Below are 115343 nucleotides of genomic sequence, written 5' to 3'. Positions count from 1 at the left end.
TTCATGGGCGGCGTTCCGTGGGCGGCGTCCCGTGAGGCTTCGCCGCTTCGCGGGATTCGTGAGATTTTCATCGCGGGGACACCCGGGGCTCCGAGCGGGACGAGAGTGACTATGTACGACGAACAGCGACCGGAACACGGCCCCCTCGCCGGCTTCACCGTCGGCGTGACCGCCGCGCGCCGCGCCGAGGAGCTGGGCACGCTGCTCCAGCGCCGGGGCGCGGCCGTCGTCCACGCGCCCGCGCTGCGGATCGTGCCGCTGGCGGACGACAGCGATCTGCTGGCCGCGACGAAGGACCTCCTCGGCCAGGCGCCGGACATCGTCGTCGCGACGACGGCGATCGGCTTCCGGGGCTGGATCGAGGCGGCGGACGGCTGGGGTCTGGGCGAGCCGCTGCTGGCCCGGCTGTCCACGGTGGAGCTGCTGGCGCGTGGCCCCAAGGTGAAGGGCGCGATTCGCGCCGCGGGGCTCACGGAGGAGTGGTCGCCGTCGAGCGAGTCGATGGCGGAGGTGCTGGACCGGCTGCTTGAGCAGGGGGTGGAGGGGCTGCGGATCGCCGTCCAGCTGCACGGGGAGCCGTTGCCGGGGTTCGTGGAGGCGCTGCGGGTCGCGGGGGCGGAGGTCGTGGGGGTGCCGGTGTACCGGTGGATGCCGCCGGAGGATCTCGCGCCGCTGGACCGGTTGTTGGACGCGGTGATCTCGCGGGGGCTCGACGCGGTGACGTTCACGAGTGCTCCGGCCGCGGCTTCGCTGCTGTCGCGTGCGGAGCGGCGGGGTCTGTTGGGCGAGCTGCTCGCGGCCTTCCAGCACGACGTCCTTCCCGCGTGCGTGGGGCCGGTGACCGCGCTTCCCCTTCAGGCGGCGGGAGTCGACACCGTCCAGCCGGAGCGGTTCCGGTTGGGGCCGCTGGTCCAGTTGCTGTGCCAGGAGTTGCCGGGGCGGGCGCGGGCTCTGCCCATCGCCGGGCATCGGGTCGAGATTCGGGGGCATGCGGTGCTGGTGGACGGGGAGTTGAAGCCGGTGCCGCCTGCTGGGATGTCGCTGCTGCGCGCGTTGTCGCGGCGGCCGGGGTGGGTGGTGGCGCGGGCGGATCTGCTGCGGGCGTTGCCGGGGGCGGGGCGGGATGAGCATGCGGTGGAGACGGCTATGGCTCGGTTGCGTACGGCGCTTGGGGCGCCGAAGTTGATTCAGACGGTGGTCAAGCGGGGGTATCGGTTGGCTGTGGATCCGGCGGCTGATGCGAAGTATTCGGACGGGTAGGGGAGTTGGGGGTAACGAACGTCTGCGGGGGCTCCGGCGTCTCAGTCTCGACCGAGGCACTGGAGGCCCCCTATGCGCCGCTCTCTTGTTCTGGCCCTCGTGGCCCTGACGATGCTGGCAGCCGCGTGCGGCGAGGAAACGACCACCTCGGGGAGGCACAGCACTTCCCCGGACCCCGCGCAACGAACCGAACGCGCCCGGCAGGTGGCCGCCGCGTGGAACGGCTCGCGGGCGGAGGCGAGTTGGCGTGCCGGGTACCACCCGCTGGGTGACTGGACGGCGCTCCCCGAGGGGCTCAGGAACCCGCTGGTCACTCTACGAGCGACGCTCCCTCCACTCCCCCGGCCCGACGCCGAGGTCAGGTGGCCGGACGGTTCGACGCTCAAGGTTCCGCTCACTCCGGCGAGCACCGCGTACGAGGCGCTGGACCGGTACGAGGGTCCGTCCACCCAAGTTCCGGTCACCGCCGTGACGTTGGGGACGATGCCGCTCCAGACGAGCCGGGGTCCGGCGACCGTACCGGCGTGGCTGTTCACGGTGGAGGGGTACGCCTCGCCGATCAGGAGGGCGGCGGTACGCCCTTCCGCTCGCCCCAAGTCGCCGATAGGCGCGGTGAGTTCGTCGATGCTCGCGGGTCAGGTGGGGGGCATCCGGGGCCGTGCCCTGACCATTGTCGTGCCGCACAGTCCCTGTGACGACGGGGTCGGGGTGGAGGTGCTGGAGACGCCGGGGAGTGTGGTTCTGTCGCCGTACACGGTGAACCCTCGAGACGGGGCGTGCGCGGCCGTCTTGAAGATGGAGCGGGTGAGGGTGGACCTCGACCGGCCGCTGTCCGACCGGGTTCTGCTGGACGCGTCCACGGGCGCCCCCATGCCGTACGACATGGCGGACGGCTCCCCGTCCTGGAGTTGATCCGAGTGACGGTCCGCACCGGTGACACGGGGGAGGGATGGCCCGAACCGAGAGCCACCCCTTCCCACGTCACTCACCCGTCGATCAGATGAGGCTGCGAGGCGCCTCGAACTGGTCCACCGGCGCCACGGGGCATGCCGCCGACGACCCGCCGAGGACGTTCCCGCCCACACCCTCCGCGTTCGGCACCGCACACCGCAGATCGACGTTGACCAGCGGAGCGCCGTACGTGTTGAGAATCCCGTGGGCGTCACCCCCGATGGCGGTGTCCCCGTTACGCGTGGCAAAGTCGGACGCGGTGCCGCTGCCGCTGGCCGTGTCCCCGTAGGCGACACGAGCCGCGTGGTTCATCTCCCCGGCGTTGGTGGCGGTCATGTTCTCCGCCCCCACCCCCGCGGAGGTGGTCGCCGAGGCAACCCCCGTGGCCGCCATGGTCGCGGCAGACGCCAACGCCGCCCCAGCCAGAACCTTCTTGATCACAACTCTCTCCTGTCCGGCGAACCCGAAAAATAACGATCGCTATTGACCAGCGAACGCCACCGAACAAAAGATTCCGATCACCGGGAGGTCACGCACCATCACCACAACGAGTCACCGCGATACGGCCACCTGGCCGCCTCGAACGAAAACCCCCAGCCCACCCCCATCAGCACACAATAACCACACGATCAGATTACCCGACCCCGGAAGCCGCAAGATAGACCCGAGCCTTCTGCAACCCAACAGAATCGGCCCGGAACCTAATACCAGAGCCCTCACTCCCAAGAACAACAGAAACCCCACCACCCGCCTCAATCGCCACATCAAATCGAGCAGCCTCGACAGAACTCCAACGATTGACCGAAAACTCCCTGACACCCGAGAACAGAAGATAAAACTCCAGGGTGTTGTAAACCTTGTCCCGCCATGCCTCATCAGGACGCGACGGAACACTCCGAGTTTCAAGCCCGACCGTCACCGACGCCCCCCTTTCGTCGACATGAACATAATAAAGCTTACATTCCTCCGGACCCGGCACATCCCCTTCATAGAGTGGCCCTAGAGCATCGGGTGAACCAAGGATCCGACCCCAATCAGAAACGCTCATAGTAAACCTTCTCGCAAGTATCAGGAAGCGTCCCGTAGAGCCGTGAATCCAGCCGCTTCACATGAACTCTAGAATCGCCATCCATCCCATCCCCCTGAACCTTAAAAGCACTCACCCTCCCCACAAGAACAGAATCTGAACACTCAAAGGAAAGCGCAACCTCTCTCTTCTCAGTCCGAACTTCGACCTGAATACGCCTAAACTCCAGATGTCCGACAACATTCACCCGAGCGAGAACCGGAGGATTCCACCCCTCCATGGCCATGCGATCGACAGCCAAAAACTGGAGCTGACACTGAACGGTATCCAACTTCGCATCCCGCCACTCCTGCGGAACCACCACAGGAAAATGAGCGAGATCGACGCGCAGGGTCACCGTGGGACCGATCCAGCTCAAATTGACAGAACGCAGCCTGAGATCACCGCCCAACGCAATGGCATCCCCATACAGCGAACCCAACACCTGAGAGTTCACAATAAATTCGTCGAGACTCACAACTGAATCAGACACCCGAGTTCAATTTCATTCACCCTCGCTAACACTCCTCACAGAGCCGACGAGGGGCCATCTGTGTAAGCCGAGATCTTGGACAGATAGAAAGTTTCGGCAACCGCCTCAATGCGAACACCTTCAGCCGAAACTCCAAGCTTCACCCTGCCATCCTCCTCCCCGACAGAAATATCCGCCCTGACCTCTACGGAGAACCCTTCCACCAACACTTCCCGAAGAGCCCCGAAGGAAAATTCGACCTGCACCGTATTGAAACCCTGAAGCGCCCACTTCCGCGGCGGCGCTTCAGGATACCCAGGCAGATCAAGTCGAATTTTCAAAGTAGGGCCATCACGGAGAAGGGCCACCTCATGCACCTGTACATCACGGAGGTCAGGAACATCTCCACCGTAGACAGCACTGATACCTTCCGAATTGTGAAGCAGGGATGCCCATGCCATCTCAAACCCCTAGCGCATAATCGTGTTCAATACTCGTAGTGCTGAGCAGTTCCCGGCACCTTACCAGTCCTGGGGTTGCTCCACGGCCTGACATTAAAATGAGGACCCTGGTCGCCCACACCCCCTTCATTATAGTAATGACCGAATCCATGATCCTGGATGATCACTCTACTTCCGTCGTTACGCGTATACACGTACTCCCTGGTCATCACCGGGTTTCCACCATCCATGATCTGGTGCCCATTCCGATTCACCATCGGAACCCTTCGAATCTCATCAGGCTGCTGCGACACAGGAATCTCAAGATCTCGTTTCGCCTCACGGAAAGCGGCGTTCCTGCTCTCAGATTTCTTGTGTGTAGGATCTTCGCCGCACCCCTTGGGGGCAAGCCCCAAGGGGTCGCCCCACGTATGCGGATTGTCTACGTACGTCACAGGATTGACGGCAGCCGCCAAACCCAGAGGATCAGGTGTCAGATACCGGGCATTCTCGGGGTCGTAATGGCGAAAGAAGTTGTAGTGAAGACGGGTCTCCGGATCGTAATACTGACCGGGGAAACGCAACGGTGTAAATGCGGTGCTGTTCGCCCCCCATGCAGTCGTTCCCCACAGCGTGCTACGCGTAGCCCACGCTATTTCCCCTTGCTCACCGATCAACTCGGTCGGGGCACCGACCAGGTCTGTGACGATCGCGAAGAACCGGGAGTCGATCTCTTCTTGTGGGGCGTCGGCTGCCGTGATGCGCTCTGTCTGGGCGATAGGATGCAGACCCCGATGGTCCCAGGTGGTCGTGACCGGGTTCGGGAGGTCCGGGGATGTCGTGGTCTGTTCGCAGAGGGTGGTGCCGTCCCAGGTGAAATCGACGCGTTCTACGATCGCTTCGCTGTCTGAGGACAGACGGAGTTTGGCTGTGCGGCGGCCCAGAGGGTCGTACGTGTAGCGCCAGCGCGTGCCGTCGGGGGTGGTGACCGAGGTGAGGCGGTCTTCCGGGTCCCATGCGTAGCGCCAGGTGTCCGGCTTGCGCGAGAGGCGGGCCTTCTGGCGGAGGGTTACGCGGCCCAGCGCATCGTGCTCGTAGCGGACCTGGCCCGCGCGGGTGATGCGGGTGCCCGTGTAGGTGCGGTCGCCGGTCGCCTCATGGCCGGGGTGGGTGGCCGGCCAGGTTGCCCGGGTCTGGTTGCCCGCCGCGTCGTAGGCGTACGTCTCCGTCCAGTTGGCGGCGTGCACCGCTGTCACACGGCCCGTCGCGTCCAGGTCGAAGCGGCGAGAGCCCGTCAACTGGTCGTCGATACCGGTCAAGTTGCCGTCGGCGCGGTAGGTGTACGAGCGGTGCTGGACCGGTAGGCCCGTCGCGCCCGTCACCGACTGCGTTGCCAGACGGCCGAGTTGGTCGAAGGTGTGGGCCAGGGTGACCGACTCGCCGATGTGGCGGGTGAGTTCGCGGCCGGCGTCGTCGTACGTGAAGTCGATCGACCGGCCCGAGGCGAGCATGTTGGTGCGGCGGCCTGCCGCGTCGTACGACCAGGTGGTGGTGGCGCCGGTCGGGGTCGTGCGGCCGGTGCGGCGGCCGAGGTCGTCGTACGTGTAGGTGATCGTGCGGCTGTCGACCGTCTCCGAGTGGACGCGGCCGAAGCGGTCGCGGAGGATCGTGAGGGTAGTGCCGTCGGGGCCGGTGGCGAGGGCGAGGTTGTCAGTCAAGTCGTAGGCGTATGTGGCGACTTGGCCTGCCACATCCTTGCAGGTGACCTGGCCGAGGGGGTTGCGTTCGAAGGTGACGGTCGTGCCGAGGGTGTTGGTGCGGGAGGTCAGGCGGCCGGCGGGGTCGTACGTGTACGTGAGGACGCGGTCGTCGAAGTCCGTCTCCGTCGTCAGGTTGCCTGCCGCGTCGTAGGCGTAACTCCAGGTCAGGCCTTGGGGGTTGGTGACCTTCGTGAGGCGGAGTTCCGTGTCGTGGTCGAACTCGTAGCGGACGCCGTCGGGGCCGGTGCGGGCGGTGAGGAGGTCGAAGTGGGTGTACTCGAAGCGGGAGACGCCGCCCAACTGGTCTGTGTGGGCAGTGCAGTTGCCCTCGCCGTCGTACGTCCACGACTCGCTCGTGCCGTCCGCCGCCGTACGCCGGGAGAGGTGGCCCTCGGTCGTCCACTCCAGGTGGGTGGCCGCGCCGGTGGGGTCGGTGATCGTGGTGGGGCGGCCGTGGGGGTCGCGGGTGTAGTGGGTGGTCGCGCCCAGGGGGTCGGTGACACGGAGGGGGAGGCCCGCGCGGTCGGGGACGATCGTCGTCGTGTGACCGTGGGGGTCGGTGACGGTGGTGAGGTGGCCGGCCTCGTCGTAAGTGAAGTGGGTGGTACGGCCGTTGGGGGTGGTGAGTGAGGTGCGGTTGCCTCGGGAGTCGTACGTCTGGCGGAGTACCGAGCCGTCCGGGCTCACCAGCTTCACCGGGAGGCCTGGTGCGTCGTACTCGGCTCTGGTCTCGCGGCCGTCGGGGCGCACGACCGAGGTCGGGTTGCCCTGCTCGTCGTAGGTGAACGACGTGACATGTCCCAGGGGGTCCGTGTGGGAGAGCAGGCGGTTGTAGCGGTCGCGCCGGTAGCGGGTGACGGCGCCCAACGGGTCGATGTCCGCCACGACTTGGAAGATGTCGTTGATGAGGAAGCGGCGGGTGTGGCCCTCGCCGGTCGTCGTGGTGGTGACGCGGAGGCCGGTCTCGGGGTCGGTGTCGTCGTACGTGACCCGCAGGGCCATGTGGCCCGCCTCGCCGGTCTCGGCGATGCAGCGGTCCTGGTCGTCGTACTCGTAGGCGTAGCCGCGGTCGTTGGTGTCGGTCCAGGAGGTGACGCGGCCCGCTTCGTCGTACGTGAAGCGCAGGGGTAGCCCTGAGGAGTTGACGACGCCGGTGAGGTTGCCGTCCGTGTAGCTGTAGCTCTTGAGTACCTCACCCGTGAGGGCCAGGCGGAGAGCGGTGATGCGGCCCTCGGTGGTGGTGACGCGGACGTCGTGGCCGGAGCTGGAGGTCACTCCCAAGGGGGTGCCTTCAGCGTCGTACTGGAGAGTGATCCAGTTGCCGTTGCGGTCGTCGATCTGTTCCAGGACCGCGAGGTCGCCTCCCCGGTCGCCGAAGTGCCGGACGCGGCCGGTGAGCGGGTCGGTGACGGTGTAGCCGCCGTCCTCACGGTCCAGGGTCAGGCGGGGGCCGTGGCTGGGGAGGGTGGGGACGCCTGGCGCGGGATGGGGGTAGGCGAGGAGCAGGCCGTCCTCGGTGACGAAGACGACGCCCTCGGCATCGATCTCCAGGCGCTGGTCGAAGGTCGAGGACCAGGAGGGGCCGAACCAGCGGCCGAGGTGGTAGCCGGACTCCACGCGCCTCTTGAGTACTACGGGTAGGGGGCCGGGGAGGGTGACGTCCGTCTGCGGCAGATACATCTTGCCGCTGGCGAAGTCGATGGGGTCCGACCCCTTGCTCTCGACGCTCTCTCCCTCGCGGGCCGATCTGTTGGGGCCGTCCGAAACGGTGTCCCGTGCGGAAGCCTCGCCCGCTTCCTTCGTCCCACTGCGCACCGCCGCCCGTTCGGCGGCCGTCTCCGCCCCCTCCCGTGCTACCCGCACGACCCCCTTGACCTCACCCAGCCCCTTGGAACCGACCAGATCGAGGATGAAACGGCCCGTCCCCTCGGAGGGGTCCTTCTTGAAGCCGTCCCACATCGCGTTGAGGGTGCGGCCGGGTTGGGCGCCGGCCGAGACCAGGCCGGAGAGGGTGAGGCTGGCGTTCTGGAGGTATTCCGCCGGATGGGTGAGGTTGTAGGGGTCCGTGGGGTTGAGGCCGCGGGCGAAGTTGACGAGGCCACCGGTGCCCTTGACCACGCCGCCGGCGACATGGAGGAGTTCCGTGTTGGCGGCGAGCATGCCGTCGGCGACGTCGGCCTTGAGGCGGGCCAGGGGCGGCGGCTCCGCGGGGGCGTGGGCCAGGGCGGCCCGTACGCTGCTCGCGGCCGTCGTACCCGCGGAGTTGCGCTGGCGCCGGGCCTCGGCGAGGACCTCGCGGGCGCGGGCGATCAGGGGTGTGCCGGGGTCGGTGAAGGGGGCTGGGCGCGGGCCGGGGTCCTGGTCGGCGGCGAGCTTCGCGTTGTAGGCGTCGGCCTTCTTGTTGTACGACTCACGCGCCTGCTCGGACGTCTTCCTGCCCTGCGCGTAGAGGTCGATGGCCTCCTTGGCCTGACCCTGCGCCCAGGTCACCGTTCCGGCGTAACTCTCCAGGGCTACGGCGGCCTGCTCGCAGGCGGCAGCGGCGTTCAGCCAGCGCTCGGGGTGGCGTACGAACTTCTCGCGGAAGGTGTCGGCCGCCTCGCCCGTCCAGGAGGCGGAGTCCACCTTCTTCAGCCCCGAGGCGACCGTGTCGAAGGCTTTCTGGAAGTCCCGCAGGTGTTTCGCCGAGGCGGTGATGGCCTTCGGGTTGCCGTGGACCAGTTCGTTCGCCTGGTCGGTGGAGCCGAGGTCCTGCTCGCCCGGCGTAGCTCCCAGGTCGGAGGCGATGCTGTCGCCGAGGTCCTCGACCTTGTCGGCGAGGCCGCCCGCGCCGATCTTCTCCAGGCCGTCGCCGACGAGTTCGCTGCCCTTGTCGATACCCTCGCCGAGCATCTTCTTGCCCGCGTTCCAGCCCTCTTCGAGCTTGCCCAGGCCGGAGTTGACCAGGTCGTCGAGCCCCATCAGCCCGTCTGCCCTTCCTGCTCAGCCTGCCTGGCCCGTTCCTCGGGTGAGGGGCCGAGGGTTCGGTCCAGCGCCTGTTCGTAGTCGCTCTCACTCATCCCGGCCGCGCGGCGTAGTCCTTCAGGGGTAGGTCCCAGGGGCCCCATCGGGCCCAGCGTCTCGGACGTCAGCACGTCCCGGGCCGCGTCCTTCCAGCCCTGCTTCGCGGTCTCCGTCGCCTTGACGACGGACTCCGCGCTGTAGTCGGGGTTGCTGAGCGTGTCGTACTGGCTGCGGGCGATGTCGCTCCAGCTCTTGCCCTCCACCTCCTCCTCGGAGGCGTAAGGGCTGCCGCCCAGCGCGGAGTTGGCGAGCACCTTCAGCGAGCCGCTGACGTACTGGTCCGTCTCGTGCAGTGTTCCCGCCGCGAGGCCCACCGATTCGGCGAACGCGTTCGCCTGGGCCACCAGTGAGCGCACGCCCCAGTCCCAGCGCTCACAGAACGAGGAGAACTCCGAGCGCAGTTCGCCGTGGCCCAACTCCAGGCCGGACAGGGAGAGTTCGGAGAAGCCCCGGCCCGCGCCCGCGAGGCTGTCGATGCCGATCTCCCGTAGTTCGTCCAGGGTTTGGGTGATGCCCTGGGCGACCTGTGCCATGCCGGCGGTCTCCAGGTCCTTCGCCGCACCCGCGGCCGGCTTGCGCTCCACCGGATCGGTGTTCACCGTCGTCCCTCCCCGTCCGTGTCCACGGCCGCCTCGTCCGGCACGATGCCCTCGACGGGCGGGAACAGCACGCCCCCGCCCTCGCTGCCGACGTCCAGCGCGACGCCGCACGGCACCCCGGCCACGACGGTCCCGACGTCCAGCAGTCGCGCGCCGAGCACCCGCCGGTACGGCCATTCACGCCCCGCCTCACCCCTCGCGATCGCGAACCTGGCGAGCGCTTCCTCGTGCGAGAAGGCGTAGATCCAGCGGATGCCGCCGAAGTCGGCGACCAGGGGGGCGTCGTCCTCGACGAGGGGCAGGAGGACGGGGGTACGGCGGAACTCGCCGAGTACGGCGGCGAATTCACGCCGGCGACGGGTGGCGTCGGGGGGCTCGGGGTCGTTCTCCGGTTGCGGGGCCGGGAGTTCGGTTGCCTCGGCCGGTTCCGTTGCGGATGCGGCACCGGACACGGGACCGGAGGCTGCACGGGACGCCGGTGCGGGTGCCGGGCCCAGCACCGGTGCGGGCGGCGGTGGTTGCGGAGCTGCGGGCGGCAAGTCCGGCTCGGTCAAGGGGGATTCGGGGGTCGGGGGCAACACGTCCGGCGCGGTGGGCGGCGGGTCCACGTAGTCGCGCAGCCGTGACGGGCGCGCCTGCCCCGCCGTCTCCCCGCCCCCGCTTTCAGCCATGCCCGGAATCATCACACCTGCGCATCGCGAACCGCAATGCGGGTTTCCGGGCGGTGTGCGCGGGGGCTGGCAGTGGCGCCCGGCCGGGAGGTGCGGGTGGGTGAGGCGCGGGATCGGGCAGGTTTCCGCCCAAGCGAACGCCCGCCCGGCCCCCGGGGAAACGGTCTGCGGCTCGCCCGCTCCTGCCTCCTGCCTCCTGCCTCCTGCGGGTTACGGCTCTAGTACTACCGTCTCCGCCCCCGGAGACCCTTCGTCCGGCCGTTCGGCCACAGGGTTGGGCGGCGGCCTGCCGCGAGGTCCTCCGTCCAGCCGAAGGTCAGGACGCACAGGGCCGTGAGGAGCCAGGTCAGTGGGAGGACGGGCCACGGGGAGGTGAGGAGCCAGACGGCGTGGGATTCGAGGTAGGGGATGTTCCAGGCGTGGTCCCAGAGGGGTTCGGCGATGACGATGCAGAGGTTGTGCCAGAGGTAGATCGTGACGGCGCGGGAGTTGAGGAGGGTGATCAGGCCGTCCCAGCGGCGCAGGGCGGGGGGCCAGGTCCGCCAGCTCGGGCTCAGGTGGAGGAGGAGCAGGACCGTCGCGAAGGACCAGAGGGACTGGGCGAAGGGCATGTCGTCGAGGTCGTGGTCCTGGTGGAGATCGTGCGCGAGGGCATACCAGAGAGCTACGGCGGCGACGGCCGGGGCGAGGGAGGGGACGGTGTAGCGGGGGAGCTTCTGGAGGACGCCCTGGTGGTGGGCCATACCCAGGAGCCAGCAGGAGCCGAAGGTCGCGAAGTCGGTGAGGGTGGAGTCGAGGCGCCAGCTCGTGGTGGTCGCCGAGGTGAACTCCAGGCCCGCCGAAAGGACGAGGGGCGCCAGGATCGTGGTCCAGGGAGCCGCGCGCAGGGCCCGGCGCAGGAGCGGGGAGAGGAGGACGAACCAGAGGTAGGCCCTGATGTACCAGAGGGGTACGCCCAGAGCGGTGGGCCAGTCGTCCGCCACGAGGCCCTGGATGCCGTGGGAGACCTCGGCGTACGGGGGGTCGCTGAGCGGGAGGACCCAGTACCCGAGGTGCAGCCACCACCAGGCCGGGTGACCCTCCTCGCCGGGACCCCAGCCCGCGAGGACCATGCCGGTCACCCCGATCACTCCCAGGAGCCACAGGGGCGGGAGCAGCCGGCGCAGGCGGCCCCGGATCACCTCGGGTCCGGGGCGTTTGCCGAGGGAGCGGGACATCAGGTTGCCGGCGAGGGCGAACATCACGCCCATGGAGGGAAAGACGATGGGGAGCCAGGCCCAGCCCATGAGGTGATAGAGGACGACGCGGAAGAGGGCGACGGCCCTCAGGAGGTCGAAGTACCGGTCCCGGCCGCCTTGTCGGGGCGCCGGGGAGTCCGGTGCCTGCTCGACGACCGGCATCTTCTCGGTGTCCCGGGCGCCCAGTTCGGGCCTGTCCGACGTACTCGTCATGCCCGGCCTCCGCTCTCCGCCGCCAACTGCCCGGGAGGCGCGGCGACTTGGCCCTTGCGACGCAGTTTCTGCCAGCGCAGCCGGCCGCCCGTGAGCGCCGTGATCCAGGACTGGAGCAGGACGATGTACATCAGCTGCCGGTAGAGGATCTGCTGGAGCGGCAGGGAGATCAGCGGGGTGAGGCGTTCGCGGTCGAGGGCGAACGCGTAGGCCGCGCAGGCCCCTTGGACCGCGAGGACGCCGAACCAGGCCGCGATCGTCCTGCCGGTCGGGCCGAAGACGAGGCCGTAGACGAGGAACAGGTCGATCAGCGGGGCCAAGAGCGGCGCGACGACCATGAACAGCGAGACCAGCGGCAGGCCGACCCGCCCGAAGCGGCCCGAAGGACCCCGTTCGACGACGGCCCGGCGATGCTTCCAGATCGCCTGCATCGTGCCGTAGCACCAGCGGTACCGCTGCGACCAGAGCTGCTGCACCGACTCGGGCGCCTCGGTCCACGCGCGCGCGTTCTCCGCGTAGACGACCCGCCAGCCGTCGCGGTGCATGGCCATGGTGATGTCGGTGTCCTCGGCGAGCGTGTCGTCGCTCATCCCGCCGACCCGCTCCAGCGCGGTACGCCGAAATGCCCCTACCGCGCCGGGAATTGTGGGCATGCAGCGCAGTACGTCGTACATCCGGCGGTCCAGGTTGAAGCCCATCACGTACTCGATGTGCTGCCAGGCCCCGATAAGGGTGTCCTTGTTGCCGACCTTGGCGTTCCCGGCGACGGCTCCGACCCGCGGATCGGCGAAGGGCTGGACCAACTCCCGTACGGTGGACGGCTCGAAGACCGTGTCGCCGTCCATCATCACGATGATGTCGTGCGAGGCGTTGGCGAGCCCCCGGTTGAGCGCGGCGGGTTTGCCCGCGTTGAGCTGACGGACCACCCGTACGCCGGGCAGGGCGAGTTCCTCGACGATGCGGGCGGTGCCGTCGGTGGAGCCGTCGTCGACCACCAGGATTTCTATGGGGTGTTCGCTCCCGATCAGTGAACGCACCGTGTTCTCGATGCACTTGGCCTCGTTGTACGCCGGGACCAGTACCGTCACGGGTTCGGTGACCGGCGCGTCCGGGCCCCAGGTGAAGCCGCGGCGCCGGGTGCGGCGGGTGTGCGCGGCGGAGAGCAGCAGCATCAGGCCGAAGCGCGCGAAGACCAGGACGCCGATGACCGCGAGGCCGACGACGAGGACTCCGGTGAGGCTGTCGGAGGCGGTGACGAGGGCCGTCCACGCCTTGCCCTTCCACAACTCGGCGCCGGTGACCGGGATATGGGCGCTCGGGGCGTTCAGGGCCTCGGTGAGGTTCTGGAACCTGTAGCCCTGGCCCTGGAGTTGAGGCAGGTAGCGGTCGAGCGCCTGGACCGTCTGGTGCCGGTCGCCGCCCGAGTCGTGCATCAGGACGATGCCGCCTTTTCCTTTGCGCGGCGTGGAGTTGGCGATGATCCTGGCGACTCCGGGCTTCTGCCAGTCCTCGCTGTCGACGCTCGTGAGGACGGTGAGGTAGCCCCGGCTCCCCACGTAGCGCACGACCGGCCACGAGTTGTCGTCCAGCGCGTCGGCCGTGGAGGAGTACGGCGGCCGGAAGAGCGAGGTGCGGATACCGGCCGCGCCCGCCAACGCCAGCTGGTTCTGGGTGAGTTCCCAGTCGATGCGGGACCTGGACTGGTAGGAGAGGTCGGGGTGGTTGAAGGTGTGCAGGCCGATCTCGTGGCCCTCCTCGGCCATCCGCCGGACCAGGTCGGGGTAGCGGGACGCCATGGTGCCGGTGATGAAGAAGACGGCGTGGGCGTGGTGCGCCTTCAGGACGTCCAGGACCTCGGGCGTCCAGCGCGGGTCGGGGCCGTCGTCGAAGGTGAGGACGATCCGCCGGTCCGGGATGTCCATGCTGGCCGTCCGACCGCCCCGGGTGTCCACGACCGGGCCGCCCGCCAGGATCTTCTCCGGCACCGTGTCGGCCGCCGCCTCGGGGCGTACCCGGTAGTCCGCGAGGATCTCGCTGTGCACGTAGCCGCGCAGCATCAGCATCGCCATCACCGCGCAGAGCAGGAGCAGCGGGAGCAGGTGGCGCATGGGGAGGAAGCGGCGGCGGGGCGGGGCGGGGGGTGGAGCCGACGGGGGTATCGGAGGGGGTCCCTGGTATGACGCCGTCGGTGGTAGTCCGTCGGCACCGGCCGGGGTGGTCGGGGCAGCCGTAGTACCCGTAGTACTCGTACTGCCCGTCGTACCCGTAGTACCTGAGGTCCCCCGCTTCCGACGGGTCATCCCCCTACGGCCTGAGGAGGACCCCGACGAGCGGTGCGAGGGTAGGGCTGAGGAACCGGTCGGCCCCTGTACGGACCGCCGGTTTGCACGTGAACCCATCAGGAGACGCCCTCCACGGAACCGGCGGGAGCCGCCGCGGCCAGCGCCTTGCGCGCCACGAACACCCCGGCCCCGGACCCCGGCGCGCTCTCAGGCGCGTCGATGTTCGCGGCCAGGGCGGCCCCGGGGTCACCGGAGACACCGGACGCCGAACCACCGGAGCCGGTACCACCGGAGCCGGTACCGCCCGAGCCGACGCCGCCTGAACCGGCACCGCTCGAACCGCTGCCGCCCGCCCCGGCGCCGCCGGACCCGCTGCCCCCGGCCTCGGACGCCGGCGTCACCCGGCCCGACGACACGGGCGACGACACCGGCGAGGCCCCCACAGCCGACGGCCCCGCACCCCCACCGCCCGAACTCCCCGCCCCGGACGCCTGCCGCTTCTCGGTGACCCCCGGCGACGCCGACGCGTCCGGCGAGGGATCCGGCGAGGGCGCCGCCGAGGAGGACGGCGGGGACGACACCGCCGGACTGCTGCCGCCCGGCGAAGGGCTGCCGCTGCCGACCCCGGGCCCCGGCCCGGCCCCCGGCCCGGTCGCACCGGCGCTCGGCGAGACCGCCGCCGAGGAGGACGGCCGGGGCGTAGGACCCGTAGTACCTGAGGCGGACGGCCCCGGCGTCACACCGGGCGCCCTGGTCGTCGTACCGGAGGCGGTCGCCGACGAGGTACCGCCGGGGGTGGAGACGCCGTCCGGCGCGCCTGGCTCCGACGTACTGGGGGTACGGGTCGCCTCGACCTGGCTCGCGGGCTTGCTGTCGTCGCCGGGTCCGGGCAGCGGCAGCCAGGGGGCGCCCGCGTTGCCGGAGAGGAGGGTGCCGACGATGACGGCCGCGTAGGCGCCGCACGCCAGGCCGACGGCGAGTCCGAGGCACCGGAAGGTACGGCTGCGGCGGCCCGACTCGTCGACGAACACGGGGCGTTCGGACGCCTCGCCGTCGGACTTGGCACCGCCGCGCAGGGGGTCGAGCTGGACGGTCACCTCGCCGGGGTCGTGACCCTCGGCAGCGGCGTCGGCCGTGCCGTCCGCGCCTCGGCCGTCCCGTACACCCCGTCCCTCCGGAGAGCCACCCCCACGGTGAAGCTCCCCATCGGCCCCCGTCCGACGCCCCGCGCCGTCCCCGGCACGCCGGCTCCTGGGAGCCACCGGCCAGCCGCCCGCATCCGCGTCCCCGGTCGCGCCCTCGTTCCCGGCGCCGCCCGGCGTCGTACCCGTACGACTTCCGGGGGACACCCCATGAGACCCGTACCCCCCAGGTACCCCCGCGGGCTTCTCTCCCCACGGGTCCCGACCCACCGGCGCGGCCCCGAAAGCCGACTCCACCAGCCCGGCCGAGTCCGGTACCCGCGTCGAGGGGTCCGGTGCCCGTCGGCCGCTGCCGAGGATCTCGTCCGGGAACCCCTCCCATCCGGTGCCGGCCGGCGAGGGTGACTCGCCCAACGGCCCGGATATCTCACGCCGTTCACCGGCGGACGCCCCCGCCTCGGGCAAGCGCGGGGACACCCCCGTATCGGGGAACTTCTGGGTCCCGCCCCCGACCGCCGCGACCCCTTGGGTCGGTGGTGCCGGGTCGGGCCACTCCGGTTGGGCGTCTTCTGGCCATTTCTTCACGTGCGCACTTCCCCCCACGGGAGCACCTCGGAATCGCTCCGGGTCCATCCCTGGAACAGTTGTGGGCGCGTGTTCGACTACCGAGCACACGTCGCACAACCAGGCCCCCACCCGGTTCACACGCCCCCGATGTCTCTCCGTGCTCGGGGCGCCGAATCTAGCGCAGCGGATGCACGTCGTGTGCGCGATGTGTCATTTGTATGCTGATGCCATGTTCATGTCTATGGCTGAAATCCATCCATCGGTCGGGACCTCCAACCACGATTCCTCGACCGCGAGTTCGAGCACGGATTGACGCAGTACGGCCAAGATCGGATGGACCAGCCCCTTTCGCCACACGAGTGACACCGGGGACAAAGGGACGGGCTCGACGAGCGGTCGCCGGACCGTCCCCGGCATGGCCGGAAAACCCTCCACGGCGAGCACCGGCCAGCCGGACCGGGCCATGGCACGCCGGAACTCCTCCTCCCCCACGGCCATCGGAACCGGCGGCGCGACCCGGACGCCCCGCCCCTCGAACAACTGCCGGGCCAGGTCGGTCCATTCAGGGGTACGGGGATTTCCGGCGCCCGCGTAGACCTCCTCCCCCGCCAACTCCCGTACGGGCACCGCGTCCCACGAGGCCAGCCGGTGATCCTCGGGAAGGAGGACGGCCATGGGCTCGTACCGGACGAGTTGGTGATCGAGCCGGGCCCGCAGCGAGGGGGCGAGTCCCGCGTACCGTCCGAACGAGGCGTCCAGGCGGCCCGCGATCATCTCGGCGGCGGCCCAGGTGAGCCCGCTCTCGAAGCGGGCCATCAGCTCGTGGTCCGGGGCGAGTCGGCGCGCTCGCTCCAGGACCAGCGAACCGGTGCGCAGGCCGGGCGAGTTGAGGTCGACCAGCAGGGGGCGGGGGCGGCCGAAGGCGGCGCGCAGTTCCTCCTGCGCGTCCAACACCCGCCGGGCGTACGGGAGAAGGCGTTCGCCGTCCGGCGTCAGGGCCACCTGGCGTGTCGTACGGACGAACAGGTCGGCCCCCAACTCCCGTTCCAGGCGCCGTACATCGCGGCTCAACGCCTGCTGGGCGACGAACAGGCGTGCGGCGGCCCGGGTGAAGTGCAGTTCCTCGGCCACGGCGAGGAAGACGCGGAGCAGACGGGGGTCGAGGTCCTGGGGCATCCGGCGAACGTAACAAGGACTCACAACGCAGGCGCGTGAATAAGCGCGGGACAGGTGTTGGACCGGATGATCATCGCCGTACGACCGTTGGCGGCATGCCCCACGTCCACCAAAAACCACCACGAACCCACCGCACCCCCGGCCCCTACCGCCGCCTCCTCTCCCACCCCGGCGCCAGCGCCTTCACCGCCGGGAACCTCGTCGCCCGCCTCCCCTCGGGGATGTTCAGCGTCAGCGCGGTGATGATGATCGCCGACGCGCACGGGTCGTACGCGCTCGCGGGCGCCGTCAGCGCAACGGGCCTCGCGGCGACGGCAGTTGCCGCCCCGTGGGTCGCCCGGCTCGTCGACCGGCGAGGTCAGGCCCAAGTCGCCGTACCCGCCGCGCTGTTCGCCGCGCTCGGGTCCATCGCCCTGGTGCTGTGCGTCCGTTACGACGCCCCGGTGTGGACGTTGTTCGCCGCGTACGCCGCGACGGCGACCACCCCCAACACGGGCGGCATGTCCCGCGCCCGCTGGGCCCACCTGCTCGCCGGGGACGAGGAAGCCCTGCACACCGCGAACTCCTTCGAGCAGGCGGCGGACGAACTCTGCTTCCTGCTGGGCCCGTTGATCGCAGCGCTGCTGTGCGCGAACGTCTTCCCCGAGGCCGGCACGCTCACCGCAGCCGCCCTGCTCGTCACCGGCATCCTCCTGTTCGCCGCCCAGCGCAGGACCGAACCCCCACCGCACGCCCACCCCTCGGCCAAGTCCCCCCTCACCTCCCCCGGCATGCCACCCCTCCTCGCCGCCTGCCTCTGCCTGGGCGCGGTCTTCGGCGCGACCGAGGTCGTGACGGTCGCCTTCGCGGACGAGGCGGGCCACCGAGCCGCCGCAGGGCTGGTGTTGGGCCTCCAGGCGGGCGGATCGGCGCTGGCGGGGCTGGTGTTCGGCGCGATGACGGGCCACGGCGAAGGAGCCTCCGGCAAGGGCCGACGGACGTCGAAGACCGGGGCGGGTCCCGGCCAAGACCGACGGACACCCAAGGCCGGGGCAGACACCGGCAAAGGCCGACAGGCACCCAAAACCAGGGCAGCTCCCGGCAAAGGCCGGCGAACCCTCAACACCGGAGCAGCCTCCGGCGAGGGCCATCCACCCCTCCGGGCCGAACCGACGCCCCGCAAGGAACACCCCGCCGAACCGACGCCCGACAAAGAACACCCCGCCGAACCGACACCCGGCAAGGAACACCCCGTCGCGAACATGCAGACCTCCAAGACCGACCCACCCCCCAACTCCACCCCAGCCGCCCGCCGTTACCCCTGCTGCATCGCCGCCATGGCCACCCTCCTCACCCTCCCCCTCCTCGCCGCAACCCTCACCGGCTCCCTCCCCCTCCTGGCCCTCGCCCTCCTCGTCTCCGGTGCCGCGACCGCCCCCACGATGATCACCGGCATGACCCTGGTCCAGCAGCGCACCCCCGAGGGCCGCCTCAACGAGGGCATGACCCTCGCGGTCACCGGCCTCCTCGGCGGAATCGCCACGGGCAGCGCGCTAGGCGGCTGGGTGGCGGACCACACCTCCCCCACGACCGGCTACGGCATACCGGTCGCCGCGGCATGCGCGGCACTGCTGGTCACACTGACGTGGCGAGCCAGAAACACCGGACACGCCGAGCCGACCACCGCACCGAACACCCGCCCGAACGCGACCCCGTAGCCAACACCCCCGGCGACAAGGCACAACAACGCCCCACCCACACCCCGGCACCCTCCCCGATGCACCCGTCATAATCGAAACGCTTCCCTCATTCCCTGCCACCCCCATTGACGCACCTCCACCCACCCAATAACTTCCTCCGTCGAAGCGCTTCGACGTCACGCATCGAATCGATTCGACGAACACCCGCGTGACGCCGGCCAGGCCAGCCCGAAGACCCATCCGACTCCCTTGGAGAACCTGGATGTTGACGGCACGACGGCGGACACTGACGACAGCGGCGGCACTGAGTACGGCTCTCCTCCTCGCGTCCTGCGGAGGCTCGGGAGGGGGTGGATCGGACGGGAACACCCTGCGCCTGTGGCACTACGAGGCCCCCAACAGCGCGATGGGGGTGGCGTGGACGGAGGCGATCAAGGAGTTCGAGGTCCAACACCCCGGCGTCAAGGTGAAGTTCGAGGAGAAGAGCTTCGAGCAGATCCAGAAGACGGCCCCGATGGTCCTCAACTCCTCGGACGCACCGGACCTGATGGAGTACAACAAGGGCAACGCGACGGCGGGCCTCCTCTCGAAGCAGGGCCTGCTGACCGACCTCACCCCGGAGGTGACGAAGCGCGGCTGGGACAAACTGCTGGGCCCGGGCGTCCGCACGACCAGCCAGTACGACACCAACGGCGTGATGGGTTCGGGCAGTTGGTACGGCATCCCGAACTACGCCGAGTACACGATGGTCTACCTCAACAAGGACCTCTTCAAGAGGTACGCCGTCCCGGAGCCGACAACGTTGGCTCAACTCACGGCGGCCTTGCAGAAGTTCAAGGACAAGGGCGTCACCCCGCTGGCCAACTCGGGCGCGGAGTACCTCGCCCACCAGTACCTCTACCAGCTGGCCCTGTCGAAGGCGGACCGCTCCTGGGTCGACGCCTACGAGCTGTACAAGGGCAAGCCCGACTTCCACGACGCGGCCTGGACGTACGGCGCCGAGACGTTCGCGGACTGGGTCAAGAAGGGCTACATAGCGAAGAGTTCGAGCGGCATGACGGCCGAGCAGGCGGGCGTCTCCTTCCTCCAGGGCAAGGCGCCGATCCTGTTCTCGGGGAGCTGGTGGTACGGCCGCTTCCAGTCGGAGGCGAAATTCGACTGGGGCACGACCCTGTGGCCGGAGTCGAAACTCACGCTCGGCTCGGGCGGCAACCTCTGGGTCGTACCGAAGAGCGCGAAGAACAAGCAACTCGCCTACGACTTCATCGACATCACCCTGTCGAAGAAGATCCAGAACCTGCTCGGCAACAAGGGCGGCGTACCCGTCGCGGCGGACCCGAACGCGATCACCGACCCCAAGTCGAAGCAACTCATCACGGATTTCACCACGGTGAGCGCCCGTGACGGCCTCGCCTTCTACCCCGACTGGCCGGTCCCCGGCTTCTACGACGTCCTGGTCTCGGAGACGCAGAAGCTGATCACCGGCAGCGAGAAGCCCGAGGAGTACCTCGACGCGGTGAAGAAGGCGTACGACAAGGGTGTCCCGTCCTCATGACGGCTCCGCGCCGCTCGGCGCCGTACGCGCTCTTCCTGGTCCCCGGCGTCCTCGCGTTCCTCGCGGTCGTCATCGTGCCGTTCCTGATGAACACCGGTGTGAGCTTCACGAGTTGGCAGGGTGTCGGCACCCCGGAGTGGACCGGTCTCGCCAACTACCGGGAGCTGCTGGACGATTCGGCGTTCTGGGAGTCGTTCCGGCACAGTCTGTTCATGGTCGTGGCGATGGCAGCGCTGCCCACGGCCGCCGGACTCGTCCTGGCCGCCGCCCTGTTCGACTACGTCGGCAAGCACTTCGGCAGCAGGGTCACGACGATTCTGCGGGCCTGCTTCTACCTGCCGCAGGTGCTGCCGATCGCGGTCGCGGGCATCGTGTGGAGCTGGATCCTCGCCCCGGACAACGGCTCGCTCAACGAACTCCTCGGCGCCGTCGGCCTGTCGGGCTGGGAGCAGGACTGGCTGGGCGACCCGGACTTCGCGCTCTACAGCGTCATGGGCGTCATGGTCTGGGTCCAACTCGGCTTCCCGCTCGTGGTGTTCATGGCCGGACTCGAACGCGTCGACCCGCAGCTGCACGAGGCGGCCGAGCTGGACGGCGCGGGCTGGTGGCGGCGCTTCTGGCACATCACGCTGCCGCAGATCCGCCCCGAGATCTCCGTCGTGCTGACCTGGTGCACGATCGCCGCGCTCAAGGTGTTCGGCGCGGTGTACGTCCTGACGAAGGGCGGTCCTGGCGGGGCGACGGACGTGCCGTCGTACTTCTCGTTCACCACGTTCTTCGAGAAGACGCAGGTCGGGTACGGGGCCGCGATCTCGACGGTGCTGACGGTACTGATCCTCGCGCTCTCACTGATCGCGCTGAGACTCCAGAACAGGCAGGAAGAGGCGTCGAGTTGAAAGCACTGAAGCGTTATCCCGTCCTCCTCGCTCTCTGTATCGCCGCCCTCTTCATGGTCACCCCTTTCCTCATCGTCACCCTCAACGCCTTCAAGTCCCCTGCGGAGTACGCCCAGAACGGCCCCCTCAGCCTCCCCGAAGGCCTCTACCTGGACGGCCTGAAAAGCTTCTGGACCCGCGTCGACTACACGCAGAAACTCGTCAACTCCACCCTGATCAGCGGCTCGGTGGCGATCCTCGCGACCGTCCTCTCCCTCCTCAACGCCTACGCGATCGGCATCGGCCGCATCAAGGGCCGCCCCTGGATCCTCGCCTTCTTCGTCCTGGCGAACGTCGTCCCGCAGGAGGCGCTGGTCTACCCCGTCTACTACCTGAGCAAGCAACTCGGCCTGTACGACACGAGGTTGAGCGTCATCATCGTGTTCACGGTGATCCAGGCGGCGTTCGGCACATACCTCCTGTCGGCCGTCCTCGGCAGGTTCCCGCGCGAGGTGGTCGAGGCGGCGCACGTGGACGGCGCGAACAAGTGGCAGGTGCTGTGGCGGATCGTCGTACCGATGAGCCGCCCTACCCTCGGCGTGCTGCTGGTCTTCTTCTTCGTGTGGACGTGGAACGAGTTCCTGCTCCCGCTGGTGATGCTGATCTCGAACGACAACCAGACGGTGTCGGTCGCGCTCGGCGTCCTCCAGGGCCAGCGCCTGATGGACGCCACGATGACCAACGCGGCTGCCCTGCTCGGTGTGTTGCCGGCGCTCGTCTTCTTCCTCGTCTTCCAGCGCACGCTCACCCGCGGGATAGCCGTGGGTGCCGTCAAGTAAGGGGCCTCCACGTGAAGTTCACCGATGGTTACTGGCTGCTGCGCGACGGGATCACCGCGGCCCACCCCGCCGAGGTGCTCGACGTCGCCGCGTCGGACGGCACGCTGGAGATCCACGCGCCGACCCGGCCCATCCGCCACCGCGGCGACCTGCTGAAGGGACCGGTCGTGACGATCAGCGCGCACACCCCGATGCCCGATGTCATCGGCGTCACCTTCGCCCACTTCCGGGGCGACCGCCCGCCCTCGCCCCAATTCGACCTGACCGCCGAGGAGTTCACCCCTCAGCTGTCCTACGAGGAGGACCACGCGACCCTCACCTCCGGCGCCCTGTCCCTGAAGGTCACCCGCAGCGGCCCCTGGCACCTGGACTTCCGCGCCGACGGCCGCTCGCTCACCTCCAGCGGCCCCAAGGGCATGGGCATCATGCGCGACACCCGCACCGAGGCCCACTACCTGCGCGAGCAACTCGCCCTGGGCGTAGGGACATCGGTGTACGGACTCGGCGAACGGTTCGGCCCGGTCGTCAAGAACGGCCAGGTGGTGGACATCTGGAACGCCGACGGCGGCACGGCCACCGAACAGGCGTACAAGAACACGCCGTTCTACCTCACCGACGCCGGGTACGGCGTCTTCGTCGACCACCCGGGCAAGGTGTCCTTCGAGGTCGGCTCCGAGGCGGTCTCCCGGGTCCAGTTCAGCGTCGAGGCCCAGGAGTTGACGTACTACGTCATCCACGGCCCCACCCCGAAGGACATCCTGCGCAAGTACACCGCCCTCACCGGCCGCCCCGCGCTCCCGCCGGCCTGGTCGTTCGGGCTGTGGCTGTCGACGTCGTTCACCACCTCGTACGACGAGGAGACGGTCACCTCGTTCATCGAGGGCATGCGGGCACGCGAACTCCCGTTGTCCGTCTTCCACTTCGACTGCTTCTGGATGCGCGAGCTGAACTGGTGCGACTTCGAGTGGGACCCGCGCGTCTTCCCCGACCCGGAGGGCATGCTGGCCCGGCTGAAGGCGAAGGGGCTGCACGTCTGCGTATGGATCAACCCCTACATCGCCCAGCGCTCCCCGCTGTTCGCGGAGGGCAAGGAGCTGGGCCACCTCCTGAAGCGGCCGGACGGCAGCGTCTGGCAGTGGGATCTGTGGCAACCCGGCATGGCCCTGGTCGACTTCACCGATCCGGCCGCCCGCGACTGGTACGCGTCGAAGCTGGAGAAGCTCCTCGACCAGGGCGTCGACTGCTTCAAGACCGACTTCGGCGAGCGCGTCCCGACGGACGTGGCCTGGTCCGACGGCTCCGACCCGGAGCGCATGCACAACTACTACACGTACCTCTACAACCGCACCGTCTTCGACGTCCTGCGCAAGCACCGCGGCGAGGGCGAGGCGGTCCTCTTCGCCCGCTCGGCCACAACAGGCAGCCAGAAGTACCCCGTTCACTGGGGTGGCGACTGCGAGTCGACGTACGAGGCGATGGCCGAGTCGCTGCGCGGCGGCCTCTCGCTCGGCCTGTCCGGGTTCGGCTACTGGAGCCACGACATCGGCGGCTTCGAGGGCACCCCGACCCCGGCCCTGTTCAAACGCTGGCTCGCCTTCGGCCTGTTGTCGTCCCACAGCCGCCTGCACGGCAGCTCCTCGTACCGGGTGCCGTGGCTCTTCGACGACGAATCCGTCGACGTCCTACGGCTGTTCACGCGGCTGAAGCTGCGGCTCATGCCGTACCTGTACGAGGCGGCGCGCACCGCGCACGAGGAAGGGGTGCCGGTGATGCGCGCGATGGTCCTGGAGTTCCCGGACGACCCCGGGTGCGCGCATCTGGAACGCCAGTACATGCTGGGCGGCGACCTGTTGGTGGCGCCGGTCTTCAACGACGAGGGAGACGTGCGGTATTACGTCCCCGAGGGCGACTGGACCGACTTCTTCACCGGCCGCACCGTCACCGGCCCGCGCTGGGTGCGCGAGACGCACGGGTTCCTGAGCGTCCCGCTGCTGGTGCGGCCCGGCGCGGTGATCCCGGTGGGCGCGCACGCCGACCGGCCCGACTATTCGTACGCCGACGGGGTCACCCTGCGGACGTACGGCCTGGAGCGGGGCGCCCAGGTCACGGTGCGCGCGGGGGAGGTGAGCTTCACCGTCGTACGGGAGGGGAACACGCTGCGGGCGTCCTCCAGCGATCCGGTGGCGCCCTGGTCGCTCGCCGCCGGGGACCGGGTGGCGCGGGCTGAGGCCGGATGCGGCTTCCTGACGGTGGAGCTGGGCTGATGGTCAAGATCACCGATGTGGCGCGGCTGGCCGGGGTCTCCCCGAGCACGGTGTCGTACGCGCTGAGCGGCAAGCGGCCGATCTCCGAGCAGACCCGGCGCCGGGTCCAGGACGCCATCCGCGACCTCGGCTACCGGCCGCACGCCGGTGCCCGCGCGCTGGCCAGCAGCCGCTCCAACGTGCTCGCCCTCGTCGTCCCCCTGCGCGCCGGGATGCACGTCCCCGTCGTCATGCAGTTCGTGGGGTCGGTGGTGACGGCCGCGCGGCGGTACGACCACGACGTGCTGCTCCTGACGCAGGAGGAGGGCGAGGAGGGGCTGCGGCGCGTCGCGGACACCGCGCAGGTGGACGCGCTGATCCTCATGGACGTACAACTCCACGACCCCCGGCTGCCGTTGCTGCGTTCGCTGGAGCGGCCGACGGTGATGATCGGGTTTCCGCTCAGCCCGCAGGGGCTCACCTGTATCGACCTGGACTTCCGGGCGGCGGGCGAGGCGTGCGTCGAGCATCTCGCCCGGCTCGGGCACCGGACCGTCGCGCTGGTGGGGTCGCCGCCCGAGGTGTACGTCCGGCAGACCGCGTTCGCGCAGCGCGTCGTCCAGGGGTTCACCGCCGCCGCCCACCGCGCCGGGCTCCAGTCCGCCGTGCGCCCCTGCGAGGCGAGCCCCGCCGCGGCCCGCCGGGTCGCCGAGCAACTGCTGCGCGAGCAACCGGCGTTGACCGGGGTCGTCGTCCACAACGAGGCGGTGCTCGAACCGCTCATCGACGCGTTCCGCCGGCTCGGGCTGAGCGTCCCCGGCGACCTCTCCGTCATCGCGATCTGCCCCGCCGACCTCGCGGAGCACCTCCAGGTCACCGCCGTCGCCCTGCCGTCCGGTCAGGTCGGCACGCAGGCGGTGGAGCTGCTGATGGACAAGCTCGCGGGAGAGCCGGTGTCGGAGGCGACGCTGCTGCCGGCGGCGCTCACGCCGAGGGCGAGTACGGCGCCCCGGCACGCGTGAAAAGAAAAGCCACAGGCCCCGCCGCTCGAAAGCGACGGGGCCTGTGGCCACATGGGATGTGGAGATGGCGGGAATCGAACCCGCGTCCAACGGTGCAGAATCAGGACTTCTCCGTGTGCAGTTCGCTGTGATTTTCTCGGCCCCGGTGATCACGCGAACAAGTCGCCGACGGGCCCAGTCACTGTTTGATTTCCCATCGAACCCCGTGACCGGGCTCAATGGTTTAGTCCCCTAGATTATGCCAGGGTCCGGGTCGGGAACACTCCCGGGCTGACACCCGTTAAGGGCCTTCGCTCACTGCTTATTAGGCAGCGAGGGCGAAGGCGCGGGAATCGCTCTTGTTAGTGGCGATTATTTTTTGCGACATATGGTTAACGAGATCATTGCCGCTTCCTCGACACGCTTCTCCTGCTTCGACAACCGCTGTCGAAACCGATCATCCCCATGTTGATTTTTCAAACCCCCGAGGGGGTGCTCGCCGACCGGAGTCGGCGTTGATGCCATCGTACGTGACCAACGCGTACGGATGCCACCGTATTCCCGCTCGTCAGCCTTCCCGCTGGCGCCGCTTCGCCGCCGCGATCGCGCGGTCGGTGTCGCGCCGGTCCTGCTTCTCGCGCAGGGTCTGCCGCTTGTCGTACTCCTTCTTGCCGCGCGCGAGCGCGATCTCGGCCTTCGCGCGGCCGTCCCTGAAGTACAGGGCGAGCGGCACGATCGTGTGGCCGGTCTCCTCCGCCTTGGCCGCGAGCTTGTCGATCTCCTCGCGGTGCAGGAGCAGCTTGCGCTTGCGGCGCGCGGAGTGGTTGGTCCAGCTGCCCTGGTGGTACTCCGGGATGTGCGCGTTGTGCAGCCACGCCTCGCCCCGGTCGATCTGGACGAACCCGTCGGCCAGCGAGGTGCGTCCCTCGCGCAGCGACTTGACCTCGGTCCCCATGAGGACGAGTCCCGCCTCGAAGGTGTCGACGATCGCGTAGTCATGCCGGGCCTTCTTGTTCTGCGCGACGATCTTCTTCTTGCCCCCCTTCTCGCCGTCCCGCGTCTTGCCGCCCCCGCCGCCCTGTTTGGGCTGGGACTCCTTCGGTACGTACATTCCCTTGCTCATAGTCCCGCCATTTTCGCACCCGCCGGGCCCCGAAGGGAAAGCCGTTTCCCCTACCGCGTCCGCCCCGACCCGCTCAGCACCCGCTCCGCCCGCTCCAGCACCCCAGCCTCCACCTCAAGGTCCGGGGTGATCCCCACCCCGTCCACCGCGTGCCCGGACGGCGTCCGGTAGTGCCCCACCGTCAGCTCCGCGACCGACCCGTCCGGCAGCCGCGTCGGCATCTGGACCGAGCCCTTCCCGAACGTACGGCTGCCGACGACGACCGCGCGCCCCCGGTCCTGGAGCGCCCCGGTCAGCAGCTCGGCCGCGCTCATCGTGCCGCCGTCGACGAGCGCGACCAGGGGTCTGGTGGTGTCGCCCCCCGCGTCCGCGTGCAGGGCGTGCTCGGTGCCGTCCGTGTCGTACGTCGCGACCAGGCCGCCGTCCAGGAAGACCGAGGCGACACCGACCGCCTCGGTGACCAGCCCGCCCGAGTTCCCCCGCAGATCCAGCACCACGCCTCCCGACGCCTCCCGCACGGCGGTCCGTACCGCCTCGCCCACTCCCTTGGTGAACGCGGAGACTCGAACAAGAGTTCCCCCGCCGGCGATCTTCTGCACGGCCACCGGTTCGGTGGAGAGCGTCGCGCGCCGTACCGTCTCGCCCCACGCGCGCGCGCCGCGCGACAGCCCCAGCCGTACGGCCGTACCCGCGGGCGCGTCGGTCGCGTCGCCGCGCAGCAGGGACAGGACGTCGGTGACCGGCAGCCCGTCCACGGCGCGTCCGTCGACGCTCGTGAGGCGGTCGCCCGCGCGGATGCCGGCCGCCTGCGCGGGCGAGCCGCCGCTGACCTTGCTGACGGCGATCCCGCCGTCGGACTCGCGGCGCGCCCACAGCCCGACGCCGGTGTACTCGCCGTCGAGGGACTGCTCGAACTCCTCGAACTCGCCCTCCGAGTAGACGGCCGCCCAGCGGTCCCCGCTGCGGCTCACCGCGCGCTCGGCGGCCTCCGTGGGGGACTTGCCCGCGGCCATCGCGTCGGCCGCCGCCCTCGCCACTTGCCCGCGCGCGTCGGGGCCGACCGACCGGGCCACCCCCGCCTCCTCGCCCCCCTGGGGCAGCGATCCCGTCGCGGCCCCCGCCACCAGCACGCTCGCGAACACCAAGGTCAGGGCGGCCCCGCGGCCGAAGCGGCGGGGCTGCGAGAACAGGTCGGGGCCTGACATGGCCGTGAGTCTAGGGGAAGCGAAAGGGCCGTACGGGCAGTTGTCCGTACGGCCCTCTTGGCATGTGTCACACCTTCAGGTACTTGCGCAACGCGAAGAAGGCGGCAAGGGCGGGCATCAGCAGACTCGCCGCGAGGATCAGCGGAAGCTTCGTCAACAGGGCGTCCCAGCCGATGAAGTTGATGAGTTTCATCTTCTGTGCGAGAGCCATGCCGTGGTCGATCGTGAAGTACCGGCCGAGCGTCAGACCGACACAGGCGAGCACCCCGCCGATGAACCCGGCGACGGCCGCCTCAGCGATGAACGGCGCCTGGATGTAGAACCCGGAGGCGCCGACCAGCCGCATGATCCCCGTCTCACGCCGACGGCTGAAGGCGGAGACGCGCACGGTGTTGACGATCAGCATCAGCGCCACGAGCAGCATCAGCGCCATCACCCAGAGCGCCGCCCCGTTCAGCAGGTTCAGCAGCTCGAAGAGGTTGTCCAGAATCCCCTTCTGGTCCTGTACGGACTGCACACCGTCGCGCCCGTTGAACGCCGTCGCGATGACCTGGTACTTCTCCGGGTCCTTCAGCTTGATCCGGTACGACTCCTGCATCTGGTCCGGCGTGAGGGACGCGGCCAGCGGCGAGTCGCCGAACTGTTCCTTGTAGTGCTTGTACGCCTCGTCCTGCGATTCGTACGTCACCGTCTGGACGACCGACATCTTCTCCAGGTCGGTCTTGATCTGCTGCTTCTGGTCCGTGGTCACCGCGCCCTTGGCGCAGTTGGGGTCGGACTCGGCATCGCTCTTGTTGCAGAGGAAGATCGAGACGTTGACCTTGTCGTACCAGTAGCCCTTCATCGTGCTGACCTGGTCGCTCATCAGCAGCGAGCCGCCGAAGAGACCCAGCGAGAGGGCCACGGAGACGATGACCGCGAAGGTCATCGTCAGGTTGCGGCGGAGACCTACACCGATCTCCGAGAGGACGAACTGGGCGCGCATGGCGCTTCAAGCCTTTCCGTGGGACCTGGGGACGGTCAGTGCTGGTAGCCGTAGACGCCGCGGGCCTGGTCGCGGACGAGGCGGCCCTTCTCCAGCTCGATGACGCGCTTGCGCATCTGGTCGACGATGTTCTGGTCGTGCGTCGCCATGATGACCGTCGTACCCGTCCGGTTGATGCGGTCGAGCAGTTTCATGATGCCGACGGAGGTCTGCGGGTCGAGGTTGCCGGTCGGCTCGTCCGCGATCAGCAGCTTGGGGCGGTTGACGAACGCGCGCGCGATGGCGACGCGCTGCTGCTCACCGCCGGACAGCTCGCCGGGACGCCGGTCCTCCTTGCCGCCGAGCCCGACCAGGTCGAGGACCTGGGGCACCGACTTGCGGATCTCGCCCTTCGACTTGCCGATGACCTCCTGCGCGAAGGCGACGTTCTCGGCGACCGTCTTGTTCGGCAGCAGCCGGAAGTCCTGGAAGACCGTCCCGAGCTGGCGGCGCATCTGCGGCACCTTCCAGTTGGACAGCCGGGCGAGGTCCTTGCCGAGGACGTGCACCTGGCCGTGGCTGCACCGCTCCTCGCGCAGGACCAGCCGCAGGAAGGTCGACTTCCCGGAGCCGGAGGAGCCGACGAGGAAGACGAACTCGCCCTTCTCCACCTCCAGGGACACCTCCCTGAGAGCAGGGTGGGTCTGCTTGGGGTAGACCTTGGAGACGTTGTCGAATCGGATCACGGTGCACCACGGGTCGCCGGGGGTAGATGAGCGTGACCATACGCGAAGCGGGTGAGGCGGCGCAGGCGGCCGTCACTGTTGGGTGTGGCTTGTGTGTATTTGCGCGCGGGCGGGGAAGGGGCGCCCGCCCTCGTCCTGGGCGATCCGGCGCGGGTCCGGGGGGAACCTGGCACAGTAGAAGGCGGGAACGTATCCGTTTCCCGGAGCGTTGTGGAGAGCAGAACCGGTGCGAAGGAGGGCGAGCGCATGACGTACGACCGGCTGGTGTGCGCTAACTGCGCGGCGCCCGTGAGCGAGGGACGGTGCCCGGTGTGCCGGGCGAACCGCCAGCGGCTTCAGCAGGAGAACTGGCTGGGCTCGCTGAGCCCCGCGGCCCTGATCGCCGCGCTCGTCGTCCTCATCGCGGCGGTGGCCCTGCTGGCCCACCAGACCGCCTAGCGGGCCCCCAGGACACGAGAGAGGCCCGGAGCATCGGCTCCGGGCCTCTTTCTTCAGCTACGGGACGTACGGCCGCCTGGCTCAGGCAGCCGCGCCGCCACGGCCCTCGACGAGGCGCGGCAGGACGCGGAAGCCGACACCGCCGACGATCATCGTCGCGGCGCCGATGACCAGGAACATGGTCTGGCCGGCACCGGTCTCGGCGAGCTCCTCGTTGCCGCCCTGGGCGGTGGCCTCGGAGGAGGACGAGGCGGAGGAGGAGGTGTCGGTCAGCGCGGAGCTGCCCTCTTCCTGGGTGGAGGCGCCGGTGGTGCCGGTACCTCCGGTGGACTCGGTGCTGGGACCGCCGGAGGTGGACCCGCTGGTGCCGGTGGAGCCGCTCGTACCGGTCGAGCCCGAGCCGCCCGTGGTGGAGGACCCACCCGTGGAGGACGAGCCACCGGTCGTCGTGGTGGAGCCGCCGGTCGACGACGAGCCACCCGTGGAGGAGGAACCGCCGGTCGTGGACGAACCGCCCGTGGTGGTCGAGCCGCCCGTCGTGGAGGGGTCGCCCGTCGTGGACGAACCACCGGTCGAGGACGAACCGCCGCTGGAGGACGTGCCGCCGATCGAGATCAGGCCACCGGCCGTGGTGGTGGTGGAGCCACCGGTCGTGGAGGGGTCACCCGTGGTCGAACCACTGGTCGAGGACGAGCCGCCCGTGGTGGTCGAGCCGCCCGTCGTGGAGGGGTCGCCCGTCGTGGACGAACCACCGGTCGACGACGGGTCACCCGTGGTGGAGCCACCGGTCGTGGAGGGGTCACCCGTGGTGGAGCCGCCCGATGTGGACGAACCACCGGTGGACGAGGTCCCGCCGGTCGTCGGGTCCGGGCAGATCACGATCGTGCAGTCGTCGCCCGGCGGCGGCGGGTCGTTCGGGTCGGCGGAGGCGATACCGGCCACCGTCAGGGACGCACCGGCGGCCATGATCGAGCCGGCGGCTATACGCGCGATACGGACGCGCGTCTTCTTGGTCATATGGCTGCTACCCCCAGTAGCTGTTCGTCAGGGAGGGCAGCGTCGTCGAAGCGGTGATCGACGGGGGACGGAGTCGATCCACGTCCCCCGGTTCACATACGCCTCGCAGACAACGCGTGCCAGCTTGCACCCTCCCGATTTTTCACAGCACCGTCAAGGCCGTTGCGCGCGCAATGTCCACCTGCGCACGCTATGCCGGGTGAAGGAATCTGTGAGTGTGACGTAAAACCCAGACACCACGACAGACAAAAGGCAACCGCCCCCGTTCCAGGGGCGATTGCCTTGTCGACAAACCTACAGCTCTACTTCTCCTGCTGCTTGCGCCAGCGAACTCCGGCCTCCAGGAACCCGTCGATCTCGCCGTTGAACACGGCCTCGGGGTTGCCGACCTCGAAGTCGGTGCGCAGGTCCTTGACCATCTGGTACGGGTGCAGGACGTACGAACGCATCTGGTTGCCCCAGGAGTTGCCGCCGTCCCCCTTGAGCGCGTCCATCTTGGCCTGCTCCTCCTGCCGGCGCCGCTCAAGGAGCTTCGCCTGGAGGACGTTCATCGCGGTCGCCTTGTTCTGGATCTGCGAGCGCTCGTTCTGGCAGGAGACGACGATGCCGGTGGGAAGGTGGGTGAGCCGCACCGCGGAGTCCGTGGTGTTGACGCCCTGACCGCCTGGCCCGGACGACCGGTAGACGTCGACCCGCAGCTCGGACTCGTCGATCTCGACGTGGTCGGTCTGCTCGACGACCGGCAGCACCTCGACGCCCGCGAACGACGTCTGCCGCCGCCCCTGGTTGTCGAAGGGCGAGATCCGTACGAGCCGGTGGGTGCCCTGCTCGACGGAGAGTGTGCCGTACGCGTACGGCACGTGCACCGCGAACGTCGTCGACTTGATGCCGGCCTCTTCGGCGTACGACGTCTCGATCAGCTCGGTCTTGTAGCCCTTCTGCTCCGCCCACCGCAGGTACATCCGCTGGAGCTTCTCCGCGAAGTCGGCGGCGTCCACGCCACCGGCCTCCGCGCGGATGTTGACGAGCGCCTCACGGGAGTCGTACTCGCCGCTGAGCAGCGTACGGACCTCCATCTCGGCCAGCGCCTTGCGGACGGCCGTGAGCTCGGACTCGGCCTCCGCGCGGGTGTCCGGGTCGTCCTCCTCGTCGGCCATCTCGAAGAGGACGGAGAGGTCGTCGATCCGACCGCGCAGGGTGTCCGCCTTCCTGACCTCGGCCTGGAGGTGGGACAGCTTGCTGGTGATCTTCTGCGCCTCGTCCGGGTTGTCCCACAGGGACGGCGCCGCCGCCTGCTCCTCGAGCACGGCGATGTCTGCCCTCAGTTTGTCGAGGTCCAGGACGGCCTCGATCGACTCCATGGTCGAGGAGAGGGACTTCAGCTCTTCGGATACATCGACGACTGCCACGCCCCCAGCCTAACGGCAACGACTGACAACGCCGCCGCTGCCGCCGTACGGAGGGGGTCAGGGCGAGGAGGGCGACGAGTTTCCCGTCTCCCGCGCGGGCGCCTCGCCGTCGGACGTCGCGAACCAGGCGCCCACGCCCACAGCTGCGGCGACGGCGACTCCGGTGACGCTGATGATCACCCTGCGCCTGCGCGTGGAGGCCCGGTTGCGGGCGGAGCCGGGCCGGGGTGCGCCGGAGGCGCGCGGGACGCGGGCGGTGCCGTGCGCGCCCCCCGCCAGCTCGTCGGCGGCCGGCACCCTCATCGACGTATGCGTGTCCCGGTTCGAGTCCGGCTTGGCGCCCGGCACGAGCGGCACCGCGCCGCGGCGTACGGCGTGGCCGGAGGCGGCGGTGTCGGGCTCGGGCTCGTCGGCGGCCTCGTCGGCCTCCGTGTCGGGCTCGTCGACGTCCAGCGGCGGCATCCCCGCGAGGGACGGCAGCAGTTCGCGCAGGCGCGCGGCGAGTTCGGACGCGCGCAGGCGCGAGGCGGGCGCCTTGGCGAGGCACTGGACGAGGAGCTGCCACAGTTCGTCGGGGATGCCCGGCAGGGGCGCGACGGACTCGGTGACGTGCCGCCGCAGGACGGCCCCGGGGTGGCCGCCACCGAAGGGCGTGAACCCGGCGAGCAGTTCGTAGAGGACCGTCGCGAGCGCGTAGATGTCGACCGACGCGCGCGGGGGGAGCCCTTCGACTATCTCGGGGGCCAGATAGTCGGGTGTTCCGATGATCTTCGTGGCCTTGGTGCGCTTCGGCGTGTCGATCAGCTTCGCGACGCCGAAGTCCGTCAGAAGCGCCTGATGGGACCCGCCGGGCCCGAGGGGTCCCTGCATGTCCAGGAGGACGTTCTCGGGCTTCACGTCGCGGTGTACGACCCCTGCGGCGTGCGCGGCGGCGAGTCCCTCGGCGATGTCCGCGACGATCGCGACGGCCGCCTCGGGCGCGAGTCGCCGGTCGCGGTCCAGGCGCGTGCGCAGGTCCGTGCCCCGCACGAGGTCCATGACGAGCGCGAGGTCGTTGCCGTCGACCACCAGGTCCCGTACGGAGACCACGTTCGGGTGGGAGAGCCCGAGCAGCGCCGTGCGCTCCTGGACGAACCGCCCGACCAGTTCCTCGTCCGAGGAGAGGTCCTCGCGCAGGAGCTTGATCGCGACGGGCCCTTCGGGGCCCTCGCCGAGCCACACCGTGCCGGCGCTGCCCCGCCCCAGGATCTGGTGGGCGGTGTACCGGCTGCCGATCTTCCGTGCCAAGACTGCTCCTACCGACGCGTGTTGCGGCTAAACGTACGCGTCCGAAGAGCCGACCTTCACAGCGGAGGCGGAAATCACCCGCCGGATGTCGACAAATCCCCAAACTCGCCGATCAGTTGCCCGTCACACGGTCGAGCCAATCGGTGACCCCGGAGAACCAGTCGCTGAGCTGCTCCCAGTAGCCCTTGCCGCTCCCGATCCAGTCCTGGAGGGGCGAGAACTCCCAGATCAGCCAGCTCGCGACGAACAGGATGAGGATCGTGAACAGGCAGCCCTTGAGGCAGCCGAGCCCGGGGACGCGCATCGGGTTGGCGCTGCGGCGGCGCGGCTCCCGGGACTCGCGCTCACGCTCGCGCGGTTCGGGTGCGGGCCGCTGGGGCTGACGGCGCTCCGGCGCGGGCGCGGGGGCGTAGCGCTGCTGCTGGGGCGGCGGCTGCGGGGGCGCGTACTGCTGTTGCTGGGGCGGCTGTTGCTGCTGGTAGCCGTACGCCTGCGCGGACGGGCCGCGCTGCTGACGGCCTTGCGGGGGGCCCTGGGGAGGCCCCTGCGGGGGTTGCTGGTACGGCTGCTGGTGCTGGGGGTGCGCGACCTGTCGCTGGGGGCGGCGGCGCAGCGGGTCCTCGCCGGGGTCCAGGTACTGGACCTGCGTCTGCTCGTTGCGGTCGCGCGCGGCGCGCATCTGGTTCTGCCAGGGGTGCGGCTCCTGCTGGCCGGAGCCCTGCTGTCCCGGGGGGACCGGCGGGAGGACGGCGGTGGGGTCGGCGCCCGCGTACGGGGGTGCGCCGGTGTGCGGGAGCACGCTGGTGGCCGCGTTCGGGTCGTACGCGCCCCCCGGTGCGCTGTGCGGCAGCACCTGGGTCGGATCGGCGGAGCCGTCGGCGCCCGGGACGGCCGCAGGGGCAGGGTCGGGCGTGAGGATGTGGCCGACGCCCTCGGCTGCGGCGATCTGCATCGAGTTCGCGTGCACGCCGGTGCCCTCGGCGACGATGCGCAGCGCACGCGCGAGGGACTGCGCCCCGGGGCGTTCGGCGGGGTTCTTGCGCAGGCAGCGCTCGATGACCGTCCACAGGGGTTCCGGAACGGTGGAGGGGCGGCGCGGTTCGGCGCTCAGGTGCTGGTGCAGGACTTCGAGGGCGGAGCCCCCGGCGAACGGCGGGCGGCCGGTGACCAGCTCGTACAACAGGATGCCGGCGCCGTAGATGTCCACCGCGGACGTCTGCGGGCGGCCCTCGGCGGACTCCGGCGCGACGTACGCGGGCGTGCCGACGAACTCGCTGGTGCGGGTGAGGCCCGGGGAGTCGGCGAGGCGGGCGATGCCGAAGTCGGTCAGCAGGGGGTGCATCTGGCCGTCGTACTGGCGCAGCAGGACGTTGGCGGGCTTGAGGTCGCGGTGGACCACGCCGTCCGCGTGGCTCGCCGCGAGCGCGTCGGCCACCTGCGCGGTCAGCAGGGCGGCGGCGACGGGGCTGAAGGGACCGTTCTCGCGCAGGTAGCGGTGCAGGTCGGGGCCCTCCACGAGGTCCATGACCAGGGCCAGGAGGTCGCCCTCGACGACCAGGTCGCGGACCCGGACGATGTTCGGGTGGGTCAGGCGCAGCAGCACCGAGCGCTCGCGCAGGAACCGCATCACGATGTCCGGGTCGCTCGCCAGCTCCTCCTTGAGGACCTTGATGGCGACGGTCTCGCCGGGCTGTCCGGCGACGGCCGCCTCGGCACCCGCGGTCTCGCGCTGGCGGGCACGCCAGACGGTGCCTGTGGCGCCGCGTCCGAGCGGCTCCTCAAGCAAGTACTTGCTGCCGACTGGCCGCACGTCACGCGCTCCCTGGTGATTGCCGATGTGCCTGCATATGTTCCGACCACTGTAGTGCTGAGACCCGGTGACGGGGCTGTCGTCCGGCTATGGGTACGGGCGTCCTCCCGCGCGCGTTCGAGGGCCTGTCAACATCCTGACGCCGAATGACCGGGTAAGACCGGGAAGTCCTCCGGCTTCACCGGAAAGACGCGTTCCGCGGTCCGATGGTTGCCGGGCCCGAAACGTGACGGATCTCAAGTGATCATCGACGGACCGTCCGTCCGGCACTTTTGCGGGCAGAGCCGACCAATCAAGATCACTCGGCGGTCGGGGGCGGGCACGTTGTCAGTGACAGGTGCGAGGATGCCCCCAGTACTGGCCGACGCGCTCGTGCGGGGCGGGGGAAGCCCGCGCCCGGGGCAGAAGGGACCGCTGACGGCGATGCAGATCCGGCTGACCGTCGTAGACCCGCAGGCCCCGGTCTCCGAGGCCCGGGGCCGGACCGCGAGCAGCGACGTGCTGGTGACGGCACCGGCGGGCACCGCCCTGGCCGCGGTCGCCTCCGCGCTGGCGTCGGCCGTGACCGGCGAGGCCCCCGGAAGCGGGGCGGTCGTCCTGTACGCGGGCGAGCAGCGGCTGGACGCGACGCGTACGACGCTCGGCGAACCGCCCCTCACCGACGGCGCCGTCCTCTCCCTGACCGTCCCGGCCGCCCCCGAGGCGCACCCCGAGATCGACGCCGCGCCCGCGCGCCTGCACGTGGTCGCGGGGCCCGACGCGGGCGGGGTGCACCTCCTGCACGGCGGGCAGATCCGTGTCGGCCGCTCCACCGAGGCGGACGTCCCGCTCGACGACCCGGACGTCTCCCGCGTCCACTGCGCGGTCACCCTCTCCCCCGACGGCCTCGTCACCGTCACCGACCTGGGCTCCACCAACGGCACCACCCTCGACGGCACGCGCGTCACCGACCGCGCCGTCCACTTCCCGCCGGGCGCGCTCCTGCGCATCGGCGAGTCCGCCCTCCGGCTGGCTCCGCCCGGGGAGGCCGCGTCGCGGATGCCGACGACACCGGACGGCGAGGGGCATGTGCGGGTCGCGCACGCGCGCGTGGAGGGCGAGCGCGGGACGGGGCACGCGTACGGGGGTGTCGATCCGGCGTGGGGGTCCTCGCGCGCGGGTGCGGGGTCACACGGGACGCCGGGCGGTGCTGAGGGTTCGGGAGGGTCCTCGCGCGCGGGGGCTTCGGTTCCGGGCCAAGGGGGTGCGCCAGGGATCGAGAGGCGTCCGGCAGCCGAGGGACAGCGCGCCGAGTTCGACGGCACGCTGCCCAAGGGCGCACGGCCCGTCCTCAGGCCCACCTCCGGCTCGTCCACCGAGACCCACGGCGGCCGTTCCGGCATCGGCTCCCTCGCGACGTCCCCGGACGAAGCGGGGAACACGCGCGCGGGCGACGGTGTCCACGGCGCTCCCGAGGACGTCCCGCAGGGTGGCCGGCGGCGCGGTGGCCTCTCCGCGTGGGCGCGGCGGCTGACCGGGAACCGGAACACGCCGGGGGCGCAGGAGGAGGACGACGCCGAGGACCGTACGTCCGAGCAGGTGCCGTCGGTCGTCGCCCCGACCGGCCCCGAGATCTGGCCCGACCCCGCCGCCCTGCTGCTGACGGCGCTGGGTCCCGGCCCGCGCCTGTGGGAGCGCGCCCCGGGGCACTCCGAGTTCCTGACGGTCCGCCTGGCGACCGCCGACCGTACGACGGCCAAGGGCTCCGTCCTGCCCGCCGTACCGGTCACCGCCGGTCTGCGCGAAGCGGGGGCGCTGGGGCTCGCCGGTCCCCGGCCCCGGCTGGCGGGGCTGGCGCGCGCGGTCCTCGCGCAGTTCGCCGCGCTGCACTCGCCGGACACCCTGGAGATCGTCCTCCTCACCACCGACCGCGCCCGCCCGTCGGCCGACCGCGCCGCCGAGTGGTCCTGGCTCGGCTGGCTGCCGCACGTGCGCCCGGCCCACTCCCAGGACTGCCGGCTCCTCCTGGCCCACGACCACGAACAGGCGACGGCCCGCGTGCGGGAGCTGCTGCACCGGCTGGACGAACGCGACGCCTCGCGGGCGGGCGGGCGGTCCGGCGAGCATCCGCGCGCGGATGACCCGGCGTACCGCGCCGACACTCCCGCCGAGCCCGGCGTGTCGCTCCCGGCGCAGTCCCGTGGCTCGCACCACGCCCACGCGTCCGCCGACGCCCCCGAGACAACCGCCCGGTCCCGGCCCTCCTGGGCGCAGGAGGACCGCGCGCCCGTGTTCCCGGGCCCGTACACGGTGGTCGTCGTGGACGGCGACCCCGGCACGCCCGCGCTGCGTGAGGCGCTCGGGCGGCTGGTGCGGCGCGGGCCCGAGGTCGGGGTGCATGTGCTGGTGCTGTCGGAGACGGACCCGGGGTCGCTGACGCTGCCCGTCGCGGGGGCGTACGAGGCCGCGTGCGCGGTCGTGCCGCTGCTGCGGGAGTGCGGGGCCGTCGGGCTGCTCGGCGGGGACGTGGCGACGGTGCTGCGGCTCGTGCGGGTGGCGCCGGGCGGTGGTCCGGTGGGTGAGGGGACCGTGGGCGCGGTGGACGCCGTGTCCGCCGCGTGGGCCGAGCGGTTCGCGCGGGCGCTGGCGCCGTTGCGGCCGGACGCAGCCCCGGGCGAGGAGCACGCGCGCGTGGCGGTGCCCCTGCCGCAGTCCGCGCGCCTCCTGGACGAACTGGGCCTGGCGCGGGCCACCCCGGCTTCGCTGATGGCCCGTTGGGCGGACGCGGCGGACGACGCCGACGCGGTCGGCGGGCGTGCGCTGGCCGTCCTCGGCGCGGGCGCGCGCGGGCCGGTCGCCGCCGACCTGGTGGCCGACGGCCCGCACCTGCTGATCGAGGGGCCGGACGGCAGCGGCCGTACGGAGCTGCTGCGGGCGATCGTCGCGTCGCTGGCGGCGGCCGAGCGCCCGGACCGGCTGAGCGTCGTCCTGATGGACGGCCGCGACAGCCTGGGCCGCTCCGGCGAGGGCCTGCGCGTGTGCACGGACCTCCCGCACGTGACGACGCACCTGACCGCCAACGACCCGGTGGTCATGCGGGAGTTCGCGCAGTCCCTGACGGCCGAGCTGAAGCGGCGCGCGGAACTCCTGGGCCGCACGGACTTCACGGACTGGCACACCCACCGCACGCTGTCCGGCCACCTGGTGAACCAGCGCGCGACGAGCCTCCAGGCCCCCGCGCGCCAGGCAGCCGCGCCGGGCCCGGCAGCCCAGCACGCCACGCCCGGCCACACCGTCCCCGCGCAGAGCGCCCCGGCGCACACCGGCGCGGTCCAGAGCACCCCCGCGCCCCGAGGCACCGGCGGCACCCTGACCTCCCAGACCGCCACCCCGCCCCGGGGCACCGCGACGGACCCCGCCCCCGCGTACGGCCCCCACTCCCCCGGCGCCACCGACCTCGACGTCCCGCCCAGCACCACCCTGCGCCTGCGCCCGAACGCGGCGAAGTCCCGGCGCGAGGCGGACGCCGCGCCCCCGCTGCCGCGCCTGGTCGTCGTGGTCGACGACCTGGACGCGCTGTTCTCGCCCGCCCTCGGCTCTCCCGGCCGCCCCTCGGCGGGGTCGGTCACGCGCGCGCTGGAGGCCGTCGCGCGGGAGGGCGCGCGGCTCGGCGTGCACCTGGTGGCGGCGGCCGGTCCGGGCGGCCGTACGGCGGAGTCGGAGCCCGCGCGCCGGGCGACGCTCAGGATCGCCCTGGAGGCGCCCGGGACGGCCGCTGACGGTCCGTCGGCGGGCCGGGGGCGGCTCGGCACGCCGGACGGCCGTACGGCGCCGTTCCAGGGCGGCAGGGTCACCGGCCGTATCCCGCGCACGGCGACGCTGCGGCCGACCGTCACGCCCCTGGAGTGGCACCGCATGGGCGACCCGCCGGCCCGCCGCCCCGTCCGCGAACTGGGCAACGGGCCGACGGACCTGGCGCTGCTGGCGAGCGCGCTGGAGCGGGCGGCGAAGGAGGTGTCGGCGGCGGAGGTGCCCTCCCTGCTGGCGACCTGAGGGCACCGTCCGTCATCACGACGCCGTCACAATCACCCGCTTGACACTGTTTGCGCTCTTGCCGACCCCATCCACCCGGCGTAGACCCGTAGGACCAAAGTCCACAAGTCAGCAAACACACGGGACAACGCTCGACGTTCGACGACGAACGAAGAACGGGGCAGTGATGCGCAGCAGAACCGTGAAGACGGCCGCCACGACCTTTCTCGCGGGAGCCCTGACGCTCTCGCTCACCTCCTGCGGCGGCAGCGACGACAAGCCGTCCGGTGACGGCGGCAGCAGCGGGACGGAGACGACGGGCAGCGGTCTCACCCTGCCGAAGCTGGACGGCACCACGCTGGAGGTCGCCGCCGTCTGGTCGGGCGGCGAACAGGCCAACTTCAAGAAGGTGCTGGCGGAGTTCGAGAAGCGGACCGGGGCGAAGGTGACGTTCGTCCCGGCGCAGGACCCGATCATCAACTTCCTGGGGTCGAAGATCGCGGGCGGCAAGCCGCCGGACATCGCGCTGCTTCCCCAGCCGGGCGCGATCAAACAGGCGGTCGACAAGGGCTGGGCCAAGCCGGTGACGGGCCTGGCACTCAAGGAGGTCCAGAAGAACTACCCGCAGGGCTGGCAGGACATCGGGAAGGTCAACGGCAAGCAGTACGGCGTCTATTACAAGGCCGCCAACAAATCGCTGGTCTGGTACAACGCGAAGGTCTTCGAGAACGCGGGCGCGACCGAGCCGAAGACGTGGACCGAACTCCTTGCCACCGCGCAGACCATCTACGACTCGGGAGTCACTCCGTTCTCGGTAGCCGGCGCGGACGGCTGGACGCTCACCGACTGGTTCGAGAACGTCTACCTCTCGCAGGCGGGCCCGGAGAAGTACGACCAGCTCGCCAAGCACGAGATCAAGTGGACGGACCCGTCCGTGGCAACCGCGCTGAAAACGCTTGCGCAAATCTGGGGCAAGCAGGACTACCTGGCGGGCGGCGCGAGCGGCTCGCTCCAGCTCCAGTTCCCCAACTCGGTGACGCAGACGTTCAGCGGCGGCGACCAGCCGAAGTCGGCGATGGTCTACGAGGGCGACTTCGTGCAGGTCAACATCGGCCAGACGGAGGCGAAGATCGGGACGAACGCGAAGGTGTTCCCGTTCCCGAAGGTCGGCGACACCGCGCCGGTCGTCTCGGGCGGTGACGCGGCGGTGGTCTTCAAGGACTCGCCGGGCGCGCAGGCGCTCGCGGCGTTCCTCGCCTCGCCGGACGCGGCAACCATCCATGCGCGGCTGGGGGGTTACCTCTCGCCGAACAAGAGCGTGCCGTTCTCGGCGTACCCGAACGACGTGCAGCGGACCATCGCCGAGTCGCTCATCAAGGCGGGCGACGACTTCCGCTTCGACATGTCCGACCAGGCGCCGCAGGCGTTCGGCGGGACACCGGGGAAGGGCGAGTGGAAGGAGCTCCAGGACTTCCTGACGAAACCGTCCGACGTGGCCGGGGCGCAGGCGAAGCTCGAAGCGAACGCCGCTGCGGCCTACGGGAGTTGACGCGGTGACGGCGCAGCCCGCCCCGTCGCCGGGAAAGAGCGTGACCGGCACCAGGAAAACGGTTGCGGCACTGTTTCTGCTGCCCGCCCTGGTGCTGCTCGGCGCGCTCGTGGTGTACCCGATCGGGTACTCGGTCGTCAGGAGTTTCTACGACCAGTCCGGCGATTCCTTCGCCGGCTTCGACAACTACAAGTCCCTGTTCTCGGACGACGGCATCCGGACCGCCCTGAAGAACAACGTCATCTGGGTGGTCTTCGCGCCGACCCTGACCACGGCGCTCGGTCTGGTCTTCGCGGTGCTGACCGAACGGGTGCGCTGGGGAACGGCGTTCAAGCTGGTCGTCTTCATGCCGATGGCGATCTCGATGCTGGCCGCCGGGATCATCTTCCGGCTGGTGTACGACCAGGACCCGGACAAGGGGTTCGCGAACGCGGTCTGGGTGGGGGTGCACGACACGTTCGCGCAGTCCTCCGCGTTCCCGAAGGCGCACCCGGGCCGGAACTCGCCGCTGATCGCGGACGGCGGCGGGTTCATCACCAAGTCCCCTGTACAGGCGGGCACTCCGGTCGCTCTCCCGCTGGTCGGCGTGGCTCCCGACCAGATGCCGGACGACGCGAAGGCGGCCGTTCTCAAGCCGTCGGCGCAGGGTGAGATCACCGGCACCGCCTGGCAGGACTTCACCCGCGGCAAGGGCGTCGGACGCCTCGGGCAGCCGGACGCCTCGGAGTTGGGGTACGCGGGCATGAGGATCGAGGCGGTGAAGGACGGCAAGGTCGTCGCCTCGGCCAAGGCGGGGGACGACGGCTCGTTCACACTGCCCGCCTCCGCCGACGGTGCTCAACTCCGGCTCCCGGCAAGCAACTTCAAGGAGGCGTACAACGGACTCGACTGGCTGGGACCGTCGTTGGTGACCCCCGCGATCATCGGCTCGTACATCTGGATGTGGGCCGGGTTCGCGATGGTGCTGATCGCGGCCGGACTCGCCGGTATGCCACGGGAGTTGCTGGAGGCGGCGCGCGTCGACGGGGCCAACGAGTGGCAGGTGTTCCGGCGGATCACCGTACCGATGCTCGCGCCGGTGCTCGCGGTCGTCACCGTCACGCTGATGATCAACGTGCTGAAGGTGTTCGACCTGGTGTTCATCATCGCGCCGGGCTCCTCGCAGGACGACGCGAACGTCCTCGCGCTGGAGCTGTACCGCAAGGGCTTCTCCGAGGACCAGCCGGGTGTCGCGAGCGCCATCGCGGTGTTCCTGCTGCTGCTCGTCATCCCGGTGATGTGGTTCAACGTACGGCGGCTGCGGCGGGAGGTGCGGCGGTGATCGCGAAACTGGTCGAGAAGGTCAACAGCGGTGCCGTACGCGTCTTCCTGATCGTCGTCGGGCTGTTCTGGCTCGTGCCGACGGTCGGGCTGCTGCTGTCGTCGCTGCGGGCGCCGGAGGAAATGAGCGCGAGCGGCTGGTGGAAGGTGTTCGCCGAGCCGTCCCAACTCACCTTCTCCAGCTATAAGAAGCTGCTGGAGAACAGCGACATCACGAACTCGATCCTCAACACCGTGCTGATCACGGTGCCGACGACCGCGCTGGTCGTCGTCATCGGGGCGCTCGCCGGGTACGCGTTCGCGTGGATGGAGTTCCCGGGGCGGGACTGGTGGTTCCTGGGCGTGGTCGGCCTGTTGGTCGTGCCCGTGCAGGTGGCGCTGATCCCGATCGCCGAACTCTTCGGGAAACTGGGGCTGTTCGGGTCGGTGTTCGGGGTGATCCTGTTCCACACGGGGTACGGGCTGCCGTTCGCGGTGTTCCTGCTGCGCAACTTCTTCGCGGAGATCCCGCGCGAACTGCTGGAGGCCGCGCGGCTCGACGGCGCGGGTGAACTCCGGTTGTTCGCAAGGGTCGTGCTGCCGCTCGGCGGTCCGGCGATCGCGAGTCTCGGCATCTTCCAGTTCCTGTGGGTGTGGAACGACATGCTGATCGCGCTGGTCTTCACGGATGCCGACAGCCAGCCGATCACGGTCGCGCTCCAGACGCAGGTCAGGCAGTTCGGCAACAACATCGATGTGCTGGCGCCGGGCGCGTTCATCTCGATGGTGATCCCGCTCGTCGTGTTCTTCGCGTTCCAGCGGCAGTTCGTGTCGGGGGTGATGGCGGGGGCCGTGAAGTAGGCGGTGCCGGAAACAGCGGTGTAAGCGGTTGCACAACAAACGGTGCAAGCGGTTGCACAACGTCGGGGGGCGCGTCGGGCCGTTCGGGTGCGGCGCGTCCCCCAGATGCCGTAACCCTGCGTAACCATCGCACGTCGGGCCGCGTTGCCGGGCAGAACGCCCGCGCCGACCCATGGATGTCTCCGTTGCCCAGGTTCAGTGTCATCGTCCCCGCGTACAAGGTCCAGGCGTATCTCCACGAGTGCCTCGAATCCGTACTGTCCCAGTCGTACCGGGACTTCGAGCTGATCGCCGTGGACGACGGTTCGCCGGACGCCTGCGGCGAGATCATCGAGGAGTTCGCGGCCCGCGACGCCCGGGTGAGCGCGCTGCGGCTGCCGGAGAACACCGGTCTCGGCGCCGCCCGCAACGCCGGGATCGCGCGGGCGTCCGGCGACTACCTGGTCTTCCTCGACGGGGACGACACCCTCACCCCGGACGCGCTGCGGGCGATCGCCGATCGGCTGAAGGAGACGGGCGAGCCGGAGGTCCTGGTCTACGACTACGCGAGCGTCCACTGGAGCGGTGAGCGCGAGCGGGACAAGTTCGCCGGTCAGCTCACCGAACTCGGCCCGGCGCCTTTCCGGTTGGCGGACCGGCCGGGCTTGCTGCGGGTCCTGATGGTCGCCTGGAACAAGGCGGTACGCCGCGACTTCGCCGCCCGCGAGAGCCTCGCCTTCCCGCCGGGCTACTACGAGGACACGCCCTGGACCTACCCGGCCCTGATGGCGGCCGAGTCGATCGCGACGCTGGACCGGGTCTGCGTGCACTACCGAAAGCGCCGGCAGGGCAACATCCTCTCCACCACGAGCCGGGGGCACTTCGACGTCTTCGACCAGTACGACCGTGTCTTCGCGTTCATCGACCAGCGCCCTCAACTCGCGCGCTGGCGGCCGGTGTTGTTCCGCCGCATGGTCGACCACCTCTCCACGGTGTTCACCCGGCCGGGCCGCCTCCCCGAGCAGGACCGCGCCGAGTTCCTGCGCAACGCCCGTACGTACTACCGCCGTTACCGCTCCCCCGGCGCCAAGATCCCGCTGCACTCCCGGATGCGCCACTCCCTGGTCCACTTCGGCCTGCACCGCACGTACCGCGCCGTCCAGTCGGCGATGGCCCTGCGCAGCCGTACCCGCACCCTCTCCACCAAGGCCCGACACGCGCTGCGGGCGGCCCTCCTCCAACTCCACTACCGCGTCCAGCTGAAGCTTCCTCTGCGGCCCAACTCGGCGGTTTTCTCGGCGTATTGGGGACGGGGATACGGCTGCAACCCGGGCGCGCTGGAGTCCGCGTTCCGGGTCTTCGCGCCCCACATCCGTACGGCGTGGATCGCCGACTCCGAGTACCAGCACACGATTCCGGCGGGTCCGCGCCGGATCGCCCCCGGCACGGCCGCCTACTGGACGGCGCTCGCGCGCTCCAAGTACCTTGTGAACAACGTCAACTTCGACCGCAGGCTCGTCAAACGGCCCGGCCAGGTCTTCGTGCAGACCCAGCACGGCACCCCGCTCAAGCACATGGGCCTCGACCTCCAGGACCACCCGGCGGCCGGCCGCGACGTGGACTTCGCGGAGCTGCTGCGGGGCGTCGACAAGTGGGACCACGTCGTCTCCGCGAACCGGCACACGACGCTGACGTGGGAGCGGGTCTACCCGGGCGGCTACGAGACGCTGGAGACCGGCTACCCGCGCAACGACCTTCTGCTGCAAGCCACTTCGGACGACGTCTCACGTATCCGCGCCTCGCTCGGCATCCCGCACGACACGGTCGCGATCCTCTACGCCCCCACCCACCGCGACTACCGGCGCTCGCAGCGCGTCTCCCTCGATCTGGAGCGCGTCCTCGCGCGGCTCGGCGAGGGGTTCACGGTCCTCGCGCGCGCCCACTACTGGCAGCCGGACGTCCTGCCGCGCGGGGGCCGGGTCATCGACGTGACCGACCATCCGAGCGTCGAGTCCCTGTGTCTCGCGGCGGACGCGCTCGTCACGGACTACTCGTCGATCATGTTCGACTACGCGGTCCTCGACCGGCCGATCGTCGTCCACGCGGACGACTGGGAGGCGTACGAGGCGGCCCGGGGAACCTACTTCGACCTGCGCGCCTTCCCGCCCGGCGCGGTCGCGCGCAGCGAGGACGAGCTGATCGACATCTTCGCGACCGGCCACTGGCGGGGCTCCCGCTCGGCCGAGCTGCGGGCCGCGTTCCGGGAACGCTTCTGCCCGTACGACGACGGCCACGCCGCCGAACGCGTCGTACGGCGCGTGGTGTTGGGCGAGGAGCCCGCCGCGCTGCCGCCGGTCGTCCCGCTGGACCGGCGCGCACCGGCGGCCTCGACCCGGGTGGGTATCCCACGGCCGGCGGGCAGCAACTCCCTCTCTCCTCAGGGGCGTTGACCTCCAGAGCGTTGATCTGAGACGACGTCAGCCGGTCGGCCGGGCGGCACGACCGCAGCACAGAAGGACCCGCATGCCCCGCTTCAGCGTCATCGTCCCGTCCCACGGCGTCGCGGGCCGGCTCGCCCTCGCGCTGGACTCCGTACTCGCCCAGCGCTTCCGGGACTTCGAGCTGATCCCGGTCTGCGACGGCCCCGACTGCCCGGCGGCTTTCGTGGCCGCCGGATACGCCGAGCGGGACGCCAGGATCGTCCCGGTGCACTCGCCGCCGTCCGCCGGGCTGGCCGGGGCCCGCAACGCCGGTCTGCTGCGGGCGCGGGGCACGTACGTCCTTTTCCTCGACGGGGACGACGAGTTAGCGCCGGACGCTCTCTGCGCCGTGGCCGCGCGGCTGAAGGAGCCGGGCGAGCTGGACGTCCTGCACGTCGAGCACGAACGGCTGCCCTGGTGGGAGGGCGAGCCGACCAACCCTGCCGCCAAGCTCCGGGCGCCGAAAGGGGTGTTCGCACCGGCGCAGGCTCCGCACCTCACCGGCGTACAGATGCCGGCGTGGAGTGCGGTGTACCGGCGCGGGTTTCTGAGTGAGCATCAGATCGTGTTCCCCGGCGGCCACTTCACTGATGTCGGGTTCGGTGGGCTGGTGGCTCTGCATGCCGAGCGGGTCGCGGTGTTGCGGAAGGTCGTCGTGCGGCATCTGCTGCGGCGGCAGGGCGGGCGGCTGAATCTGCCGGGTGAGCATCACCTCCAACTCCTTGATCAAGCCGAGCTGGTGTTGTGGCGGGCGGTGCAACTGAGGCTTCCCGCCGAGCGGTTGAGGCCGCTCTTCGGCCAGCTCTTCGCCGCCGTTCTCAAGACCGCCGCGCATCCCGACCGGTTGGCGGGGTGGCAGCGGCGGGCGTTCTTCCGGCGGGCGGGGCGGATGTACCGGCGCTACCGGCCCGCCGGGTTCCGCAGGCCGGGCGGGAGTCTCGGGGTGCAGCATCTGCTGCTGGCGGCGGGCGCGTTCACGCTGTTCCGGGCGTTGCGGCGGGGGTACCGCAAGGCGGGGGCGTTCACCCTCCCCCGTCGTTCCCCGTCGCCTCTCAAACTCCCGCTGGACCCCAACCTGGCGGTGTACTGCGCCTATTGGGGACGCGGCTACACCTGCAACCCGGCGGCGATCCACGCCAAGGCCCGCCAACTCGCCCCGCACATCAGGTCGGTGTTCCTCGTCGAGCCCGGCCGGGAGCGCACCGTCCCCGAGGGCGTCGAGCATGCGACGCTCGGCGGCCGGCGCGCCACGGAGCTGCTGGCCACCGCCACCTACCTGGTCAACAACGCCAACTTCCCGGCGGCCGTGGTGAAACGCGAGGGCAGCGTCCACCTCCAGACCCAGCACGGCACTCCCCTGAAGACGATGGGTGTCGACCAGGCGAGGTACCCGGTGGTCGCCTCGGTCACCGGCAGCTACACCACCCTGATGCGCAAGGTGGACCGCTGGGACTTCAACCTCTCCTCCAACAGCCACTCCACCCAGGTCTGGGAGCGCGCCTTCCCCGGCACGTACGAGCAGTTGGAGTACGGCTATCCGCGCAACGACGTCTTCTACACGGCGACCGCCGACGAAGTCGCCGCGATCCGGCGCAAGTTGGGCGTCCCGGACGACAAGACAGCTGTCCTGTACGCCCCGACGTATCGCGACTACCGCTCCGGGTTCGAACCCGGCCTGGATCTCGCCCAGTTCTGTGCGGCGGCCGGTGACGACGTCGTCGTCCTGCTGCGCGCGCATTACTACTACGACCAGGGTCCACGGCTGGAAGCCGGGCGGGTCATCGACGTGACCGGACACCCGTCGGCCGAGGAAGTCTGCCTGGCCGCCGACGTGTTGGTGACGGACTACTCGTCGGTCATGTTCGACTACGCCAACCTGGACCGGCCGATCGTGGTGTACGTGCCCGACTGGGAGGTGTACGCCGAGACCAGGGGCGTGTACCTCGACCTGCCGGGGACGCCGCCGGGGCCGGTGGCGCGGACGCCGGAGGAACTGGGGCGGATCTTCGCCGAAAAGGCTTACGCGTCAAGGGAGTCGGCAGTGCTGCGGGCCGATTTCCGGTCCCGTTTCTGCGAGTTCGACGACGGAATGGCCGCTGAGCGGGTGGTACGGCGGGTGTTGCTCGGGGAGCCGCCGGAGTCGCTGCCGCCGGTGATCCCGCTGTCCGAACGCACCCCGGCCCCGTCCCTGAGGAGTTGACGTGCCTCGTTTCAGCGTCATCGTGCCCTGTTTCGACGTCCAGAGTTTCCTGCGCGACTGTCTGGACTCGCTGCTCACGCAGTCGTTCCCGGACTTCGAGGTGATCGCCGTCGACGACTGCTCGCCGGACGACAGCGGGCGGATCCTCGACGAGTACGCGGCCCGCGACGAGCGGGTACGGGTGCTGCACCTGCCGGAGAACGTCGGCCTCGGCCCCGCGCGCAACGCCGGTATGGCGCAGGCGCGCGGCGACTACCTGTTCTTCCTCGACAGCGACGACACGCTCACGCCGGGGGCGCTCGCGGCGATCGCGGACCGGCTCGCGGAGAGCGGCGATCCGGACGTCCTGGTCTTCGACTACGCGCGCTCCTACTGGTGGGGCGGGGTCCGCCGGAACGTTCTCGCGCACGTGCTGGCGAGGACGGACGAGGTGTTCTCGGCGTCCCAACTCCCCGAAGTCCTCGACCTGATGATGGTCGCGTGGAACAAGGTGCAGCGCCGCGACTTCGTCGAGCGGCACGGCTTCGCGTTCCCGCCGGGCTACTACGAGGACACGCCGTGGACGTTCCCGGTGATGTTCAGCGCCGAGCGGATCGCGCTGCTCGACCGCGTCTGCGTGTTCTACCGCCAGCGCCGCCAGGGCAGCATCCTGTCCACCACGAGCCGCCGCCACTTCGAGATCCACGAGCAGTACGGCCGGGTCTTCGCGTTCCTCGACTCCCGCCCGGAGCTTGCCAGTTGGCGCCCCTTCCTGCACCGCAAGCTGGGCGAGCACTGCCTCGACGTCCTCGGCAAGCCGAACCGGCTCCCGTCCGCCGACAAGGCCGAGTTCTTCCGCCGTACGGCCGAACTGTTCCGCGCGCACCGGCCGGACGAGGAATCGATTCCGCCGAACCTGCGGGTGCTGTACGGGAGTTGGGCGGCCTATCTGGCCCGGCAGCGCGTGGAGGCCGTCCGGAAGCGGCTGCGCGGGGCGGCCGTGCCCCGCGCCCGCCGGACCGCCGCCAAGGCGCGCTCGAACCGGCCGCTGGATCCCAACCTGGTGCTGTACTCGGCGTTTTCGCATCGGGGTGTCCTCGGCGACCCCGCCGCGATCTACTACGCGGCGCGTGAGATCGCCCCGCACCTGCGCGGTGTGTGGGTCGTGCGGGACGAGGCGACGGGCGTCCCCGACGACGTGGAACGCGTTCTGCCCGACTCCCGCGCCTACCGCCAACTCGCGGCCAGGGCCTCGTACTTCGTCAACAACGTCACCTGGCCCGGTGCTCTCGTGAAACGTCCCGGGAGCACGCACATCCACACCCACCAGGGCACCCCGCTCAAGTACATGGCCGCCGACCTCCTCACCAAACCCGGCGCCCGCTACGGACTCGACGTACCGCGCATGCTGCGCCAGGCCGACCGCTGGGACCACAGCCTGGTCGCCAACCTGCACTCGGAGCTGGTGTGGGAGCGGGCGTACCCGTGCCACTTCGCCTCGGCGCGCACCGGCAGTCCCCGCAACGACGTCCTGGTAACCGCCTCTCCCGACAGGGGAGTTGAGGTGCGCGAGCGGCTCGGCATCCCCGCCGGGGACACCGTCGTCCTGTACGCGCCGACCCGCCGCGACCACGTCCGGGGCGGACACGCCGACCGGATCGACCTCGCCCGGTTCGCCGCCGGCCTCGGCAAGGGTCACACCCTCGTCGTACGGCTGCACCCCTCGCTCGCGGCGGGGCCCGTGCGCGGGATGGGGCTCACCGAGTTGCACCGGCGCGGGGTGCTGGTCGACGCGACGGACGAACTCCGCGTGGAGGACGTCATGTTGGCGTCCGATGTCCTCGTCACCGACTACTCGGCCCTGATGTTCGACTACGCCAACCTGGACCGGCCGATCGTCGTCCACGCCGACGACCTCGCCACGTACACCGCCGCGCGGGGGCTGTATTTCGACGTCACCGCCGAGCCGCCCGGTCATGTCACGCGCAGCCAGGGGGAGTTGGCGGAGCTGTTCGCCTCGGGTCGCTGGCGGGACGAGGAATCCGCCCTGCTGCGCAAGGAGTTCAGGGAACGGTTCTGCGCGTTCGACGACGGACATGCCGCCGAGCGCGTCGTACGGACCCTGCTGCTCGGCGAGCCGGCGGCGGGCGGGTGAGGACTCGGGCGTGGGTGCTGGTGCTGGCAGCGCTGTTCGCCGTGTGCCAACTCGCGGGCGTGACCGGGCGGGACACGCCCGACTCCAAGAACTACCTGTCGTACGCGCTGTCGTTGCGCGGCGACGGGAAGCGGGCCGCGGCCTCGGTGACGATCGACTACGTGTGCGCCGGACGGGGGTCAATTGCCGCTCGGCAGCAGGGTGTTGATGTCACGCGGTTCCGTGAGCCCAGTCCTCGTGCGCGTGTTGTCGCCGCGTGTCGGGCGAAGGAGTGGCGGGGTGTCGAGGCGCGGCTCCGGGGCGGTCAAGTAGGGGGCCGTACCGTGCCGTTCGCGTCCGCTCGGTTCATGCGGATCTTCGAGGCTCGGCCCGGATATCCGGCGTATCTCGTGCCGTTCCTCGCGGTGTTCGGGGTGACGTGGGGGGTGTGGGCGGCGAGCGTGTGCGTCGCCGTGCTCGGTGGGGTGCTGGTCTTTCTGATCCTGCGGACGTTGCGTGCGCCGTCCGTCGCGTGTCTGACGGGGCAGGGCCTGTACTACGTCCTGCCGGTCGGGACGACCGCGATGCGGCCGATGGCCGAGGGGTTGATGCTGGCGCTCACGCTGGCGGCGTTGTGGGGGTGCGCGCTGGTCGTGGAGCGTGGCCGGGTCGGCGCCGGTGTCGGTCTGATCGGCTGTGCGCTGGCGGCGTTGTTCGCCGTCAAGCACTCGCAGGCGCTGTTCCTGGCGGTGTGCCTCGCTGTTGCTGCAACCGGTTGCTGTTTTTTGCGGCCCCGGCGCGGGGTGGGCGCGATCGCGGGCGTGAGTTTCGGTGGGGTGCTGGGGGTGGTGCTGCTGGCCCGGGTGCTGCACTTTCCGTCAGCCTCGGAAAGCGTTCAGGATCTGCTGACCGGGCATTTCGCGTATCCCGACCGGGCGCGGCCGTGGGGCGAGCTGCTGCGGCTGGAGGGGCGGTTCTGGGTGGAGTGGCTGCGGCGGCAGTTGTGGGAGCCGTTGCTGCTCGTTTCTGTCGCCGCCGGGGTGTGGGGGGTGGGGCGGCGGCGGGGGTTCGGGGTGTTCGCGGTGGCCGTCGCGTGCACGGGGGTGCTGACGCAGGCGGGGCATCCGGACATCGGGATCTGGGGTGGGCGGCTGGTGGTGCTGGTGTGGGTGCTGCCGGTGGTGGGGGTGCCGTTGCTGCTGGAGCGGGCCGGGTGGGTGCCGGGTCCTTCGGGCGAGGTGACTTCGGTGGAGGGGCGGGCGCGCGGGAGGGCTGCTTGTGGTGGGGGCCGGTTCGGTGCCGGGGTTCCGCTCGGTGCCGCGCAGCCTCTCGGTGCCGCGCAGCCGTTCGCCGCCGAAGCCGACCGCGCCGCGCCCCCCGAGGCCGTTCGTGTGATCACCCGACCGGGTGATCAGCAGTAAAGCCGCCCGTTCCGCCGGGAAGATACCCGGAATGCCGCTGATCCCCCTCTTGTCCCCCGCCCGGTGAGCGCCGGCGCCCTGACCCGTCGTCCCGCGCGCGGGGTGACGGCGTTGCGTGGTGGCCGGGTGTGGCGGCCGAGCCCCTATCAGGTGGTCGGGTTCGGGTTCTTCCTGGTGATGACGCTGGCGTCCTGGCGGGTGCCCCTGTGCTGCGACGCCGGGCAGCACGCGGCGGTGATCGAGCGGCTGAAGGCGAACCTGCTGGAGCCCCGGCACCCCACCGCCGATCTGCCGGGTGCGGGGAGCCCGTACTACTCGCCGTACGCGCTCGCGCAGGCCGTGTTCGCGCGGGTGACCGGGCTGACGGGGTGGGAGGTGCTGCGGCTCGCCGCCCCGGTGAACCTGCTGGTGCTGCTCACCGGGGTGGGGCGGTTCGTACGGGTGCTGACGCCGCGCCCCTGGGCCCCGGTTCTCGCGCTGGCCGCGATGACGCTCCTGTGGGGGACGGACCGCGCCTGGTGGAGCGGCTACCTCGGGCTGATGTCGATGACCGGGACCCTGCCCTATCCGTCCGCGTTCGCCGTCGGGCTGACATTCTGGGCGTGGGCCCTGACCGGCGCACGCGCGCGGGACGCCCGCCGGGTGCGGTTCGTCGGCCCGCGCGGGATGCGCGGTTTCGCCGGGTACGCCGTGCTGGGCGCCCTCTACGGGGTGATCCTTCTGGTGCACCCGATCACCTCTGTGGCCGCGTTCCTCGGGGGTGCCGCTTTCGTCCTGGGGTGGGAGCGGGGGTGGCGTGACGGGGCGCTCGTGCGGTGGGTGACGGCCGGGGTCGTCGCGGTCGCCGTCGCGGGGAGCTGGCCGTACTTCGACGTGTTCGCGCTCGCCGTGGACACCGGGGTCGACGGCATGCATCGACGCCTGTACCTCGATCTGTGGGGGCACTTCTGGCTCGCCCTCCTCGGCGTGCCGGCCCTCTACGCGCGTGCGCGGCGCTCCGCCCGGGATCCGCTGGTGCTGCTGTTCGTCCTGGAGTGCGGGGTGGTGGCGTACGGGTGGGTGAGCGGGCACTACACGTACGGGCGCGTGCTCGGGCTCACCCTGGTTCCCCTCCAGTTCGCGCTCGCCGTGGAACTGTCGGCTCCCCGGCCCTGGGCGTCCGGTCGCCGGGTCCTCGCGGGGTGTGCCGCTGTCGCCGCGTGCCTGGGGTTCTGGACCGTCCAGGCCGGTGCCGTCGTCCCGCGCGCACTGGATCCCGTCGGCTTCGACCAGCCGCCCGACTGGCCCTCGTACGACTGGGCCGCCCGTCACATCCGTCCCGGCGAGGTCGTCATCACCGACGGGTACCACGCGGTCCATGCGATCGCCGGGTACGGGGCGAACCTCGCCGCGCCCGCGTGGCCGGACGCGTCGGTGGCGGAGGGGGTGCGTGACGCGCGGCTCGCGGATGTGCGCGCGTACCTGTCGCCTGCGGCGGGTCCCGCCGAACGGGCCCTGCTGGGACGCCGGTACCGGGTGCGGTGGCTGTTGCTGACCCGGTGGCATCGGGTGCCGGAGGAGGCGGTGGTGGTGGCGTGGAGCCGGCGGACGGGGGAGGTGCTGGCTCGGGTGCGGTACTAGGCGGGCCGGGTGGCGACACGCCGACGGCCCCTCAGGCCGCCTGGAGGGTCGTTCCGCCCAGCCGGGGGCAGTGGGCGGAACGAACCCACCGGACGGCCTGAGGGGCCGCTGGGGGTGTTTACGGGGCCTTCGGGGGTCCCAGGTGGGGTGAGGCCGGTGGGCCGCCCCTGGGTGAAATGGTTACTCGACGATGAGGTCGACCTCGATGTTGCCGCGGGTCGCGTTGGAGTAGGGGCAGACCTGGTGGGCCGTCTCGACGAGCTTGCGGCCCGTGGCCTCGTCGACCGTGTCGGGGAGCTCGACGCGGAGGGTGACCTTGAGGCCGAAGCCCTCGCCCTGCTTGCCTATGCCGACCTCGGCGGTGACGGCGGCGTCGCTGACGTCGACCTTGGCGTTGCGGCCGACGAGGCCGAGCGCGCTGCCGAAGCAGGCGGCGTAACCGGCGGCGAAGAGCTGCTCCGGGTTGGTGCCCTCGCCGTTGCCGCCGAGCTCGGTCGGCAGGGCCAGCGCGACGTCGATCTTGCCGTCGTTCGTGTAGGCCCGGCCGTCGCGGCCGTGCGTGGCGGTGGCGACTGCGGTGTAGATCGCGTCCATGGTTCGAACCATCCCTCTTGGAGAGTCGTGACGGGGGGTGGCCGGTCCTTTCGCGCCTGCGCTCCGGGACCGCCTCACGGAGATGATTAGAGCACACAATTAAATTGTGCACAACTAGATGGCCCGCAAGAGCTACCCTGGTGCCATGACCCCGACGACGCCGACGCCCGCCGCAGCCGAGGAGAACTGGCTGCGCCTGGACCACCAGATCTGCTTCTCCCTGCACGCCGCCTCGCGCGCCTTCAACGGCGTCTACCGAGCGATCCTCAAGGACCTCGGCCTGACCTACCCCCAGTACCTGGTGATGCTGGTGCTGTGGGAGGAGGGCACCCTCCCGGTCAAGAAGCTGGGCGAGCACCTGCGCCTGGACTCCGGCACCCTCTCCCCCCTCCTCAAGCGCCTGGAGGCGGCCGGCCTGGTCCGCCGCGAGCGCAGCGCGCGCGACGAGCGCTCGGTCGAGATCCGCCTCACCGACGAGGGCACCGCCCTGCGCGCGCAGGCGCTCCAGGTCCCCCGCCGGATCGTCTCCGCGACCAGCTTCGACCTGGAAGGGATCCGCGCCCTGAAGGGCCAGTTGGACACGCTCACCGCAGCCCTGGACGAGGCGGCGCTGGAGGAGCAGCGCCCCTAGGGTCGGTCCTTGCGCACGTACAGCCGGACCACCGTCCCGCGCAGGACGGCGACCTGGCGGGGCTGCGCCGCGACGAAGTCGTCCTTGACGATCTCCAGCTTGGCCTTCTCGACCGGGTCGGAGGGCGACCACGTGCTGCCCTTCCACAGGACGTACGACTGGGAGACGACCCAGAGGCGGTCGACGTCCTGGAGGTTGCGGCGCACCCGCGCGGGCGACAGCTCCGTCCCGTAGAGGGTCCCGGACTCGGGTCCGGGGACATCCAGCGTCATGTCGCGGGTGCCCCGGAAGTCGGCCGGGTAGGTGACCGCGGGGCGCCGGGCGATCGCCGGCAGGTACATCACGGCGTCCCCGGGCCGCATCATCCGCGCGGCGGCGGAGGCGGTCTCGGCGAGGTTGTCCCCGCGCGAGGCGGTCGTCCGCTCGAAGCGCTGGACCGGCAGTTGGAAAGCGAAGGCCCCGGCGACCGCCAGCGCGCCCGCGAGGGCGACGGCCCCCCGCAGGGCCACGCGCCCGCGCTCCGGCGAACTCCCCGCCGTGGGCACGCCGGTGGGCGTCTCCGAGGGTGTCTCCGGTACGAAGGCCAGGCCGCCCCCGTCGGATTCGCCGCGCCCGCCCGCGTGGACGGCGTCGAGCCGCAGGGCCAGGGTCTGCGCGTCCACGCGCGCGGGCGGGGTCTCGACGGCGTCGCTCTGCGCGCGCGGGGAGATCTTCCGGGCGGCGAGGGACAGGCCCCGCAGTATTCGGTCACCGCCCGCGGCGGCGAGCAGCGGCGCGCCCGCGAGCGCGTACAGCACGTACCGGTCGTCGTACATGGGCCGCTCCTGCGACGCGAGCAGCAGCACGGCGGGCGGGACGATCAGCAGGGGGGCCGCGAGCGTCGCGACGGACAGCCGGCGCCGGCTCGGGAGGGCGATCACGGCGAGCAGGACGCAGGTCCAGAAGACGGCGCCGTACTCGCCCATGAACAGGTGCGCCAGGTTCTCGACGCGCTTCATGTCGGGCCGGGTCAGCCAGGACACCTGCTTGGACTGGCCGTTGGAGACGTAGACGAGCGGCAGCAGGACCAGGACCGCGGCGCCGGACGACGCGATCCAGCGCGTCCAGGCCCGTCTGGAGGCGCCGCACAGGACCAGGGTGACGCCGTGGGCGAGCAGGACCAGGACGGCGAACTCGTGCAGCAGGCAGGTGACGGCGACGGCGAGGCCGTAGTGCCACCAGGGGCGGCCGTCCAGGGCCCGCAGCAGCAGGAGGGTCGCCACGAGCGCGCCGGCCGTCACGAGGGCGTACGAGCGGCCTTCCTGGGCGTAGTGGGAGACCATCGGTGTGCAGGCGAACAGCAGGCCCGCCCAGAGGCCGACGCGCGGCCGGGCGAGCCTGGTGCCTATCGCGGCGACCGCTCCGGCCGCGACCGCGGCGCCGACGACGGACGGCAGCCGCAGGGTGACCTCGCTCGCGTGCACGGACAGCACGACGTGCATGAACAGGTAGTACAGGCCGTGCACGGCGTCGACCTCGTGCAGCAGCTTCCAGATCTGCGGCAGTGATCGCTGCCCCACCTCGTAGGTCACCGCCTCGTCGCGCCACATGCCGCCGCGGTCGATGTGCCACAGCCCGAGAGCGAGCATGACCACGACAGGGACAGCCACGGCGAGGGTGGCGGGAACGCGTGCGCGCGCGAAGCGAGTGGTCGTCACGGGCCGATTCTGCGGCATCTGAGCCATAGGGGCGGTCTTACCTGGGACTCACTGTGTTTTAGATGTCCATTAGTGCAGGAACAGGAAACAAGCCGCTTACGATCCGGCAAATGACCCTTCCTTCCTCCCGCCCTCCGGGTGGTGTGAAGAAACGTCACCGCCTCCACCGCCTCCTCCTTCTCGCCGCCGGCTGGCTCTGTACGCGCGCGCTGATGCTCTGGCTGCTCACGCACGCGGACTCGCGCTGGCTCGGCGAGGGCGACGTCACGCGCGAGGTGTGGCGGCTCTACCACGACTGGTACCTGGTCCTCGCGCACGGCACGTTCCCCACCCACGACGCGCTCTGGCAGTACCCGCCGGGCGCGGGCGCGGTGATGCTCTCCCCCGCGCTGCTGCCGTTCCTGTCGTACTTCCAGGCGTTCGTCGTCCTCACCCTGGTCTGCGACGCGGTGACGACGGCCGCCCTCGCGCGCGCAGGGGCGGCGCCGGGCCGTTCGCTGGCCGGCGCGGCCCTGTGGGTGTGCGGTCTGCCGCTGCTGCTGCACACCCCGCTGGCCCGCTACGACGTCCAGGTCACCATGCTCGGCGTGCTCTGTCTGGTGACCATGGCCCGGCGCCCGCGCGTGGCGGGCGTCTTCGCGGCGTTGGGGGCGCTGGTGAAGGTGTGGCCGGCGCTGCTGCTCCTGGGCGCGCCGAAGGGCCGTGCCACGCGCGCGGCGTGGGCGGGGGCGACCGTCACGGCGGTCACCGTCCTCGCCGTCCTGGCGGCGGCCTTCGACCACCCGTTCTCGTTCCTGCACGAACAGGGCGGGCGGGGCGTGCAGATCGAGTCCCTGGGCGGCACGGTCCTGCTGTTCGCCACGCACGCGGGCTGGCCGGGAGCGGTCCGCTACCAGTACGGCGCCATAGAGTTCGTCGGCCCGTACGTCGCCGATGTCGCCGACGCCTCTCTGGCGCTGACGGCCGTCGCGTTCGCGCTGCTCCTGCTGTGGCGGCTGCGCTCGCGCCGGCACACGCCCGCGACGCCGTTCGACGCGGCCCTGTGCGCGGTCCTGCTGTTCACCGTCACCAGCAGGGTCATCAGCCCGCAGTACATGATCTGGCTGGTTGGCCTGTCCGCGGTGTGCCTGACCTCCCGGCACACCGTCCAGCGGCCGGTCACCGCGCTGGTCCTGGCGGCGACGGCGGTCAGCGCGGTCGTGTACCCCGGTCTGTACGGCCAGGTCACCGCCTGCACCTGGCTCGGCTGCGCCCTGATGCTGCTGCGCAACGGCCTGCTGCTGACGGCCGCGGTGCTGTCCTTCGTCCGGCTGTGGCGCACGACCACGGGCCGTGCTGGTGGTGATACGCGGAGTTATCCACAGGCTCGGCGGCGGGAGCCGGCACCTGCTTGACTGGGGGTGCAGCGAGGACGGGACGTGGAGGGGAAGGCCGTACATGACGTGGCTGATCACGGGGGGCGCCGGGTACATCGGGGCGCATGTCGTGCGGGCGATGACCGGGGCGGGCGAGCGGGTGGTGGTGTACGACGACCTGTCGTCGGGCATCGCCGGGCGGATCCCGGCGGAGGTGCCGCTGGTGGAGGGCTCGACGCTGGACGCGGAGCGGCTCGCGGGGACGATCGCCGGGCACGGGGTGACGGGCGTGGTGCATCTGGCGGCGAAGAAGCAGGTCGGCGAGTCGGTGGAGCGCCCGCTGCACTACTACCGGGAGAACGTGGAGGGGCTGCGCGTCCTGCTGGAGGAGGTGACGAAGGCTGGTGTGGGGTCGTTCGTGTTCTCCTCGTCGGCCGCCGTGTACGGGATGCCGGACGTGGACCTGGTCACGGAGGAGACGCCGTGCCTGCCGATGTCGCCCTACGGGGAGACGAAGCTGGCGGGCGAGTGGCTGGTCAGCGCGACCGCGCGGGCCACGGGGCTGTCGGCGGCGTCCCTGCGCTACTTCAACGTCGCGGGCGCGGCTGCTCCCGCCCTCGCCGACGTGGGCGTGTCCAACCTGGTCCCCATGGTGTTCGAGCGCCTCACGGCCGGTGAGGCACCGCGCGTCTTCGGCGCCGACTACCCGACGCCGGACGGCACATGCGTGCGGGACTACATCCACGTCGTCGACCTCGCCGACGCCCATGTCGCGACGGCCCGCGCGCTGCGAGCGTCCCCCGGGCGCACCCTGACCCTCAACATCGGGCGGGGCGAGGGGGTGTCCGTGCGCGAGATGATCGACCGCATCGCCGCCGTCACCGGCTACGACCTCCCACCGACCGTCGAACCCCGCCGCGCCGGCGACCCCCCGAACGTGGTCGCCTCCGCCGAGCGGATCGCGGCGGAGCTGGGCTGGAAGGCGAAGCACGACGTGCAGGACATGATCGCGTCCGCGTGGGAGGGGTGGCTGAGGCTGCATCCCGAGGCGGGGCGAAGGTAAGACCTCGTCTTCCGGGGGCGGGCGGCGGACGGGACCGTAGGAGAACGGTAGGAAGAACGGGGGGAGATGTGATGCCGGTTCAGCAGACGCCCTCGCGCCTGTCCCGCGCCGTCGGCGCCGTCCTCGGTTCGGCCGTCGGTGACGCCCTGGGCGCACCCTTCGAGTTCGGCCCGGAGGGAGCGTTCTCCGCGCGGTTCCCTGCGGGCGCCCCGGCCGAGGAGATGTGCGGCGGCGGAGGCTGGGACCCCGGCGAGGCCACGGACGACACGCAGATGGCCGTCCTGGTCGGGGAGTCCCTCCTGGAGCGCGGCGGCCTCGACCTGGCGGACGTGTTCGGCCGCTTCCGGCGCTGGGCGGGGGCCGACCCCAAGGACATCGGGCTCCAGACCGAGGCGGTGCTCACGAGCGGTGACCCCTGGGACAGTGCCGCCGCGATCCACTTCCAGGTGAGCCAGCGGGCCGCCGGGAACGGGGCGTTGATGCGGGCGGCGACCTCGGCGGTGTACTTCGCGGACCAAGGTCAGGAGGTCACCCTCGACGCCGCCCGGCGGCTCTCCGCGCTCACCCACGGCGACGCCGCCGCCTGGGAGGGCACCGCCGCCCTGCACGAGCTGATCCGGGCCGCCCTCGCCGGGGACGATCCCCTGAGCGCCGTACCGCGCACGCTCGGCCTGTTGGACGCCGGCCACCGCGCGCGGTACGCCACCGTCCTCGACCCCGGCTGGCACCCCGACCTGGCGACCGAGTTCAACGGCGCCGTCTGGCCCTGTCTCGGTTCCGCCGTGTGGGCGCTGCGGACGACCGACACGTTCGCGGGCGCGCTGCGGGCGGCCGTCGACCTCGGGGGTGACACGGACACGGTGGCTGCCGTCACGGGGGCGCTGGCGGGGGCCGTGTACGGGGTGGAGGCGGTGCCGGATCGGTGGGTGCGGGCGGTGCGGGTGCCGTTGCCGGGGTTCGGGGGGCGGGTGCTGGGGGCGGGGGAACTGGTCGAGTTGGCGCGGCGGTTGGAGGGTCGGGGGCGTCGGGAGGGGGTGGTGCCGTCCTCGGCGGGCGGGTCGTCGGCGCATGGTGAGGGCGGGGGCTGAGGGGGCAGCAGCAGCGGGGCGGCACACTGCTGGGGCAGGGTTCTGAGGGGCAGCACACGCGGGTCGGCACGCGGTCCGGGCGAGGTCTAAGGGGACAAGCACACGCGGGTCGGCACACGGCTGGGGCGGGGCTTGAGGGGCAGCACACAGGTCGGCGCAAGGCCGGCGCGGGGCTTGAGGTGCAGCAGCGCGCAGGCACCTCGGGGACTGCCGGAGAAGGTCCATCAGAGCCTGGCCTCTCGGCCCGCCTGCCGAGAAGAAGGGCGACCGACTGCCGGGCGCCGTCGGGGAGTTCGAGGACTTCACAGCTCAGGACGGCCGACCGCTCGCCCTCGGACGGACGGTCACGCAAAGCTCGCGCGGGAGGCGCGGGAGGCGCGGGAGGCGCGGGAGGCGCGGGAGGCGCGGGAGGCGCGGGAGGCGCGGGAGGCGCGGGAGGCCCGGGAGGCGCGGGAGGCCCGGGAGGCCCGGGAGGCCCGGGAGGCGCGGGAGGCCCGGGAGGCCCGGGAGGCCCGGGAGGCCCGGGAGGCCCGGGAGGCCCGGGAGGCCCGGGAGGCCCGGGAGGCCCGGGAGGCCCGGCACGCCCGGCACGCCCGGCACGCCCGGCACGCCCGGCCGTACCCCGACTGCCGCGTGTCGTACCCCTACGTGTTGTTCAAGTACGCCAATACCGCCAGCACCCGGCGATGCCCGCTGTCGCTCTGCGGCAAGCCCAGTTTCAGGAACACGTTCCCGATGTGTTTGCTCACCGCGCGCTCGGTGACGACCAGCGTGCGTGCGATGGTCGTGTTGTCGCGGCCCTCCGCCATCAGTTTGAGCACCTCGCGCTCGCGCGGGGTCAGCTGGTCCAGGGGCGAGTCACGGCGTCGGGTCATCAGCTCGGTGATGACCTCGGGGTCCAGCGCGGTGCCGCCGGACGCGACCCGGTCCAGCGCGTCGAGGAACTCGTCGACTCGGCCCACCCGGTCCTTGAGGAGGTAGCCGACGCCGCTCGCGCCCCCGCCGAGGAGTTCGGCGGCGTACGACTCCTCGACGTACTGCGAGAGCACCAGGACCGGCAGCGCCGGGATCTTCTCGCGGGCCTGGAGCGCGGCCACGAGCCCCTCGTCACGGAAGTTCGGCGGCATCCGGACGTCGAGCACGGCGACGTCCGGCCGGTGCTCCAGCAGCGCGGGCAGAATCTCGGGCCCGCTCCCGGCGACCGCGACGACCTCGTGCCCGGCGGACGCCAGCAACAGGACCATGCCCTCCCGGAGCAGAGCGTTGTCCTCGGCGATCACGACTCTCACGCGGCCACACACCTCACAGCGGACACGCCCCGCCCGACACACAGGCCCCGCATGACGATCACGCCTCTCACAGCACCCACGCCCCGCATCGCGACCACAGCCCTCCCGGCGCTCACCCCCCTAACGCCAGGCACCGCTTGCTCCCCGGCCACGACCCTCTCTGCGGACCCGCCCCTCACACCGGACCCGAGCCCCACAGCACCCACGCCCTGCATGGCGACCACACCTCTCACAGCACCCGCGCCCCGTATGGCGACCCCGCCCCTCACAACAGCCACCCCCCGCTCCCCAGCCACGCCCCCCTCGACGGACCCACCCCCCACACCGGCCGCGAACCCCACAGCACCCACCACCCTCACGCCGGACACAGCCCTCTCCCCGGCCACGCCTCCCCCGACATGCCCGCCCCTCACACCAGACACGAACCCCACAGCACCCCTCACACCGGCCACCGCCCTCTCCACGCCCGCACCCCACACACCACTCCCCGCCCCCACCCCCCTCACAGCGCCCTCAACCCCGCCGCCGTAGCCCGCGCCAACTCCGCCGGATACCTCTTGTCCACGCCCTGCCGAACAACCAGCGCCCGCCAGTACATCGGCCCGGAGACCAGGTCGAGCGCCAGCTCGTCATCGAAGCCCCGGCCGATCTCCCCCCGCTCCACCGCCGCCGACAGAATCTTGTTCGCCACCCCCTGCTGCCCGTCCCGCAGAGCCTTCTGCACGGCCGCCGCGATCTCCGCGTTCCGTGCCGACTCGGCCTGGAGGTCAGGGACGATCTGCGAGACGACGGGGTGGCGCAGCGCCCGGGACATGAACTCGTACAGGATCCGCAGGTCGCCCTCCAGACTCCCCGTGTCCGGCACCGGCAGCCCCTGCACCGCGACGGCCGAGACGATCTCCAGGACCAGGTGCAGCTTGGACTTCCAGCGCCGGTACACCGCCGTCTTGCCGACCCCGGCACGCCGCGCGATGCCCTCGATCGACATGCGCGCGTAGCCGACGGACGCCAGCTCCTCGAAGACGGCCGCTCTGATGGCCTCCGTCACGTCCTCACGGAGCACCGCGGCCCCTGCCGGTGCCCTACGGCGCGTACGTGCTCCGGCACCCTCGGCGTTCGTCGTCATGCGCCCCAGCATAGAGCGTCACGACGATACGGTCCCGTCCCCACGCTGATCGTCACGACGAAACCGTACCGTCGCAACGCCACCGGCACATCGACGCCGCCCACATCGACACCGCCACCCCACCAACACCGCCCCGCACCACCCCGTCGCCCCATCGACGTACCCGTCACGACGAAACGCCCCTGTCCGACGCCCGCCCGCCCCCTCCCCACCAACGCCCACCCAACACCCCGCGAACACCCCGTAAACACCCGGCCAAACCCCGCCGACCCCCGCCAACTCCCCGCGACCATACCGCCCCACCCCACCCCCAACGCCACGACGATACGGTTGCGTTCCGACGCCCCCACGCCCTACGCTCGCGTTGCGACGATACGGTTCCGTCCCGTCGTAAGGAAACGCCAAGAGAACCGTAAGAAAACACGGCCCCCCGGACGTTCCCCCAGCGTGGACGGCGACAGTGAACGAACCCCGCGCCCGGATCGCGCACCCCCACCCCCGAAAGAAAGCAGCGGATGTGAGCCAGGCACTCGACACACCGCCCCGGACCACCCCCACCCCGCCCCCGGACCTCAGGGCGCTGGCCGAGCGCCACGGGCTGTCGGTCAGCGGGGCGCGTCCGTCGCTGCCGCAGTACGTCCGTGACCTGTGGGCGCGCCGGCACTTCATCACCGCGTTCGCCACGGCGAAGCTGACCGCGCAGTACAGCCAGGCGAAGCTGGGCCAGGTCTGGCAGGTGATGACGCCGCTGCTGAACGCGGCCGTGTACTACCTGATCTTCGGCGTGCTGATGGGCACGAAGAAGGGGGTGCCGGACTACATCCCGTTCCTGGTGACGGGCGTGTTCGTGTGGACGTTCACGCAGAGCTCGATCCTGGCGGGCACCCGCGCGATCTCCGGCAACCTGGGCCTGGTGCGGGCCCTGCACTTCCCGCGCGCCGCGCTGCCCGTGTCGTTCTGCCTCCAGCAGCTCCAGCAGCTGCTGTTCTCGATGGCGGCGCTCGTGCTGATCCTGCTGGCGGTGGGGGTGCCGCCGGCCCTGTCGTGGTTCCTGGTGATCCCGGCGCTGGCGCTCCAGTTCGTGTTCAACACGGGCGTCTCGATGGTCATGGCGCGGCTCGGCGCGAAGACGCCGGACATCGCGCAGCTCATGCCGTTCGTGCTGCGCACGTGGATGTACGTCTCGGGCGTCATGTGGAGCATCGACCAGCTGGTCAGGAAGCACCACGACTGGCCGTCCTGGGCCGGCCACGTGCTCCAGGCCAACCCGGCCTCCGTCTACATCGACCTGATGCGCTACGCGCTGATCGACAGCTTCCACGCCAGCCAGCTCCCCCCGCACGTGTGGGCTCTGGCCACGGGCTGGGCACTCGTCGCGGGCGTCGGCGGCTTCATCTACTTCTGGAAGGCTGAGGAGACGTACGGCCGTGGCTGAGAACCCCGCGAACACGAACAACGCCGCCGAACCCGACGACCGCGTCCCCACCGTCGTAGCCGACGCGGTCGACATCGTCTACCGCGTCAACGGCGTAGGCGGCCGAGGCTCCGCGACCGCCGCCCTGAACCGCATGCTGCGCCGCGGAAACGCGGAGAAGGCGGCCGGCACCCGCCTGGTCCACGCCGTCAAGAACGTCTCCTTCGTCGCCTACAAGGGCGAGGCCATCGGCCTCATCGGCACGAACGGCTCCGGCAAGTCGACGCTGCTCAAGGCGGTCGCGGGCCTGCTCCCCGTGGAGAACGGCCGGATCTACACGGACGGCCAGCCCTCCCTCCTCGGCGTCAACGCGGCCCTCATGGGCGACCTCACCGGTGAGCGCAACGTCTTCCTCGGCGGCCTCGCGATGGGCATGTCCCGCGAGCAGATCAGGGACCGCTACCAGGAGATCGTCGACTTCTCCGGCATCAACGAGAAGGGCGACTTCATCTCCCTCCCCATGCGGACGTACTCCTCAGGTATGGGGTCCCGCCTGCGCTTCTCCATCGCCGCCGCCAAGGACCACGACGTCCTCCTCATCGACGAGGCCCTCGCGACCGGCGACGCGAAGTTCCAGCGCCGCTCCGAGGAACGCATCCGCGAGATGCGCCGCCACGCGGGCACGGTGTTCCTGGTCAGCCACAACAACAAGTCGATCCGGGACACCTGCGAGCGGGTGCTGTGGCTGGAGCGGGGCGAGCTGCGGATGGACGGCCCGACGGAAGAGGTCATGAAGGAGTACGAGGAGTTCACGAGCGGCAAGAAGAAAGCAGCCTGATCACCTTCTTGTATGACGTACGACCATGAGGGCGCCCCCAGCCAACCCAGCTGGGGGCGCCCTCATCCACGTACCCCTACGAATGCGTACGCAACATCGACCGCATAGTCCGCATAGCCACCGAAAGATTCGCCAGGTCGAACGAATCCGACCCCTGAATCTCCTCCAGCGTCACCCGAGCCCGCCCCAGCAGCGCAGCATTCTTCTCCTCCCAAGCCTTGAACCGCTGCTCAGGAGTGGACGTCCCGTTCCCCACGGCCAGCACATCGGACGTCAGTGACGCGTGAGCGGCGTACAGGTCCTCCCGGATGGACGCACGGGCCATCGACTGCCACCGATCCGCACGCGGCAGATCGATGATCCGGTCCATCAGCTGAGTGATCCGCAGCCGGTCGGCGAGGTCGTAGTACACGTCGGCGACGTCGAGCGGATCCTTCCCGCTGCGGTCGGCGATGGACACGATGTCCAGCGTCGGGAACGCGGACGAGAACCCGGCGACCCGGGTCGCGCACTCGTCCGGCACCCCCGCCCCCGTCAGCTCGTCGTGGATCTTCTGGTACCACTCCAGATCGCCGCCCCGCAGCAGCTTGGGCAGCTGCGCCCACACCGACTCCACGCGATCGGCGAAGAATTCGACCGTCTCGGCGAGCTGAAGCGGCTGCGGCCGGTTGTTGAGCAGCCACCGCGTCCCACGCTCGACGAGCCGCCGCGAGTGCAGCCGGATCCGCGTAAGGACATCGGCCTGGACCCGGTTGTCGAGGGACTCGACCGCGTCCCACACCCCGGCCGAGCGGAAGATCGTCCGCGCGGCGGTCTGCGCGCGCACGATCTCCTCCAGCGAGGCCCCCGTCTCCTCGCGCAGCCGGTGCAGATAGGTCGTCCCGCCGGTGTTGACGGTGTCGTTGACCAGCACGGTCGTGATGATCTCGCGCCGCAGCGGATGGCTGTCGATCTGCTCGGCGAACGTCGCGCGCAGCGCGCTCGGGAAGTACGCGTGGAGCAGCCCGCGCAGGTAGGGGTCGTCGGGGAGCGAGGTGTGGAGCAGCTCGTCCGAGACGGTGATCTTCGTGTACGCGAGGAGGACGGCGGTCTCGGGGCTGGTCAGCCCCTGCCCGGCGGCGAGCCGCTCGCGGATCTGCCGGTCGGTCGGCAGGAACTCCAGCGCCCGGTCGAGGTGCCGCTCTCGGACGAGGTGCTTCATGAACCGCTGCTGCGCGTGGAGCATGTCGCCGGACTGGGCGAGCGCGTTGGCCAGCGCGGTGTTCTGCGCGTAGTTGTTGCGCAGGACCAGGTGGCCGACCTCGTCGGTCATCTCGGCGAGGATCTTGTTGCGCTGCTTGACGGTCATGTCGCCCTCGGTGACGAGCCCGTTGAGCAGGATCTTGATGTTGACCTCGTGGTCGGAGGTGTCGACCCCGGCGCTGTTGTCGATCGCGTCCGTGTTGATCTTCCCGCCGGCCAGCGCGAACTCGATGCGCCCGAGCTGGGTGAGCCCGAGGTTGCCGCCCTCGCCGACGACCTTGACCCGCAGGTCGGCGCCGTCGACGCGGATGGCGTCGTTGCCCTTGTCGCCGACGTCGGCCTGGGACTCCGTACTGGACTTGACGTACGTCCCGATGCCGCCGTTCCACAGCAGGTCGACCGGCGCCTGGAGGATCGCCTTCATCAGGTCGGCCGGCGTCACCTTGCCGACGCCCGCCTCGATGCCGAGCGCCTCGCGGATGTGCCCGTTGAGCTGGATGGCCTTGGCGCTGCGCGGGAAGATCCCGCCCCCGGCGGAGATCAGGTCGACGTTGTAGTCGCCCCAACTCGACCGGGGCAGCTCGAACAGCCGCCGCCGCTCGGCGTAACCGACGGCCGCGTCCGGGTTCGGGTCGATGAAGATGTGCCGGTGGTCGAAGGCGGCCACCAGCCGGATGTGCTCGGACAGCAGCATCCCGTTCCCGAACACGTCCCCGGACATGTCACCGATCCCGACGACCGTGAAGTCCTCGGTCTGCGTGTCGACGCCCAGCTCCCTGAAGTGCCGTTTCACCGACTCCCAGGCACCGCGCGCGGTGATCCCCATGCCCTTGTGGTCGTACCCGGCGGACCCGCCGGACGCGAAGGCGTCCCCGAGCCAGAAGTCGTACGACTCGGCGACGGCGTTGGCGATGTCGGAGAACGTCGCCGTCCCCTTGTCGGCCGCGACGACGAGGTACGTGTCGTCCTCGTCGTGCCGGACGACATCGCGCGGAGGCACAACTTCGCCACCCGCGAGGTTGTCCGTGATGTCCAGCAGCGCCGAGATGAACGTCTTGTAGCTGGCGATCCCCTCAGCGAGCCACGCGTCCCGGTCCACGTTCGGATCGGGCAGCTGCTTCGCGACGAACCCGCCCTTCGCGCCGACCGGCACGATCACGGTGTTCTTGACCATCTGCGCCTTGACCAGCCCGAGGATCTCGGTACGGAAGTCCTCGCGCCGGTCCGACCAGCGCAGCCCCCCGCGCGCGACCTTCCCGAACCGCAGGTGGACGCCCTCGACGCGCGGCGAGTACACCCAGATCTCGAACGCCGGTCGCGGCGCGGGCAGGTCGGGGATGGCCTGCGGGTCGAACTTCATCGACACGTACGCGTGCGGGGTGCCGTCGGCCGTGGTCTGGAAGAAGTTGGTGCGCAGGGTCGCCTTGATGACGGTCAGGTACGAGCGCAGGATGCGGTCCTCGTCGAGCGAGGCGACCTGGTCGAGCGCGGCGTCCAGCTCTTCGAGCAGCGCGTCGACGATCTCGCGTCCGGCGCGCTGCCGCCCGGGCGCCATGCGCGCCTCGAAGAGGGAGACCAGCAGCCGGGTGGTGTGGACGTTCGTGCGGAGGGTGTCCTCCATGTAGTCCTGGCTGAACGTGGACCCGGCCTGGCGCAGGTACTTGGCGTACGCGCGCAGCACCATCGCCTGCCGCCAGGTCAGCCCGGCGCCCAGGACCAGCGCGTTGAAGCCGTCGTTCTCGGCGGCGCCGGTCCAGGTCGCGGCGAACGCCTCCTGGAACCGCTCGCGCCCGTCGTCGCCCAACTGCTCGACGCTGCCCGGCACTCGGAGCCCGAAGTCGTAGATCCAGGAGGACGAGGAGCGGTCGGCGTTGCGCAGTTCGTACGGCCGCTCGTCGACGACCTCGACGCCGAGGCGGTTGAGCACCGGCAGCACGGCCGAGAGGGAGACCGGCTCGCCGTTGCGGTAGATCTTGAAGCGGCGCTCGTCGGGGGCCGCGCCCACGGGCTCGTACAGGCTGAGCTCGAAGTCCTGCTGCTCGCCGAGGTGTTCGAGGTGGACGAGGTCGGCGACGGCCGCGCGCGGGGTGTGGTCGGCCTTGTAGCCCTCGGGGAACGCGGTGCCGTAGCGGCGCAGCAGTTCGGCGGCGCGCTCCTCGCCGCACTCGGCGGTCAGCGCCTCCGCGAACGCGTCCGCCCAGGACCGCGCGGCCTCGACGAGCCGCGCCTCGATGCGGTCCTTGTCGGCGTCGGAGAGCTGCGGAAGCACGGTGCCCTGCGGGACACGGATCACGAAGTGCAGCCGGGACAGGATGGATTCGGTGTTCCAGGCGGTGAAGTCGACGTTGATACCGCCGAGTTCCTCGCGCAGGATGTCGATGATCCGCAGCCGTACGCCCGTTGTGTACCGGTCGCGCGGGAGGTACACCAGCGCGGAGTAGTAGCGGCCGTACTCGTCCTGGCGCAGGTAGAGCCGCAGCCGTCGGCGTTCCTGGAGGTACAGGACGCTGGTGACGATCGTGCGCAGCTCGTCCACCGGGATCTGGAACAGCTCGTCGCGCGGGTACGTCTCCATGATCTGGAGGAGGTCGCGGCCGTCGTGGCTGTTGCGGGTGAACCCGGCGCCGGTCAGCACCTCGTCGACCTTGCGGCGGATCACGGGGACCCGCAGCACCGACTCCGTGTACGCGGCCGACGAGAACAGGCCGAGGAAGCGCCGCTCGCCGACGACGTTGCCGTCCGCGTCGAACTTCTTCACGCCGACGTAGTCCAGGTACGACCGCCGGTGCACGGTCGCCTGGCTGTTGGCCTTGGTCAGCACGAGGAGCTTGTGCTCGCGGGCCTTGGCGCGCGCGTCCGCCGGGAGCCGCTCGAAGGACGGGCTCACCGGGTGGGACTCGTCGGTGGCGTGGTGCGGGTCGGAGCGCAGGATGCCGAGGCCGGTCCCGGGTACGGCGGTCAGCGAGTCGTCCTCGCGCAGCTCGTACTCGCGGAAGCCCAGGAACGTGAAGTGGTCGGCGGCCAGCCAGCGCAGCAGCTCGCGGGCCTCCACGACCTCCGGCGAGGGCAGGTCGCCCGGCACGGACTCGGCGGGCAGCTCCTCGGCGATCCTCAGCGCCGCCTCGCGCATCTTCTCCCAGTCCTCGACGGCCTCCCGTACGTCCGACAGGACGCGCAGCAGGTCGGCGGTGATCTGCTTCAGGTCGGCGCGGTCGGTCTCGCGGTCGGTCTCGACGTGGATCCAGGACTCGACGTGCGCGTCGTGCGGCAGGTCGTCGGCCGAGGGGAGGATCTCGATCAGCTTGCCGGTGACGTCACGCCGTACGACGACCTGGGGGTGGATGACGAGGTGGATGCCGCGCGACTGGCGGGACAGCTCGTTGGTGACCGAGTCGACCAGGAACGGCATGTCGTCGGTGACGACCTCGACGACCGAGTGGCTGCACTGCCAGCCGTTCTCCTCGACGGTCGGGGTGTGCACGCGGACGTTCGCCGTGCCCTGGGGGCGGTTCTCGGCCAACCGGTAGTGCGAGTAGGCGGCGCCGAAGACGTCGACCGGGTCGCGGTCGCCGAGGTCCTCCGGGGCCGTGTGACGGTAGTACCGCTGAAGGAAGGAGAGAACGGTGTCGTGGTCCGGGGGTGAGACGTCCGACCCGGTGGCGTCCGGATCACCGGCGGTGCCCTCCGCGGTCGTCCCGGTCGGTAGGTGCCCTCCGACCGGGCTGTTCTCAGCGACCCGCGCCGCCCTTTCGAGCAGCTCGGCCTTGGCTTCGTCCAGCTTGGTCTGCATTGTCCTCTGGCTCCTGTCGCGCGCCGTTGCGTGACGTAGAAGGAAGTTCGGTCTCTTCCCCCGGCACGGGACGCCACGACGCGGGGTGTCCGGTCTGCTTCGACGCTATGCCGCGGGGGGAGACGGACGAGGGGATATTCGTCCCCCGGAGGTGTGACACCGCTCTCGGCGCCGCCGTCCGGGGTAGGTACGACGTCCACGGAACCGTCGGTTTTCCGCCTCGCCCGCGAAGACCAGCGACCGCCGCCCGGTGCCGGACATCGTCCGTGCCGACCGGGCGCAGGGCAGGGGAAAACGCACCCCCGCGAGATATCGCGCTGATCACGGGACCAGGCTATCGCTCCTCACCGGGGGCCCGTCATGAGCCGCATATGTACAAACCAGAGCACTGATCTTCGACATCCTGCACAGCCCGGCCACGAAATGCCCCCACGCTCCCCCGTCCGCCCCCTTCCCCTCGGCGCGCCACCCTGCTCAACGGGGCTTCGGGGGGGCGGCCTTTCCTACTGTCCTCTCACCTTCCCCGGCGGCCGGGCCCCCGCCCTACGCCACCATCCGCTCGGCCGTCTCCACCGCCTCCGCCAGCGTGTCCACCACCGGTACGCCGACCTCCTCAAGGCTGGTACGGCTGTGGGACCCCCCGGTGTAGAGAACGGCGCGGGCACCGACGTGCAGGGCGGCGAGGGCGTCGTCGGACGCGTCCCCGATGACGACCGTGCGCCGGGGGTCGACCTCGCCGAGCGCCTTCAGGTGCCGCACCATGTGCTCGGCCTTGCTCCCGCCCGACGGCCCCACCCGCCCCTCGACCCGGACGAAGTGCGCCTCGATCCCGAACCCCCGGACGAGGGGGACGAGTTCGTCGTGCTCGTACATGCTGAGGATGGACTGGCTGCGCCCGGCACCGCGCCACTGCCCGAGCAGTTCGGCCACTCCCGAGGTGAGCGAACACCCCCCGCTGTGCTCGGCGTAGTACCGATGGAAGAGGACGTCCATCACCTCCCACTCCGCCTGGGTGGGCAGCCGCCCCATCAACCGCTCGTAGAACCGGGGCACCGGAACGGTGTACAGCTCCCGGTACCGCTCCATGGTGATCGGCGCCAGCCCCACTTCGGCGAACGCCGCGTTGGTAGCCCCGATAACCGCCTCGTTGTCGTGGAACAGGGTCCCATTCCAGTCCCAGACGATATGCGCACCAGCCATCTTCCCCATGCCCTCCAACGTACCCGGCCCCACTGACAACCCGACCTCGGGGCTACAACACCGCAGGTCAGAGGGGCACCACAGGGCGAACGGGGGTTCACCCCCCGAGCCCCACCAGCCCCGGGATCTCCTGCGTCGCGAACCACAGCAGCTCGTGGTCCTCGGCCCCGTCCACCACGAACTGCGCGTCGTCGTCGCCGCCGTCCGCCGCGGCCAGCGCCGAGGCCGCCGCGGTGATGTCGGCCTCCGCGTCGGACGCGTCGACATGGACGGCCGCGGCCTTGGAGAGCGGTACGGCGCCGGAGACGCGGACCTCGCCCACCGCGGAGGCGTCCAGCGCCCGGTCGGGGTCGGCGGCGGCACGGCCGTCGGGTACGTCCACGGCGACGACGACCCGGCGTCGGGGCGCTCCGGCGTCCGCGGCGAGCTGCCGCAGGGACGCGAGCGCCGCACGGCTGAGGGCGGCGTACTCCAGCTCCTCGATGTCGTCCGACAGGTACCACTCGCGCAGCGCGGGCGTCACGGCGTACGCGACCAGCGGCCCGCTCCCCAGTTCCCCCGTCTTGTACGACTCGGCGAGCCCGGTAAGGGTCAGGGGGACGTAGACGCGCATGGACGGCCGCTTTCCTGCTCGGAGACTCCGCTTGATTCCCCCCGAGGATACGTGCGCCGGTCCCCTTTCGAGTCCCCCAGCACCATCGCGAACCCGTCAACCGCACGAAAAAACCAGCTCATCGCACCCCTGTCCGACCAGCACTCCAGCACCCCGGCTCACCCATAACGGTTGACTTTCCCCCCTCCCTACCCCGCTTCCCGCTCCCCTTGCCATCCCCGATCACTCCCCGTAGAAGATCCACAACAGAAAGTTACCAACCGGTATGCAACCCACACCGCACCGAGAAACGGGGAGCCCCATGCGCAAGGTCATGACGAGGACCCAGAACCGCACCCAGCCCACCAGCACCGCCACCACCCTCAGCGCCCCCGGCACCCCAGGAGGCCGCCCGCCCGGCGCCACCCCCCGCACCGCACCCCCCGCCGGCCGTCCCCCGGGCAGCGGCCCCACCTCCCGCACCCGCCCCACCGACAACCGCCCTCCCGCGACCCGCACCTCCCGAACGACCCGCACCCCTCTCCCGGACGCGACCCGAGTCCCCACCCAGACCCCCCGCAGGCCGATCGCCCAACCCCACCCCGCAGACCTCTTCGCGGAACGCCTCCTCGCGGTCCTCACCGGCCGCCACCCGGTCCACGCGATGCTCCGTCACACCCTCGGCGAGGCCTACGACGACCTGGCCCGCCTCGCGGAACACGGCCCCCTGCGCACCGCCCGAGGCACCGCCCCGGTCCTGCGCGACCTCGGCCACGAGATGCCCCGCCCCGGCGCGATCGAGGCGTTCGCCCGCATCTCCACCGGCTCCCGCCTGCGCGCGATGGCCTTCCGCCTGGAGCTCGGCCCGGACCGCCGCTGGCGCTGCACAGCGGTGGAACTGGACAGCAGGAACCCCTGAACACCCCGGCCGACCGCGCCGCACCCGGGCAAGCCGAAGGGCCGGACACCCGAAAGTGTCCAGCCCTTCTCAGCTCTCGCCGTACTCAGCGCCCGCCGTATCTACTTCCGGCGCCGCTTCGCACCCTTCGCCTGCTTGCGCCGCTCCGCACGGGTCAGCCCGTCCGCCTCGGACCGCACCGGCTCCTCGTCCTCGTCGAAGTCACCCTCGATCGTGCCGCCCTCGCCGTCCACGGTCGGCGCGGAGAAGTGCAGCCGCTGCCGCTGCGGCGCGTCGAGACCCTTCGCCCGGATCTCGGGACGGGCACCGGCCTGCGCGGGAACCGCGTCCTGCTTCTCCAGGTCGGTCACCGCGTCGGAGACGGGCACCTCCTCGACCTGCTGCTCGACCTGGACCTCCAGGTTGAACAGGTAGCCGACGGACTCCTCCTTGATCCCGTCCATCATGGCCGTGAACATGTCGAAGCCCTCGCGCTGGTACTCGACCAGCGGGTCCTTCTGCGCCATGGCCCGCAGCCCGATGCCCTCCTGGAGATAGTCCATCTCGTAGAGGTGCTCACGCCACTTGCGGTCGAGGACGGACAGCACGACCCGCCGCTCCAGCTCCCGCATGATCTCGGAGCCGAGCTGCGTCTCCCGGTCCTCGTACTGCGCGTGGATGTCGTCCTTGATGGACTCGGCGAGGAACTCGGCGGTGAGCCCGGCGCGGTCGCCCGCGGCGTCCTCCAGCTCCTCGACGGTGATCTTCACCGGGTAGAGCTGCTTGAACGCGCCCCACAGCCGGTCGAGATCCCAGTCCTCGGCGAAGCCCTCGGCCGTCTCGGCGGAGACGTACGCGTCGATCGTGTCGTCCATGAAGTGCACGACCTGCTCCTGAAGGTCCTCACCCTCAAGAACGCGCCGCCGCTCGCCGTAGATGACCTCGCGCTGCCGGTTGAGCACCTCGTCGTACTTCAGGACGTTCTTGCGCGTCTCGAAGTTCTGCTGCTCGACCTGCGACTGCGCGGACGCGATCGCGCGGGTGACCATCTTGTTCTCGATCGGCACGTCGTCCGGCACGTTCGCCATGGACATCACGCGCTCGACCATCTGCGCCTTGAACAGCCGCATCAGGTCGTCACCGAGGGAGAGGTAGAACCGCGACTCACCGGGGTCGCCCTGACGCCCGGAACGACCGCGGAGCTGGTTGTCGATACGGCGCGACTCGTGCCGCTCGGTGCCCAGCACGTAGAGGCCGCCGGCCGACTCGACCTCGTCCTTCTCGGCCTTGACCGCCAGCGTGGCCTTCTCCAGCGCGGCGGGCAGCGCCTGCGCCCACTCCTCGATGTGCTCCTCGGGGTCGAGGCCGCGCTGGCGCAGCTCCGCCTCGGCGAGGTCCTCGGGGTTGCCGCCGAGCTTGATGTCGGTACCGCGGCCGGCCATGTTCGTCGCGACCGTGACAGCGCCCTTGCGGCCGGCCTGCGCGACGATCGACGCCTCGCGCTCGTGGTGCTTCGCGTTCAGCACCTCGTGCTGGATGCCGCGCTTGGAGAGCTGCTGCGAGAGGTACTCGGACTTCTCGACGGAGGTCGTGCCGACCAGGATCGGCTGGCCCTTCTCGTGCTTCTCCGCGATGTCGTCGACGACCGCCTCGAACTTGGCGACCTCGGTGCGGTAGATCAGGTCCGACTGGTCCTTGCGGACCATCGGCCGGTTCGTCGGGATCGGGACGACGCCGAGCTTGTAGATCTGGTGGAACTCGGCGGCCTCGGTCATCGCCGTACCCGTCATGCCCGACAGGCCCGCGACGTCCTTGCCGCTGTGGTCGGCGCGCTTGTAGAGGCGGAAGAAGTTCTGGAGGGTGATCGTGGCGAGCGTCTGGTTCTCGTCCTTGATGTCCACCCCTTCCTTCGCCTCGATCGCCTGGTGCATGCCCTCGTTGTAGCGGCGGCCGGCGAGGATACGGCCGGTGTGCTCGTCGACGATCATGACTTCGCCGTCCATGACGACGTAGTCCTTGTCCTTCTTGAAGAGCTCCTTCGCCTTGATGGCGTTGTTCAGGTAGCCCACCAGAGGGGTGTTCACCGACTCGTAGAGGTTGTCGATGCCCAGCCAGTCCTCGACCTTGGCGACACCGGACTCGTGGATCGCGACCGTGCGCTTCTTCTCGTCGACCTCGTAGTCGCCGGTCTCCTCCAGGCCCTTCAGCGGGTTGCCCGCCTCGCCCTTCTTCAAGCGGAGTACGAGCTTGGCGAAGTCGCCGTACCACTTCGTCGCCTGGTCGGCCGGGCCGGAGATGATCAGCGGCGTACGGGCCTCGTCGACCAGGATCGAGTCGACCTCGTCGACGATCGCGAAGTTGTGGCCGCGCTGGACCAGCTCGTCCTGCGACCACGCCATGTTGTCGCGCAGGTAGTCGAAGCCGAACTCGTTGTTCGTGCCGTACGTGATGTCGCAGGCGTACTGCTCGCGGCGCTGCGCCGGCGTCATGTTCGCCAGGATGCAGCCGACCTCGAGACCGAGGAAGCGGTGCACCCGGCCCATCATCTCGGAGTCGCGCTCGGCCAGGTAGTCGTTGACCGTGATGAGGTGCACGCCCTTGCCGGACAGCGCGTTCAGATACGCGGGCAGCGTGCCGACCAGCGTCTTGCCCTCGCCGGTCTTCATCTCCGCGACGTACCCCATGTGCAGCGCGGCGCCGCCCATGATCTGTACGTCGTAATGCCGCTGGCCGAGGACGCGCTTGGCGGCCTCGCGCACCGTGGCGAACGCCTCGGGCATCAGGTCGTCCAGGCTCTCACCATCGGCGTACCGCTGCTTGTACTCGTCCGTGAGGGCGCGCAGATCGGCGTCGGAGAGGTCGATGAAGTCCTCTTCGATGGAGTTGACCTGGTCCGCGATGCGGTGCAGCTTGCGCAGGATCTTGCCTTCGCCTGCACGCATGAGCTTCGAGAGGACGGACACGGGGGTTGGTCTCCTTGCCGGTCGGGCCTGGGACGGTCGGTGGTTCCTTATGTTGCTGAGCAACGGCCATCGTATGCGAGGACCCCACCACGCCGGGAGGCCCGCCGTGACACAGCCCACCCTCACAACGTCCGGCGCCCACGGATAGTGCCACCTCGACGAGAAATCGACGCCCCCCGCAGAATCACCCAATGCAGCCCGTCACCCTGACCTCGGCCCGCCTGACCCTGCGCCCAGTGGGCCCAGAGGACACCGAAGCGGTCCACGCAGCCGCCCAGGACCCCGAGATCCAACGCTGGACGACGATCCCGTCCCCCTACCTCCCCGAACACGCCCACGCGTTCACCACGGACATCGCCCCCGCAGGCTGGGCGACGAACACGATGTACACCTTCGGCGTCTACCTCCACCAGGGCCCCCTGACCGGCATGCTGAGCCTCACCCCCCGCACCCCAGGCACCACAGAAATCGGCTTCTGGACAGCCAAGCCACACCGCTCCCAGGGCTACACCACAGAAGCCACCCTCACAGCAGCCCACTGGTCCTTCACCCACCTGTCCACAGCCCGCCTGGAATGGCGAGCGGAAGTAGGCAACACCTCCTCAAGAGCGGTAGCCCAAAACGCAGGCTTCACATTCGAAGGCACACTCCGAGCAGCAACCGAAAACAAGGGCGTACGCAGAGACTGCTGGCTGGCGTCCCTACTCCCCCAGGACCTCAACACCCCACCCCACTAACCCATCAGACGCCAGACGACTACCCCACCCCACTCCAGCCCGTCCGGCGTTTGAGGACGAGGCCCGTACAGGGCCGACCTCCCCCCACAACGCGCACCTCCCTCACCCACCCCAGCCCACTCCCAGCCCGTCCGGCGCTTGAGGACAAGGCCCGTACAGGGCCGGCCCCACCCACAACCAGCACCTCCCCACCCACCCCAGCCCCCCACTTCAGCCCGTCCGGCGCTTGAGGACAAGGCCCCTTCAGGGCCGGCCCCACCCACCCTCCGCCAGCCCGGGGTCGAAGGGGCGGAGCCCCTGGGGATGGGACGGGTAGGGGCGGCGGGGGCGAGAAAACTCCAGGTCAGCCCCCACTGTCAGACCCACCCCCTATCGTGCGAAGACATGACGCCCCTCCCACCCCCAACCACCACCCTCACCCCCGACGAAGCCCGCCGCATCATCCTCAAGGCGCAGGGCCTCCTAGGCACCCCGGACCGCAGATCCGGCGTCCGAGGCACCCTCCGCCACCTGGGCGCGGTCCAACTGGACACGATCTCCGTCCTGGCCCGCTCCCACGAACTCATCCCGTACGCCCGCCTGGGCGCAGTGGGCCGCAAGACGGTGGAATCCGCGTACTGGACCCCGACCACCCCCACCACACCCCCACACGCGTTCGAGTACTGGTCCCACGCGGCCTGCATCCTCCCGATCGAGGAATGGCCCCACTTCGCGTTCCGCCGCCGCGCGTACAGAAACCGCCCCCACTGGAATCACACACTCCCGGACGGCGTCTACGACCAGGTGATCAAACAGCTCCGCACGGAGGGCCCGCTGACGGCCACGGAACTGGGCGGCGCGAAGAAGACGAGCGACTGGTGGGACTGGTCGGGCACAAAGGTCGCGGTGGAACGCGCACTGATGTACGGCGAGGTCGTCTGCGTGGACCGCAAAAGCTGGAAACGCGTCTACGACCTGGCAGAACGAGCAATCCCGGCAGACCTCCTGCACGACGACCTGTCGGACAGGGAGTGCGTACGCCGCCTGGTCCGCCTGGCCGGCGAGGCCCTGGGCGTGGGCACGAGATCGGACATCGCGGACTACCACCGCCTGAGAGCGGACCAGGTGGACGAGGTGATCGAGGACTCGGGCCTGACCCCGGTGACGGTGACGGGCTGGGGCAAACCGGCATGGGCGGACCCGAAGGCGCTGGAAACCCCTCCGAGGGGCCGCCACCGCACGACACTGCTGTCCCCGTTCGACTCCCTGATCTGGGAGCGCGCGAGAACGGAACGGGTCTTCGGCGTCACCCACCGCCTGGAGGCGTACGTCCCGAAGCCCAAGCGCGTACACGGCTATTTCGCGATGCCGGTCCTGGCGGGCGGTCGCCTGGTCGGCAGGGTGGACCCGGCAAGAGAGGGCACCACGCTGGTGGCGAAGCAGGTCTCGCTGGACGGCCCGAAGGCGGTCCCGGCGGTGGCGCAGGCACTGGTGGAAGCGGCGAGCTGGGTGGACTGCACGGACATCAGGGTGGAGCGGGTGACACCGCAGGACCTCCAGGACCCCCTGGCGCAGGAGACGAGGAGGGCCCTGACCGCAGCCCTACGCTGAGCGCGGCTCCACACCGGGAAACTCACCGGATCTCAAGGATCTTCTCCCGCATCGCATAGACCACGGCCTCCATCCTGGAGTGCAGCTGAAGCTTCTCCAGGATGTTGCGCACATGGTTCTTCACAGTGTTCTCGGAGATGAACAGCTCCTTGGCGATGTCCCGGTTGTTCATCCCGGTGGCGACGAGCTTGAGCACTTCGAGTTCCCGGTCGGTGAGCCGCGGCGCGGGCACGAGCCGCCGCTCGTCGGTCCGCTGGATCATCGATTTGAACTCGGTGAGCAGTTTGGACGCCATGGAGGGACTGATCTGGGACTGCCCGTCGGCGACGGCACGGATCGCGGTGGCGACCTCGTCGGTGGAGATCTCCTTGAGCAGATACCCGGTGGCCCCGGCCTTGATCGCGTCGTAGAGGTCGGCTTCCTCGTCGCTTATGGTCAACATGATGATCTTCGCGCTGGGCGCCACCTCCTTGATGGAGGTGCAGGCCTCGATGCCCCCGCGCTTGGGCATCCGTACGTCCATCAGCACGATGTCGGGCAGCAGATCCGCGGCTTTGTCGACCGCCTCGGCCCCGTCCCCCGCCTCCCCGACGACCTGGATGTCCTCCTCGGCCGCGAGCACGATCTCCAGTCCCCGGCGGAACAGCGCGTGGTCGTCGACGACCAGCACTCTGATCGGCTCCCCCCGCGAGGTGCCCGCGTCCGGGCCCATGCCGACGACGCCGTCGCGTGCGTCCTCGTCCCGCATCGGTCCGAAGCTGTCCGCCATCGTTCCTCCCCCTGAGGCTGGGGCCGTTGGTCCGTGCCATCGCCAACCCGAGGCAACGGCCCACTCGTTGAGCCGCCCTGGCCATGATTCCATGCCCTGACGACAATGCGGTGACGGAGCAAGGCGTGAAGTGGTCGCACGCGGGTGCCCCTGGGGGCGCACACGCGCTCCAGGGGCACCCTGAGGGTCATCGCCGGCGCGGTCAGCCGCCGAGCGTGCCGCCCGGTTCGCCGCCGTGCGCCTGCGCGGTGACCATCGTGTCGGTCTGGAGGTGGATCACGCCGTAGTCGTACGCGTGCCGCCGGTAGACGACGCTGGATTCCTTGGTCTCGGAGTCGACGAAGAGGTAGAAGTCGTGTCCGACCAGTTCCATCTCGTAGAGCGCCTGGTCGAGGGTCATCGGGGCCGCGACGTGGGTCTTCTCCCGGACGACGAGGGGACCGTCGCCCTGCACCTCCAGCGAGCCCATCTTCTTCGTGGGTACGCCGCCGTCGCGGTCGGCGTCGACCGGCTCGCCGTCGCCGCCGTTGAGGGTGGCCACGCCCGGGACGTGGTCGGGGACCTCCGCCGCCGTCAGCCGGCGGGAGCCACGCCTGGTGTAGCGCTTGTCGTGCTGCTTGCGCAGCTGTGCGTCGAGCTTCTCCGCCGCCAGGTCGAGTGCCGCGTACGGGTCGCTGGCCGCCGCTTCCGCCCGGATCACCGGGCCGCGGGAACGCAGCGTGATCTCCACCCGGTCCCGGTGGTCGGCCTGCCGGGGATTCGGCTCCTTGGACACCTCGACGTCCAGGCTGATCACCTTGCCGTCGAGCTTCTGGATCTTCTCCACGTTCAGCTTCTCGGCCACGTGCTTACGGAACCGCTCGGCCACTTCGGTCTTACGGCCCTTGACGACGATGTCCACGCAGAACTCCGTTCCCGGATCGCTCCGCTCCGTCGCGGAGCATCTCCCTTTCGCACCAGATTCCGGTGGGCCCCGGAACCTTCCTACTCGGTGACGTCCACCTCCTCCCCCTGAGGAGAGATCCACATCCTGGGCGGCGCGGGTCTTTTCCCGAAACCGCGCACGGCATTTCGGATTCGAGAGATGCGGCCTGCGGCTTTCTCTCTCCGAACCGAACATATCTCGCCCGGACGGATGGCGTCACCCTCTACTCCCGCATACCTCCGTTCCGGTGAATTGCGCCTCTCACCAGCTGCAACGAAGCGCCTTCTCGATCAGTTCCGGTTTATTTCAAAAGAATCCGGTGATCCCGCGACCACGGCCGCGCACAGCACCCCTCGTCGCCTCCTCTCCACCGGGTGAGGCCCTTCCCGGGCGACTTCACCGGACACTTCTTCACCTCCCCCCTCACACGCCTCCCCAACCACCCGCGCGGCCTCCGCGAGCGACGCCCCGGTAGTGACGATGTCGTCGACGAGCACGACAGCTCTCCCCCGCAGTACCCGCACCCCCGCGGGACTCACCCGCAACGCCCCCGCCAGGTTCTCCCGCCGCTCCCAGAACCCGAGCCCGGCCTGATCCCGCACCCCCACCCGCTGCCGCACCACGGACGCGACCCGCACGTCCACCCCACCCCGCCGCAACACTCCCGCAGCGGCCAACGCCACCCGCCGAACCGGATCATGCCCCCGAGCCCGCACAGCCCCACGCCCGGACGGCACGGGGACGAGCAACACCTCACCGCCCACAGTCGGCCCATCTCCTGGAAGCGCCCCTCCCAGCCCCACCCCCACAGCCCGAGCCAACCCCGCCCCCAGCGCCCCCACCAGCCCCAACGCCCCCCGCTCCTTGTGCGCCAGCAACACCTCCCGCACCGCTCCCGCGTACGGCCCCGCCGCACACACCGGCGGCAACCCGGCCTGCCGCCGCCTGATCCGCACCCACCGCGCCTCCTCTCCGCTCAACGCCTCCCGGCACTGCGCGCAGAGCACCGTACGAGCCCGCCCGCACCCCGCGCACTCCCCCGGCAACACCAGGTCACCGAGGTCCCTCCAGTACCGCCGTACACCGTTCACACACTCCACTGTGCCCACGCCGCCGCCCAGCCGCCACCCCTGTGGAAAACTCCTGACGCGCACCCGACACCCCAGCCGGAACCCCCTCGAACACCCCGGTCCCCCCTGGTCCTGCGCCGCCCCTTCACCACTCCCACCACCAGGCCCCGCCGACCGACCAGCCGAAGCCACCCCGGCACAACCCACGGCACCCCGCACCTCACCCCACCGACCCCGGCACCGGATCTGCCACCGCCCCCAACCCCGGTGGCAGACCCCCGAGTTCACCCCGGATAGAACGCCACCGAAGCCGTCGGCTTCAGCGTCCGCCACCCGCTCCCACCCGGCAGCCACAGCAACCCGTCCTTGGACGTGGCGAACAACGGCGCCTCGCTGTCCTCGGACGCGGCGATGCTCTGCACCTCGGTGAGCCCGGGCAGCGCACCGGTCTCCGGCACCGACCCGTCGCACTGGACGTACTGCACCTGCTCGACCCCGCCGGTCTCCTTGCCGACCACGACGAGCCGGCTGTCGGAGGCCCAGGACACGGCGGTCACCTGCTCCAACTCGGGCGTGGCGGACCGCAGTTCCTGCACGGACACGGTCTCGCGGCCGTCACTGCCCTCGTCCCGCTCGACCCGCCCGACGAGCAGCGACTGCCGCCCCCCGGACTCGACGACGAGCGCGACCCGCACCCCGTCGGCCGCCATCCGCACCGCGTTGATCCGCCCCGTGAGACCGGGCGTGCTCACCACGACGGGCGTGTCGTCGCCCTTGGCGAGCAGGTAGAGCCGGGGCGTCAGGGGATTGCGGTCGGCAACCCACAGATCGCCCTGCGCGTCCCAGGTGGGCGTGGTGAACCGGTCCTTCTCGGTCGCGCCCGCGCTGGCCAGCACGGGGTTGCCGAGCTGGCTGCCGGACGCCAGCGAGGTGACGTACAGCTGCTTGCCGTCGAGGGTGACCCCGGCGGCCTCGTGCTCGTCCCGGGACACGGCCACGGACCGCAGCGCCTTGCCGCCGTCCCCGAACGCGCCGGGCACCGACTCGGGCGCGGCGTCGTTGCCGTCGGCCGCCATCCACTGGAGGCGGTGCTCGCCGTCGATGAAGTACAGGTGCCCGGGGCTCTGCGCGGACCCGCGCGCGGCGATCCCGGCCGAGCGCCCCTCGCCGAGCGAGCACAGCCGCCGTCCGTCGGCCTGGAGCTCGACCTCGTCGACGACCGGGGTGAGGCTCTGGAGGGTGAACAGGATCTGCGCGGCCATCTCGTCGCACTTGCCCTGCTTCACGCCCGCGGCCTTGCGGTCGAGCGGCACGGTGAGCTTGTTCTGGTCGTTCGGCACGAGCGGCCCGGCGTCGTCCGCGAGGGCCACACCGGTGGGGAAGCCCGACCGGACGACGGGCCGCAGCCAGTTCGTGGGCCCGTCGAGCAGGGAGCGCACCATCTGGGTCGTCGGGTCGACGCGCTTGCGCACGTACACGGGGTCCGCGACGGCGGCGGGCACGGTCCCCACGCGTGCGCGGGAGGCGAAGTAGTACTTGTTGACGGACGTGTAGTTGCGCGCGAAGTCCGACCGCCCCATGACGACGCCCTGGGGCAGTTCGTCGATCCGCCACTGCTCCTTGTCGTCCTGCACGAGGTGCAGGGTCTGCCGGTACTTGCCCACCTCAGGCGTGTACGACTGCTGCGCGTCCAGAGCGGCCACGCGCTCGCCGTCGAGGGTGATCGACATGTCCGCACCGCCCTCACGCCCGCCCGGGCGCTCCTGCATCGGCTGCGGGCCGACGTCGAGGACCGTCGTCGAGCTCTCCGGGTCCCAGGTCTTGGCGGCCTTGCCGATCAGGTACTTGCGGGCCGTCGCGTAGTCCGGGTCGTCGCTGGTCAGCGCTTCGAGGAAGCCCTGGACGATCGCCCCGGGCGTCGCCCCCTCCTGCGGCGGCATCGCGAACACCCGCACCTGCGTGTCCTGCCGGGGCGTCGACTCCACCCCGCGCAGATCCCCGTGGTCGGGCATCGAGGCACACCCGCTCAGCAGAACGGCCCCGCAGACGACGTACGCGGCAACGCGCCCCGGCACCCGCCGGGCACCCCCCTCACCGCCCACGAGCGGCCTCCCCTTCCTCGCTGGACAGGCCGGAAGCACCGCCCAGCCGCACTTCTGCCGAAGCCGGCTCCTCCACCGGGACCGGCCCTCCCGCGCGCGGTATGACCCGCGCCCCGCTCCCCGGCAACGCCGTCGGATCCGCCGTGGCGGAAACAGCGCCCACGCGCGGAAGCCGGTCGCCACTCTGCTGCACCGGCACGGTCGCGCTCTTCACGCGCGAGCGCGAGGCGCCGCCCGCCGCCCGGTTCCTGCGCGAGTCCTTCGGCTCCAGCGGTATCGGCGACCCGCGCAGCGGCTCGTCGGCCGTACGGGGAAGCGTCAGCCGGAACTGCGAGCCGCCCCCGGGCTCGCCCCACGCCTGGAGCCACCCGCCGTGCAGGCGCGCGTCCTCCAGGGCGATCGACAGCCCGAGCCCGGTCCCGCCGGTCGTCCTCGCGCGCGCGGGGTCGGCCCGCCAGAACCGGCTGAACACGCGCGTGGCCTCACCGGGCTTCAGCCCGACGCCGTAGTCGCGCACGGCGACGGCGACAGCCCCCCCGGCGGCGGCCAGCTTCACCACGACGTCCCGCCCCTCACCGTGCTCCACGGCGTTGACGACAAGGTTGCGCAGCACCCGCTCCACGCGCCGCGCGTCGGCCTCGGCGACGACGGGCTGCTGATCGCCGACGACGCGTACGGCCGTCCCCTTGCGCTCGGCGAGCGGCGCGGCCCCGTCGACGACCCGCCGTACGACCTCCCGGAGGTCTATCGGCTCGGCCTCCAGCGCCGCCGCGCCCGCGTCGAACCGGCTGATCTCCAGCAGGTCGGCGAGGAGCGTCTCGAACCGGTCCAGCTGGTCGGCGAGGAGCTCGGCGGAGCGCGCGGTCATCGGATCGAAGTCCTCGCGCGCGTCGTGGATGACGTCGGCGGCCATCCGTACGGTCGTCAGGGGGGTGCGCAGTTCGTGCGACACGTCGGACACGAACCGGCGCTGCATCCGCGAGAGGTCCTCCAGCTGCTGGATCTTCAGCTGGAGGTTCTGCGCCATCTTGTTGAACGCCTCGCCCAGGCGCGCGATGTCGTCCTCGCCGGTGACCTTCATCCGTTCCTGGAGCCGCCCGGCGGACAGCCGTTCGGCGATCCCGGCGGCCATCCGCACGGGCGTGACGACCTGCCGTACGACGAGCCAGGCGATCGCCCCGAGGAGGACGACGACGAAGAGCCCGGCGGTCGCCAGGGTGCCCTTGACGAGGCTGAGGGACTTCTCCTCCTGGGTGAGCGGGAAGAGGTAGTACAGCTCGTAGGCGGCGCCGTTGGGGTCGCTGAGCCGCTTGCCGATGACCAGCGCGGGCTGCGACTCCTTGCCGCTGTCGTAGCGGATGCGGGTGTAGCTCTGGGCGGCGGAGGTGGAGTCGTTCACCCGCGCGCGCAGGGCGTCCGGCACGCTCGCGGTGGGGCTCACGCCCCCGGAGGCGCGCGGCCCCGGCCCGCCCTCACCGCCGCCGATGGGCAGCGTGACGACGTCGAAGGCGCCCTGGCCGCCGCTGGAGAGCGACGACACGAGGACGCTGAGCCACGGGCTGACGTTCTGCGCGGAGCGGTCGGTGGAGGAGGCCGGCCCGTCGCCGGCGGCCTCCGTGTCGGCCTGCTGCTTGGCGACGGCGAACCCGCCGGTGGCCTGGCTCTGCGAGGCGCGCACCTTGGCGTCCAGCAGGCCGTTGCGGACCTGCCCGATGACGACGAACCCGAGCAGCAGGACGACGCCCAGGGACATCAGCAGGGTGGTGACGACGACCTTGAGCTGGATGTTGCGCCGCCACAGCCGCATCACCGGCAGCAGCGGACGCCGTACCCAGCGCAGCAGCAGCCGCAGCACTGGGCTGCCCTGTACGCCACCCTGGAGCAGTCCGCCGTCCAGGAGCCGCCCGAAGCGGTCCTTGGCCGTCCTGGGGCCCTTCAGGGCCCTCAGAGCCTGATCGCTCTCCCGGCCGACAGGCCGCTGCGGCCGGGCCCCTGACCGGCCTGGCGCCGAAGCGGCACTGTCCCCGGACATGTCAGCTCGGCCCGGCCTTGTAACCGACGCCGCGGACGGTCACGACGATCTCCGGCCGCTCCGGGTCCTTCTCGACCTTGGAGCGCAGCCGCTGCACGTGCACGTTGACCAGGCGGGTGTCGGCGGCGTGCCGGTAGCCCCACACCTGTTCGAGGAGCACCTCGCGGGTGAAGACCTGCCACGGCTTGCGCGCGAGCGCGACCAGCAGGTCGAACTCCAGCGGCGTCAGCGCGATCGACTGCCCGTCGCGCTTGACCGAGTGCCCGGCGACGTCGATGACCAGGTCGCCTATCGTCAGCTGCTCCGGCGCCGGCTCCTCGGACCGCCGCAGACGCGCGCGGATCCTCGCGACCAGCTCCTTCGGCTTGAACGGCTTGACGATGTAGTCGTCGGCCCCGGACTCCAGGCCCACCACCACGTCGACGGTGTCGCTCTTCGCCGTGAGCATCACGATCGGTACTCCGGACTCCGCCCGGATCAGCCGGCACACCTCGATGCCGTCCCTTCCGGGCAGCATCAGGTCCAGCAGCACCAGATCCGGCTTGGCCTCCCGGAAAGCAGCCAGCGCCTTGTCACCGTCGGCTACGAAAGACGGCTCAAAACCCTCACCACGCAGCACGATGCCGAGCATCTCGGCCAGTGCGGTGTCGTCGTCGACGACAAGGACTCGTCCCTTCATAAACGACATCATCCCATTCTCATAACGGTGCCTGGAGCGCAGGTGAGGCAGGTCACTGACCCGTGACCATAGCCGCACCGACCGGTCACTGTCTGCCCAGGCCCCCTCCCACCCGCACCCACGCACCCACGTACGGCTAGATCGTCACCCGCCGTGACCTCGTGCACAGCCCTGCGATCGCCTCCGCGGTCACCGGCGCGACGGCCCCCTCCTCGGTGACGACGGCCGTCACCAGCTCGGGCGGCGTCACATCGAAAGCCGGGTTGTACGCCTGGGTGCCGAGCGGCGCGACGGGGATCCCGCCGCCCGATCCGACGACCGGCGCCTGCGGTACGACGGCCTCCGTCACCTCGTACCCGGGCCGCTGCTCGACCTCGATCGACGCCCCGTCAGGTGTCGCCAGATCGATCGTCGTCACCGGCGCGACCACGACGAACGGCACGTGGTGGTAGCGCGCGAGGACCGCCAGCGGATAGCTTCCGATCTTGTTCGCCACCGACCCGTCGGCCGCGATCCGGTCCGCCCCGATCAGCACCGCGTCGACCTCCCCGGCCGCGAACAGCGACCCCGCCGCGTTGTCGGTGAGCAGCGTGTACGCCATCCCGCTGCGCGCCGCCTCGTACGCCGTGAGACGCGCCCCCTGGAGCAGCGGGCGCGTCTCGTCCACCCACAGCCTGCGCAGCCGCCCCGCGCGGTGCGCGGCCAGCGCCACCGCGAACGCCGTCCCCTCCCCGCCGGACACCAGCGAACCGGTGTTGCAGTGGGTGAGGATCCGGTGCCCGCCGCCCGGCAGCAGCTCGTCGAGGAGCGCGAGCCCGTGCCGCGCCATCCCGGCGCTGGCCTCGGCGTCCTCCTGGTGCAGCCGCCGCGCCGCAGCCAGCGCCGCCTGCGCGGCCCGCTTCTCGTCCCCACCCTCGCCGAGCGCGGCCCGGTGCGCGTCCAGGGCCCGCGTCACGCCGACGGAGAGGTTCACGGCGGTCGGGCGCGCACCCGCGAGAGCCGCCGCCGCCTCCTGGGCGTCGAACCCACGCGCGGCGGCGAGCGCGACCCCGTACGCCCCGGCGATGCCCAGCAGTGGCGCCCCGCGCACGGCGAGCGACCTGATCGCCTCCACCAGCACGGACGCGTCCGTGCACACCAGCTCGACCTCCTCGGCGGGCAGTCTCGTCTGGTCGAGGAGGACGAGAACGGGTCCTTCCGGCAGCTCCTCCCATCGGATCACCGGTATCCCGGTGGGGTGGTTGTCGTCTCCCGTGTGCGTGTACGGATCAGCCATGCGGTGAGTCTGCCCAGGATCCGCCGGACCATGGAAGGTTCGCGGTCCCCACCTCGGCCGGTCCCGCTGTCGGTGCCCCATGACACGATGGCACCCAACCTGCCGCCGCGACCGCGGACCGGCGCCGTGAAGGAGCGACGATGAACGACACTCCGGGCTGGGCCTCGCCCGGATCGGCCCCCGAGGGCCCCGAAGGACAGGAGTCCACCCCGCCCTCGGACCAGCAAGGCGGCCGACCGTCCGACTCCGGCACGCAGTGGTCCGAGAAACAGCCGCCCGCCGGCCAGTGGACCGCGCCCACGCGCCAGACGCCCGGCCAGACGCCCCCGCCGCCCCCACCGGGCCCGGGCGCCCCCACGGGCTGGAACGCCCCGACGACCCACCCCGGCGGCACCTACGGGACCCCCGGCGGCTGGGGCACCGGCTGGGGAGGCCCCCCGCCCGCCGCCAAGCCCGGCATCATCCCGCTGCGCCCCCTGGGCGTCGGCGAGATCCTCGACGGCGCGGTCTCCACCATGCGCACGTACTGGCGCACGGTCCTCGGCATCTCCCTGGCCGTCGCCGTCGTCGTGGAGATCATCACCGTCCTCGTCCAGGGCCTGCTCCTGGACGACGCGAGCACGGACGCCATCGGCGACCCGAACGCCAGCTTCGACGAGGTCAGCCGCGCCCTGGGCGATTCGATGACCGCCTCGGCGGTCGTCTACGCGGTCTCCCTGATCGGCACGGTCATCGCGACCGCCCTGCTCACCACCGTCGTCAGCCGCGCGATCCTCGGCAGGGCCGTCTCGCCCGGCGAGGCCTGGCGCGACGCCCTCCCGCGCCTGCCGCGCCTGTTCGCGCTGATCCTGCTGATGATGGTCCTCGTGGTCGGCACGATGGTCGTCGGCGCCCTGCCCGGCATCCTCCTGGCCGCCGCGGGCGGCGCCACGGCGGCCGGCGTCGCCCTGGCCCTCGTCGGCGTCTTCGCCGGGCTCGCCGTCGCCATCTGGCTCGGCGTCCGCTTCTCCCTCGCGCCGCCCGCGCTGATGCTGGAGAAGCAGGGCATCAAGAAGGCGCTGGGCCGCTCCGTCAAGCTGGTGCGCGGCTCCTGGTGGCGGGTCTTCGGCATCCAGCTGCTCGGGACGATCATCTCCAACATCCTCGCGATGATCGTCGTCGTCCCGTTCGCCCTGGTCGGCGCCGCCTTCGGGGGCGATGGCCTGAACGGCTTCACCGACCCCGCCGTCACCTACGGCTGGACGTACCTGATCATCAGCGGCATCGGCGCCGTCATCGGCTACATGATCACGTTCCCGATCACCGCGGGCGTCTCCGTGCTCCTGTACGTCGACCAGCGCATCCGGCGCGAGGCCCTCGACCTCGAACTCGCCCGCGCCGCAGGCCTCCAGGACTACGGCACCACCGCCACCCCCGGGAGCTGACGGCGTGCACCGGACGGGGGGAACGGTCGGGGCCCTGTGGTCGGCGGTGGCCTCGGACGACACACCGCCGCTGACCACACCCCGCGATCCCGCGCGGGAGGCGGCCCGCCGCGAACTGTCCAGGCGGCTGTACCACGAGAACGACCCCAACCTCGTCCAGCGCGCCCTGGACGCCTTCTGGAAGTGGCTGGGCGACCTCTTCGACACGGCGGCCGGCGCCACCCCGGGCGGCCCGCTCGGCCTCGCCGTCATCGCCCTGGCCGTCATCGCCGTCGCAGCCGCCCTGTGGTGGCGCCTGGGCGCCCCCCGCCGTACGCCCGTCTCCCCGTCCGACGCCCTCTTCGGCGCCCGCGCCCGCAGCGCCGCCGACCACCGCGCCGCCGCCGAGGAGCACGCCGCCCACGGCCACTGGAACCAAGCCGTCCAGGAGCGGATGCGCGCCATCGTCCGCGCCCTGGAGGAGCGCGCCCTCCTCGACGCCCGGCCCGGCCGCACCGCCGACGAGGCCGCCGCCGAAGCCGCCCACGCCCTCCCCGACCACGCCGACGGCCTGCACTCCGCCGCCCGCGCCTTCGACGACGTCACGTACGGCGGCCGGTCCGCGAGCGAACAGTCGTACCGGCGCATCGCCGCCCTCGACGAGACCCTCGACCGTACGAAGCCCCGGCTCACGGACCGCCAGGGGGCCGCCCGATGACCACATCGGCCTCCCCCACCGCCCGCCACCTGTGGACCCGCGCGCGGGGCGTCGCCCTCGCCGTCACCCTCCTCCTCGTCACGGGCGTCACCGTCGCCGCGCTCCAGTCCGACACCCACCACGGCGAACTCGACCCGCGCTCCGCCGACTCCTACGGCAGCCGCGCGATCGCCGAACTCCTCACCGCCCGGGGCGTCACCACGCGCGTGGTGACCACGCTGGCCGACGCGCGCGCGGCGGCAGGCCCCGACAGCACCCTCCTGGTCGCCGTCCCCGACCTGCTGACCGAACGCCAGCAGAGCGCCCTGCGCGCCACGACCGCCGGCTCCGGCGGCCGTACCGTCCTCGTCGCCCCCGGCAGCTGGTCCGTCCAGACCCTCGCCCCCGGGGTCGTCGCCGACCCGGCGACCAGCCGCGACACCACCCTCGACCCCGGCTGCGCGCTCCCCGAGGCCCACCGCGCGGGCGCCGCCGACACCGGCGGCCACCGCTACACCGTCACCCGCCAGGGCATCGACGAGTGCTACCCGAGCCGCCGCCTCGCCACCCTCCTGCGCGTCCCCGCCGACTCGGGGGACGGCGACACGATCGTCCTCGGCGCCCCCGACATCCTCCTCAACGACCGCCTCGACGAGCAGGGCAACGCCTCCCTCGCCCTCCAACTCCTCGGCTCCCGCCCGCATCTGGTCTGGTACCTCCCCTCGCTCTCCGACGCCACCGCCACCCCGCAGGAGGAGAAGAGCCTCCTCGACCTGCTCCCCTCCGGCTGGCTGTGGGGCACCCTGCAACTCTTCGTCGCCGCCGCGCTCGCCGCCCTGTGGCGCGCCCGCCGCTTCGGCCCGCTCGTCCCCGAACGCCTCCCGGTCGCGATCCGCGCCTCCGAGACCGTCGAAGGCCGCGCCCGCCTCTACCGCAGGGCCGACGCCCGCGACCGCGCCGCCGACGCCCTGCGCTCCGCCACCCGCATCCGCCTCGCCCCTCTCCTCGGCATCCCCGCCGCCCGGGCCCACACGCCCGAGACCCTGATCCCCGCCCTGTCCGACCGCCTCGGCGCCGACGGACAGACCCTGCACCCCCTCCTCTTCGGCCCCCCGCCAGGCGACGACGCGGCCCTGACCGCCCTCGCCGACCGACTCGACGCCCTCGAAAGTGAGGTACGCCGTCCATGACGGACCCGACCACTGACAACGCCGGGAACACCGGCGACCCGAGCGCCGCCCGCGCCTCCCTGGAGGCCCTGCGCGCCGAGATCGCCAAGGCCGTGGTCGGCCAGGACCCCGCCGTCACAGGCGTCGTCGTCGCCCTCCTGTGCCGGGGCCACGTCCTGCTCGAAGGCGTCCCCGGCGTCGCCAAGACCCTCCTGGTCCGCGCCCTGGCCGCCGCCCTCGACCTCGACACCAAGCGCGTCCAGTTCACCCCCGACCTCATGCCGAGCGACGTGACGGGCTCCCTCGTCTACGACACCCGCAGCGCCGAGTTCTCCTTCCAGCCCGGCCCGGTCTTCACCAACCTCCTCCTGGCCGACGAGATCAACCGCACCCCGCCGAAGACCCAGTCGTCCCTCCTGGAGGCCATGGAGGAGCGCCAGGTCACCGTCGACGGCACCCCGCGCGCCCTCCCCGACCCGTTCCTGGTCGCCGCCACCCAGAACCCCGTCGAGTACGAGGGCACCTACCCCCTCCCCGAGGCCCAACTCGACCGCTTCCTCCTCAAACTGACGATCCCCCTGCCCTCCCGCCAGGACGAGATCGGCATCCTCACCCGCCACGCGGAGGGCTTCGACCCCCGCGACCTGCGCGCCGCCGGCGTACGCCCCGTGGCGACCGCCGCCGACCTCGAAGCCGCCCGCGCGGCCGTCGCCAAGACCACCGTCTCCCCCGAGATCACCGCGTACGTCGTCGACATCTGCCGCGCCACCCGCGACTCCCCGTCGCTGACCCTCGGCGTCTCCCCGCGCGGAGCGACCGCGCTGCTGGCGGCCTCCCGCGCGTGGGCGTGGCTCACGGGCCGCGACTACGTCATCCCGGACGACGTGAAAGCCCTCGCCCTGCCGACACTCAGGCACCGCGTCCAGCTCCGCCCCGAGGCCGAGATGGAGGGTGTCACCGCCGACTCCGTCATCACTTCTGTCCTCGCCCACGTCCCCGTCCCCCGCTGATGGCGCTCACCGGCCGCGCCGCCCTCATCACCGCCCTCGGCTCCCTCCCGGTCGGCCTCTGGGACCCGAGCTGGACAGGCATCCTGGCCGTCAACGCCCCCTTGGCGCTGGCCTGCGCCTGCGACTTCGCCCTCGCGGCCCCCGTACGACGACTTTCCCTGACCCGCTCCGGCGACACAATTACCCGCCTGGGTGAGCCCGCGGACGTCACGTTGACGGTCACCAACCCGTCCCGCCGCCCCCTCAAAGCCGACCTCCGCGACGCCTGGCCCCCCAGCACAGCCCCGGAGACCGATCGCCACCCCATGGCGATCCCCACCGGCGAACGCCGCCGCGTCACCACCCGCCTACGACCGACCCGCCGCGGCGACCACCAGGCCGACCGCGTCACGATCCGCTCGTACGGCCCTCTCGGCCTCTTCACCCGCCAGGGCACCCACAAGGTCCCCTGGACGATCCGCGCTCTCCCCCCGTTCGCCAGCCGCAAACACCTCCCCGCCAAACTGGCCCGCCTCAGGGAGCTCGACGGCCGGACCAGCGTCCTCACGCGCGGGGAGGGCACCGAGTTCGACAGCCTCCGCGAGTACGTCCCCGGCGACGACACCCGCTCCATCGACTGGCGCGCCACCGCCCGCCAGACCACCGTCGCCCTGCGCACGTGGCGTCCCGAGCGCGACCGCCGCATCCTCCTGGTCCTCGACACCGGCCGCACCTCCGCGGGCCGCGTGGACGACGCACCACGTCTCGACGCCGCGATGGACGCCGCCCTCCTGCTGGCAGCCCTCGCCTCCCGCGCCGGCGACCGCGTCGACCTCCTGGCCCACGACCGCCGCACCCGCGCCCTGGTCCAGGGCCGCACCGCCCGGAACGTCCTCCCCTCCCTGGTCAACGCCATGGCCACCCTGGAAGCGGAACTGGTCGAAACAGACACCCGCGCCCTCACCTCGACGATCCTTCGTACGGCGCCCCGCCGCACATTGCTCGTCCTGCTGACGACGCTCGACGCGGCCCCCGTCGAAGAGGGCCTCCTCCCCGTCCTCCCTCAGCTCACCCAGCGCCACACGGTCCTCGTCGCCTCCGTCGCCGACCCACACATCGCCCGCATGGCAGCGGCCCGAGGCGATGTCGACGCGGTCTACGAAGCGGCAGCAGCAGCCCAGGCCCAGTCGGAACGCCACCGTACGGCCGAACAGCTCCGACGCCATGGGGTCACCGTCGTCGACGCGACTCCCGAGGAATTGGCACCCGCGTTGGCGGACGCGTATCTGGCACTGAAGGCGGCAGGGCGCCTGTAGAAAACAGAAAAGCCCCTCCGGAGGAAGGGGCTTAAAAGAAGGGCTCAAAAACAAGAAACCCCGCACCGAAGTGCGGGGTTTCTCCAAAGATTGTTCGGCGGCGTCCTACTCTCCCACAGGGTCCCCCCTGCAGTACCATCGGCGCTGTAAGGCTTAGCTTCCGGGTTCGGAATGTAACCGGGCGTTTCCCTCACGCTATAACCACCGAAACACTATGAAACACATCAACCGCACCGTATATGGCCATACGGGGTTGTTCGTGGTTTCAGAACCAACACAGTGGACGCGAGCAACTGAGGACAAGCCCTCGGCCTATTAGTACCAGTCACCTCCACACCTTACGGTGCTTCCAGATCTGGCCTATCAACCCAGTCGTCTACTGGGAGCCTTACCCTCTCAAGGAGGTGGGAACACTCATCTCGAAGCAGGCTTCCCGCTTAGATGCTTTCAGCGGTTATCCCTCCCGAACGTAGCCAACCAGCCATGCCCTTGGCAGAACAACTGGCACACCAGAGGTTCGTCCGTCCCGGTCCTCTCGTACTAGGGACAGCCCTTCTCAATGTTCCTGCGCGCGCAGCGGATAGGGACCGAACTGTCTCACGACGTTCTAAACCCAGCTCGCGTACCGCTTTAATGGGCGAACAGCCCAACCCTTGGGACCGACTCCAGCCCCAGGATGCGACGAGCCGACATCGAGGTGCCAAACCATCCCGTCGATATGGACTCTTGGGGAAGATCAGCCTGTTATCCCCGGGGTACCTTTTATCCGTTGAGCGACGGCGCTTCCACAAGCCACCGCCGGATCACTAGTCCCGACTTTCGTCCCTGCTCGACCCGTCGGTCTCACAGTCAAGCTCCCTTGTGCACTTACACTCAACACCTGATTACCAACCAGGCTGAGGGAACCTTTGGGCGCCTCCGTTACTCTTTAGGAGGCAACCGCCCCAGTTAAACTACCCATCAGACACTGTCCCTGATCCGGATCACGGACCCAGGTTAGACATCCAGCACGACCAGACTGGTATTTCAACGACGACTCCACAACCACTGGCGTGGCCGCTTCAAAGTCTCCCAGCTATCCTACACAAGCCGAACCGAACACCAATATCAAACTGTAGTAAAGGTCCCGGGGTCTTTCCGTCCTGCTGCGCGAAACGAGCATCTTTACTCGTAGTGCAATTTCACCGGGCCTATGGTTGAGACAGTCGAGAAGTCGTTACGCCATTCGTGCAGGTCGGAACTTACCCGACAAGGAATTTCGCTACCTTAGGATGGTTATAGTTACCACCGCCGTTTACTGGCGCTTAAGTTCTCAGCTTCGCCACACCGAAATGTGACTAACCGGTCCCCTTAACGTTCCAGCACCGGGCAGGCGTCAGTCCGTATACATCGCCTTACGGCTTCGCACGGACCTGTGTTTTTAGTAAACAGTCGCTTCTCGCTGGTCTCTGCGGCCACCCCCAGCTCAAGGAGCAAGTCCTCTCACCAGTGATGGCCCCCCTTCTCCCGAAGTTACGGGGGCATTTTGCCGAGTTCCTTAACCATAGTTCACCCGAACGCCTCGGTATTCTCTACCTGACCACCTGAGTCGGTTTAGGGTACGGGCCGCCATGAAACTCGCTAGAGGCTTTTCTCGACAGCATAGGATCATCCACTTCACCACAATCGGCTCGGCATCAGGTCTCAGCCTTGATGAGCGGCGGATTTGCCTACCACTCGGCCTACACCCTTACCCCGGGACTACCATCGCCCGGGCTGGACTACCTTCCTGCGTCACCCCATCACTCACCTACTACCAGATCGGTTCAGCGGCTCCACCACTTTCCTTTCCCCGAAGGGTCCGGAACGGCTTCACGGCCTTAGCATCACTGGATTCAATGTTTGACGCTTCACAGCGGGTACCGGAATATCAACCGGTTATCCATCGACTACGCCTGTCGGCCTCGCCTTAGGTCCCGACTTACCCTGGGCAGATCAGCTTGACCCAGGAACCCTTAGTCAATCGGCGCACACGTTTCCCACGTGTGAATCGCTACTCATGCCTGCATTCTCACTCGTGAACCGTCCACCACTGCCTTCCGGCGCAGCTTCACCCGGCACACGACGCTCCCCTACCCATCACAGCAGGCGTTGGCCCTATATGCTGCAATGACACGACTTCGGCGGTACGCTTGAGCCCCGCTACATTGTCGGCGCGGAATCACTAGACCAGTGAGCTATTACGCACTCTTTCAAGGGTGGCTGCTTCTAAGCCAACCTCCTGGTTGTCTCTGCGACTCCACATCCTTTCCCACTTAGCGTACGCTTAGGGGCCTTAGTCGATGCTCTGGGCTGTTTCCCTCTCGACCATGGAGCTTATCCCCCACAGTCTCACTGCCGCGCTCTCACTTACCGGCATTCGGAGTTTGGCTAAGGTCAGTAACCCGGTAGGGCCCATCGCCTATCCAGTGCTCTACCTCCGGCAAGAAACACACGACGCTGCACCTAAATGCATTTCGGGGAGAACCAGCTATCACGGAGTTTGATTGGCCTTTCACCCCTAACCACAGGTCATCCCCCAGGTTTTCAACCCTGGTGGGTTCGGTCCTCCACGAAGTCTTACCTCCGCTTCAACCTGCCCATGGCTAGATCACTCCGCTTCGGGTCTTGAGCGTGCTACTGAATCGCCCTGTTCGGACTCGCTTTCGCTACGGCTACCCCACCCGGGTTAACCTCGCAACACACCGCAAACTCGCAGGCTCATTCTTCAAAAGGCACGCAGTCACGACGCACCGAGTAAACTCGATGCGCGACGCTCCCACGGCTTGTAGGCACACGGTTTCAGGTACTATTTCACTCCGCTCCCGCGGTACTTTTCACCATTCCCTCACGGTACTATCCGCTATCGGTCACCAGGGAATATTTAGGCTTAGCGGGTGGTCCCGCCAGATTCACACGGGATTTCTCGGGCCCCGTGCTACTTGGGTGTCTCTCAAACGAGCCGTTGACGTTTCGACTACGGGGGTCTTACCCTCTACGCCGGACCTTTCGCATGTCCTTCGCCTACATCAACGGTTTCTGACTCGCCTCACAGCCGGCAGACTGTGAAAGAGAGATCCCACAACCCCCACGACGCAACCCCTGCCGGGTCTCACACGTCGTAGGTTTGGCCTCATCCGGTTTCGCTCGCCACTACTCCCGGAATCACGGTTGTTTTCTCTTCCTGAGGGTACTGAGATGTTTCACTTCCCCTCGTTCCCTCCACATACCCTATGTGTTCAGGTATGGGTGACAGCCCATGACGACTGCCGGGTTTCCCCATTCGGAAACCCCCGGATCAAAGCCTGGTTGACGGCTCCCCGGGGACTATCGTGGCCTCCCACGTCCTTCATCGGTTCCTGGTGCCAAGGCATCCACCGTGCGCCCTTAAAAACTTGGCCACAGATGCTCGCGTCCACTGTGCAGTTCTCAAACAACGACCAACCACCCATCACCCCCGGCCTTGGCCGAAGTTCACTGGGGTCGGCATCATGAGGGGGTTCATTCCCTCAGACACCCAACAGCGTGCCCGACCAGACCCTCGTCCGGAGATCATGCTTTCCACGCCCTTGCGGACAGTACCTGCAATGCCTCCGACCCAGAACCTGGCCGAATAATCAACGTTCCACCCATGAGCTGACCGTGCAGAACATCTGCCTGCAATCGGTACTGTGCTCCTTAGAAAGGAGGTGATCCAGCCGCACCTTCCGGTACGGCTACCTTGTTACGACTTCGTCCCAATCGCCAGTCCCACCTTCGACAGCTCCCTCCCACAAGGGGTTGGGCCACCGGCTTCGGGTGTTACCGACTTTCGTGACGTGACGGGCGGTGTGTACAAGGCCCGGGAACGTATTCACCGCAGCAATGCTGATCTGCGATTACTAGCAACTCCGACTTCATGGGGTCGAGTTGCAGACCCCAATCCGAACTGAGACAGGCTTTTTGAGATTCGCTCCACCTCACGGTTTCGCAGCTCTTTGTACCTGCCATTGTAGCACGTGTGCAGCCCAAGACATAAGGGGCATGATGACTTGACGTCGTCCCCACCTTCCTCCGAGTTGACCCCGGCGGTCTCCTGTGAGTCCCCGTCACCCCGAAGGGCACGCTGGCAACACAGGACAAGGGTTGCGCTCGTTGCGGGACTTAACCCAACATCTCACGACACGAGCTGACGACAGCCATGCACCACCTGTACACCGACCACAAGGGGGCGACCATCTCTGGCCGTTTCCGGTGTATGTCAAGCCTTGGTAAGGTTCTTCGCGTTGCGTCGAATTAAGCCACATGCTCCGCTGCTTGTGCGGGCCCCCGTCAATTCCTTTGAGTTTTAGCCTTGCGGCCGTACTCCCCAGGCGGGGAACTTAATGCGTTAGCTGCGGCACCGACGACGTGGAATGTCGCCAACACCTAGTTCCCACCGTTTACGGCGTGGACTACCAGGGTATCTAATCCTGTTCGCTCCCCACGCTTTCGCTCCTCAGCGTCAGTATCGGCCCAGAGATCCGCCTTCGCCACCGGTGTTCCTCCTGATATCTGCGCATTTCACCGCTACACCAGGAATTCCGATCTCCCCTACCGAACTCTAGCCTGCCCGTATCGAATGCAGACCCGGGGTTAAGCCCCGGGCTTTCACATCCGACGCGACAAGCCGCCTACGAGCTCTTTACGCCCAATAATTCCGGACAACGCTTGCGCCCTACGTATTACCGCGGCTGCTGGCACGTAGTTAGCCGGCGCTTCTTCTGCAGGTACCGTCACTTTCGCTTCTTCCCTGCTGAAAGAGGTTTACAACCCGAAGGCCGTCATCCCTCACGCGGCGTCGCTGCATCAGGCTTCCGCCCATTGTGCAATATTCCCCACTGCTGCCTCCCGTAGGAGTCTGGGCCGTGTCTCAGTCCCAGTGTGGCCGGTCGCCCTCTCAGGCCGGCTACCCGTCGTCGCCTTGGTGAGCCATTACCTCACCAACAAGCTGATAGGCCGCGGGCTCATCCTTCACCGCCGGAGCTTTCGACCCCCGCCCATGCAGGCAGGAGTGATATCCGGTATTAGACCCCGTTTCCAGGGCTTGTCCCAGAGTGAAGGGCAGATTGCCCACGTGTTACTCACCCGTTCGCCACTAATCCACCCCGAAGGGCTTCATCGTTCGACTTGCATGTGTTAAGCACGCCGCCAGCGTTCGTCCTGAGCCAGGATCAAACTCTCCGTGAATGTTTACCGGTAATCCGGTGCACAACACAGAAGAGCGGAACGATCGGAGGAATGATCCGACCGTTCACAGCGTCCTCGCTGTGTTTGTTTCAAAGGAACCTCATCCTCGGCCATCGGCCGGGGACGGGGTATCAACTAATCTGGCGTTGATTTTTGGCACGCTGTTGAGTTCTCAAGGAACGGACGCTTCCTTCGTACTCACCCTCTCGGGCTTTCCTCCGGGCTTTTCCCTTCGGTCTTGCGTTTCCGACTCTATCAGATCTTTTTCCGATCCGATTTCCTCGGTGCTTTCCAGGTTCTCGCTCTCCGCTTTCGCTTCGGGCGTTTCCCTTTCGGCGTTTCCGACTTTATCAGAAGTTCCGGGCCGGTCTGACCGGCCGTTCTTTTCCGAATTCATCGGGAAGTGCCTCTGATTGGAATCGAAGTTCCGGGAGGCGTTGTAGATACTAACTCACTGCCGACCGGATCAGATCCAGTTCTAGGCAACTGTTCGAATCTACCGCCCTACAGGACCCGTGTCAACGGTTCTTGCGGGGCGAAGAGGAGACTAACAGCTCGGCAACCCTGTTTGCACATCAGGCGGCCGTAGGCACACGGGCGCTGCGCTCGGCGGCCTCCACGTCACCCGTCTCCCCGGCTCGAACTGCACGTCCGCCGAGGACCCAGACGTACACGAGGAAGGCCGCCTCGGCGGCGATGCCGATGGTGATGCGGGCCCAGGTCGGCAGGCCGGACGGGGTGACGAAGCCTTCGATCGCGCCGGAGACGAAGAGGACCAGGGCCAAGCCGATCGCCATGCCGACGGCGGCGCGGCCTTCCTCCGCGAGGGCCGTGCGGCGGGTGCGTGGGCCGGGGTCGATGATGGTCCAGCCGAGGCGCAGGCCCGTGCCCGCGGCGACGAAGACGGCGGTCAGTTCGAGGAGGCCGTGCGGGAGGACGAGGCCGAGGAAGGTGTCGAGGCGGCCGGCGGAGGACATGAGGCCGACGCCGACGCCCAGGTTGAGCATGTTCTGGAAGAGGATCCAGAGGACCGGCAGTCCCAGGAAGATGCCCAGGACCAGGCACATCGCGGCGGCCTGGGCGTTGTTCGTCCACACCTGGGCGGCGAAGGAGGCCGCCGGGTGGCTGGAGTAGTAGGTCTCGTACTCGCCGCCGGGGCGGGTGAGTTCGCGCAGTTGGCTGGGGGCGGCGATGCTCGACCGCACCTCCGGGTGGGTGCCGATCCACCAGCCGAGGAGGGCTCCCACGGCCGTCGACAGGAGTGCCGTCGGGACCCACCAGTGGCGCGCGCGGTAGACGACGGCCGGGAACCCCTGGGTGAGGAAGCGGGTGACGTCCCTCCAGGAGGCGCGGCGGGTGCCTGTCACGGTACTGCGCGCGCGGGCGACGAGTTGGCTGAGCCGTCCGGTGAGTTGCGGGTCGGGGGCGCTCGACTGGATCAGGGAGAGGTGGGTGGCCGTGCGCTGGTAGAGGGCGACGAGTTCGTCGGCCTCTGTCCCGGTGAGGCGGCGCCGGCTGAGGAGGGCGTCGAGGCGGTCCCACTCCGCGCGGTGGGCGGAGACGAAGACGTCGAGGTCCATCGGTGTGCGTGCTCCTCGGCTGTTCGTCGGCGACCGGTCGGTGCGGTCGGCTTGTCGTACTGGGGCGCGAAGTACCTTCAGCTTGGCAGACTTGCTGTTCACCGGGCAGACCAGGGAAGGGGCGCGAGCGTGAGCGAGCTGGTGACGGGCGAGGCCGTCGCGTTGGAGCTACGGCCCGCGAGGCTGCCCAGCAGGGCGCTGGCCGTCCTCCTGGACCTCGTCGTGGCCTTTGTGCTCTACATCGTCGTGTCCGTCGTCCTGATCGCGACCACGGCCTCCCTGGACGAGGCCGCGCAGACGGCGCTGTCGATCGCGTCGTTCCTGCTGGTGCTGGTGGGGGTGCCGATCGCGGTCGAGACGCTGAGCCATGGGCGGTCGCTGGGGAAGCTGGCGTTCGGGCTGCGGGTGGTGCGGGACGACGGGGGGCCGATCCGGTTCCGGCACGCGCTCGTGCGCGGGGCGATCGGGGTGGTCGAGATTCTCGGGACGGGTGGGACGGTGGCCGTCATCGCCTCGCTGGTGTCCGCGCGCGGGCGGCGGCTCGGGGACGTGTTCGCGGGGACCCTGGTGGTGCGGGAACGGATACCCGTCGCGGGGGGCGGCTTCCTCGCGCCTCCCCCGCCCGCGCTGGCGGGCCGTTTCGCCGAGCTGGACCTGTCCGCCGTACCCGACGCGCTGTGGCTGGCGATACGGCAGTACCTCGGGCGCGCGCACCAGTTGGACCCCCGGGTCGGCTGGGAGATGGCGGAGCGCCTCGCGAACGATCTGGTCGCGCGTACGGGCGCGCCCGCGCCAGAGGGGATGACGCCGGGGGCGTACCTGGCGGCGGTGGCGCAGGAACGCCAGGCGCGGGAGGCGCGGCGGGCGTTCCCGGGGGGTGCGGCGGGTTCGCCGTACGACGTGTACGGGGGTGCTGGAGGGGTTTCTTACGGGGGGCAGGCGCCTCGGGCGTACCAGGAGCCGCGTGGGGCTCAGCCGGCTCAGCTGCCGCAGGTGTCTCAGGAACCGCAGGCGTCCGGTGAGCGGCCGTCGACCGGGTTCGTGCCGCCTGCCTGACGGTTCAGGTGAACGTCGACGGGGGTGAGGCGAGGTCCTCCAGTTCGATGCCGGGGGCCGCTAGGACGACGTCGCCGGCGATGTGGACGGTGTGGCGTTCGCCGGTGTCCAGGGCTGTGACCTGGTACTCGTCCACGGTCAGGGGGGCGTTGTCAGTGGCGTGTGCTTCGCTGTTCACCAAGGCCCAGGACTGGTCGGTCGTGCGGGGGGCGAGGACCGGGTCGGTGAAGGAGACGAGGCGGACGCGGGTCGCGGAAGGGGAGGGCGTGAGGCGCAGGAGGCGGGCGGTGGCGACGAGGAAGGCCGGGGAGGTGCCGGTGAAGGCGTGGGCGGGGACGTTGCCTTCAGTGGCCTCGGCGCCGGTGGGGTCGGTGCGGACCCAGGTGACGCCGTCCAGGGCGGCGGCGCGTACCTGCCAGCCGGCCGCGTGGAGTTCGAGGCGGATGGGGCGGCCGAGGTCGTCGAGGGCGAGGTCGACGGAGCCGCTGTGGTCGCCGGCGGGGGTGGTCCGCTGGGCGACGTACCGCCAGCCGGAGGGGCCGGGGGCGCACTGGAAGTGCTCCTCGCCGAGGGGGGTGTGGTCGTGCGGGTCGTGGAGCGAGTAGCGGCCTCGGGGCATGGGGGTCCTGGGTCGTGACGGAGCTGGTCGGGTCGTCGGGGGGCGGTCCCGGCCGGACGAAAGGGGCAGGCCCCCGGCACGGGGGTGCGGGGGCCTGCCTCTGAAGTACCGCCGGTTCGGCGCGGGTCGGGGACCCGGTGCCGCCGGATCAGTAGCGGTAGTGGTCCGGCTTGTACGGGCCGTCGACCTCTACGCCGATGTACGAGGCCTGCTCGGCGCGCAGGGTCGTCAGCTTGACGCCGAGGGCGTCGAGGTGGAGGCGGGCGACCTTCTCGTCGAGGTGCTTGGGCAGCGTGTAGACGCCGACCGGGTACTGCTCCTGCTTGGCGAACAGCTCGATCTGGGCCAGGGTCTGGTCCGCGAAGGAGTTGGACATCACGAAGGACGGGTGGCCGGTGGCGTTGCCGAGGTTCAGCAGGCGGCCCTCGGAGAGGACGATGAGGACCTTGCCGTCCTCGAAGGTCCAGGTGTGGACCTGCGGCTTGACCTCGTCCTTGACGATGCCGGGGATCTTCGCGAGGCCGGCCATGTCGATCTCGTTGTCGAAGTGGCCGATGTTCCCGACGATGGCCTGGTGCTTCATCTTGGCCATGTCGGCGGCCATGATGATGTCCTTGTTGCCGGTCGTGGTGATGAAGATGTCGGCCTTGTCGACGACCTCGTCGAGGGTCGTGACCTGGTAGCCGTCCATCGCGGCCTGGAGCGCGCAGATGGGGTCGATCTCGGTGACGATGACGCGGGCGCCCTGGCCGCGCAGGGACTCGGCACAGCCCTTGCCGACGTCGCCGTAGCCGCAGACGACGGCGGTCTTGCCGCCGATGAGGACGTCGGTGGCGCGGTTGATGCCGTCGATCAGGGAGTGGCGGCAGCCGTACTTGTTGTCGAACTTCGACTTGGTGACGGCGTCGTTGACGTTGATCGCCGGGAAGAGGAGGACGCCGTCGCGCTGCATCTCGTACAGGCGGTGGACGCCGGTGGTGGTCTCCTCGGTGACGCCGCGGATCTCCGAGGCGAGCTGGGTCCACTTCTGGGAGCCGTCGGAGATCGTGCGGTGCAGGAGTTCGAGGATGACGCGGTGCTCGTCGGACTCGGCGGTGTCGACGGAGGGGACCTTGCCGTCCTTCTCGTACTCGACGCCCTTGTGCACGAGGAGGGTGGCGTCACCGCCGTCGTCGAGGATCATGTTCGGGCCGCCGGTGGGGCTGTCCGACCAGGTCAGCGCCTGCTCGGTGCACCACCAGTACTCCTCCAGCGTCTCGCCCTTCCAGGCGAAGACGGGGACGCCCTGGGGGTTGTCGACCGTGCCGTTCGGGCCGACGGCGATGGCCGCGGCGGCGTGGTCCTGGGTGGAGAAGATGTTGCAGGAGGCCCAGCGGACGCGGGCGCCGAGGGCGACGAGCGTCTCGATCAGGACGGCGGTCTGCACGGTCATGTGCAGGGAGCCGGTGACGCGGGCGCCGGCGAGGGGCTGGGACTCGGCGTACTCCTTGCGGATCGCCATCAGGCCCGGCATCTCGTGCTCGGCGAGGGTGATCTCCTTGCGGCCGAAGACGGCCAGGGAGAGGTCGGCGACCTTGAAGTCCTGGGTCATGGAACTGCTGCTCCTCGATGTCGGGTCGAGAGGTGGACACGGCTGGTCTGCGCGGCGGCGGACACAGGGGTGCACCCGCGGGACACGTGGTCCTGCGGGGGCACGGGCGAGCGAGCCCGCGTACGCGTAGCGCAGTCCGTCGGAGGCCCTCTCTCCCTCGGCCGGTCCGCTGGGGACCGCCCGACCGCCATCAGCAGCGACGTCTGACTCCGCCCCAAGCTACACCGGCCACCCGGGACGGCCCAGCCCGCGTCCGGCAGGTTCGAGCCGCTCTCGAGGGGCGCACGGGGGCGGAGGTGGGGGCGGGTTCGCGGCTTCACCTGGGGTGTTGCGGGCGGGGGCGGGCTGTTGCGGTGTGCCGGAAAAGGTCGTACTACGGCGGAGGCGAGACCGGGCACAGGTCCACACGTCGGGCCGAGCGGAGGGCGGCAGCGCCCCTCGGGCCGGGCCCGCCGCTCTGTCCGCCCCGCGAACCCGCCGGGCTTCCGGGTGCGAGCCCTGTCAGTGGTCCGCCGGTGTGAGCGTCGGGCCTCCGGGAGCCGCCTCCGGGTCCGGGCCCTTGGCTGCCTCCTTCTCGCTGTAGATGTCCGGCTCCAGGTAGATGACGCGGGCGATCGGGACGGCCTCGCGGATGCGGGACTCGGCGGCGTTGATGGCTGTCGCGACCTCGGTGGCGGTGTCGTCGTGCTGGACGGCGATCTTGGCGGCGACGAGGAGTTCCTCGGGGCCGAGGTGGAGGGTGCGCATGTGGATGACGCTGGTCACCGTGTCGCCGTCGACGATCGCGGCCTCGATCTTCTTGACCTCGTCCAGGCCCGCGGACTCGCCGAGGAGCAGGGACTTGGTCTCGGCGGCGAGGACGAGGGCGATGAGGACGAGGAGGATGCCGATGCAGAGCGTGCCGATGCCGTCCCAGACGCCGTCGCCCGTGGCGAGCGCGAGGCCGACGCCGCCGAGGGCGAGGACCAGGCCGACGAGGGCGCCGAGGTCCTCCAGGAGGACGACGGGCAGCTCGGGCGCCTTGGCGCGGCGGACGAACTCCGTCCAGGAGAGCCCGCCGCGCAGTTCGTTGGACTCCTTGATGGCCGTCCGGAAGGAGAAGCCCTCGGCGATGATCGCGAACACGAGGACGCCCACCGGCCAGTACCAGTGCTCCAGTTCGTGCGGGTGCCTGATCTTCTCGTAGCCCTCGTAGATCGCGAACATGCCGCCGACGGAGAAGAGCACGATGGAGACGAGGAAGGCGTAGATGTACCGCTCACGGCCGTACCCGAAGGGGTGCTGCGGGGTCGCCTCGCGCTGTGCCTTCTTGCCGCCGACGAGGAGCAGCGCCTGGTTCCCGGAGTCGGCGAGGGAGTGCACGCCTTCGGCGAGCATGGACGAGGAGCCGCTGAAGGCGAACGCCACGAACTTCGATACCGCGATCGCGAGGTTGGCGCCGAGTGCCGCCACGATCGCCTTGGTGCCGCCTGACGCGCTCATCTGCTCGTCCGATCCCTTCGTCTCCGTACAGCGCTTTGCCGGACCTTTGCCGGTGGGCCATTTCTACAGCATCCCGGAGCCGTGGTGCGGAAGTTGTCCACAGGCCCGGTGTGACGATCGGATCAGACGACGACCGTCGCCCTGAACAGCGTTCCCACGCCGCTCACCTCGGCCTTTTCGCCGGCCGCGACGAACACGGACTGCCCCGGCGCGAGGTCGTGCTCCCCGGCGCGGACCGTTCCGGCCGTGCAGAGCAGGATCTGCGGGGCCCCCAGGGTGAGGTCGTGGACGGACGTGCCCTCGGGCAGGACGTACCGGGAGAGGCGGAACTCGTCGATCGGGGTGTCGTAGACCTCCTCGCCGTCCGGGGACGCCTCGGGGCGCAGGACGCCGGGGCCGGTCGCCTCGAAGCGGACGACGCGCAGGAGTTCGGGGACGTCGACGTGCTTGGGGGTGAGGCCGCAGCGCAGGACGTTGTCCGAGTTGGCCATGATCTCGACGCCCAGGCCGCTGAGGTACGCGTGCGGGATGCCCGCGCCGAGGAACAGGGCCTCGCCGGGCTGGAGCCGTACGTGGTTGAGGAGCATCGCGGCGATGACGCCGGGGTCGCCGGGGTAGTGGCGGGCGATCTCCGCGTACGGCGTGTAGGCGCCGCCCAGGTGCTCGCAGGCGGCGGTCGCCTCGGTGACCGTGCGGGCCATCTCCGCGCGGTCGGCACTCAGGACGGCCGTGAGGACCTCGCGCAGGGCCGCGTCCTCGGGGTGCGCGCGCAGGAGGTCGGCGTACGGCTTGAGGGAGTCGACGCCGAGGCCCTCCAGGAGGGCGGCGGACTCCTCGGGGGCGCGGAAGCCGCACAGGCCGTCGAACTCGGTGAGCGCGCAGATGAGTTCGGGCTTGTGGTTGGCGTCCTTGTAGTTGCGGTGCGGGGCGTCGACAGGGACGCCGAGTCGCTCCTCTTCGTCGTAACCCTCCTGCGCCTGCTGGAGGTTCGGGTGCACCTGGAGGGAGAGAGGGCCGCCCGCCGCGAGGAGTTTGAGGAGGAACGGCAGGCGGGGGCCGAACTTGGTGACGGCCGCCTCGCCGAGTTCCTCGCGCGGGTGCGCGCCGATGACCTCGACGAGGGTCCCGCGCGCGGTGCGCGAGGGGGCGCCGGGGTGGGCGCCCATCCACATCTCCGCCTGGGGTTCGCCGGTCGGCTCCACGCCGAGGAGGTGCGGGATCGCGGTGGTGGAGCCCCAGGCGTAGGGGCGGACGGTGTTGTCGAGGCGGTCCATACGGTTCTCTCTTGCGTGAGGTTCAGGCGGGGGCCGGGAACAGGATCAGGCCCCGGAGGCGAGCGAGAGGTAAACGGCGGCGAAATCCGTGATGGCGATCAGCTCGGCCAGGGTCTCCAGCTCGGTGCCCTCTTCCGGATCGAGTTCGCTGATCGGCGTGTCGTGGCCGAGGGCCAGGTCACGGGCTGCGGGGGCGGCGCTGAGGCCGCCGCTGGGGCGGTCCCGCAGGAGCACCACGCGCGCGTGCAGCGCGGGCGGGTCGTCGACGCGGTCGCGAAAGAAATCATCCGGATCGGCGCCGGCCGCCAGCGGGCCCGCGAGGAGGGTGCTGTGGGAGAGGAGGGCCTCCGGGAGTTCCGCGACCAGGGCGGGGCGGCCGGCGAGTTCGGCCAGGGCAGCGGCGAAACGGCGGCCCGCCGGGCCCGCGGAGACGCCCTCCGTCCAGATCACCGGGAGCGCGTCCGCGAGTTCGCCCGCGAGGGTCTTCGCCGGGTTGCTGTACGTCGCGACCGCCGGGCCGCAGCGTTCCGCGACGTGGTCCAGGCGGTCGGCGATCTGCTCCAGGGTCTCCGGCGGGGCCGTGATCAGGCCGATGCGGTCCAGGAGGGCCAGGAGAGGCGTCAGGAGCGCCCACAGGACGCCGGGGGCCGACGCCGTGAGCGGCCTCGCCTCCGCGTCGTACGGGGCCGTCGCCAGGGGCAGGAACAGGCTGTGCGAGGCGCCTGCCGCCTCCGCGAGGGGGGTGCGGGCGGGGGCGACCGCGACGACCGTGCAGCCGCGCCGGTACGCCTGCTCCGCGAGGAGCGCCAGGCCCGGTTCCGTGCCGTCCGGGGTCGCGATCAGGAGGAGGTCCACCGAGCCCGCCCAGCCCGGGAGGTCCCAGCGGAGGGCTCCGGCGGCGGAGGCCACGCCGGTGGGGGCGAGGCGGGTGACCGGGCAGGACGCGCCCGCGAGGGTGGCGAGGAGGTCGGCCACGCAGGTCGCCGCGGCGCCCGGGCCGGCGATCAGGATGCCTCGGGGGCGGCCGTCCGGTTTCAGTTCCTGTACGCCGGCTTCTGTCGCGAGCCTCGTTGCTGTGCGGACTCGTGCGCCGGCCTCTGCCGCGCCGCGCAGGAGGGCTCGGCGGTCGGCCTCGGCGAGGGCCTCCGGCGTGTCGAGGAGTGATTCGTCGAGCATGGCGGGGTCTCCGATCGCCGGGGTTGTCCATGCGTGCGGGTGGGTTCGGGCCGGGGGTGCGGTGGGGGCGGGGCGGTCCGTCGTCCCCTTGTGTCGTGATCGTCGTCCCGCGCGGGAGCGTGATCGCGACACCCCCTCCCCGGTTACTCCGGCTTCCGTGCCTCGTCCACCAGCAGGACCGGGATGCCGTCGCGGACCGGGTACGCCAGGCCGCAGTCCGGGCTCGTGCAGACCAGGTCGGTGTCCTGTTCCGACAGAGGCGCGTGGCAGGACGGGCAGGCGAGGATGTCCAGGAGGCCGGGGTCGACGAGGGGCATGGGGTGTCCTTCACAGGTCAGGCGGCGTAGAAAGGCCAGCCTATCGCCGGAGGACTGTCAGGGTTCCGGCGAGCGCAGGACGCGGAGGTGGCCCCGGCGGGCGACCTCCATGGGGTCGGCGGCGCGGCCCGAGGCGCCTCCCGCGGCGCGTTCCTGGGGGCGCGCGGCTTCGCGGACCGCGTTGGCGAGGGCTTCGAGGTCGTCACCGCTGGGGCGCGCGGGCGCGGACGCGTCGAGGAGGCGTACGACTTCCCAGCCGCGCGGGGCGGTGAGGCGCTCGGAGTGCTCGGCGCACAGGTCGTAGCAGTGGGGTTCGGCGTAGGTCGCGAGCGGTCCGAGGACGGCCGTCGAGTCGGCGTAGACGTACGTCAGCGTCGCGACGGCGGGTCGGCCGCAGGCGGTGCGCGAACAGCGACGTACAGGGCTCACGACGTTGGACGGTACCGCACTCTTGAGCGGGCCGCGACGACTCTCCACCAGGTCACTCCACCGTGTCGTGCTGTGAAACCCCCCACAGACACCTCCTGTCATACCCCGCTGACCTGCGTGAACACCAGTTTTCGGCCGGTGGTCGAGGAAGCGAACCGGTCAACAGCCGGTACAAAGCACAGCAATTGCCATGAGATCGGCGGTCTCGGAGAGATGCCGAATCGAGCCCAACCTTGGCCGGAATGGTCATCCTGCGACATGACGGTGGGCGCGGTACGGCGGCCTGAGCGGGGACTACGCTTCAGTAGTGATGGAGAGCTCCGTACCGCCCCGTGCCGCAGGCCCCGGGCCCCGCCGCCGCGACCGCCACGGTCGGGGCATGCGCGGCCCGATCGCGCCGCCCCAGGTGCCGCTCGCCGCGAGCCGGGCCGAGATGTTCGCCGACCTCGTGCAGGACTCGGTGGAGCGGCTGGAGCGGCGCTGGCCGCAGCTCGCGGACGTCGACTTCATGGTCCTGGAGGTCCCCCGGCTCGACGGCCCCGGCGGTCCCTGGAACGACGAGGCGGTCCCGCTCGGCGGCATCGTCCCCGCGGCCGGCGACCGCCAGGCGCGGGTCGTCGTCTACCGGCGTCCGGTGGAGATCCGTACGAAGGGCCGCGACGAGCGTGCGGCCCTGGTCCACGAGATCGTCGTCGAACAGGTGGCGGAGCTGCTGGGGTTGACGCCGGAGACGGTGGACCCCCGGTACGGCGAGGACTGAGCCGTCACCGTACGCCGAGCGGCGCCAGCAGCGCGGGGGCCGGGCGGTCGAGGTCGTCGCCCAGGATCGTGCCGATGACGTCGACGGTCTGCTCCCAGCCGGTGACGGCGACACAGGGGACGCCCATCGCGCGTACGGGGTAGTCGTTGCCGCCCTCGTCGAGGCGGTCGCCGACGAACAGGACGTCCTCCTTGACGAGGCCGAGGTGGTCGAGGAGGCGCTGCATGCCGTACGCCTTGTCGATGCCCTTCTTGGTGACGTCGATGGACGTCGAGCCGCCGCTGCGGACCTCCAGGCCGGGGAGGCGTTCGGAGGCGTACTCCCACAGGGCGCGGCGGCGGGCGCCGGTCGGGTCCCAGGCGGCCTTCTCCTGGTGCGGGGCCTGCTGGCCGAGCGCGGAGAAGGTGATCTGGCTGTCGCGGTCCTCGATGATGTCGCCCCAGGTGTTCTCGGCCCACAGGCCGAGGGACTTGGCGCCTTCGGTGAGGACGCGCACGATGAGCGCCTTCTCGTCCTCGGTCAGGTTCTCGGCGTACACGTTGCGCCACTGACCCGACTCCCAGCGCAGGTAGCGCGTGCCGCAGGTCGGCATCAGGTGGAGGCGCTCGGCGAGTTCCGGGGTGAGCGGCAGTTCGTCCAGGACCTGGGTGCGGAACTGCTCGTACCGGCCGCCGGAGATGATGCAGACGGGCTTCTCGGCGAGCAGCCGGGTCAGGCACCGCGCCATCGTCGGCGTGATCTTCGCCTTGGAGAGGGCGAGCGTGTCGTCCAGGTCGAACACCACGATGCGAGTCGACGGTACCAATGCGGTTCCTTTTCCTTGTGCTCTCGTCGGCCGGAGGCCGGGCACCCCCCGGGGGCACGGAGCCCTCATCCTCTGTAAATCTGAACAATGCGTCAAGACAGGTCAGACACACCCTTCAGGGGTGATCAACACCCGAATCGCCGCGCAGAGTTCAGCCCCCGTTCAGGATCGACAGGTCCTGCGTGCTGTCCGGGACGGCGACCGTGCCCCGGTCGTCGGGGAGGGTCTGCGTGGTGAAGCCGGGGGCGTCCTCGTCGGTGGAGACCAGCGTGCGGGAGGCGTACACGGGCCCGCCGGAGAGGGTCTCGACGGTCAGCGCGTACGTCCCCTTCAGCCCGGCGGGCACGGGCAGGGCGACGTCCTGGGTGGTGCCCGCCTTGACGGTGTACGTCTTCGAGGCGGCCGTCCCCGCGTCGGTGCCGGCGGACGCGGTGACCTTGACCTGGGCGGTCGCCGTGGGTGCGGTGACCGACAAGGTGGTGCCCTTGGCGGTGTTGCCGAGGACGGACGCGCGCGTGCCGACGGGCGCGGTGGCCGGGATGAACGAGGTCTCCTGGCTGTTGCCCTTGCCCCGGGTGATGCGGACCGCCGCGACGAACGGCGTGGAGACGTCGCCCGGGGACAGGACCAGCGAACCGGGCTCCCCGCGCGTGATGTCGCCGAGGTCGACGGAGGTGGTGCTGCCCGCCTTGATGTGGAGGGTCTCGTGGCCGGCCGGGGTGATGAGGCCGTTGGCTGAGGCGAGCTGGATCTTCAGGTCGGCGTCGGTGTCGTCGGAGGTGAAGGCGACCAGGCGCACGGCGGTGGCGTCCTTGGGGATGCCGGGGATGACCAGGGTGCTCGCCGGGTCCGTGGAGGCCGTCAGCCAGTCGCCGCCGAGCTTGTCGTCGAGGGCCTGGACGGCGGCGCCGACGCGCCCGCTGCGGACGTTCACGTGGACGGTGACGTCGTCGAGCTTGTCGGTGCTGAGGGTGGACAGCAGGATCGGCTCGCTGGAGTGCGCGGGGACGGTGATGCCGTCGCCCACGGAGGAGTCGAGGGCGCCCTCGGGGCCGTACAGCTCGACGTCGACGACGGCCGCCGAGTCGTCCGGGTTGGTGAGGTGGAGGTAGTCGGTGCGGTCGGCCGCCGTGCTCGCGCCGGGGAACCAGAACTCGGTGTCGGGGGCGCCGCAGGCGAGGCCGAGCAGGCCCCGGCCGGTGCCGGCGGCGACGCCGGTGGTGGCCTGGAGGGTCCAGCCGGGCGCGTACCTGCCCTCGGCGGTGCCGGCCAGCGCGGGCGCGCTGCCGCCGCTGACGTCGCCGGTGACGGGCTTGCCGGGGGCGCCGGGGGTGACGGCGGACTTCCCGGCGGGCTTCGTCTTCCCGCCCTGCGCGCTCTCCGCGACCCCGGTGAGCGTCGCCCTGCCCTTGTCGCCGGTGCCCTCGGTGACCGGCGTGAAGGACGTGTACCGGGTGTCGGCGAGGTCGGAGGTGCTGGGCGCCGGGCAGACCAGGCCGGTGCGCTCGACGGGCAGCCGGGAGGCCGCCCCGGGCGTGGCGGCGCCGGCCTGCGCCGGTTCCTGGACGACGGCGAAGGCGGTGACGGCGGCGAGCGCGGCCGTCCCGGCGATCAGGGACACGGTGGTGCGGTTCACTGCTGGCTCCCGTCGGGGCGCTGGTACGGCTGCGCCGGGTCGTAGCCCTGCTGGTACGAGGGGTCGTAGGGCTGCTGGTCGCCGTAGCCCTGCTGGTCGTACGGCGGCTGCTGCGGCTGCTGGGGCTGTCCGTCGTAGCCGTACGGGTCGTACTGGCCCGCCTGGTACGGGTCGTACTGGGCGCCGTTCTGGTCGTAGCCGCCGGGCTGGTACGGGTACTGCTGCCCGGCGCCCGCGTACTCGGCGGCGTCCCACTCGCCGTAGGGCTGCTGCTGCGGGACGGCGGCCGGGAAGTCCTCGGCGGGGTGCTCGGCCGGTGCGGCGGTCTCCTCGGCCTCCGCGCGGTCGCGCAGGCGGCGGGCGCGGCGGCCCTCGCCGGCGGCCTGGGCGGGGATGAGCTGTTCCTCGGCCTCGGGGAGATCGTCGTCGACGTCGCGGCGGCGGCCGGGTAGGGCGAGGACGACGAGCACGAGGGCGAGGGCGCCCTGGGTCCACAGCCACAGGGTGTGGGTGAAGGGGTCCTCGTAGGTGACGTCGAGTGTCCCGCCCGTGGACGGGAGTTCGAAGCCCTGCGCCCAGCCGTCGACGGTGACGGCCTTGAGGGGCTTGCCGTCGAGGGTGGCGGACCAGCCGTCGGCGACGGCGTCGGCGAGGCGCAGGACGCGGTCCTCCTTGCCGTCCTGGACCTTGGTGTGGATCTCGACGGGCCCGGCGCCGACCGCGACGGGTGTGCCGGAGCCGTCCGCGGCGACGATCGACGCGCGCGAGACCTCGCGGCCCACGCGCCACAGGGCGCTGCCGTTCTGCTGGCTGAGGCGGCTGAGTCCGGGCGTGGCGTCCAGGACGCGGGCGACCTCGCGCGGGGCGCCCTTGTGGACGAGGACGTAGCGCACCGCGAACTTGCCGAGCTCGCTGGTCTGGTCGGCGCCGGAGCCCGCGACCAGGTTGGCGACGACCTTGTCGAGCTGCTTGTTCTCGCCGTCGGCCGAGGCGGTCTCGGCGTCCCCCATGCGCGTGCCGGAACCCCGGACCAGCATGTACGAGACGTGGGCGGCGGAGTCGCTGTCCAGGACCAGCGTGCGGGCCTGGTCGCGGGTGCCGGCCTCCTCGGCGACGAACGCGGGCACCTGGACGGGGTCGCGGCGCTCCAGGGGGCCGTCGGCGCCCCGGATCATCCAGCCGGCGGCGATGAGCAGCGGGCCCGCGGCGGCGGCGAAGGCGATGAGCGCGGCGACCGGCTGGCGCCAGCCGAAGCTCTGCTCGGCGACGCGGGAGCGGGCGCCGTCGGCGCCGATCATCGCGGCGCACAGCAGGGCGAGGCCGTAGACGAGGGTGGCGGGGCCCGCCCACGCGTCGCCGTTGGACAGGACGGCGAAGACCAGGCCGACCAGGGCGACCGCCCAGGCCGCCCACACGCCGGTGTGCCGCTCGGAGCGCAGCAGGGCGGCGAGCGCGGCGAGGACGACGCCGGCGAGCATCAGGCCGCTGACCGTGCCGGGGCCGCCGGGGCTCGCGCCGAGCAGGTCGAGGGCGGTCGCGGCGGAGGCGCCGAAGTCGAGGCCGGCCTCCTGGAAGAAGCCGGTCGGCAGGAGGGACAGCGACCAGGGGGCCAGGATCAGCAGGGGGGTGCCGAGCTGGGCGAGGAAGCGCGGCCCGTAGGCGACGAGTTCGGTGCGGCGCACGGCGAGGACGGCGAGGCCGAGGACCAGCGCGATGGGCCACACGATCGGCGTGAACGCGGTGGTGATCGTCAGCAGCAGCGCGTACGCCCAGGTGGCCCGCCAGCTGCCGCGCGCGCCCGAGGAGTGCGCGAGGCCGCTGGCGGCGATGCCCGCGCGGGCGATCAGCGGGAGCAGGATCGCGAGGACGGCGGTGCCGAGGCGGCCTCCCGCGAGCGCGCCGGTGACGGCGGGCAGGAAGGCGTAGACGACGGCCGCCCACGCGCGCAGGAGGCGTGAGGTGACCAGCGGCCGGGAGGCGAAGTAGGCGGTGAACCCGGCGAGCGGGACCGAGCAGACCAGCAGGAGCGTGACGGCGAGGCCGGTCGAGCCGAACAGGGCGGCGGCGAGCGCGGCGACGATCGCCAGGTAGGGCGGCGCGGCGGGGGTGCCGCCCGCGCCGACGGGGTGCCAGGCGTCGGTGTAGCGGTTCCACAGCTCGGAGGCGTCACCGGGGGCGGGCAGCAGGGCGCCGCCCGCGAGCGCGCCGGTGCCGAGCAGGGCGCGGCAGGCGGCGAGGGAGATCAGCAGCAGGGCGACGAAGAGCACCGGGCCGGGTTTGCGGGCGATGCGCTTGAGGCGGGCGAACTGCTCGATCTCCAGGAAGTCCGCGTCGTCCCCGCCGGGTCCCGACTCGATGCCGCCGCCGTGCCGCCCGGGGGCGGTGTCGGCTTCGGAGGAGTCCAGGAAGCTCCCGGCGGCCTGTTCGACGGTGGCCCGCAGGGTCGCGCCGGGCGGCGGGAACAGGGCGCGCAGTTCGCCCTTGTCGATGACGGGCTTCCCGCGCGCGCGGCGGCCGGCGATGATCCGCTCGGGCCGCAGCAGGGTGCCGAACAGGCCCCGGATCTCGTCGACTGCCTGTCCGGGGACCTTGCCCACGAGGTAGGCGAACGTCCTGAGGACCGTCCCGATGACGATCCGGAAGAGCACCCAGGGCAGCGCCGCCGTACGGCTGTTGACGAGGAGGGTGTGGACGGCGCCGGCCTTGTCGACCTTGTGCGGAGAGGCGGTGGTGCGGCCCGCGCAGTCGACGGTGCGGCGCTCGCGGGAGGCTGCCTCGGCGTGCCGGACGACGGCCTCGGGGGCGACCAGGACGCGGTGGCCCAGGGAGGTCGCGCGCCAGCACAGGTCGACGTCGTCGCGCATGAGGGGCAGGCGGCGGTCGAAGCCGCCGAGGTCCTCGAAGACGTCCCTGCGCACGAGCATCCCGGCGGTGGAGACGGCGAGGACCGGGCGGACGTGGTCGTGCTGGCCCTGGTCCTGTTCGCGGCGGTCCAGGCCCGTCCAGCGGCGGCCGGAGGGGGCGATGGTGACGCCGACTTCGAGGAGCTGGCGTTTGTCGTACCAGCCGCGGAGTTTGGGGCCGACGACCGCCACGTCGTCGCGGCCCAGCTCCAGTTCGTTGTCCACGACGCGGAGCAGCTCGGCGAGCGCGTCGGGTTCGGGGGCGCTGTCGTCGTGCAGCAGCCACAGCCACTGGACCGGTTCGCCGTACGGGAGTTCGGGCATGTCGTACGCGTCGTCGCGCCAGGTGCGCGTGACGGGGTCCCAGCCGCTCGGGCGCTTGAGGTAGGGCAGTTCCTCCGGGGTGAGGACCGGTGCGGTGCGGGTGGCCTCCTCGACGGCCTGGCCGAAGCCGGTGCGCCGGGCGAGGTGCAGCACGCGGCCTTCGCCGAGGGCCTCGGTGAGCAACTGGGCGGAGTCGTCCGCGCTGCCGGTGTCGGCGGCCACGACGGACTGGACCGGGCGCTCCTGGCCGAGCAGTCCGGCGAGCGCGTCGGGCAGCCAGCGGGCGCCGTCGTGGGCGACGAGGACCGCGGTCACCACGTGACGCGGGAACTCTGGCGTGGCAGCGTCGCGGGCTGCCGTATGGCTGTGCACGGACATCGAGGTACGGGCCCCGGTTCGATGGACTGCGGTGAACGCCCCTGCCTCATGAGGACGGTGGGGTGTCTCGGACGAGCGACCACACTATCGGCTGGGCAAGACCACGGCCCGCCGCCTGTGGATAACCCACCGGCGACGGGCCGTCGTCCTCGTTCCGTACCAGGCCAGAGGCCCTTCCTACAGTCGTACCGGGTCAGACCGCCGCCTTCTTCAGGCGGCGGCGCTCCCGTTCGGAGAGGCCGCCCCAGATGCCGAAGCGCTCGTCGTTGGCGAGGGCGTATTCGAGGCATTCGGAGCGGACCTCGCAGGCGAGGCAGACCTTCTTGGCCTCGCGCGTGGAGCCGCCCTTCTCGGGGAAGAAGGACTCGGGATCGGTCTGGGCGCACAGCGCGCGCTCCTGCCAGCCGAGTTCCTCGTCCGCGTCGTCGACCAGCAGTTGCTGCACCAGCTCGGTCATGTGCGCCCCTCGTCTGTCTTTCGCGTCCCCGTGCCGGGCCGTCAACCGTCAAGCAAGCGGTGACGGCCGAACGACACGAGTGAAATTACAAGTGTGCTGCTCCGGGCGAGTCAAGCCGAGATCTGCTATTGGGCCCCTTATTCACTCTGCGGAACCAAGGAGGCGCGGAAAGTGTTCAAATCGCCATAAACCTTGACATGCAGACGAGGCCTGACGGCCTGTACGGGAAAGGACGCCATCAACTGCGTTCTCGTTCCGACACGCGGGTCACGCGCCCGGTTGTGCGCCATGTGTCCCGGTGAGCGCGTGAACAAACCTTTCGTCTCACAGACGTACCGGATGGGGTGAATCGCGTCCCACCCTCCGGGGGTCGAGTTGACACCGGGAGTGTGAGCCGCTGTCCTAGTGGGCATGCTCGCGAACTTGGCCACCACCTCGACCCGCACCGCCGGGTCCCTCGGTGCTGCCCGTGCTCGCCGTGGCTGTTGTTGCTGTCCCAGCTGTTGAGCCCCACCGCGCTCCGGCTGCCCCTCTGAGTCCACCGCGACTCGGCTGTCTGTTCCCCCCGCCCGCACCAGGGCACCTGCGCCACCCGTGACCCGGGCGGCCGGTACGCGACACCCAGCCCCCCGCACCGCAACTCCCGCCGAGGAACCACCGCACCCATGAACAGCGACAACGACCTCCAGATCGCCGGCGACATCCTCGAAGTCCCGCACCTGCTCCAGCCCCCGCGCGAACACCCCGCCACCGTCGCCGAGTTCGTCGGCCTCGCGCGGGGCATCGCCCAAGGCCGCTCCGAGTGGGAGCACCTCGTCCGGTACGACGCCGGCAGCCGCTGGTACCACCGGCTGCGCACGGGCCCCGGGTACGAGGTGTGGCTGCTGTCCTGGCTCCCCGGGCAGGGCACCGGGCTGCACGACCACGGGCCTTCGTCCGGGGTGATGACCGTGCTCGACGGGACCCTCACCGAACGCACCGAGCGGGGGGTGCGGAAGCTTTCCGGGGGCGCGCAGCGGGTGTTCGCGCCGGGGTACGCGCACGACGTGGTGAACGACACCCTGGAGCCCGCGGTCAGCCTGCACATCTATTACCCGGGTCTCACCGAGATGCCGATGCACACCCCCGCGCAGGCATGCGCCGGGCGCGAGGAGAGCCGCGCGGCGAGCGTCTGAGGCGGCGGGGGCCGCCTCGTTGTCGGAGGGGCCTGCGAGACTTCTCCCATGCGCATTGTGGTTCTGGCAGGCGGTATCGGCGGGGCACGCTTCCTGCGCGGTCTGAAGAAGGCCGTGCCGGACGCGGACATCACCGTGATCGGCAACACGGGGGACGACATTCACCTGTTCGGGCTGAAGATCTGTCCGGACCTCGACACGGTGATGTACACGCTCGGCGGGGGCATCGACGAGGAGCGGGGCTGGGGGCGGGCCGACGAGTCCTTCCGGGTCAAGGAGGAGCTCGCCGCGTACGGCGTCGGGCCGGAGTGGTTCGGGCTCGGGGACCGGGACTTCGCGACGCACATCGTGCGGACGCAGATGATCGGCGCCGGGTATCCGCTCAGCGCCGTCACCGAGGCGCTGTGCGACCGGTGGAAGCCGGGGGTTCGGCTGCTGCCGATGACCGACGACCGGGTCGAGACGCACGTCGCCGTCGAGGTCGACGGGGAGCGCAAGGCGATCCACTTCCAGGAGTACTGGGTGCGGCTGCGGGCGTCCGTGCCCGCGCAGGCCGTCGTCCCCGTCGGCGCGGAGCAGGCGAAGCCGGCGCCGGGGGTGCTGGAGGCGATCGCCTCGGCCGACGTGATCCTCTTCCCGCCGTCCAACCCCGTCGTCTCGATCGGGACGATCCTCTCCGTGCCGGGCATCCGCGAGGCCGTCGCCGAGGCGGGCGTTCCCGTCGTCGGGCTCTCCCCCATCGTCGGGGACGCGCCCGTGCGCGGGATGGCCGACAAGGTGCTCGCGGCCGTGGGGGTCGAGTCGAGTGCCGCCGCTGTCGCCGAGCACTACGGGTCCGGGCTGCTCGACGGGTGGCTCGTCGACACGGCCGACACGGACGCCGTCGCGCGCGTGGAGAACGCCGGGATCCGGTGCCGGGCCGTACCGCTGATGATGACCGACGACGAGGCGACCGCTGTGATGGCGGGCGAGGCGCTGAAGATGGCGGAGGAGGTGC

Annotated in this window: 82 protein-coding genes, 3 rRNA genes and 1 other RNA gene (1 of these 86 running past the window's edge); 36 read left to right on the top strand and 50 right to left on the bottom strand. The window is 70.4% G+C overall.

The features are described 5' to 3' along the window. The first annotated feature begins 111 nt into the window (after nt 1–111). Together J8M50_RS08225 and J8M50_RS08220 are read left to right on the top strand one after the other, a co-directional pair. A complete protein-coding gene (locus J8M50_RS08225; protein WP_010352989.1) occupies nt 112–1260 on the top strand; it encodes a uroporphyrinogen-III synthase in 1149 nt (382 codons plus the stop codon). A gap of 72 nt (nt 1261–1332) precedes the next feature. Then, a complete protein-coding gene (locus J8M50_RS08220) occupies nt 1333–2172 on the top strand; it encodes a serine/threonine-protein kinase (protein ID WP_010352990.1) in 840 nt (279 codons plus the stop codon). An 84-nt stretch (nt 2173–2256) separates the two neighbouring features. On the opposite strand, the gene J8M50_RS08215 is transcribed toward J8M50_RS08220, so the two are convergent. The 11 genes from J8M50_RS08215 to J8M50_RS08165 all read right to left on the bottom strand — a co-directional run bounded on the left by J8M50_RS08215 (nt 2257) and on the right by J8M50_RS08165 (nt 16900). Continuing rightward, nucleotides 2257–2652 carry a hypothetical protein gene (locus tag J8M50_RS08215; RefSeq protein ID WP_010352991.1) on the bottom strand — a complete coding sequence of 132 codons (396 nt, stop codon included), beginning with the start codon at nt 2650–2652 and terminating at the stop codon, nt 2257–2259. Nucleotides 2653–2845: 193 nt separating this feature from the next. Then, nucleotides 2846–3259, bottom strand: a complete 414-nt coding sequence (locus J8M50_RS50030; protein ID WP_075662318.1) for an Imm50 family immunity protein — start codon at nt 3257–3259, stop codon at nt 2846–2848. Then, nucleotides 3246–3755: an Imm50 family immunity protein gene (locus tag J8M50_RS08205; RefSeq protein WP_075662320.1), complete on the bottom strand. Its 510-nt coding sequence runs from the start codon at nt 3753–3755 to the stop codon at nt 3246–3248. Before J8M50_RS08205 ends, J8M50_RS50030 begins: the two co-directional genes overlap by 14 nt. 50 nt (nt 3756–3805) lie before the next feature. Further along, nucleotides 3806–4210, bottom strand: a complete 405-nt coding sequence (locus J8M50_RS08200; RefSeq protein WP_075662322.1) for an Imm50 family immunity protein — start codon at nt 4208–4210, stop codon at nt 3806–3808. Between the two features lie 26 nt (nt 4211–4236). Further along, nucleotides 4237–8910: a putative T7SS-secreted protein gene (locus tag J8M50_RS08195; RefSeq protein ID WP_010355955.1), complete on the bottom strand. Its 4674-nt coding sequence runs from the start codon at nt 8908–8910 to the stop codon at nt 4237–4239. Then, nucleotides 8910–9611 carry a hypothetical protein gene (locus tag J8M50_RS08190; RefSeq protein ID WP_010355956.1) on the bottom strand — a complete coding sequence of 234 codons (702 nt, stop codon included), beginning with the start codon at nt 9609–9611 and terminating at the stop codon, nt 8910–8912. Before J8M50_RS08190 ends, J8M50_RS08195 begins: the two co-directional genes overlap by 1 nt. After that, nucleotides 9608–10063 carry a hypothetical protein gene (locus J8M50_RS08185; RefSeq protein WP_010355957.1) on the bottom strand — a complete coding sequence of 152 codons (456 nt, stop codon included), beginning with the start codon at nt 10061–10063 and terminating at the stop codon, nt 9608–9610. The genes J8M50_RS08190 and J8M50_RS08185 overlap by 4 nt, the downstream gene beginning before the upstream one ends. Nucleotides 10064–10506: 443 nt before the next feature. After that, entirely contained in the window at nt 10507–11733 is a 1227-nt protein-coding gene (locus J8M50_RS08180; RefSeq protein WP_010355958.1) for an acyltransferase family protein, read from the bottom strand. Beyond that, the gene (locus tag J8M50_RS08175) at nt 11730–13841 is read right to left on the bottom strand and encodes a bifunctional polysaccharide deacetylase/glycosyltransferase family 2 protein (protein ID WP_010355959.1); all 2112 of its coding nucleotides are present in this window, start codon (nt 13839–13841) and stop codon (nt 11730–11732) included. The genes J8M50_RS08180 and J8M50_RS08175 overlap by 4 nt, the downstream gene beginning before the upstream one ends. Before the next feature lie 290 nt (nt 13842–14131). Beyond that, nucleotides 14132–15364 carry a hypothetical protein gene (locus tag J8M50_RS08170; protein WP_141655606.1) on the bottom strand — a complete coding sequence of 411 codons (1233 nt, stop codon included), beginning with the start codon at nt 15362–15364 and terminating at the stop codon, nt 14132–14134. 570 nt (nt 15365–15934) lie between these two features. Continuing rightward, nucleotides 15935–16900 carry a LysR family transcriptional regulator gene (locus J8M50_RS08165; RefSeq protein WP_010355961.1) on the bottom strand — a complete coding sequence of 322 codons (966 nt, stop codon included), beginning with the start codon at nt 16898–16900 and terminating at the stop codon, nt 15935–15937. 95 nt (nt 16901–16995) lie between these two features. Here J8M50_RS08165 and J8M50_RS08160 point away from each other — a divergent pair, with 95 nt between their 5' ends. From J8M50_RS08160 to J8M50_RS08135, 6 genes are all read left to right on the top strand, one after another. Continuing rightward, complete coding sequence (locus J8M50_RS08160) at nt 16996–18597, top strand: MFS transporter (protein WP_010355962.1); 1602 nt, start codon at nt 16996–16998, stop codon at nt 18595–18597. Nucleotides 18598–18841: 244 nt separating this feature from the next. Then, nucleotides 18842–20134: an ABC transporter substrate-binding protein gene (locus J8M50_RS08155; RefSeq protein WP_178855111.1), complete on the top strand. Its 1293-nt coding sequence runs from the start codon at nt 18842–18844 to the stop codon at nt 20132–20134. Beyond that, nucleotides 20131–21030, top strand: a complete 900-nt coding sequence (locus J8M50_RS08150) for a carbohydrate ABC transporter permease (RefSeq protein ID WP_010355964.1) — start codon at nt 20131–20133, stop codon at nt 21028–21030. The genes J8M50_RS08155 and J8M50_RS08150 overlap by 4 nt, the downstream gene beginning before the upstream one ends. Nucleotides 21031–21083: 53 nt before the next feature. Beyond that, nucleotides 21084–21848 carry a carbohydrate ABC transporter permease gene (locus tag J8M50_RS08145; RefSeq protein WP_050987298.1) on the top strand — a complete coding sequence of 255 codons (765 nt, stop codon included), beginning with the start codon at nt 21084–21086 and terminating at the stop codon, nt 21846–21848. An 11-nt stretch (nt 21849–21859) separates the two neighbouring features. Further along, a complete protein-coding gene (gene yicI, locus J8M50_RS08140; RefSeq protein WP_010355966.1) occupies nt 21860–24112 on the top strand; it encodes an alpha-xylosidase in 2253 nt (750 codons plus the stop codon). Beyond that, nucleotides 24112–25113, top strand: coding sequence for a LacI family DNA-binding transcriptional regulator (locus J8M50_RS08135; RefSeq protein WP_010355967.1), 1002 nt, complete (start codon nt 24112–24114; stop codon nt 25111–25113). Before yicI ends, J8M50_RS08135 begins: the two co-directional genes overlap by 1 nt. Before the next feature lie 56 nt (nt 25114–25169). Here the strand turns inward: J8M50_RS08135 and ssrA are convergent. From ssrA to ftsE, 5 genes are all read right to left on the bottom strand, one after another. Beyond that, nucleotides 25170–25557, bottom strand: a transfer-messenger RNA (tmRNA) gene (ssrA, locus tag J8M50_RS08130). 103 nt (nt 25558–25660) lie between these two features. Then, the gene (gene smpB / locus J8M50_RS08125; RefSeq protein WP_010355968.1) at nt 25661–26203 is read right to left on the bottom strand and encodes an SsrA-binding protein SmpB; all 543 of its coding nucleotides are present in this window, start codon (nt 26201–26203) and stop codon (nt 25661–25663) included. A gap of 62 nt (nt 26204–26265) precedes the next feature. Further along, nucleotides 26266–27420: a S41 family peptidase gene (locus tag J8M50_RS08120; protein ID WP_010355969.1), complete on the bottom strand. Its 1155-nt coding sequence runs from the start codon at nt 27418–27420 to the stop codon at nt 26266–26268. Nucleotides 27421–27487: 67 nt separating this feature from the next. Beyond that, nucleotides 27488–28405, bottom strand: a complete 918-nt coding sequence (ftsX, locus tag J8M50_RS08115; protein ID WP_010355971.1) for a permease-like cell division protein FtsX — start codon at nt 28403–28405, stop codon at nt 27488–27490. A gap of 35 nt (nt 28406–28440) precedes the next feature. Then, nucleotides 28441–29130, bottom strand: coding sequence for a cell division ATP-binding protein FtsE (gene ftsE, locus J8M50_RS08110; RefSeq protein WP_010355972.1), 690 nt, complete (start codon nt 29128–29130; stop codon nt 28441–28443). Nucleotides 29131–29376: 246 nt separating this feature from the next. On the opposite strand from ftsE, the gene J8M50_RS08105 reads away from it, so the two are divergent. Further along, a complete protein-coding gene (locus J8M50_RS08105) occupies nt 29377–29568 on the top strand; it encodes a hypothetical protein (RefSeq protein ID WP_010355973.1) in 192 nt (63 codons plus the stop codon). Between the two features lie 81 nt (nt 29569–29649). On the opposite strand, the gene J8M50_RS08100 is transcribed toward J8M50_RS08105, so the two are convergent. From J8M50_RS08100 to J8M50_RS08085, 4 genes are all read right to left on the bottom strand, one after another. Next, entirely contained in the window at nt 29650–30585 is a 936-nt protein-coding gene (locus J8M50_RS08100) for a hypothetical protein (protein ID WP_010355974.1), read from the bottom strand. A gap of 302 nt (nt 30586–30887) precedes the next feature. Next, complete coding sequence (prfB, locus tag J8M50_RS08095; protein WP_010355975.1) at nt 30888–31994, bottom strand: peptide chain release factor 2; 1107 nt, start codon at nt 31992–31994, stop codon at nt 30888–30890. A 57-nt stretch (nt 31995–32051) separates the two neighbouring features. Continuing rightward, nucleotides 32052–33281: a serine/threonine-protein kinase gene (locus J8M50_RS08090; RefSeq protein WP_010355976.1), complete on the bottom strand. Its 1230-nt coding sequence runs from the start codon at nt 33279–33281 to the stop codon at nt 32052–32054. Between the two features lie 112 nt (nt 33282–33393). Continuing rightward, nucleotides 33394–35091, bottom strand: coding sequence for a serine/threonine-protein kinase (locus tag J8M50_RS08085; protein ID WP_010355977.1), 1698 nt, complete (start codon nt 35089–35091; stop codon nt 33394–33396). Nucleotides 35092–35514: 423 nt separating this feature from the next. Here J8M50_RS08085 and J8M50_RS08080 point away from each other — a divergent pair, with 423 nt between their 5' ends. From J8M50_RS08080 to J8M50_RS08040, 9 genes are all read left to right on the top strand, one after another. Further along, on the top strand, nt 35515–39123 hold the full coding sequence (locus tag J8M50_RS08080) for an FHA domain-containing protein (protein ID WP_223786292.1): 3609 nt from the start codon (nt 35515–35517) through the stop codon (nt 39121–39123). A gap of 166 nt (nt 39124–39289) precedes the next feature. After that, the gene (locus J8M50_RS08075) at nt 39290–40651 is read left to right on the top strand and encodes an ABC transporter substrate-binding protein (protein WP_010360391.1); all 1362 of its coding nucleotides are present in this window, start codon (nt 39290–39292) and stop codon (nt 40649–40651) included. A 40-nt stretch (nt 40652–40691) separates the two neighbouring features. Further along, nucleotides 40692–41972 carry a carbohydrate ABC transporter permease gene (locus J8M50_RS08070; protein ID WP_010360389.1) on the top strand — a complete coding sequence of 427 codons (1281 nt, stop codon included), beginning with the start codon at nt 40692–40694 and terminating at the stop codon, nt 41970–41972. Then, on the top strand, nt 41969–42811 hold the full coding sequence (locus J8M50_RS08065) for a carbohydrate ABC transporter permease (RefSeq protein ID WP_010360387.1): 843 nt from the start codon (nt 41969–41971) through the stop codon (nt 42809–42811). The genes J8M50_RS08070 and J8M50_RS08065 overlap by 4 nt, the downstream gene beginning before the upstream one ends. Nucleotides 42812–42996: 185 nt before the next feature. Then, entirely contained in the window at nt 42997–45240 is a 2244-nt protein-coding gene (locus tag J8M50_RS08060) for a bifunctional glycosyltransferase/CDP-glycerol:glycerophosphate glycerophosphotransferase (RefSeq protein ID WP_010360385.1), read from the top strand. Nucleotides 45241–45313: 73 nt separating this feature from the next. Beyond that, complete coding sequence (locus J8M50_RS08055; protein ID WP_010360384.1) at nt 45314–47470, top strand: bifunctional glycosyltransferase/CDP-glycerol:glycerophosphate glycerophosphotransferase; 2157 nt, start codon at nt 45314–45316, stop codon at nt 47468–47470. Between the two features lies 1 nt (nt 47471). Further along, entirely contained in the window at nt 47472–49604 is a 2133-nt protein-coding gene (locus J8M50_RS08050; RefSeq protein ID WP_010360383.1) for a bifunctional glycosyltransferase/CDP-glycerol:glycerophosphate glycerophosphotransferase, read from the top strand. A 14-nt stretch (nt 49605–49618) separates the two neighbouring features. Next, nucleotides 49619–51004, top strand: coding sequence for a hypothetical protein (locus J8M50_RS08045; protein ID WP_010360382.1), 1386 nt, complete (start codon nt 49619–49621; stop codon nt 51002–51004). Nucleotides 51005–51067: 63 nt separating this feature from the next. Continuing rightward, nucleotides 51068–52624, top strand: a complete 1557-nt coding sequence (locus J8M50_RS08040; protein WP_029184659.1) for a hypothetical protein — start codon at nt 51068–51070, stop codon at nt 52622–52624. A 180-nt stretch (nt 52625–52804) separates the two neighbouring features. Here J8M50_RS08040 and J8M50_RS08035 read toward each other — a convergent pair whose 3' ends face one another. Then, the gene (locus J8M50_RS08035; RefSeq protein ID WP_010360380.1) at nt 52805–53218 is read right to left on the bottom strand and encodes an organic hydroperoxide resistance protein; all 414 of its coding nucleotides are present in this window, start codon (nt 53216–53218) and stop codon (nt 52805–52807) included. 145 nt (nt 53219–53363) lie between these two features. On the opposite strand from J8M50_RS08035, the gene J8M50_RS08030 reads away from it, so the two are divergent. After that, nucleotides 53364–53849 (top strand): MarR family winged helix-turn-helix transcriptional regulator, encoded by a 486-nt coding sequence (locus tag J8M50_RS08030; RefSeq protein WP_010360379.1) that lies wholly within the window; start codon nt 53364–53366, stop codon nt 53847–53849. Here J8M50_RS08030 and J8M50_RS08025 read toward each other — a convergent pair. Continuing rightward, nucleotides 53846–55546, bottom strand: a complete 1701-nt coding sequence (locus tag J8M50_RS08025; RefSeq protein WP_306080804.1) for a glycosyltransferase family 39 protein — start codon at nt 55544–55546, stop codon at nt 53846–53848. The genes J8M50_RS08030 and J8M50_RS08025 overlap by 4 nt on opposite strands. A gap of 110 nt (nt 55547–55656) precedes the next feature. Between J8M50_RS08025 and J8M50_RS08020 the strand changes: the two genes are divergently transcribed. The 3 genes from J8M50_RS08020 (at nt 55657) to J8M50_RS08010 (ending at nt 59052) form a co-directional block, all read left to right on the top strand. Further along, nucleotides 55657–56940 carry a glycosyltransferase 87 family protein gene (locus J8M50_RS08020; protein WP_078481499.1) on the top strand — a complete coding sequence of 428 codons (1284 nt, stop codon included), beginning with the start codon at nt 55657–55659 and terminating at the stop codon, nt 56938–56940. Between the two features lie 43 nt (nt 56941–56983). After that, entirely contained in the window at nt 56984–57964 is a 981-nt protein-coding gene (gene galE, locus J8M50_RS08015) for a UDP-glucose 4-epimerase GalE (protein ID WP_010360375.1), read from the top strand. Between the two features lie 71 nt (nt 57965–58035). Continuing rightward, nucleotides 58036–59052: an ADP-ribosylglycohydrolase family protein gene (locus J8M50_RS08010; RefSeq protein ID WP_010360374.1), complete on the top strand. Its 1017-nt coding sequence runs from the start codon at nt 58036–58038 to the stop codon at nt 59050–59052. A gap of 644 nt (nt 59053–59696) precedes the next feature. On the opposite strand, the gene J8M50_RS08005 is transcribed toward J8M50_RS08010, so the two are convergent. Together J8M50_RS08005 and J8M50_RS08000 are read right to left on the bottom strand one after the other, a co-directional pair. Continuing rightward, the gene (locus J8M50_RS08005; RefSeq protein ID WP_010356936.1) at nt 59697–60341 is read right to left on the bottom strand and encodes a response regulator transcription factor; all 645 of its coding nucleotides are present in this window, start codon (nt 60339–60341) and stop codon (nt 59697–59699) included. A gap of 502 nt (nt 60342–60843) precedes the next feature. After that, a complete protein-coding gene (locus J8M50_RS08000; RefSeq protein WP_029184271.1) occupies nt 60844–61467 on the bottom strand; it encodes a TetR/AcrR family transcriptional regulator in 624 nt (207 codons plus the stop codon). 517 nt (nt 61468–61984) lie between these two features. Here J8M50_RS08000 and J8M50_RS07995 point away from each other — a divergent pair. Next, on the top strand, nt 61985–62902 hold the full coding sequence (locus J8M50_RS07995) for an ABC transporter permease (protein WP_010356939.1): 918 nt from the start codon (nt 61985–61987) through the stop codon (nt 62900–62902). Further along, on the top strand, nt 62895–63719 hold the full coding sequence (locus J8M50_RS07990) for an ABC transporter ATP-binding protein (protein WP_010356940.1): 825 nt from the start codon (nt 62895–62897) through the stop codon (nt 63717–63719). Before J8M50_RS07995 ends, J8M50_RS07990 begins: the two co-directional genes overlap by 8 nt. A 76-nt stretch (nt 63720–63795) precedes the next feature. On the opposite strand, the gene J8M50_RS07985 is transcribed toward J8M50_RS07990, so the two are convergent. The 3 genes from J8M50_RS07985 to J8M50_RS07975 form a co-directional block, all read right to left on the bottom strand. After that, nucleotides 63796–68751, bottom strand: a complete 4956-nt coding sequence (locus tag J8M50_RS07985) for an NAD-glutamate dehydrogenase (protein WP_010356941.1) — start codon at nt 68749–68751, stop codon at nt 63796–63798. A gap of 543 nt (nt 68752–69294) precedes the next feature. Further along, entirely contained in the window at nt 69295–69960 is a 666-nt protein-coding gene (locus tag J8M50_RS07980) for an HAD family hydrolase (protein ID WP_010356943.1), read from the bottom strand. 88 nt (nt 69961–70048) lie between these two features. Beyond that, nucleotides 70049–70564 carry a DUF6912 family protein gene (locus J8M50_RS07975; protein ID WP_010356945.1) on the bottom strand — a complete coding sequence of 172 codons (516 nt, stop codon included), beginning with the start codon at nt 70562–70564 and terminating at the stop codon, nt 70049–70051. A gap of 301 nt (nt 70565–70865) precedes the next feature. Between J8M50_RS07975 and J8M50_RS07970 the strand changes: the two genes are divergently transcribed. Beyond that, nucleotides 70866–71462, top strand: coding sequence for an Rv3235 family protein (locus J8M50_RS07970; protein ID WP_010356946.1), 597 nt, complete (start codon nt 70866–70868; stop codon nt 71460–71462). 101 nt (nt 71463–71563) lie between these two features. Here the strand turns inward: J8M50_RS07970 and secA are convergent, their stop codons facing one another. Next, complete coding sequence (secA, locus tag J8M50_RS07965) at nt 71564–74404, bottom strand: preprotein translocase subunit SecA (protein WP_010356947.1); 2841 nt, start codon at nt 74402–74404, stop codon at nt 71564–71566. 191 nt (nt 74405–74595) lie between these two features. On the opposite strand from secA, the gene J8M50_RS07960 reads away from it, so the two are divergent. Together J8M50_RS07960 and J8M50_RS07955 are read left to right on the top strand one after the other, a co-directional pair. Next, on the top strand, nt 74596–75141 hold the full coding sequence (locus tag J8M50_RS07960; RefSeq protein WP_010356948.1) for a GNAT family N-acetyltransferase: 546 nt from the start codon (nt 74596–74598) through the stop codon (nt 75139–75141). 384 nt (nt 75142–75525) lie between these two features. After that, complete coding sequence (locus J8M50_RS07955) at nt 75526–76731, top strand: winged helix-turn-helix domain-containing protein (RefSeq protein ID WP_010356949.1); 1206 nt, start codon at nt 75526–75528, stop codon at nt 76729–76731. Between the two features lie 22 nt (nt 76732–76753). Here J8M50_RS07955 and J8M50_RS07950 read toward each other — a convergent pair whose 3' ends face one another. From J8M50_RS07950 to mtnA, 7 genes are all read right to left on the bottom strand, one after another. Then, the gene (locus J8M50_RS07950) at nt 76754–77500 is read right to left on the bottom strand and encodes a response regulator (RefSeq protein ID WP_010356950.1); all 747 of its coding nucleotides are present in this window, start codon (nt 77498–77500) and stop codon (nt 76754–76756) included. A gap of 202 nt (nt 77501–77702) precedes the next feature. Continuing rightward, entirely contained in the window at nt 77703–78401 is a 699-nt protein-coding gene (gene hpf, locus J8M50_RS07945) for a ribosome hibernation-promoting factor, HPF/YfiA family (protein WP_010356951.1), read from the bottom strand. A gap of 314 nt (nt 78402–78715) precedes the next feature. Continuing rightward, nucleotides 78716–79516: a ComF family protein gene (locus J8M50_RS07940; protein WP_100216853.1), complete on the bottom strand. Its 801-nt coding sequence runs from the start codon at nt 79514–79516 to the stop codon at nt 78716–78718. 263 nt (nt 79517–79779) lie between these two features. Further along, nucleotides 79780–81597, bottom strand: coding sequence for an LpqB family beta-propeller domain-containing protein (locus J8M50_RS07935; RefSeq protein ID WP_010356954.1), 1818 nt, complete (start codon nt 81595–81597; stop codon nt 79780–79782). Then, nucleotides 81587–83629 carry an MtrAB system histidine kinase MtrB gene (gene mtrB, locus J8M50_RS07930; protein WP_029184273.1) on the bottom strand — a complete coding sequence of 681 codons (2043 nt, stop codon included), beginning with the start codon at nt 83627–83629 and terminating at the stop codon, nt 81587–81589. The genes J8M50_RS07935 and mtrB overlap by 11 nt, the downstream gene beginning before the upstream one ends. A 1-nt stretch (nt 83630) precedes the next feature. Beyond that, nucleotides 83631–84320, bottom strand: a complete 690-nt coding sequence (gene mtrA / locus J8M50_RS07925; protein WP_005316841.1) for a two-component system response regulator MtrA — start codon at nt 84318–84320, stop codon at nt 83631–83633. A gap of 124 nt (nt 84321–84444) precedes the next feature. Continuing rightward, entirely contained in the window at nt 84445–85584 is a 1140-nt protein-coding gene (gene mtnA / locus J8M50_RS07920; RefSeq protein ID WP_059048258.1) for an S-methyl-5-thioribose-1-phosphate isomerase, read from the bottom strand. Nucleotides 85585–85724: 140 nt separating this feature from the next. Between mtnA and J8M50_RS07915 the strand changes: the two genes are divergently transcribed. The 5 genes from J8M50_RS07915 to J8M50_RS07895 are packed head-to-tail and all read left to right on the top strand — an operon-like array spanning nt 85725 to nt 91158. Next, complete coding sequence (locus J8M50_RS07915; protein ID WP_010359267.1) at nt 85725–87008, top strand: DUF7847 domain-containing protein; 1284 nt, start codon at nt 85725–85727, stop codon at nt 87006–87008. Nucleotides 87009–87012: 4 nt separating this feature from the next. After that, nucleotides 87013–87705, top strand: coding sequence for a DUF4129 domain-containing protein (locus J8M50_RS07910; RefSeq protein ID WP_010359266.1), 693 nt, complete (start codon nt 87013–87015; stop codon nt 87703–87705). After that, nucleotides 87702–88874, top strand: coding sequence for a DUF4350 domain-containing protein (locus tag J8M50_RS07905; RefSeq protein WP_010359265.1), 1173 nt, complete (start codon nt 87702–87704; stop codon nt 88872–88874). Before J8M50_RS07910 ends, J8M50_RS07905 begins: the two co-directional genes overlap by 4 nt. Continuing rightward, nucleotides 88871–89863, top strand: coding sequence for an AAA family ATPase (locus J8M50_RS07900; protein WP_010359264.1), 993 nt, complete (start codon nt 88871–88873; stop codon nt 89861–89863). The genes J8M50_RS07905 and J8M50_RS07900 overlap by 4 nt, the downstream gene beginning before the upstream one ends. After that, complete coding sequence (locus tag J8M50_RS07895) at nt 89863–91158, top strand: DUF58 domain-containing protein (protein ID WP_010359262.1); 1296 nt, start codon at nt 89863–89865, stop codon at nt 91156–91158. The genes J8M50_RS07900 and J8M50_RS07895 overlap by 1 nt, the downstream gene beginning before the upstream one ends. A gap of 92 nt (nt 91159–91250) precedes the next feature. Here J8M50_RS07895 and rrf read toward each other — a convergent pair. From rrf to J8M50_RS07875, 4 genes are all read right to left on the bottom strand, one after another. Continuing rightward, nucleotides 91251–91367 (bottom strand): 5S ribosomal RNA (gene rrf, locus J8M50_RS07890). Between the two features lie 86 nt (nt 91368–91453). Next, nucleotides 91454–94577: ribosomal RNA gene (locus J8M50_RS07885) — 23S ribosomal RNA — on the bottom strand. A 281-nt stretch (nt 94578–94858) separates the two neighbouring features. Next, nucleotides 94859–96384, bottom strand: a 16S ribosomal RNA gene (locus J8M50_RS07880). Together the 16S, 23S and 5S rRNA genes form the textbook arrangement of a ribosomal RNA operon. A gap of 575 nt (nt 96385–96959) precedes the next feature. Continuing rightward, nucleotides 96960–97964: a stage II sporulation protein M gene (locus J8M50_RS07875; protein WP_010352405.1), complete on the bottom strand. Its 1005-nt coding sequence runs from the start codon at nt 97962–97964 to the stop codon at nt 96960–96962. A gap of 129 nt (nt 97965–98093) precedes the next feature. On the opposite strand from J8M50_RS07875, the gene J8M50_RS07870 reads away from it, so the two are divergent. Continuing rightward, nucleotides 98094–99020 (top strand): RDD family protein, encoded by a 927-nt coding sequence (locus tag J8M50_RS07870; protein ID WP_010352404.1) that lies wholly within the window; start codon nt 98094–98096, stop codon nt 99018–99020. Between the two features lie 4 nt (nt 99021–99024). Here the strand turns inward: J8M50_RS07870 and J8M50_RS07865 are convergent, their stop codons facing one another. The 7 genes from J8M50_RS07865 to J8M50_RS07835 all read right to left on the bottom strand — a co-directional run bounded on the left by J8M50_RS07865 (nt 99025) and on the right by J8M50_RS07835 (nt 105956). Further along, on the bottom strand, nt 99025–99639 hold the full coding sequence (locus J8M50_RS07865; protein ID WP_010352403.1) for a hypothetical protein: 615 nt from the start codon (nt 99637–99639) through the stop codon (nt 99025–99027). Nucleotides 99640–99787: 148 nt separating this feature from the next. Beyond that, complete coding sequence (gene ahcY / locus J8M50_RS07860) at nt 99788–101230, bottom strand: adenosylhomocysteinase (protein WP_010352402.1); 1443 nt, start codon at nt 101228–101230, stop codon at nt 99788–99790. 501 nt (nt 101231–101731) lie between these two features. After that, nucleotides 101732–102712 (bottom strand): cation diffusion facilitator family transporter, encoded by a 981-nt coding sequence (locus tag J8M50_RS07855; RefSeq protein ID WP_010352401.1) that lies wholly within the window; start codon nt 102710–102712, stop codon nt 101732–101734. 122 nt (nt 102713–102834) lie between these two features. After that, nucleotides 102835–103986, bottom strand: coding sequence for a mannose-6-phosphate isomerase, class I (manA, locus tag J8M50_RS07850; protein WP_010352400.1), 1152 nt, complete (start codon nt 103984–103986; stop codon nt 102835–102837). Nucleotides 103987–104031: 45 nt separating this feature from the next. Then, nucleotides 104032–105162, bottom strand: coding sequence for an SIS domain-containing protein (locus tag J8M50_RS07845; protein WP_010352399.1), 1131 nt, complete (start codon nt 105160–105162; stop codon nt 104032–104034). Between the two features lie 143 nt (nt 105163–105305). Next, nucleotides 105306–105479, bottom strand: coding sequence for a Trm112 family protein (locus tag J8M50_RS07840; RefSeq protein WP_010352398.1), 174 nt, complete (start codon nt 105477–105479; stop codon nt 105306–105308). Between the two features lie 57 nt (nt 105480–105536). Continuing rightward, nucleotides 105537–105956: a DUF3499 domain-containing protein gene (locus J8M50_RS07835; protein WP_010352397.1), complete on the bottom strand. Its 420-nt coding sequence runs from the start codon at nt 105954–105956 to the stop codon at nt 105537–105539. Nucleotides 105957–106218: 262 nt separating this feature from the next. Between J8M50_RS07835 and J8M50_RS07830 the strand changes: the two genes are divergently transcribed. Next, on the top strand, nt 106219–106668 hold the full coding sequence (locus J8M50_RS07830; protein ID WP_075693182.1) for a metallopeptidase family protein: 450 nt from the start codon (nt 106219–106221) through the stop codon (nt 106666–106668). A gap of 4 nt (nt 106669–106672) precedes the next feature. Here the strand turns inward: J8M50_RS07830 and J8M50_RS07825 are convergent, their stop codons facing one another. From J8M50_RS07825 to J8M50_RS07810, 4 genes are all read right to left on the bottom strand, one after another. Next, nucleotides 106673–107473, bottom strand: coding sequence for an HAD-IIB family hydrolase (locus J8M50_RS07825; protein WP_010352395.1), 801 nt, complete (start codon nt 107471–107473; stop codon nt 106673–106675). Nucleotides 107474–107624: 151 nt separating this feature from the next. After that, entirely contained in the window at nt 107625–109109 is a 1485-nt protein-coding gene (locus J8M50_RS07820; protein ID WP_010352394.1) for a DUF5719 family protein, read from the bottom strand. Next, complete coding sequence (locus J8M50_RS07815) at nt 109106–112714, bottom strand: glycosyltransferase family 2 protein (RefSeq protein WP_078480638.1); 3609 nt, start codon at nt 112712–112714, stop codon at nt 109106–109108. Before J8M50_RS07815 ends, J8M50_RS07820 begins: the two co-directional genes overlap by 4 nt. Before the next feature lie 193 nt (nt 112715–112907). Beyond that, entirely contained in the window at nt 112908–113171 is a 264-nt protein-coding gene (locus J8M50_RS07810; protein WP_003975777.1) for a WhiB family transcriptional regulator, read from the bottom strand. 665 nt (nt 113172–113836) lie between these two features. Here J8M50_RS07810 and J8M50_RS07805 point away from each other — a divergent pair. Together J8M50_RS07805 and cofD are read left to right on the top strand one after the other, a co-directional pair. Continuing rightward, nucleotides 113837–114346 (top strand): cysteine dioxygenase, encoded by a 510-nt coding sequence (locus tag J8M50_RS07805; protein ID WP_010352390.1) that lies wholly within the window; start codon nt 113837–113839, stop codon nt 114344–114346. Between the two features lie 48 nt (nt 114347–114394). Next, nucleotides 114395–115343, top strand: the 5' portion of a protein-coding gene (gene cofD, locus J8M50_RS07800) for a 2-phospho-L-lactate transferase (RefSeq protein WP_010352389.1). It continues 11 nt past the right edge of the window; the window shows 949 of its 960 coding nt (coding positions 1–949); the start codon lies at nt 114395–114397; its stop codon lies beyond the right edge, outside the window.

Source organism: Streptomyces acidiscabies (genome assembly GCF_020010905.1).
GTDB classification, from domain to species: Bacteria; Actinomycetota; Actinomycetes; order Streptomycetales; family Streptomycetaceae; genus Streptomyces; species Streptomyces acidiscabies.
Note: the sequence above shows the minus strand (reverse complement) of the source record. Positions and strands in the feature narration are given on the sequence as shown.

Bases quoted from the DNA above. Each gene is read 5' to 3' on its own strand.
- J8M50_RS08225 (WP_010352989.1), top strand. From the start codon at position 112: ATGTACGACGAACAGCGACCGGAACACGGCCCCCTCGCCGGCTTCACC.
- J8M50_RS08220 (WP_010352990.1), top strand. From the start codon at position 1,333: ATGCGCCGCTCTCTTGTTCTGGCCCTCGTGGCCCTGACGATGCTGGCA.
- J8M50_RS50030 (WP_075662318.1), bottom strand. From the start codon at position 3,259: ATGAGCGTTTCTGATTGGGGTCGGATCCTTGGTTCACCCGATGCTCTA.
- J8M50_RS08200 (WP_075662322.1), bottom strand. From the start codon at position 4,210: ATGGCATGGGCATCCCTGCTTCACAATTCGGAAGGTATCAGTGCTGTC.
- J8M50_RS08195 (WP_010355955.1), bottom strand. From the start codon at position 8,910: ATGGGGCTCGACGACCTGGTCAACTCCGGCCTGGGCAAGCTCGAAGAG.
- J8M50_RS08180 (WP_010355958.1), bottom strand. From the start codon at position 11,733: ATGACGAGTACGTCGGACAGGCCCGAACTGGGCGCCCGGGACACCGAG.
- J8M50_RS08175 (WP_010355959.1), bottom strand. From the start codon at position 13,841: ATGCGCCACCTGCTCCCGCTGCTCCTGCTCTGCGCGGTGATGGCGATG.
- J8M50_RS08165 (WP_010355961.1), bottom strand. From the start codon at position 16,900: ATGCCCCAGGACCTCGACCCCCGTCTGCTCCGCGTCTTCCTCGCCGTG.
- J8M50_RS08160 (WP_010355962.1), top strand. From the start codon at position 16,996: ATGCCCCACGTCCACCAAAAACCACCACGAACCCACCGCACCCCCGGC.
- J8M50_RS08155 (WP_178855111.1), top strand. From the start codon at position 18,842: ATGTTGACGGCACGACGGCGGACACTGACGACAGCGGCGGCACTGAGT.
- J8M50_RS08150 (WP_010355964.1), top strand. From the start codon at position 20,131: ATGACGGCTCCGCGCCGCTCGGCGCCGTACGCGCTCTTCCTGGTCCCC.
- J8M50_RS08145 (WP_050987298.1), top strand. From the start codon at position 21,084: ATGGTCACCCCTTTCCTCATCGTCACCCTCAACGCCTTCAAGTCCCCT.
- J8M50_RS08135 (WP_010355967.1), top strand. From the start codon at position 24,112: ATGGTCAAGATCACCGATGTGGCGCGGCTGGCCGGGGTCTCCCCGAGC.
- smpB (WP_010355968.1), bottom strand. From the start codon at position 26,203: ATGTACGTACCGAAGGAGTCCCAGCCCAAACAGGGCGGCGGGGGCGGC.
- J8M50_RS08120 (WP_010355969.1), bottom strand. From the start codon at position 27,420: ATGTCAGGCCCCGACCTGTTCTCGCAGCCCCGCCGCTTCGGCCGCGGG.
- ftsX (WP_010355971.1), bottom strand. From the start codon at position 28,405: ATGCGCGCCCAGTTCGTCCTCTCGGAGATCGGTGTAGGTCTCCGCCGC.
- J8M50_RS08105 (WP_010355973.1), top strand. From the start codon at position 29,377: ATGACGTACGACCGGCTGGTGTGCGCTAACTGCGCGGCGCCCGTGAGC.
- J8M50_RS08100 (WP_010355974.1), bottom strand. From the start codon at position 30,585: ATGACCAAGAAGACGCGCGTCCGTATCGCGCGTATAGCCGCCGGCTCG.
- J8M50_RS08080 (WP_223786292.1), top strand. From the start codon at position 35,515: ATGCAGATCCGGCTGACCGTCGTAGACCCGCAGGCCCCGGTCTCCGAG.
- J8M50_RS08075 (WP_010360391.1), top strand. From the start codon at position 39,290: ATGCGCAGCAGAACCGTGAAGACGGCCGCCACGACCTTTCTCGCGGGA.
- J8M50_RS08055 (WP_010360384.1), top strand. From the start codon at position 45,314: ATGCCCCGCTTCAGCGTCATCGTCCCGTCCCACGGCGTCGCGGGCCGG.
- J8M50_RS08035 (WP_010360380.1), bottom strand. From the start codon at position 53,218: ATGGACGCGATCTACACCGCAGTCGCCACCGCCACGCACGGCCGCGAC.
- J8M50_RS08030 (WP_010360379.1), top strand. From the start codon at position 53,364: ATGACCCCGACGACGCCGACGCCCGCCGCAGCCGAGGAGAACTGGCTG.
- J8M50_RS08020 (WP_078481499.1), top strand. From the start codon at position 55,657: ATGACCCTTCCTTCCTCCCGCCCTCCGGGTGGTGTGAAGAAACGTCAC.
- galE (WP_010360375.1), top strand. From the start codon at position 56,984: ATGACGTGGCTGATCACGGGGGGCGCCGGGTACATCGGGGCGCATGTC.
- J8M50_RS08010 (WP_010360374.1), top strand. From the start codon at position 58,036: ATGCCGGTTCAGCAGACGCCCTCGCGCCTGTCCCGCGCCGTCGGCGCC.
- J8M50_RS08000 (WP_029184271.1), bottom strand. From the start codon at position 61,467: ATGACGACGAACGCCGAGGGTGCCGGAGCACGTACGCGCCGTAGGGCA.
- J8M50_RS07985 (WP_010356941.1), bottom strand. From the start codon at position 68,751: ATGCAGACCAAGCTGGACGAAGCCAAGGCCGAGCTGCTCGAAAGGGCG.
- J8M50_RS07980 (WP_010356943.1), bottom strand. From the start codon at position 69,960: ATGGGGAAGATGGCTGGTGCGCATATCGTCTGGGACTGGAATGGGACC.
- J8M50_RS07975 (WP_010356945.1), bottom strand. From the start codon at position 70,564: ATGCGCGTCTACGTCCCCCTGACCCTTACCGGGCTCGCCGAGTCGTAC.
- J8M50_RS07970 (WP_010356946.1), top strand. From the start codon at position 70,866: ATGCGCAAGGTCATGACGAGGACCCAGAACCGCACCCAGCCCACCAGC.
- J8M50_RS07960 (WP_010356948.1), top strand. From the start codon at position 74,596: ATGCAGCCCGTCACCCTGACCTCGGCCCGCCTGACCCTGCGCCCAGTG.
- J8M50_RS07955 (WP_010356949.1), top strand. From the start codon at position 75,526: ATGACGCCCCTCCCACCCCCAACCACCACCCTCACCCCCGACGAAGCC.
- J8M50_RS07950 (WP_010356950.1), bottom strand. From the start codon at position 77,500: ATGGCGGACAGCTTCGGACCGATGCGGGACGAGGACGCACGCGACGGC.
- mtrB (WP_029184273.1), bottom strand. From the start codon at position 83,629: ATGTCCGGGGACAGTGCCGCTTCGGCGCCAGGCCGGTCAGGGGCCCGG.
- mtrA (WP_005316841.1), bottom strand. From the start codon at position 84,320: ATGATGTCGTTTATGAAGGGACGAGTCCTTGTCGTCGACGACGACACC.
- mtnA (WP_059048258.1), bottom strand. From the start codon at position 85,584: ATGGCTGATCCGTACACGCACACGGGAGACGACAACCACCCCACCGGG.
- J8M50_RS07915 (WP_010359267.1), top strand. From the start codon at position 85,725: ATGAACGACACTCCGGGCTGGGCCTCGCCCGGATCGGCCCCCGAGGGC.
- J8M50_RS07905 (WP_010359265.1), top strand. From the start codon at position 87,702: ATGACCACATCGGCCTCCCCCACCGCCCGCCACCTGTGGACCCGCGCG.
- J8M50_RS07900 (WP_010359264.1), top strand. From the start codon at position 88,871: ATGACGGACCCGACCACTGACAACGCCGGGAACACCGGCGACCCGAGC.
- J8M50_RS07895 (WP_010359262.1), top strand. From the start codon at position 89,863: ATGGCGCTCACCGGCCGCGCCGCCCTCATCACCGCCCTCGGCTCCCTC.
- J8M50_RS07875 (WP_010352405.1), bottom strand. From the start codon at position 97,964: ATGGACCTCGACGTCTTCGTCTCCGCCCACCGCGCGGAGTGGGACCGC.
- J8M50_RS07865 (WP_010352403.1), bottom strand. From the start codon at position 99,639: ATGCCCCGAGGCCGCTACTCGCTCCACGACCCGCACGACCACACCCCC.
- ahcY (WP_010352402.1), bottom strand. From the start codon at position 101,230: ATGACCCAGGACTTCAAGGTCGCCGACCTCTCCCTGGCCGTCTTCGGC.
- J8M50_RS07855 (WP_010352401.1), bottom strand. From the start codon at position 102,712: ATGAGCGCGTCAGGCGGCACCAAGGCGATCGTGGCGGCACTCGGCGCC.
- manA (WP_010352400.1), bottom strand. From the start codon at position 103,986: ATGGACCGCCTCGACAACACCGTCCGCCCCTACGCCTGGGGCTCCACC.
- J8M50_RS07845 (WP_010352399.1), bottom strand. From the start codon at position 105,162: ATGCTCGACGAATCACTCCTCGACACGCCGGAGGCCCTCGCCGAGGCC.
- J8M50_RS07840 (WP_010352398.1), bottom strand. From the start codon at position 105,479: ATGCCCCTCGTCGACCCCGGCCTCCTGGACATCCTCGCCTGCCCGTCC.
- J8M50_RS07830 (WP_075693182.1), top strand. From the start codon at position 106,219: ATGGAGAGCTCCGTACCGCCCCGTGCCGCAGGCCCCGGGCCCCGCCGC.
- J8M50_RS07815 (WP_078480638.1), bottom strand. From the start codon at position 112,714: ATGTCCGTGCACAGCCATACGGCAGCCCGCGACGCTGCCACGCCAGAG.
- J8M50_RS07810 (WP_003975777.1), bottom strand. From the start codon at position 113,171: ATGACCGAGCTGGTGCAGCAACTGCTGGTCGACGACGCGGACGAGGAA.
- J8M50_RS07805 (WP_010352390.1), top strand. From the start codon at position 113,837: ATGAACAGCGACAACGACCTCCAGATCGCCGGCGACATCCTCGAAGTC.